The 113,647-nt window shown below is 65.1% G+C and carries 107 protein-coding genes (2 of these 107 running past the window's edge); 72 read left to right on the top strand and 35 right to left on the bottom strand.

Annotated features, from left to right (window positions below; translation table 11 throughout):
• The 4 genes from rpsD to POS15_RS14045 form a co-directional block, all read left to right on the top strand.
• Window positions 1-192, top strand: partial view of a 30S ribosomal protein S4 gene (gene rpsD, locus POS15_RS14060; protein ID WP_019186164.1) — the final stretch only. 438 nt of this gene lie to the left of the window's left edge; 192 of the gene's 630 nt are visible here — the last part of the coding sequence; its start codon lies beyond the left edge, outside the window; its stop codon occupies window positions 190-192.
• A gap of 54 nt (window positions 193-246) precedes the next feature.
• Window positions 247-1,245 (top strand): DNA-directed RNA polymerase subunit alpha, encoded by a 999-nt coding sequence (gene rpoA, locus POS15_RS14055; RefSeq protein WP_019186165.1) that lies wholly within the window; start codon window positions 247-249, stop codon window positions 1,243-1,245.
• 201 nt (window positions 1,246-1,446) lie between these two features.
• Window positions 1,447-1,833 carry a 50S ribosomal protein L17 gene (gene rplQ / locus POS15_RS14050; protein WP_019186166.1) on the top strand — a complete coding sequence of 129 codons (387 nt, stop codon included), beginning with the start codon at window positions 1,447-1,449 and terminating at the stop codon, window positions 1,831-1,833.
• Window positions 1,834-2,203: 370 nt separating this feature from the next.
• Window positions 2,204-2,713, top strand: coding sequence for a disulfide bond formation protein B (locus POS15_RS14045; RefSeq protein WP_019186167.1), 510 nt, complete (start codon window positions 2,204-2,206; stop codon window positions 2,711-2,713).
• Between the two features lie 111 nt (window positions 2,714-2,824).
• Here POS15_RS14045 and POS15_RS14040 read toward each other — a convergent pair whose 3' ends face one another.
• A complete protein-coding gene (locus POS15_RS14040) occupies window positions 2,825-4,951 on the bottom strand; it encodes a TonB-dependent receptor (protein ID WP_284128335.1) in 2,127 nt (708 codons plus the stop codon).
• A 214-nt stretch (window positions 4,952-5,165) separates the two neighbouring features.
• Between POS15_RS14040 and POS15_RS14035 the strand changes: the two genes are divergently transcribed.
• Together POS15_RS14035 and POS15_RS14030 are read left to right on the top strand one after the other, a co-directional pair.
• Entirely contained in the window at window positions 5,166-6,557 is a 1,392-nt protein-coding gene (locus tag POS15_RS14035) for a 3-deoxy-7-phosphoheptulonate synthase class II (RefSeq protein ID WP_046272403.1), read from the top strand.
• A gap of 110 nt (window positions 6,558-6,667) precedes the next feature.
• Entirely contained in the window at window positions 6,668-7,807 is a 1,140-nt protein-coding gene (locus POS15_RS14030) for a mechanosensitive ion channel domain-containing protein (protein WP_046272405.1), read from the top strand.
• A 191-nt stretch (window positions 7,808-7,998) separates the two neighbouring features.
• On the opposite strand, the gene POS15_RS14025 is transcribed toward POS15_RS14030, so the two are convergent.
• From POS15_RS14025 to typA, 3 genes are read right to left on the bottom strand one after another with little or no spacing between them, the layout of a single operon-like run.
• Window positions 7,999-9,621, bottom strand: coding sequence for an amidase (locus tag POS15_RS14025; protein ID WP_026070243.1), 1,623 nt, complete (start codon window positions 9,619-9,621; stop codon window positions 7,999-8,001).
• Window positions 9,622-9,676: 55 nt separating this feature from the next.
• Window positions 9,677-10,162 (bottom strand): DUF2127 domain-containing protein, encoded by a 486-nt coding sequence (locus tag POS15_RS14020; RefSeq protein WP_019186172.1) that lies wholly within the window; start codon window positions 10,160-10,162, stop codon window positions 9,677-9,679.
• A gap of 12 nt (window positions 10,163-10,174) precedes the next feature.
• The gene (gene typA / locus POS15_RS14015) at window positions 10,175-12,022 is read right to left on the bottom strand and encodes a translational GTPase TypA (RefSeq protein ID WP_026070244.1); all 1,848 of its coding nucleotides are present in this window, start codon (window positions 12,020-12,022) and stop codon (window positions 10,175-10,177) included.
• 340 nt (window positions 12,023-12,362) lie between these two features.
• Here typA and POS15_RS14010 point away from each other — a divergent pair, with 340 nt between their 5' ends.
• The 4 genes from POS15_RS14010 (at window position 12,363) to POS15_RS13995 (ending at window position 16,526) form a co-directional block, all read left to right on the top strand.
• Entirely contained in the window at window positions 12,363-12,857 is a 495-nt protein-coding gene (locus tag POS15_RS14010; RefSeq protein WP_019186174.1) for a peptidylprolyl isomerase, read from the top strand.
• A gap of 63 nt (window positions 12,858-12,920) precedes the next feature.
• On the top strand, window positions 12,921-13,907 hold the full coding sequence (locus POS15_RS14005; RefSeq protein ID WP_019186175.1) for a malate dehydrogenase: 987 nt from the start codon (window positions 12,921-12,923) through the stop codon (window positions 13,905-13,907).
• A 253-nt stretch (window positions 13,908-14,160) separates the two neighbouring features.
• Window positions 14,161-15,360: a site-specific integrase gene (locus POS15_RS14000; protein ID WP_187788235.1), complete on the top strand. Its 1,200-nt coding sequence runs from the start codon at window positions 14,161-14,163 to the stop codon at window positions 15,358-15,360.
• Window positions 15,357-16,526: a PDDEXK nuclease domain-containing protein gene (locus POS15_RS13995; RefSeq protein ID WP_187788234.1), complete on the top strand. Its 1,170-nt coding sequence runs from the start codon at window positions 15,357-15,359 to the stop codon at window positions 16,524-16,526. Before POS15_RS14000 ends, POS15_RS13995 begins: the two co-directional genes overlap by 4 nt.
• Before the next feature lie 31 nt (window positions 16,527-16,557).
• On the opposite strand, the gene POS15_RS13990 is transcribed toward POS15_RS13995, so the two are convergent.
• Window positions 16,558-17,427, bottom strand: coding sequence for an ImmA/IrrE family metallo-endopeptidase (locus tag POS15_RS13990; protein ID WP_183149380.1), 870 nt, complete (start codon window positions 17,425-17,427; stop codon window positions 16,558-16,560).
• A 2-nt stretch (window positions 17,428-17,429) separates the two neighbouring features.
• Window positions 17,430-17,822: a helix-turn-helix transcriptional regulator gene (locus tag POS15_RS13985; protein WP_007182527.1), complete on the bottom strand. Its 393-nt coding sequence runs from the start codon at window positions 17,820-17,822 to the stop codon at window positions 17,430-17,432.
• Window positions 17,823-18,109: 287 nt separating this feature from the next.
• On the opposite strand from POS15_RS13985, the gene POS15_RS13980 reads away from it, so the two are divergent.
• The 6 genes from POS15_RS13980 to radC all read left to right on the top strand — a co-directional run bounded on the left by POS15_RS13980 (window position 18,110) and on the right by radC (window position 23,415).
• On the top strand, window positions 18,110-18,334 hold the full coding sequence (locus POS15_RS13980) for a DUF2188 domain-containing protein (protein ID WP_071890187.1): 225 nt from the start codon (window positions 18,110-18,112) through the stop codon (window positions 18,332-18,334).
• A gap of 6 nt (window positions 18,335-18,340) precedes the next feature.
• Entirely contained in the window at window positions 18,341-19,342 is a 1,002-nt protein-coding gene (locus POS15_RS13975; RefSeq protein ID WP_284128334.1) for a CBASS cGAMP-activated phospholipase, read from the top strand.
• On the top strand, window positions 19,336-20,478 hold the full coding sequence (locus tag POS15_RS13970; RefSeq protein WP_187788232.1) for a cyclic GMP-AMP synthase DncV-like nucleotidyltransferase: 1,143 nt from the start codon (window positions 19,336-19,338) through the stop codon (window positions 20,476-20,478). Before POS15_RS13975 ends, POS15_RS13970 begins: the two co-directional genes overlap by 7 nt.
• Window positions 20,475-22,106, top strand: a complete 1,632-nt coding sequence (locus tag POS15_RS13965) for a ThiF family adenylyltransferase (protein ID WP_284128333.1) — start codon at window positions 20,475-20,477, stop codon at window positions 22,104-22,106. Before POS15_RS13970 ends, POS15_RS13965 begins: the two co-directional genes overlap by 4 nt.
• On the top strand, window positions 22,085-22,570 hold the full coding sequence (locus POS15_RS13960; RefSeq protein WP_345782471.1) for a Mov34/MPN/PAD-1 family protein: 486 nt from the start codon (window positions 22,085-22,087) through the stop codon (window positions 22,568-22,570). Before POS15_RS13965 ends, POS15_RS13960 begins: the two co-directional genes overlap by 22 nt.
• 335 nt (window positions 22,571-22,905) lie before the next feature.
• Complete coding sequence (radC, locus tag POS15_RS13955) at window positions 22,906-23,415, top strand: DNA repair protein RadC (protein ID WP_187788229.1); 510 nt, start codon at window positions 22,906-22,908, stop codon at window positions 23,413-23,415.
• 37 nt (window positions 23,416-23,452) lie between these two features.
• Here the strand turns inward: radC and POS15_RS13950 are convergent, their stop codons facing one another.
• Window positions 23,453-24,262: a hypothetical protein gene (locus POS15_RS13950; protein ID WP_187788228.1), complete on the bottom strand. Its 810-nt coding sequence runs from the start codon at window positions 24,260-24,262 to the stop codon at window positions 23,453-23,455.
• Window positions 24,263-24,879: 617 nt separating this feature from the next.
• Between POS15_RS13950 and POS15_RS13945 the strand changes: the two genes are divergently transcribed.
• From POS15_RS13945 to POS15_RS13925, 5 genes are all read left to right on the top strand, one after another.
• Window positions 24,880-25,710 (top strand): DUF932 domain-containing protein, encoded by an 831-nt coding sequence (locus POS15_RS13945; RefSeq protein WP_187788227.1) that lies wholly within the window; start codon window positions 24,880-24,882, stop codon window positions 25,708-25,710.
• Between the two features lie 80 nt (window positions 25,711-25,790).
• Window positions 25,791-27,866: a ParB/RepB/Spo0J family partition protein gene (locus tag POS15_RS13940; protein ID WP_187788226.1), complete on the top strand. Its 2,076-nt coding sequence runs from the start codon at window positions 25,791-25,793 to the stop codon at window positions 27,864-27,866.
• A gap of 297 nt (window positions 27,867-28,163) precedes the next feature.
• Window positions 28,164-28,676, top strand: coding sequence for a ClbS/DfsB family four-helix bundle protein (locus tag POS15_RS13935; RefSeq protein ID WP_187788225.1), 513 nt, complete (start codon window positions 28,164-28,166; stop codon window positions 28,674-28,676).
• A 786-nt stretch (window positions 28,677-29,462) separates the two neighbouring features.
• Entirely contained in the window at window positions 29,463-29,777 is a 315-nt protein-coding gene (locus tag POS15_RS13930; protein WP_048257698.1) for a DUF736 domain-containing protein, read from the top strand.
• An 87-nt stretch (window positions 29,778-29,864) separates the two neighbouring features.
• Window positions 29,865-30,083, top strand: coding sequence for a hypothetical protein (locus tag POS15_RS13925; RefSeq protein WP_103790875.1), 219 nt, complete (start codon window positions 29,865-29,867; stop codon window positions 30,081-30,083).
• Here the strand turns inward: POS15_RS13925 and POS15_RS13920 are convergent.
• Window positions 30,080-30,373: a helix-turn-helix transcriptional regulator gene (locus POS15_RS13920; protein ID WP_187788224.1), complete on the bottom strand. Its 294-nt coding sequence runs from the start codon at window positions 30,371-30,373 to the stop codon at window positions 30,080-30,082. The two genes, POS15_RS13925 and POS15_RS13920, sit on opposite strands and share 4 nt — an antisense overlap.
• 247 nt (window positions 30,374-30,620) lie before the next feature.
• Between POS15_RS13920 and POS15_RS13915 the strand changes: the two genes are divergently transcribed.
• From POS15_RS13915 to POS15_RS13870, 10 genes are all read left to right on the top strand, one after another.
• Window positions 30,621-30,971: a DUF2958 domain-containing protein gene (locus POS15_RS13915; protein ID WP_284128331.1), complete on the top strand. Its 351-nt coding sequence runs from the start codon at window positions 30,621-30,623 to the stop codon at window positions 30,969-30,971.
• A 121-nt stretch (window positions 30,972-31,092) separates the two neighbouring features.
• Window positions 31,093-31,260 carry a hypothetical protein gene (locus tag POS15_RS13910; protein WP_284128330.1) on the top strand — a complete coding sequence of 56 codons (168 nt, stop codon included), beginning with the start codon at window positions 31,093-31,095 and terminating at the stop codon, window positions 31,258-31,260.
• A 54-nt stretch (window positions 31,261-31,314) separates the two neighbouring features.
• Window positions 31,315-32,085, top strand: a complete 771-nt coding sequence (locus tag POS15_RS13905; RefSeq protein WP_187788222.1) for a DUF2285 domain-containing protein — start codon at window positions 31,315-31,317, stop codon at window positions 32,083-32,085.
• A gap of 111 nt (window positions 32,086-32,196) precedes the next feature.
• Complete coding sequence (locus tag POS15_RS13900; protein WP_232607157.1) at window positions 32,197-32,481, top strand: helix-turn-helix domain-containing protein; 285 nt, start codon at window positions 32,197-32,199, stop codon at window positions 32,479-32,481.
• Window positions 32,482-32,507: 26 nt separating this feature from the next.
• The gene (locus POS15_RS13895; RefSeq protein ID WP_187788220.1) at window positions 32,508-33,368 is read left to right on the top strand and encodes a replication initiator protein A; all 861 of its coding nucleotides are present in this window, start codon (window positions 32,508-32,510) and stop codon (window positions 33,366-33,368) included.
• Between the two features lie 253 nt (window positions 33,369-33,621).
• Entirely contained in the window at window positions 33,622-34,260 is a 639-nt protein-coding gene (gene parA / locus POS15_RS13890) for a ParA family partition ATPase (protein ID WP_175146546.1), read from the top strand.
• Entirely contained in the window at window positions 34,257-34,541 is a 285-nt protein-coding gene (locus POS15_RS13885) for a chromosome partitioning protein ParB (RefSeq protein WP_284128329.1), read from the top strand. The genes parA and POS15_RS13885 overlap by 4 nt, the downstream gene beginning before the upstream one ends.
• Window positions 34,538-35,083: a DUF2840 domain-containing protein gene (locus POS15_RS13880; RefSeq protein WP_187788218.1), complete on the top strand. Its 546-nt coding sequence runs from the start codon at window positions 34,538-34,540 to the stop codon at window positions 35,081-35,083. The genes POS15_RS13885 and POS15_RS13880 overlap by 4 nt, the downstream gene beginning before the upstream one ends.
• Window positions 35,080-35,670, top strand: coding sequence for a S26 family signal peptidase (locus POS15_RS13875; protein ID WP_284128328.1), 591 nt, complete (start codon window positions 35,080-35,082; stop codon window positions 35,668-35,670). Before POS15_RS13880 ends, POS15_RS13875 begins: the two co-directional genes overlap by 4 nt.
• Before the next feature lie 448 nt (window positions 35,671-36,118).
• Complete coding sequence (locus POS15_RS13870) at window positions 36,119-38,101, top strand: relaxase/mobilization nuclease and DUF3363 domain-containing protein (protein WP_284128327.1); 1,983 nt, start codon at window positions 36,119-36,121, stop codon at window positions 38,099-38,101.
• A gap of 6 nt (window positions 38,102-38,107) precedes the next feature.
• On the opposite strand, the gene POS15_RS13865 is transcribed toward POS15_RS13870, so the two are convergent.
• The 8 genes from POS15_RS13865 to POS15_RS13830 all read right to left on the bottom strand — a co-directional run bounded on the left by POS15_RS13865 (window position 38,108) and on the right by POS15_RS13830 (window position 45,894).
• Window positions 38,108-38,374 (bottom strand): glutaredoxin family protein, encoded by a 267-nt coding sequence (locus POS15_RS13865; RefSeq protein ID WP_187788215.1) that lies wholly within the window; start codon window positions 38,372-38,374, stop codon window positions 38,108-38,110.
• A 10-nt stretch (window positions 38,375-38,384) separates the two neighbouring features.
• A complete protein-coding gene (locus tag POS15_RS13860; protein ID WP_187788214.1) occupies window positions 38,385-39,083 on the bottom strand; it encodes a DUF305 domain-containing protein in 699 nt (232 codons plus the stop codon).
• 222 nt (window positions 39,084-39,305) lie between these two features.
• Window positions 39,306-39,824, bottom strand: coding sequence for a ClbS/DfsB family four-helix bundle protein (locus POS15_RS13855; protein ID WP_187788213.1), 519 nt, complete (start codon window positions 39,822-39,824; stop codon window positions 39,306-39,308).
• Window positions 39,821-40,231 (bottom strand): MerR family transcriptional regulator, encoded by a 411-nt coding sequence (locus POS15_RS13850; RefSeq protein WP_187788212.1) that lies wholly within the window; start codon window positions 40,229-40,231, stop codon window positions 39,821-39,823. The genes POS15_RS13855 and POS15_RS13850 overlap by 4 nt, the downstream gene beginning before the upstream one ends.
• A gap of 251 nt (window positions 40,232-40,482) precedes the next feature.
• Window positions 40,483-43,338 carry a heavy metal translocating P-type ATPase gene (locus tag POS15_RS13845; RefSeq protein WP_284128326.1) on the bottom strand — a complete coding sequence of 952 codons (2,856 nt, stop codon included), beginning with the start codon at window positions 43,336-43,338 and terminating at the stop codon, window positions 40,483-40,485.
• Window positions 43,339-43,520: 182 nt separating this feature from the next.
• The gene (locus POS15_RS13840; RefSeq protein ID WP_187788210.1) at window positions 43,521-44,075 is read right to left on the bottom strand and encodes a DUF4148 domain-containing protein; all 555 of its coding nucleotides are present in this window, start codon (window positions 44,073-44,075) and stop codon (window positions 43,521-43,523) included.
• A gap of 364 nt (window positions 44,076-44,439) precedes the next feature.
• A complete protein-coding gene (locus POS15_RS13835) occupies window positions 44,440-44,778 on the bottom strand; it encodes a metalloregulator ArsR/SmtB family transcription factor (RefSeq protein WP_284129648.1) in 339 nt (112 codons plus the stop codon).
• A gap of 90 nt (window positions 44,779-44,868) precedes the next feature.
• Window positions 44,869-45,894: a cation diffusion facilitator family transporter gene (locus tag POS15_RS13830; protein WP_187788209.1), complete on the bottom strand. Its 1,026-nt coding sequence runs from the start codon at window positions 45,892-45,894 to the stop codon at window positions 44,869-44,871.
• Between the two features lie 315 nt (window positions 45,895-46,209).
• Between POS15_RS13830 and POS15_RS13825 the strand changes: the two genes are divergently transcribed.
• From POS15_RS13825 to POS15_RS13805, 5 genes are all read left to right on the top strand, one after another.
• Window positions 46,210-47,538, top strand: coding sequence for a TolC family protein (locus POS15_RS13825; RefSeq protein WP_187788208.1), 1,329 nt, complete (start codon window positions 46,210-46,212; stop codon window positions 47,536-47,538).
• A 34-nt stretch (window positions 47,539-47,572) separates the two neighbouring features.
• Complete coding sequence (locus POS15_RS13820) at window positions 47,573-48,112, top strand: hypothetical protein (protein ID WP_187788207.1); 540 nt, start codon at window positions 47,573-47,575, stop codon at window positions 48,110-48,112.
• On the top strand, window positions 48,109-49,227 hold the full coding sequence (locus POS15_RS13815) for an HlyD family efflux transporter periplasmic adaptor subunit (protein ID WP_187788206.1): 1,119 nt from the start codon (window positions 48,109-48,111) through the stop codon (window positions 49,225-49,227). The genes POS15_RS13820 and POS15_RS13815 overlap by 4 nt, the downstream gene beginning before the upstream one ends.
• A gap of 12 nt (window positions 49,228-49,239) precedes the next feature.
• A complete protein-coding gene (locus tag POS15_RS13810; protein ID WP_284128325.1) occupies window positions 49,240-52,386 on the top strand; it encodes an efflux RND transporter permease subunit in 3,147 nt (1,048 codons plus the stop codon).
• A gap of 62 nt (window positions 52,387-52,448) precedes the next feature.
• Window positions 52,449-52,844: a hypothetical protein gene (locus POS15_RS13805; protein ID WP_187788204.1), complete on the top strand. Its 396-nt coding sequence runs from the start codon at window positions 52,449-52,451 to the stop codon at window positions 52,842-52,844.
• Between the two features lie 153 nt (window positions 52,845-52,997).
• Here the strand turns inward: POS15_RS13805 and POS15_RS13800 are convergent, their stop codons facing one another.
• Entirely contained in the window at window positions 52,998-53,354 is a 357-nt protein-coding gene (locus POS15_RS13800; RefSeq protein WP_187788203.1) for a metalloregulator ArsR/SmtB family transcription factor, read from the bottom strand.
• A gap of 237 nt (window positions 53,355-53,591) precedes the next feature.
• Between POS15_RS13800 and POS15_RS13795 the strand changes: the two genes are divergently transcribed.
• The 3 genes from POS15_RS13795 to fdx are packed head-to-tail and all read left to right on the top strand — an operon-like array spanning window position 53,592 to window position 56,935.
• A complete protein-coding gene (locus tag POS15_RS13795; RefSeq protein WP_284128324.1) occupies window positions 53,592-56,087 on the top strand; it encodes a heavy metal translocating P-type ATPase in 2,496 nt (831 codons plus the stop codon).
• A 15-nt stretch (window positions 56,088-56,102) separates the two neighbouring features.
• On the top strand, window positions 56,103-56,582 hold the full coding sequence (gene cueR, locus POS15_RS13790; protein ID WP_187788201.1) for a Cu(I)-responsive transcriptional regulator: 480 nt from the start codon (window positions 56,103-56,105) through the stop codon (window positions 56,580-56,582).
• Between the two features lie 11 nt (window positions 56,583-56,593).
• Window positions 56,594-56,935, top strand: a complete 342-nt coding sequence (fdx, locus tag POS15_RS13785) for an ISC system 2Fe-2S type ferredoxin (RefSeq protein WP_284129647.1) — start codon at window positions 56,594-56,596, stop codon at window positions 56,933-56,935.
• A gap of 335 nt (window positions 56,936-57,270) precedes the next feature.
• Here the strand turns inward: fdx and POS15_RS13780 are convergent, their stop codons facing one another.
• On the bottom strand, window positions 57,271-57,465 hold the full coding sequence (locus tag POS15_RS13780; RefSeq protein WP_187788199.1) for a heavy-metal-associated domain-containing protein: 195 nt from the start codon (window positions 57,463-57,465) through the stop codon (window positions 57,271-57,273).
• Window positions 57,466-57,664: 199 nt separating this feature from the next.
• On the opposite strand from POS15_RS13780, the gene POS15_RS13775 reads away from it, so the two are divergent.
• The 18 genes from POS15_RS13775 (at window position 57,665) to POS15_RS13690 (ending at window position 75,814) form a co-directional block, all read left to right on the top strand.
• Window positions 57,665-58,609, top strand: a complete 945-nt coding sequence (locus tag POS15_RS13775; protein ID WP_284128323.1) for a LysR substrate-binding domain-containing protein — start codon at window positions 57,665-57,667, stop codon at window positions 58,607-58,609.
• Window positions 58,606-58,869: an EexN family lipoprotein gene (locus POS15_RS13770; protein WP_187788197.1), complete on the top strand. Its 264-nt coding sequence runs from the start codon at window positions 58,606-58,608 to the stop codon at window positions 58,867-58,869. The genes POS15_RS13775 and POS15_RS13770 overlap by 4 nt, the downstream gene beginning before the upstream one ends.
• A gap of 236 nt (window positions 58,870-59,105) precedes the next feature.
• Window positions 59,106-61,106 (top strand): conjugal transfer protein TraG, encoded by a 2,001-nt coding sequence (locus POS15_RS13765; protein ID WP_284128322.1) that lies wholly within the window; start codon window positions 59,106-59,108, stop codon window positions 61,104-61,106.
• Window positions 61,103-61,579 carry a CopG family transcriptional regulator gene (locus POS15_RS13760; protein ID WP_284128321.1) on the top strand — a complete coding sequence of 159 codons (477 nt, stop codon included), beginning with the start codon at window positions 61,103-61,105 and terminating at the stop codon, window positions 61,577-61,579. Before POS15_RS13765 ends, POS15_RS13760 begins: the two co-directional genes overlap by 4 nt.
• On the top strand, window positions 61,576-62,646 hold the full coding sequence (gene trbB / locus POS15_RS13755; protein ID WP_284128320.1) for a P-type conjugative transfer ATPase TrbB: 1,071 nt from the start codon (window positions 61,576-61,578) through the stop codon (window positions 62,644-62,646). Before POS15_RS13760 ends, trbB begins: the two co-directional genes overlap by 4 nt.
• A complete protein-coding gene (locus POS15_RS13750; RefSeq protein ID WP_187788193.1) occupies window positions 62,643-63,029 on the top strand; it encodes a TrbC/VirB2 family protein in 387 nt (128 codons plus the stop codon). The genes trbB and POS15_RS13750 overlap by 4 nt, the downstream gene beginning before the upstream one ends.
• Entirely contained in the window at window positions 63,026-63,295 is a 270-nt protein-coding gene (locus POS15_RS13745) for a VirB3 family type IV secretion system protein (protein ID WP_187788192.1), read from the top strand. The genes POS15_RS13750 and POS15_RS13745 overlap by 4 nt, the downstream gene beginning before the upstream one ends.
• A gap of 10 nt (window positions 63,296-63,305) precedes the next feature.
• Entirely contained in the window at window positions 63,306-65,756 is a 2,451-nt protein-coding gene (trbE, locus tag POS15_RS13740; protein WP_284128319.1) for a conjugal transfer protein TrbE, read from the top strand.
• The gene (gene trbJ / locus POS15_RS13735; RefSeq protein WP_187788190.1) at window positions 65,753-66,490 is read left to right on the top strand and encodes a P-type conjugative transfer protein TrbJ; all 738 of its coding nucleotides are present in this window, start codon (window positions 65,753-65,755) and stop codon (window positions 66,488-66,490) included. The genes trbE and trbJ overlap by 4 nt, the downstream gene beginning before the upstream one ends.
• Window positions 66,491-66,502: 12 nt before the next feature.
• Window positions 66,503-66,841 (top strand): hypothetical protein, encoded by a 339-nt coding sequence (locus tag POS15_RS13730; protein WP_284128318.1) that lies wholly within the window; start codon window positions 66,503-66,505, stop codon window positions 66,839-66,841.
• On the top strand, window positions 66,838-68,214 hold the full coding sequence (gene trbL, locus POS15_RS13725; protein WP_284128317.1) for a P-type conjugative transfer protein TrbL: 1,377 nt from the start codon (window positions 66,838-66,840) through the stop codon (window positions 68,212-68,214). The genes POS15_RS13730 and trbL overlap by 4 nt, the downstream gene beginning before the upstream one ends.
• A 17-nt stretch (window positions 68,215-68,231) precedes the next feature.
• Window positions 68,232-68,936, top strand: a complete 705-nt coding sequence (gene trbF, locus POS15_RS13720; protein WP_187788187.1) for a conjugal transfer protein TrbF — start codon at window positions 68,232-68,234, stop codon at window positions 68,934-68,936.
• On the top strand, window positions 68,933-69,937 hold the full coding sequence (gene trbG, locus POS15_RS13715) for a P-type conjugative transfer protein TrbG (protein ID WP_284128316.1): 1,005 nt from the start codon (window positions 68,933-68,935) through the stop codon (window positions 69,935-69,937). The genes trbF and trbG overlap by 4 nt, the downstream gene beginning before the upstream one ends.
• Before the next feature lie 2 nt (window positions 69,938-69,939).
• Window positions 69,940-71,211: a TrbI/VirB10 family protein gene (locus POS15_RS13710; protein ID WP_284128315.1), complete on the top strand. Its 1,272-nt coding sequence runs from the start codon at window positions 69,940-69,942 to the stop codon at window positions 71,209-71,211.
• Window positions 71,208-71,453, top strand: coding sequence for a DUF2274 domain-containing protein (locus POS15_RS13705; RefSeq protein ID WP_187788184.1), 246 nt, complete (start codon window positions 71,208-71,210; stop codon window positions 71,451-71,453). The genes POS15_RS13710 and POS15_RS13705 overlap by 4 nt, the downstream gene beginning before the upstream one ends.
• A gap of 549 nt (window positions 71,454-72,002) precedes the next feature.
• On the top strand, window positions 72,003-73,880 hold the full coding sequence (gene prpE, locus POS15_RS13700; protein WP_284128314.1) for a propionate--CoA ligase: 1,878 nt from the start codon (window positions 72,003-72,005) through the stop codon (window positions 73,878-73,880).
• Between the two features lie 305 nt (window positions 73,881-74,185).
• Window positions 74,186-74,680, top strand: coding sequence for a hypothetical protein (locus tag POS15_RS13695; protein WP_046272399.1), 495 nt, complete (start codon window positions 74,186-74,188; stop codon window positions 74,678-74,680).
• 72 nt (window positions 74,681-74,752) lie between these two features.
• Window positions 74,753-75,814, top strand: coding sequence for a suppressor of fused domain protein (locus POS15_RS13690; protein ID WP_019185844.1), 1,062 nt, complete (start codon window positions 74,753-74,755; stop codon window positions 75,812-75,814).
• Between the two features lie 80 nt (window positions 75,815-75,894).
• On the opposite strand, the gene POS15_RS13685 is transcribed toward POS15_RS13690, so the two are convergent.
• The 5 genes from POS15_RS13685 to POS15_RS13665 form a co-directional block, all read right to left on the bottom strand.
• On the bottom strand, window positions 75,895-76,506 hold the full coding sequence (locus POS15_RS13685; protein ID WP_019185843.1) for a glutathione S-transferase N-terminal domain-containing protein: 612 nt from the start codon (window positions 76,504-76,506) through the stop codon (window positions 75,895-75,897).
• Between the two features lie 89 nt (window positions 76,507-76,595).
• On the bottom strand, window positions 76,596-77,054 hold the full coding sequence (locus POS15_RS13680) for a cell wall hydrolase (RefSeq protein WP_019185842.1): 459 nt from the start codon (window positions 77,052-77,054) through the stop codon (window positions 76,596-76,598).
• A gap of 313 nt (window positions 77,055-77,367) precedes the next feature.
• Window positions 77,368-79,401 (bottom strand): NADPH-dependent 2,4-dienoyl-CoA reductase, encoded by a 2,034-nt coding sequence (locus POS15_RS13675; protein ID WP_284128313.1) that lies wholly within the window; start codon window positions 79,399-79,401, stop codon window positions 77,368-77,370.
• Window positions 79,402-79,506: 105 nt separating this feature from the next.
• Window positions 79,507-80,118: a membrane protein gene (locus POS15_RS13670; RefSeq protein ID WP_019185840.1), complete on the bottom strand. Its 612-nt coding sequence runs from the start codon at window positions 80,116-80,118 to the stop codon at window positions 79,507-79,509.
• Between the two features lie 98 nt (window positions 80,119-80,216).
• Entirely contained in the window at window positions 80,217-81,242 is a 1,026-nt protein-coding gene (locus POS15_RS13665; protein WP_046272398.1) for a zinc-binding alcohol dehydrogenase family protein, read from the bottom strand.
• A 372-nt stretch (window positions 81,243-81,614) separates the two neighbouring features.
• On the opposite strand from POS15_RS13665, the gene POS15_RS13660 reads away from it, so the two are divergent.
• From POS15_RS13660 to POS15_RS13645, 4 genes are all read left to right on the top strand, one after another.
• Window positions 81,615-82,706, top strand: a complete 1,092-nt coding sequence (locus tag POS15_RS13660; RefSeq protein ID WP_019185837.1) for an OmpA family protein — start codon at window positions 81,615-81,617, stop codon at window positions 82,704-82,706.
• A gap of 191 nt (window positions 82,707-82,897) precedes the next feature.
• Window positions 82,898-83,407 carry a hypothetical protein gene (locus tag POS15_RS13655; protein WP_046272397.1) on the top strand — a complete coding sequence of 170 codons (510 nt, stop codon included), beginning with the start codon at window positions 82,898-82,900 and terminating at the stop codon, window positions 83,405-83,407.
• A gap of 19 nt (window positions 83,408-83,426) precedes the next feature.
• Window positions 83,427-84,278: a pseudouridine synthase gene (locus tag POS15_RS13650; RefSeq protein WP_284128312.1), complete on the top strand. Its 852-nt coding sequence runs from the start codon at window positions 83,427-83,429 to the stop codon at window positions 84,276-84,278.
• 91 nt (window positions 84,279-84,369) lie between these two features.
• On the top strand, window positions 84,370-84,714 hold the full coding sequence (locus POS15_RS13645; RefSeq protein WP_123728467.1) for a hypothetical protein: 345 nt from the start codon (window positions 84,370-84,372) through the stop codon (window positions 84,712-84,714).
• 244 nt (window positions 84,715-84,958) lie between these two features.
• Here POS15_RS13645 and kbl read toward each other — a convergent pair whose 3' ends face one another.
• Entirely contained in the window at window positions 84,959-86,170 is a 1,212-nt protein-coding gene (gene kbl / locus POS15_RS13640; protein WP_019185833.1) for a glycine C-acetyltransferase, read from the bottom strand.
• 193 nt (window positions 86,171-86,363) lie between these two features.
• Here kbl and POS15_RS13635 point away from each other — a divergent pair, with 193 nt between their 5' ends.
• On the top strand, window positions 86,364-87,065 hold the full coding sequence (locus POS15_RS13635; protein ID WP_019185832.1) for a TorF family putative porin: 702 nt from the start codon (window positions 86,364-86,366) through the stop codon (window positions 87,063-87,065).
• A gap of 187 nt (window positions 87,066-87,252) precedes the next feature.
• On the opposite strand, the gene tdh is transcribed toward POS15_RS13635, so the two are convergent.
• Window positions 87,253-88,275 (bottom strand): L-threonine 3-dehydrogenase, encoded by a 1,023-nt coding sequence (gene tdh, locus POS15_RS13630; protein WP_026070190.1) that lies wholly within the window; start codon window positions 88,273-88,275, stop codon window positions 87,253-87,255.
• A gap of 220 nt (window positions 88,276-88,495) precedes the next feature.
• Here tdh and POS15_RS13625 point away from each other — a divergent pair, with 220 nt between their 5' ends.
• The 7 genes from POS15_RS13625 to POS15_RS13595 all read left to right on the top strand — a co-directional run bounded on the left by POS15_RS13625 (window position 88,496) and on the right by POS15_RS13595 (window position 97,191).
• Window positions 88,496-90,658, top strand: coding sequence for a S46 family peptidase (locus POS15_RS13625; RefSeq protein WP_070473743.1), 2,163 nt, complete (start codon window positions 88,496-88,498; stop codon window positions 90,656-90,658).
• Window positions 90,659-90,933: 275 nt separating this feature from the next.
• Window positions 90,934-91,578 (top strand): histidine phosphatase family protein, encoded by a 645-nt coding sequence (locus POS15_RS13620; RefSeq protein WP_019185829.1) that lies wholly within the window; start codon window positions 90,934-90,936, stop codon window positions 91,576-91,578.
• Window positions 91,579-91,629: 51 nt separating this feature from the next.
• Window positions 91,630-92,907 (top strand): bifunctional tetrahydrofolate synthase/dihydrofolate synthase, encoded by a 1,278-nt coding sequence (gene folC / locus POS15_RS13615; protein ID WP_284128311.1) that lies wholly within the window; start codon window positions 91,630-91,632, stop codon window positions 92,905-92,907.
• A gap of 98 nt (window positions 92,908-93,005) precedes the next feature.
• Entirely contained in the window at window positions 93,006-94,034 is a 1,029-nt protein-coding gene (locus POS15_RS13610; RefSeq protein ID WP_046272392.1) for an SPOR domain-containing protein, read from the top strand.
• Window positions 94,035-94,092: 58 nt separating this feature from the next.
• Window positions 94,093-94,824, top strand: a complete 732-nt coding sequence (locus POS15_RS13605) for a CvpA family protein (RefSeq protein ID WP_019185826.1) — start codon at window positions 94,093-94,095, stop codon at window positions 94,822-94,824.
• 30 nt (window positions 94,825-94,854) lie between these two features.
• Window positions 94,855-96,321, top strand: coding sequence for an amidophosphoribosyltransferase (gene purF / locus POS15_RS13600; RefSeq protein ID WP_284128310.1), 1,467 nt, complete (start codon window positions 94,855-94,857; stop codon window positions 96,319-96,321).
• A 9-nt stretch (window positions 96,322-96,330) separates the two neighbouring features.
• A complete protein-coding gene (locus POS15_RS13595) occupies window positions 96,331-97,191 on the top strand; it encodes a ferritin-like domain-containing protein (protein ID WP_046272391.1) in 861 nt (286 codons plus the stop codon).
• Here POS15_RS13595 and POS15_RS13590 read toward each other — a convergent pair.
• From POS15_RS13590 to POS15_RS13545, 10 genes are all read right to left on the bottom strand, one after another.
• Entirely contained in the window at window positions 97,164-98,651 is a 1,488-nt protein-coding gene (locus POS15_RS13590) for a DUF2235 domain-containing protein (protein ID WP_284128309.1), read from the bottom strand. The genes POS15_RS13595 and POS15_RS13590 overlap by 28 nt on opposite strands.
• Before the next feature lie 87 nt (window positions 98,652-98,738).
• Window positions 98,739-99,482: a UDP-2,3-diacylglucosamine diphosphatase gene (lpxH, locus tag POS15_RS13585; RefSeq protein ID WP_046272389.1), complete on the bottom strand. Its 744-nt coding sequence runs from the start codon at window positions 99,480-99,482 to the stop codon at window positions 98,739-98,741.
• 86 nt (window positions 99,483-99,568) lie between these two features.
• A complete protein-coding gene (locus tag POS15_RS13580) occupies window positions 99,569-100,102 on the bottom strand; it encodes a phosphatase PAP2 family protein (RefSeq protein ID WP_019185821.1) in 534 nt (177 codons plus the stop codon).
• Window positions 100,083-101,222: a glycosyltransferase family 1 protein gene (locus tag POS15_RS13575; RefSeq protein ID WP_284128308.1), complete on the bottom strand. Its 1,140-nt coding sequence runs from the start codon at window positions 101,220-101,222 to the stop codon at window positions 100,083-100,085. Before POS15_RS13575 ends, POS15_RS13580 begins: the two co-directional genes overlap by 20 nt.
• Before the next feature lie 147 nt (window positions 101,223-101,369).
• Window positions 101,370-104,279 (bottom strand): TonB-dependent receptor, encoded by a 2,910-nt coding sequence (locus POS15_RS13570; RefSeq protein ID WP_284128307.1) that lies wholly within the window; start codon window positions 104,277-104,279, stop codon window positions 101,370-101,372.
• A 230-nt stretch (window positions 104,280-104,509) separates the two neighbouring features.
• Entirely contained in the window at window positions 104,510-106,036 is a 1,527-nt protein-coding gene (gene ppx / locus POS15_RS13565; protein ID WP_019185818.1) for an exopolyphosphatase, read from the bottom strand.
• 122 nt (window positions 106,037-106,158) lie between these two features.
• On the bottom strand, window positions 106,159-108,240 hold the full coding sequence (gene ppk1 / locus POS15_RS13560; protein ID WP_046272386.1) for a polyphosphate kinase 1: 2,082 nt from the start codon (window positions 108,238-108,240) through the stop codon (window positions 106,159-106,161).
• Entirely contained in the window at window positions 108,237-109,577 is a 1,341-nt protein-coding gene (phoR, locus tag POS15_RS13555) for a phosphate regulon sensor histidine kinase PhoR (protein WP_019185816.1), read from the bottom strand. The genes ppk1 and phoR overlap by 4 nt, the downstream gene beginning before the upstream one ends.
• Before the next feature lie 98 nt (window positions 109,578-109,675).
• Complete coding sequence (gene phoB, locus POS15_RS13550; RefSeq protein ID WP_019185815.1) at window positions 109,676-110,365, bottom strand: phosphate regulon transcriptional regulator PhoB; 690 nt, start codon at window positions 110,363-110,365, stop codon at window positions 109,676-109,678.
• 132 nt (window positions 110,366-110,497) lie between these two features.
• Complete coding sequence (locus tag POS15_RS13545) at window positions 110,498-112,138, bottom strand: M48 family metalloprotease (protein ID WP_070426710.1); 1,641 nt, start codon at window positions 112,136-112,138, stop codon at window positions 110,498-110,500.
• Window positions 112,139-112,279: 141 nt separating this feature from the next.
• Between POS15_RS13545 and grxC the strand changes: the two genes are divergently transcribed.
• The 3 genes from grxC to POS15_RS13530 form a co-directional block, all read left to right on the top strand.
• Window positions 112,280-112,579, top strand: coding sequence for a glutaredoxin 3 (gene grxC, locus POS15_RS13540; protein ID WP_019185813.1), 300 nt, complete (start codon window positions 112,280-112,282; stop codon window positions 112,577-112,579).
• Complete coding sequence (locus tag POS15_RS13535) at window positions 112,576-112,968, top strand: carboxymuconolactone decarboxylase family protein (protein WP_019185812.1); 393 nt, start codon at window positions 112,576-112,578, stop codon at window positions 112,966-112,968. The genes grxC and POS15_RS13535 overlap by 4 nt, the downstream gene beginning before the upstream one ends.
• Before the next feature lie 406 nt (window positions 112,969-113,374).
• Window positions 113,375-113,647, top strand: the start of a protein-coding gene (locus tag POS15_RS13530; RefSeq protein WP_019185811.1) for an isocitrate dehydrogenase. Its footprint extends 735 nt past the window's final position; only the first 273 of its 1,008 coding nucleotides appear in the window; its start codon is at window positions 113,375-113,377; its stop codon lies beyond the right edge, outside the window.

Raw genomic sequence — 113,647 nt, 5'->3', positions numbered from 1 at the left:
CTGTCCGAGAAGGCTGCCAAGCAGCTGCGCGTTCAGGAAGCCCTGACCGTGTCTGCCACGCATGACCTGCGTCCGTCGTGGGTTGAAGTTGATTCCGGCAAGTTCGCCGGCATCTTCAAGGCCGTGCCGGATCGTTCGGACCTGCCTGCGGATATCAACGAAGCGCTGATCGTCGAGTTGTATTCGAAGTAATTCACATTGGAGAACCTCCGGGTCACACCGGAGGTTCGCAGGAGAACCCGCAACATGACGGTTACCGCCAACCAGGTTCTGCGTCCTCGCGGTCCGCAGATCGAACGCCTTACCGATACCCGCGCCAAGGTCGTCATCGAACCCTTGGAGCGTGGTTACGGGCATACGCTGGGCAACGCCCTGCGTCGCGTGCTGCTGTCGTCCATCCCGGGCTTCGCCATCACGGAAGTCGAAATCGATGGCGTACTGCACGAGTACACCACGCTCGAAGGCTTGCAGGAGGACGTGCTGGAAGTCCTGCTCAACCTGAAGGACGTGGCCATCCGCATGCATACCGGTGACAACGCTACGTTGTCGCTGTCCAAGCAGGGTCCGGGTGTCGTGACCGCTGCTGATATCAAGCTGGACCACAACGTCGAAGTCCTCAACAACGACCATATCATTTGCCACCTGACCAAGGACACGGCAATCAATATGCGTCTGAAGATCGAGCGTGGTTTCGGCTACCAGCCGGCGGCCGCGCGTCGTCGTCCGGATGAAGAAACCCGTGCCATCGGCCGTCTGGTCCTGGACGCCTCGTTCTCGCCGGTCCGTCGCGTCGCCTATTCGGTGGAAGCGGCCCGCGTTGAACAGCGTACCGATCTGGACAAGCTGGTGCTGGACATCGAAACCAACGGCACGATCGATGCCGAGGAAGCCGTGCGCACTGCCGCCGACATCCTCAGCGATCAGCTGTCGGTCTTCGGTGACTTCACCCACCGCGACCGCGGTGCGGCCAAGCCGGCCAACAACGGCGTGGATCCGGTGCTGCTGCGCCCGATCGACGACCTGGAACTGACCGTGCGTTCGGCCAACTGCCTCAAGGCAGAGAGCATCTATTACATCGGCGATCTGATCCAGAAGACCGAAGTGGAGCTGCTCAAGACCCCGAACCTCGGCAAGAAGTCGCTGACCGAGATCAAGGAAGTCCTCGCACAGCGCGGCCTTTCGCTCGGCATGAAGCTGGAGAACTGGCCGCCGGCCGGTGTCGCCCAGCACGGCATGCTCGGCTGATCCAGCGCTACGCAAGATGCTTGACCCCGCACCTTCGGGTGCGGGGGCTTCACCGGCAACACCCCGCACCGACAGGTCGATAGCCTGCGGTGACGGCCAGCCAGGACGGCTGGCACCGGACCATCCGCAGTCCAAGCAGCAACGCCAGGATGGCGACAGCGATACCCAACCGATCCAACATTCACTTCAGGAATCACCGTCATGCGTCATATGAAGTCCGGTCGCAAGTTCAACCGCACCAGCGCCCATCGCGAAGCAATGTTCAAGAACATGGCCGCGTCGCTGTTCAAGCACGAGCTGATCAAGACCACCCTGCCGAAGGCCAAGGAACTGCGCCGCGTTGCCGAGCCGCTGATCACCCTGGCCAAGGTTGATTCGGTTGCCAACCGTCGTCTGGCGTTTGCTCGCCTGCGCGACAACGAAGCCGTCGGCAATCTGTTCACCACCCTGGGCCCGCGTTACGCGAACCGTCCGGGCGGCTACCTGCGTCTGCTGAAGTGCGGTTTCCGCGCTGGCGACAATGCGCCGATGGCCTATGTGGAGCTGGTCGATCGCCCGGCTGCTGTGGCTGAAGCCGTCGAAGAGTAATCTTCGAGCTGTACCTGTTATTCGGTGAAGAACCCGGCCTTGTGCCGGGTTTTTCCGTTTCTGGGGTTTGATGACGGCAAGAGCGTGGCGCTGCGGGTGGGGGTGGGGCGTTGGCGCGGGCAGGTTGGCGGGAACGCCTGCACACCGGATCGGTGCGCATGGGGGTAAAGCGCAGCACGTGCCGGTCTCGACGCGTGGGTAGTGCCGGCCGCTGGCCGGCTCCTCGGCACCATCGCCACGTTCGTGTGGTTCGGCGTGCTGCACGGAACTCGCTGTCCGGCCGGTGGCGCCGATGGTCGGCAGCTGCGCATGGACGTGGGCGGTCACGGCCCTGTTAATCTTGGCGCCTGGACTTTCACGAGTGTTGGCAATGAATCCATTGCGTTGGAGTTTCCGCGCCCAGTTCCTGCTGGGGTTCCTGGTCTGCGCGGCGCTGTTGGGGTATGCGATCTTCCTGCAGCTGAAGATGGGGCTGGAGCCGTGCCCGTTGTGCATCTTCCAGCGGATCGCGTTCGCGGCGCTGGGGCTGCTGTTCCTGATCGGGGCGCTGCACGGTCCGCGTGATCCGGCCGGGCGGAAGACGTATGGCGTGCTGGCCTTCATCGCGGCGGCTGTCGGTATCGGCATTGCCGGGCGCCATGTGTATGTGCAGTTGCTGCCGCAGGACATGGGCTCGAGCTGCGGGCCACCGTTGAGCTTCCTCAGCGAGACGATGGGGCCGTTCGAGGTGTTCCGCACGGTGCTGACCGGTACCGGCAACTGCGGCAACATCGATTGGCAGTTCCTGGGCCTGACGATGCCGATGTGGAGCCTGGTGTGGTTCGCGGCATTGGCGCTGTGGGCGCTGGTGACGGCGTTCCGTGCGCGTCGCCGCCACTGAGGTCGCATCCGGCCGTCTCCGGCCTGGCACGCGTTGCGCGGCCAGGTCGGAGGCTGCGGTCAGGTCTGGATGTTCCCGGCCTGATCCGGTCGCAAGGTGTCAGGGCACCGCTCAGAAGTCCTGCTGCAGGCTGAGGTAGGCGCCACGGCGCGGGCCCCACTGCGGGGCGAAGACGCCGATCCCGCCGCCGTCGCGCAGCTGGTAGCTGCGGTCCAGTGCGTTGACCAGGGCCAGCTGTGCGTGCAGCGGGTGGCCGCTGTCGGCGTTGAAGTCGTGGCCGGCGCTCAGGTTGAGCTGGAGGTAGGCGGGGAGTTCGCCACCGTTGGGGACGCCGTCGGCGTCCGAGCGCAGGCCGCTACCGAAGACGTAGTCGGCGCCAAGACGATTGTGGCCGGCGAAGGCGTAGCTGATGCCGCCGGAGGAGGTCAGTTTCTGGTCGTGGTCCAGGTGGATCCAGTTGTCCTGGACATAGGCCAGTGCTTCCGGATCCAGGTTGTACTGGCCGGTGATGACCTGCTTGCCCATGGCCTTGTTGTAGGCCGCGTTGACGTAGGCGCTGAGCGGGCCATTGCTGTAGTCGGCGCTGAATTCCACGCCGTGGATATGCCCGTAGCGATAGTTGAAGGTCGAGTAGATATAGGCGGCGCCGAACTGGCCTTCGTCCTGCAGCCGGTCGACCTTGCGGTCATAGGCGTCCAGGCCGAGGGTGAGGTGATCGCCGATCTGCTGGGAGACGCCGATGTCGTAGTAATCGCTGCGCTCGGACAGCGGGATCGTGCTGCCGCCGGCCGGTTGCTGGTTGGTGGTGCCCTCATAGAGGGCGATGTCGCTGCTGGCCACCAGTTCGCTGGCCGGTGGGGTGAAGTAGCGCGAGTAGCCGGCGTGCACGGTGGTGCTGTCGCTGGCGTTCCAGACCACGCCCAGGCGCGGGCTGAGCTGGCCCTCGGTGCCACTGAAGGCCTTGTAACGGTCGCCGCGCAGGCCGTAGTTGATCGTCCAGTCGTCGCCCAGGCGCCATTCGTCCTGCAGGTAGACAGCCGTGGTGGTGGCGTTGAAGGCATTGGCGTCGAGGATGCGCAGCGGCGTCGTGCTGGCCTGCTGGCCGTCGGCATCGACCGGGAAGACCCAGGTGTCGCTGCCGGCGCGGGCGCGCTCGGCGTTGACGTACAAGCCATAGCGCAGCGTGTGGTTCTCACCCAGCGGCGTGGAGAAATCGGCCTGCACGCTGTTGGCGCGATTGCTGCGCTCCACCTGCGAGGCCACGCCGTTGAAGATGAGGTCGCCGGCGAGGTCCGGGTCGAAGGACAGGTCGCTGTAGCGCTGGCCGGCCGAGACCTGGTAGGCGGTGTCGCCCACTGTTCCCTGCAGCACCAGCATGCCGAAGCGGGTGGTCTCGCGCTGGTTCTCGTCCAGCGCGGCCGAGTCGGCGTTCACCGTATCCAGGTAGCCGAACTGCGGGCTCTGGCCGGGGTTGACCGGAATCTGGAAGCGGTTGTTGGAGAAGCCGGCGAACAGGCTCAGGCGGGTGGCGTCGTTGACCAGGTAGGTCAGGTCGGCGAACGCCTTGCCCTGGTGGGTGTCATCGTGGTCCGGCCGGCGCGAGGCGGTGGGATTTTCCATGCCGATCTGGTTCTGGTCGTAGTTGCCGGTCAGGTACCAGCTCCAGCGGCCCTGGCTGCCCCACCACGAGGCGTTGGGGTTGACCTTGCCGTAGGAGCCGGCGGTGAGGCCGGCGCTGCCGCCATTGCCCAGCTCGGCGCCGCTGCGGGTGGTGATGTCGACCACGGCGGCGGTGCGCTCGCCAAACTGTGCCGGCAGGGCGCCATCCATCAGGCGGAGGCTCTTGATCGCGCGGGCGTCCAGGGTCTGGCCGAAGCCGGAGATCGATTCGGGCAGCAGCACGCCGTTGAGCCGGTACTGCAGGTTGGCGTGGTCGCCGCGCACGTGCACGCCGCCGTACGAGTCTTGGACCACGCCCGGTGCCTGCAGCAGCACCTGGTTCAACGGGGTGGAGGCACCCAGCGGCAGGTTCTGGATGTCTTCGGCGGTGATCTGGTACTGGCTGCTGCCGATATCCGGCGACAGGGCGTTGCGCGCCTGGTCGAGCTGGGCGCTGACGGTGACGGCATCCAGATCGGTGACGGCGGGGGTGGCGTTGGCAGGGGCGGCGGCGAGGGCGGGCAGGCCGGTCAAGGCCAGGGAAACAGCAATACCGGTAGCAAGCAGGGAGGGCTTCATGAGGATGGCTTGGCTGGGCAAAGGGGGGAGGGGGCCGGCCTGGCAAGTGTTACTCCGTAACAAATCATGCGCCTGTCCGCGGCCGCTGGACCATGCGCGATCTGGCCGATCGCCGCGCCCGTTGACCGGTGTTCAGCCACGCAGGCCGGCCCAGCCCTTTGCGGCGGCGGCGCGCTCTGCGACCATGACCGGCCCCACACCCCGGAAGTCCGTGATGAGCCTGTCCGCCCCCCCCGTAGCCGATCCCGCCGCGACCGCCGTCGACGCTGCCTGGTCGCCGGAGAGCTGGCGTGGCAAGCCGGCGCTGCAGATGCCGACCTACCCGGACCCGCTGGCGCTGGATGCCTCGCTGCACGAGCTCAAGCGGCTGCCGCCGCTGGTGACCTCCTGGGAGATCCTGGCGCTCAAGCAGCAGCTGGCCGATGCCCAGGAAGGCAAGCGCTTCCTGCTGCAGGGCGGTGACTGCGCGGAGAACTTCAGCGACTGCGAATCCACCACCATCTCCAACCGGCTCAAGGTGCTGCTGCAGATGAGCCTGGTGCTGGTGCACGGCATGCGCAAGCCGGTGATCCGGGTCGGGCGTTTCGCCGGGCAGTACGCCAAGCCGCGCTCGGCCGATACCGAAACCCGCGACGGCGTGACCCTGCCCAGCTACCGCGGCGACGTGATCAATGCGCCGGAATTCACCGAAGCTGCCCGTCTGCCGGACCCACGCCGGATGCTGCAGGCGCATGCGCATTCGGCGATGACCATGAACTTCGTGCGGGCGCTGATCGATGGCGGCTTCGCCGATCTGCACCACCCCGAGTACTGGAACCTGGAGTGGGTGCGGCATTCGCCGCTGGCCACCGATTACCAGAAGATGGTGTCCTCGATCGGCGACGCGGTGCGCTTCATGGAAACGCTGTCCGGCACGCAGGTGTACAACCTCAACCGGATCGACTTCTACACCTCGCACGAAGCGCTGCTGCTGCCCTACGAGCAGGCGCTGACCCGGCAGGTGCCGCGCCAGCAGGGTTGGTTGAACCTGAGCACGCACTACCCGTGGATCGGCATGCGCACCGCGGCGCTGGATGGCGCGCACGTGGAATACCTGCGTGGCGTGCGCAATCCGATCGCGATCAAGGTCGGCCCGTCCGTGCAGCCGGACCAGCTGCTGCGCCTGATCGATGTGCTCAACCCCGATGACGAGCCGGGCCGCCTGAGTTTCATCCACCGCATGGGCGCGGCGCAGATCGCGCAGAAGCTGCCGCCGCTGTTGAATGCGGTCAAGCGCGATGGCCGGCGCGTGCTGTGGGTGTGCGATGCGATGCATGGCAATACCGAGAGCACCAGCAATGGCTACAAGACGCGCCGTTTCGACAATGTGCGTGGCGAGGTCGAGATGTCCTTCGATCTGCATGCCGCGGCCGGCACGCGGTTGGGCGGCGTGCACCTGGAGCTGACCGGGGAGGACGTGACCGAATGCACCGGCGGCGCCCGCGAGCTGACCGAACGCGACCTGGAGCGTGCCTACCGCTCCTCCGTCGATCCGCGCCTGAACTACGAGCAGTCGCTGGAGATCGCGATGGCGATCGTGCGCAAGCAGGCGCATTACGCCGACTGACCCGGGGGCGTGTCCTCGACACGCACCTTACATTCGTCTGACACCCCGGTCATGGTGGTACCGGCATCCTGTGGACTTCCTTGCGAAGAACACAGGAGCGTGCAGTGACCGTGGACTGGCAGCAGGCAGCGCTGTATCTATGGCCGATCTCGATCGCACTGGTGATCGGGATCACGGGCTGGTGGTTGCTGATGGCGTTGACGCGGCGCTTGAAAAACCGCGATTACCGCCGCGCCCGCATCGCGCGCGTGATCAGCCGGCCGCTGGCGTTCGCGCTGCCGCTGCTGCTGCTGATTCCTGCGCTGGAAGCCACGCCGCTGCACGGGCGTTGGCTGGATCAGTCACTGCGCCTGCTGCATATCGGCCTGACCGGCTGCTTCATCTGGCTGCTGGTGCGCGCGGTCGCTGCCGGCGAGCAGGCGATCCTGCGCGACCACCCGATGGAGGTGGCCGACAATCTCGAAGCGCGTCGCATCCAGACCCAGACCCGGGTGCTGAGCCGCGTGCTGATGGGCGCGATCATCCTGGTCGGCGTCTCGCTGATCCTGCTGACCTTCCCGATGGTGCGCCAGATCGGCACCGCGTTGCTGGCCTCGGCCGGCATCATCGGCCTGGTCGCCGGTATCGCGGCCAAGCCGGTGTTCGGCAACCTGATCGCCGGCCTGCAGATCGCCTTGACCCAGCCGATCCGGCTGGACGATGTGGTGATCGTGGAAGGTGAGTGGGGCCGGGTGGAGGAGATCAACAGCAGCTACGTGGTGGTGCGGATCTGGGATGCGCGGCGGATGGTGGTGCCCCTGACGTGGTTCATCGAGCACCCGTTCCAGAACTGGACACGGCGCAGTGCGGACCTGCTTGGCACTGCCTTCCTGTGGCTGGATTACACCGCGCCGATCCCGGCGATCCGCGCTGAACTGGAGCGGATCTGCAAAGGCGAGGCACTGTGGGACGGCCAGGTCTGCGTAACCCAGGTGACCGAAACCAGCGAGCACACCCTGCAGGTGCGCCTGCTGGTGAGCGCGCGCAACTCCGGCGATGCATTCGATCTGCGCTGCATCGTGCGCGAGCGGATGCTCGATTTCCTGGCGCGCGAGCATCCGCAGGCGCTGCCGCGCACCCGTGCCGAGCTCAACCAGGAAGTGACGCCCACGCGCCGGCCGCGCTCGCAGCCGGCCGAGGATGTGCGCTCGCCCGGGGCCGAGGATGGTGAGCCGGCGATCCTGCCGGACCCGGGCGATGCATCCCGGTAGTGCCGGCCGCTGGCCGGCAAACGCATGGACCCTGTGCCGGGATTGCGTGGTTGCCGGCCAGCGGCCGGCACTACCGAGGCGGGGCGCACGAACGGCCGGAATCACCGAGGCGGGGCATGCCAAGGCCGGGATTGCCTGGGCGGGGGCGTACGTTATCGGGTAGGTACCGACCGTTGGTCGGTACACGCCCGTCAGGGCGCGACGGCGTTCGTCAGCAGACTGTCGGTCTGGAAGCGTGGTGGGCGGCGCGCCCGCGTGCGCTGCTCGTAGGCGTAGCCCAGTTCGATCAGGCGCGGCTCGCTCCACGCGGTGCCCATGAACAGCAGGCCCAGCGGCAGGCCGTTCACGTGCGCCATGGGCACGGTCAGGCTCGGGTAGCCGGCCACGGCGGCAGCGCTGTAGCTCTCGCCCGGGAAGTCATCGCCACTGCCCGGCCGGATCGGCCAGGCCACGCCGGTGGTCGGGGCCACCAGCGCATCCAGTTTCTGCTCGCGCAGCACCGCATCGATGCCCTCGGGGCCGGCCAAGCGGCGTGCGTCACTGCGTGCGCGGATGTACGCAGGGGTGCCCGGCCCGCCCATGGCGGCAGCGGTTTCCATCAGGTCCTGGTCGAACAGCGCCAGCTCCTTGCCCGCGTGCTGCCGGTTCCAGGCGATCACGTCCTCCAGGCTGCGCACCGGGGCCTGGTAGGTGGTGAAGTAGCGCTGCAGCCCGGCCTTGAACTCGTGCATCAGCACGATGCGCTCGGCGTCCTGCCACTGGCCCTGGGTCGGCAACTGCACCGGCACCACGGTGGCGCCGGCGTCGCGCAGCACGGCCACGGCATGCTGCAGGGCCGGGGCGATGCCCGGCTTCTGCATCAGGTCGCCATACAGCACGCCGACCCGCGCGCCGCGCAGGCCATCGGCGTTCAGGCGGGAGGTGTAGTCGTAGACCGCGCGCCCGGGCATGGTCGCGGTGGCCGGGTCGGCCTCGTCGCGGCCGGCCATGGCGGTCAGCAGGGCCGCCGCATCGGCGACGCTGCGCGCCATCGGGCCGGCGGTGTCCTGGCTGAAGGAGATCGGAAGGATGCCTTCGCGGCTGACCAGGCCGACGGTCGGTTTCAGCCCGACCACGCCGTTGACGGCGGCCGGGCAGACGATGCTGCCATCGGTTTCCGTGCCGATCGCCGCCACCGCCAGGTTGGCCGACACCGCCACCGCGCTGCCGCTGCTGGAGCCGCAGGGGCTGTGGCTGAGCCGATACGGGTTGCGGGTCTGTCCGCCACGCGCGCTCCAGCCAGAGACCGATTGGCTGGAGCGGAAGTTGGCCCATTCGCTCAGGTTGGTCTTGCCCAGGATCAGCGCGCCGGCCGCGCGCAGCCGTTTGACCAGGAACGCATCGTCGGGGCGGAAGCCTTCCAGTGCGAGCGAGCCGGCGGTGGTACTCATGGGGCTGGCGCCGATGTTGTCCTTGAGCAGCACCGGGATGCCGTGCAGCGGGCCGCGGAGCTGGCCCCGGCGGCGCTCGGCGTCCAGTTGGGCGGCCTCGCGTAGTGCGTCCGGGTTGAGCTCGATGACCGCGCGCAGGCGCGGGCCGGCGCGGTCGAGGCGAGCGATGCGGTCCAGGTAGGCGCGGGCCAGGGTGACGCTGTCCAGCTCGCCGCTGGCCATGCGCGCCTGCAGATCGGCGATGTCGGCTTCGGCGTAGGCGAAGGGAATCGGCGCGCTGGTGGGCGGTGCCGCGGCAGGCGACTCACGGGCGTGCAGGGGCGCCGGGCCCGGGCTGCAGCCGGCCAGTGCGATGAGCATCAGTGATGTCAGTGTCAGGCGCATGCCTGTCCCCCCGAACCGGCCGACAGGCTAACCAGCACAGACGGCGCTTGGCAACTCAAGCCGCGTTGGCGGCCTTGCCATGGCGTTTGCGGATATCGCGGGCGAGCACGCCGACCACGATCAGATTGATCACCAGCACCGACCACGAGGCCCAGCCCGGGTGACGGAGAATGGCGTAGATATCGAACGGCAGGTAGATGCCGGCGGTGACGCAGCCCAGCCAGGAGGCCCAGGCTTTGGCGCGCCAGAGGCCCCAGGCCTCGAAAAGGTGCAGGACGCCATAGGCGACCATCGCAGCAGCCGCCAGATGCACGGCATCGGGGCTGATCATGTTGAGCAGCGAGGGCAGGGTGCCGTGATCCGGGTCCAGACTGAACCGGCGGATCAAGGCATTGACCGCATCGCGCAGGGGCTGCGGGCCGAGCATTTCCAGCCCGGTCGCAGCCAACAGCGCCAGAACCGCCTTGCTGGCTTCCAGCAAGGCGATCAGGTGAAGCCCCGGATGCTTGTGAGGATCCGGGTTGTAGGGCTTGTCGGTCACGACAGGGTCCTATCAGCCGCCGCGCGATGCCTTCTTGCGGTCGCTTTCGGTCAGGCCCTTCTTGCGCAGGCGGATTTCCTTCGGGGTGATCTCGACCAGCTCGTCGTCTTCGATGAAGTCCAGGGCCTGCTCCAGCGAGTACTTGATCGCCGGGGTCAGCTGGATCGCATCGTCCTTGCCCGAAGCGCGCATGTTGGTCAGCGGCTTGGTCTTGATCGCGTTGACGGTCAGGTCGTTGTCCTTGGAGTGGATGCCGACCAGCTGGCCTTCATACACGTTGTCGCCTTCAGCAGCGAACAGCTTGCCGCGTTCCTGCAGCGGGCCCAGGGAGTACGCCGGGGTGGCACCCGGAGCATTGGCGATCATCACGCCGTTCTGGCGCTTGGCGATCGAACCCTGTTCCTTCGGACCGTAATGGTCGAACACGTGGAACAGCAGGCCCGAACCCTGGGTCAGGGTCTTGAACTCGTTCTGGAAACCGATCAGGCCACGGGCCGGGATCTGGTACTCCAGGCGCACGCGGCCCTTGCCGTCCGGCTCCATGTTCTTCAGCTGGCCCTTGCGGGTGCCCAGCTTTTCCATCACGCCGCCCTGGTGCTGCTCTTCGATGTCCACCACCAGCTGCTCGATCGGCTCCATGGCCTGGCCGTCGATCTGCTTGATGATCACTTCCGGGCGCGACACGGCCAGCTCGTAGCCTTCACGACGCATGTTCTCGATCAGCACCGACAGGTGCAGTTCGCCACGGCCGGAGACCAGGAACTTGTCGGCGTCTTCCAGCTGTTCCACCTTCAGGGCCACGTTGTGGACCTGCTCGCGGTCCAGGCGGTCCTTGATCTGGCGGCTGGTCAGGAACTTGCCACCGGACAGGTCCTTGTTGCCGGCGAACGGCGAGTTGTTGACCTGGAAGGTCATCGAGATCGTCGGCTCATCGACGGTCAGTGCCGGCAGCGCTTCCGGGGTGTCCGGGTGGCACAGGGTGTCGGAGATGGTCAGTTCCGGAATGCCCGAGATGGCGATGATGTCACCGGCCTCGGCGGTATCCTGCTCGATGCGCTCCAGGCCCAGGAAGCCCAGCACCTGCGCGACCTTGCCGTTGCGCTTCTTGCCTTCGCGATCGATGACCGCGACCTGCATGTTCTTCTTCAGGGTGCCGCGCTGCACGCGACCGATGCCGATCACGCCCACGAAGTTGTTGTAGTCCAGCTGGCTGATGCGCATCTGGAACGGACCTTCCGGGTCCACTTCCGGCTTCGGCGCGTGCTGCATGATCGCTTCGTACAGCGGGGTCATGTCGCCGTCGCGCACGGTGTCTTCCAGGCCGGCGTAGCCGTTCAGGGCCGAGGCGTAGACGATCGGGAAGTCCAGCTGCTCATTGGTGGCGCCGAGCTTGTCGAACAGGTCGAAGACCTGGTCGATCACCCAATCCGGACGCGAGCCCGGACGGTCGACCTTGTTGACCACGACGATCGGCTTGAAGCCCATCGCGAAGGCCTTCTGGGTCACGAAGCGGGTCTGCGGCATCGGGCCGTCCATCGCATCGACGAGGATCAGCACGGTGTCGACCATCGACAGCACGCGCTCCACTTCGCCGCCGAAGTCGGCGTGTCCCGGGGTGTCGACGATGTTGATCCGGTTCTTGATGCCGGTCTTCTTGTCTTCCCAGGTGATGGCCGTGTTCTTGGCCAGGATGGTGATGCCGCGTTCCTTTTCCTGGTCATTGCTGTCCATCACGCGCTCGGCGAGCACGGTGCGCTCGGAGAGGGTGCCGGACTGCTTGAGCAGCTGGTCGACGAGGGTGGTCTTACCGTGGTCGACGTGGGCGACGATGGCGATGTTGCGAAGATTTTCGATAGACATGCGAAAGGGGGCCAGTCGGCGCCGGATTTGGAAAAAGAAGTCCAACATTATACGGCCAAGATGACCAATCGCGAAAAGTGCCTCGCAAGCCTTGCCGGACGGGCATTCAGGTAGTGCCGGCCGCTGGCCGGCGACCCCATGAACCCCGGCAGGTTTTGCCTGGCTGCTGGCCAACGGCCGGCACGACCGCCGCCCCTGAGGCATTCAGCAAAGCGTATGCGTGCCGGCGCGGAGGTGCCTTGGCGCGTGGCGACGCGTTTGTCCAACAGGCGCCCGTTGGTCAGGGGGCGCGGTGTATCCTATGGGGCTAACGACAAACCCCCGTACCCCAAGGATTTGCATGTCCCTCATCGCCACTTTCGACACCACCCAGGGCCCGATCAAGGTCGAGCTGTTCGCCGACAAGGCCCCGCTGACGGTCGCCAACTTCGTGAACCTGGTCAAGCACGGCTTCTATGACGGCCTGATCTTCCACCGCGTCATCCCCGACTTCATGATCCAGGGCGGCTGCCCGCAGGGTCGTGGCACCGGCGGCCCGGGCTACAAGTTCGAAGATGAAAAGAATGGCGTGAAGCATCAGGTCGGTTCGCTGTCGATGGCCAATGCCGGCCCGAACACCAACGGCAGCCAGTTCTTCATCACCCACATCAAGACCGATTGGCTGGACGGCAAGCACACCGTGTTCGGCCAGGTCCTGGACGGCCAGGCCATCGTGGACTCGGTCAAGCAGGGCGATGTGATCCATTCGATCACCCTGGAAGGCGACACCGACGCCGTGCTGGCCGCCCAGGCCGAGCGCGTGGCGGAGTGGAACAAGCTGATCCCCAGCGCCTGATCCGATCCCGACGGCCCCCTGTGAAGGGGGCCGTTTTTACGATTCTTAGCAGAGGAAATCCCCATGAAAGCACCTGTTCGTGTTGCCGTGACCGGCGCCGCCGGCCAGATCGGCTACGCCCTGCTGTTCCGCATCGCCTCCGGCGACATGCTGGGCAAGGACCAGCCGGTCATCCTGCAGCTGCTCGAGCTGCCGGTCGACAAGGCCCAGGCCGCCCTGCGCGGCGTGATGATGGAACTGGAAGACTGCGCCTTCCCGCTGCTGGCCGGCATGGTCGGTACCGATGACGCCGAAGTGGCCTTCAAGGATGCCGATATCGCCCTGCTGGTCGGCGCGCGTCCGCGCGGCCCGGGCATGGAGCGCAAGGATCTGCTGCTGGAAAACGCGAAGATCTTCACCGCCCAGGGCGCAGCACTGAACAAGGTCGCCAAGCGTGACGTCAAGGTGCTGGTGGTTGGCAACCCGGCCAACACCAATGCCTACATCGCCATGAAGTCGGCGCCGGACCTGAACCCGCGCAACTTCACCGCCATGCTGCGCCTGGACCACAACCGCGCGCTGAGCCAGCTGTCGACCAAGCTCGGCAAGCCGGTCGGTGGCATGGAAAAGCTGATCGTGTGGGGCAACCACAGCCCGACCATGTACCCGGACTACCGTTTCGCCACCGCCGATGGTGCCTCCATCGCCGAGGCGATCAACGACCAGGAATGGAACGCATCGACCTTCATCCCGACCGTGGGCAAGCGCGGCGCGGCGATCATCGAAGCGCGTGGCTCGTCCTCGGCAGCCTCGGCCGCCAATGCCGCCGTCGACCACATCCGTGACTGGGTGCTGGGCAGCAACGGCAAGTGGGTCACCATGGGCGTGCCGTCCGACGGCTCCTACGGCATTCCGGAAGGCGTGATCTTCGGCTTCGCGGTCACCACCGAGAACGGCGAGTACACCCTGGTCAAGGATCTGCCGGTCGACGACTTCAGCCAGAAGTACATCGACAAGACCCTGGCCGAGCTGGAAGAAGAGCGCGCCGGCGTCGCCCACCTGCTGGGCTGATCGCACGCCGCGACAGGTGCTGGCCGTTGGTCGGTGCCTGATGGAAGAAACGCCGGGCATTGCCCGGCGTTTTTTTTGTTTCACGATGACTCCAGTACCGCAATTCGCTGGACTACGCCAAGGCTCTATACAGCAAGTTTATCAATCACTTAGGCGAGTTCAACATATGCCGGTGCTTTCCGAAACTTGACCCGGCTTCCCCTCGCGTGGCTCCCATGCGGCTCTTGGAAACCGGGCTTTCCGAGGAGTCATCATGGCGAAGATCAAGCTCACCAAGTCCGCAGTAGATGCGGCACAACCCCAAGACAAGGCCATCGAACTGCGGGACACCGTGGTGCCCGGCTTCCTGTGCAAGATCACCCCGGCAGGCCGCAAGGTGTTCATGCTCCAGTACCGCACGAACGCGGGCGAGCGCCGTAAGCCCGCCTTGGGCCAGTACGGGGAACTGACCGTCGATCAGGCACGCACGATGGCGCAGGAGTGGCTGGCCGAGGTGCGCAAGGGCGGCGACCCCAGTGCGGCCAAGAACGCCGCCCGCAAGGCACCAACCATGAAGGAGTTTTGCCACACCTTCATGGAGGACTACTCCAAGCAGCGTAACAAGCCCAGCACGCAGCGTGGCTATCAGGGCGTCATCGACCGCTGCATCATCCCGATCATGGGCCGGATGAAGGTGCAGGACGTGAAGCGCCCGGACGTGGCGGCACTGATGAAGAAGCTGGCCTACAAGCAGGCCGAGGCCAACCGCACCTTCGGCGTGCTGCGCAAGATGTTCAACCTGGCCGAAGTGTGGGGGTTGCGCCCCGATGGGACGAATCCATGCCGCCATGTCCCGATGTACCCACCCGGCAAGGAAACCCGGCTTATCGTGGACGATGAACTGGTGCGGATCTTCCGCCAGTTGGGGACGCTGGAAGCCGAAGGACTGGAAAACTACGTCATCCCCCTGGCGATCCGCCTGCAATTCGAGTTCGCCGCCCGCCGCTCCGAAATCTGCCCGCTGGAGTGGGGCTGGATTGATCTGGAAAACCGCCGTGTCGTCTGGCCCGACAGCAAGACCGGCGGCATTTCCAAGCCCATGAGCGAGGAAGCCTATCGGCTGCTGTCCACAGCGCCGCGCCGGGAAGGTTGCCCCTATGTCCTGCCGTCGCCGAACGACCCGACCCGGCACATGACCCACGGCGAACACTATGGCGGCTGGACGCGCGTGCTCAAGGCCGCTGGCGTCCCGCACGTCGGCACGCATGGCATCCGTCACCGAGCGACTACCGACATTGCCAACTCAGGCGTGCCAACCAAGGTGGGCATGAAGCTCACAGGGCACAAGACGGTGGCGATGTTTATGCACTATGTTCATACCGAGGACAAGCCCGTGCGGGATGCGGCCGAACTGGTGGCGAATCGGCGACTGGCGATTACCGGGGCATCCCGTTCTATGGAGGTGACAGCATGACAAGGAAGACACCCGTGGCAACACGGAAACCCGCTGCCTTACCGGCTGGCTATGCCGGCATCCACGGCGGCATCGTGGAGCTGCTGGACGCGGCGCGTCAGGCGGCGGCGCGCAGTGTCAACGCGCTGATGACGGCCAGCTATTGGGAGATTGGCCGCCGGATCGTCGAAGCCGAGCAGAAAGGCAGACGGCGGGCCGGTTACGGCGAGCAGTTGATGGCGCGGTTGTCCGCCGACCTGACGGCACGATTTGGGCGCGGTTTCAGCCCGGACAACCTGGAGAACATGCGGCGTTTTTTCGTCGCTTACCCCGTTGAGGCAATTGCCGAGACACTGTCTCGGGAATCTGGAGACGGACTGCCCATAGAGAATTCCGAGACGGTGTCTCGGAAATTCGACCTCTCCGAACTGGCCCAGGCCTTCGCTCTACCGTGGTCAGCCTATGTCCGGCTGCTGTCGGTCAAGGATGACCATGCCCGTCAGTTCTATGAGACAGAGGCGCTGCGCGGTGGCTGGAGCGTGCGCCAGCTTGATCGACAGATCGGCAGCCAGTTCTACGAGCGGACGGCCTTGTCCAAGGACAAGGCGGCGATGCTGGTCAAGGGTTCGGTTGCTAAGCCCGAGGATGCCGTCACACCCAACGACGCCATCAAAGACCCGTATGTACTGGAGTTCCTCGACCTCAAGGACGAGTATTCGGAATCCGACCTGGAAGCGGCATTGATCCAGCGGCTGGAGGACTTCCTGCTGGAGCTGGGTGAAGGCTTCACCTTCGTTGGGCGGCAGCGTCGGCTGCGCATCGACCAGACTTGGTATCGGGTGGATCTGTTGTTCTTCCATCGCAAGCTGCGCTGCCTGGTCATCATCGACCTGAAGCTGGGTGGCTTGACCCATGCCGATGTGGGGCAAATGCATATGTACTGCAACTATGCCAAGGAGCATTGGGCCTACCCGGACGAGAATCCGCCGGTGGGCCTGATCCTGTGTGCCGACAAGGGCCATGCTTTGGCGCGGTATGCGCTGGATGGCTTGCCAACCAAGGTTATGGCGGCGAACTACCGCACCGTGCTGCCGGATGCGGAGCTGCTACAAAAGGAGCTGGAGAACACGCGGCGTCTGCTCGAATCACGTAGACCGGCATCCCACAATACGCCCAGCGAAAACTAGGGCAGTTGCAGCGTGATGCTGCCAGGCTTAGCTAGCGACGCTTGCTACGCCCTGGCCACGGCAACTCACCAGTTAATTCTGGTAGGCCGCCATCGTCTTCCACTCGCACGCCGAAGCGGTTCACTTCGATCTCCGGCAGGTCTTCGCCGTCAAACCATAGCAACGAAATAGTGGTGTCAGTGCGTGCGTAGTGCCTTGAAAGTTCCCAGAGATCGAGGCCCTTTTCCCAGTTGTCGAACCATACGTCCTGGGAGACTTCCCCCGTATCAGTTGTACTGTTCCCAGAGGATCTGACTCGATGAGCCACTGAGCCAGCCGGGATCACCGACCTGGGTGATATCCAGGCCCCAGCTTGTCTCAAAGACGTGGAGCGTGCCGCATACCGTACTGCGCCACGCTCCATGGTGACGAAGGCACACGGCACATCGCTGAGACTGGCGAATCTCGACGCAGCCGCGGGAAATGAAGTGCCAAACAAATCGGCCATGCGCTGGATAAGGTCCAAGGAAGGCTCTTCCTTGGGAACGACAGAAAGCCATCGCTGATAAGGCATCAGCAGTTCAGCGGCAAATGTGTCGCAGGCGATCTCGTTGGGATGCCGTTTGGCATAAGACCAGGACGGGACTTCCTCGTGACTCGATTCTAGGTCGAGCACGATATGCGCTATCTCGTGGCAAATAGTGAAACGCTGGCGTTCCTCAGTCTCCAGGGAGTTCACGGTGATTATGTGCTTCCCGTTCGGCTTGGTAATGGTATAGCCAGACTCTCCTTCGCCAAGCTCATCTTTCTTGACCTTGGCATTAGCAGCGGTCACATAGGGAGACAGGTCTTCTCGGATGTTAGAAACATCGACTTTCGCAATGAACGCGCGTGCTTTCTGTCTGACATCCGATTCGTCCATGTTCAATCGTCCTCGTCGTCGTCCTCAAGGGCCTTTTTGATCCGGGTAATCAATGTGGCGGGATCAGGCCTTGCGTTACCCCGATGCCTGACGCCGGCCGCCATCGTAAATACGTCGATACCAATAGACGAATCTTGTAGCACAAATTCGACGAGGTTCGGGTCGGCGTCCGCATGGTCAACCAGCCAAGTTACGAGTGCAGCATCTCTCTCCGTCGGCTTAAGAACCTTCAATAGCTTTTCAATCAGGTCTTGGGAGGGGTTTGTTTTTTCGCCAGTTTCGAGGCGGTAGACGTATGCATGGTCCACTGACGATAGCTGCCCAATTTCACGCAGGGAAAGGGTTCTGCGTTCGCGTAGCGTCTTGATAGCGACGCCCAAGCCTGTTTGTGGCATGAGTTCTGATCCTTGCGTTGCGGGGGAAGGCCGTAGCCCTCTGTTGCATCAACCCCACATTCAGTCGAGTCCAAAGGCGCATGTTGCGCAGGTGTTGCGCCAGCGCACATGCTCTGATACATTGTTGTCTAGCCAGACAACGGAAGCAGATTTTTCGCCTGCTACAGGTTGGATTGGCTTGGTCTTCCTGTTGTCTGCATGAGCAACGTATTGTGCTACAGCGGGCGGCCATTGACAACCCAGCCGGCTGGCTGGGACTTCCATAGTTCCATTGTAGGAGTGCCATCATGGCCGGAAAAAATCAGCATGTTGTTCCTCATCAAGACGGTTGGGCCGTTAAAGGCGCCGGCAACGAGCGGGCGACCTCTGTGCATGACACGCAGCAGCAAGCAATAGATGCAGCGCGGGATATTGCACGCAACCAGAAGTCCGAACTCGTCATCCATCGTCCAGATGGCCGTATCCGTGACAAGGATAGCCACGGCAACGACTCCTTTCCCCCGAGAGGTTAAGACGTCATGACTGACATCCCTACCTACCATGTGCTCTCCCTGTCGGGGGGAGGCTATCGCGGCCTTTATACGGCCACGGTTCTTGCCGAGCTTGAAGCCGTGCTGGGCCGGCCTATCGCTTCCCACTTTGACCTGATTTGTGGCACATCGGCAGGAGGGATGTTGGCTTTGGGACTGGCAGCGGAAATCCCTGCCAGCGAACTCAAAGCACTGTTCGAAGACGAAGGCAGCCGCATCTTTGGTTGCCGCAGTCTTTCAAGACGGCTTCTGGGATTCTGGTTGACTGCAAAGCATGATTCGGCAGGGTTGCGAGAAGTGCTGACCGAACGCTTCCAGAGAACCACCGTAGGCGACCTGAAGCATCGTGTTCTTGTACCAGCAGTCAACTACTCGACAGGTCGCGGACAGTTTTTCAAGACACCTCACCACCCTTCCTTTGAATTTGATCACCGCATGAAGATCGTCGATGTTGCGTTGGCGACCGCTGCCGCGCCCGTCTACTTTCCGCTGGCGCGTAACGACCGCGGTGTCTTCGCGGATGGAGGGCTGGTGGGTAATGCTCCTGGTCTGTTCGGGTTGCATGAAGTCAACACGTTCCTGGCACCGAAACAGGATGCGCGGATTCGGGTTCTTTCCATCGGCACGATGACAATTGGTGCGACTGTCCGTGGCGGCGCCAGCCTTGACCGAGGATTCGGTAAGTGGCGCGGAGGACTCTTCGATCTGGTGATCTCCGCCCAGGAATCGTCCGTGGACTACATGCTGAGACAGCTGTTGGGGAACAACTACTTCCAGATCGACGACAAGGCAACGCCGGATCAGAGCAAGGACGTGAAGGCGCTGGATCGGGTTTCCATTGGCGCCACGAATACGCTCAAGGATCGCGGTAGCCACGCGGCCCAGCGCGCGCTTGGCGATCCTCTTTTTCAACCGTTTCGAGCGCACCAGGCCGGCGCCCCCATCTTCTATCACGGCCCCAACAAGAATGTTCCGGAGGCCGCATGCTGAACCTGAGTCCGCTTTTCTTTACCACTGTTGACGACGAGTCCTGCATCCATGATGAGCTGGATTTGACGCCCGAGCAGCGCGCCTGGATCGCCAGCGCACGCACTGATGTCAGGGACTGCCTGCGCACAGGCATCCCTCGCGTGCTGAGGGTAAACGGATACACGGAGGACGTGCCGCAGCCACGCTTCTTCACGCAAGGGTCGTGGGCATACAAGACGCTGAATTCTCCGGCCCAACGCCCGCAACAAGCGGATGTCGATGATGGGTGCTATCTGCCGTTGAGTTTCGTCTCGCAGACGAAACGCCCCAGCACGGCTACGACAGTGTTCTTTGCTGCTGCAGAAGAAGCATTGAGGCCGCTGGTCGAGGAAAAGCAGTGGAAGCTTGTCACCGACAAGCCGACGTGCATCCGTATCGTCATTTCAGCGTATGCCCACATTGATATTCCTTTGTACGCTATTCCCGACGAAGAATTTGTCACGCTCGCAAAGGCCTCGATGGAGCGATATGGCTACGACTCGCTGACGGAAGCGGTGAACATGGCAGAACGGGATGCTTGGACAGCGCTGCCCGCTGACAAGGTGCTTCTGGCTCATCGTGAATGCAACTGGATGCCCTCTGACCCTAGGCCTGTGAAGGAATGGTTCCTGGGCGAAGTGGACGCCAAGGGGGAGCAGTTCCGCCGCGTAGTTCGTTACTTGAAGGCATTCCGTGATTGGAGGTGGTCCAGCGGCGGGCCCTCTTCGATCCTGCTGATGGCCGCCGCGGCCCCTCTATTTGAAAAGCGTGATCGGCGCGACGACCTCGCGTTGCTGGATGTCGTCGTGGCACTGCCGGCCCGGTTGCGTGCGGGGGTGAACAACCCTGTGGATGAATCCGAATCGCTTACGGCACGGCTGGGCAAAGCCTGTGTCGAAGAAGCCGCAAAGGCGTTCGAAGAATTTGAGAAGGTCCTTCGCGGCGCAACCGACGCCAGCAGCCCTTCCCAAGCTTGCATCTGGATGCAGGGCGAATTCGGTCCGCGTTTTCCGAATGAGCCGGATCGGGTCAAGGTGGTATCCATCGTCGCCACCATCGCCGCCGCTCCCGCCGCCGCTGGTCCGAGCGAACTGGTCGGACGAACGAAGGCCGGATGAGCGGCGCCCCAGCGGTCGCAGACGTGATCGAGGCCTTCGAGCAGCAAGGCTTCGTGTTTGTTGGCAAGACGGATGACGGCTGGTTCAAGCTGCACGGGTGTTTGAACCCACCCGGTGCGGGCAAGGGTTGTCCGTGCGAAGTCCAACTCGACCCCACATTCTTTGACTTACCTCGCATCCGGCTCCTGGAAATCCCCTCCGAACTGCCGGCTGCAGTTCCTCATCTTGGCGCAGATGGCGGGCTTTGCTATCTCGCCAAGGGCACGGTCGTCCTGGACATCTACGATCCTGTCGGACAGTCGCTGGCATGCCTGCAACACGCGGCCGTCTTGTTCGGGCAGATCCTGAAGGGAGAGATGATCGAAGATCTCGCGGAAGAGTTCTTCGCCTACTGGCACGGTGGGCTTTGCTTCGTGGACATGCAAGGCGAGGATTTGGGGCGGCAGAACTGCATCGTCGCGCAGGCCAATGGGAATCCCTTGTGGTTCATCACCGACAACGAAGATCGAACAACAGAAAAACTGAAGTCGCTCGGCTACCAAGTCACCGATAGAACGGTGCTGACTTACCGGGTAAAGACGGGTGCTCAACCCCGTCCTCTGACCGGCCATTGGCCTCCTGAAACAGTGAGGGATATCTTGGCGTGGCAAAGCACCCTTGACCCTCGGTGCCGACGCAAGATTCACGAACGCATCAAGGAAGGAGAAAGGAAAAAGGCCAATGGCGTTCTGATCGTCATCGAATCCCCGTTGATGACGTATGGCTTCGTGGTTCTCTATGACCGCCAACGTCCGGTGAAAAAGAGCAAGCTCGCAGATCGAAAGGATTCCAGCTATGGGTTGAAGGTGATACCCATCTCAGTGGTCAGAATCGACGATCGCTACCTTGCCCAGCGGAACATGCCTAAGTCAAAAACGCTTGCAGGCAAGAACTTGGCCGTCGTGGGATGCGGCACGATCGGCGGATATTTGTCGGACATGCTGGTCAAGGCCGGGGCGGGAACATGCGGCGGAAAACTCACGTTAGTGGACTTCGACTGCCTTCTCCCGCAGAACATCGGGCGCCATCGCTTGGGATTTCCAGACCTGCTGTCTAACAAAGCCGAGGCTATGGCGAAGGAACTGAAACGCTTGGCGCCAGGGGCCGAGATTCGTTCTCTTCCCGTTGATGTCAGGCAGGCCAAGTTGGGAGAACTGGACCTTCTCATAGATGCCACCGGGGAGGAATCCCTTGGGCACTGGCTGTGCGACCATCATCTACTACCTACGCCCATGCTTTCGGTCTGGATAGAGGGACCGGGTACGGCTGTCCGCGCACTATTGAGAACGCACGCATCTGGTGCTTGCTACCGATGTCTTTGGCATAGCAATAGAAGAGGTGAACTCCGCTCTACCGTTGATCCTCTTCCTGCCATCTTGGCGGGGCACGGATGCGAGGGCTTATACGTGCCGTTTCCTGCCTCGGTGTCAGTGCATGCTGCCAGCCTGGGCGCAGAGATGGCGCTTGATTGGGTTAACGGCGTCCATTCACCCGCACTTCGAACGAGGATCATCGACCGTACCCAGCAATCTGCCACGCCCGACTGTGATCCGCTGCGGAACCCGGAATGTCCTGTATGCAATTCATGAGTTCCTGGGCCAGTGGCGACAGGAGGACGCTGCTGCATTTTACGGATTCCACACTGGAGACTTTTTGCCAGCATATTCAGATTGTTGATACCGCCTGTGAAGCTGGTGGAATTCTGCTTGGTTCGGTTCATGGGGCTCACATGATTATCGAGGAAGCCACGGCCCCTACGGAACATGACAAGAGATTCCGATGTCTATTCGAACGGATGCCCTTTGGTCACGAATCTATTGCCCTGGCGCGATGGACGGCAAGTAACGGGACTATCCGCTACTTGGGGGAATGGCACACTCATCCAGAGGATCATCCTCATCCTTCTGGTCTGGACAGATCGGAATGGAACCGCTTATCAGCGAAGCGTCGGGACAAGCGGCCAATGGTCGCTGTCATCGTCGGACGAAAATCTCTATACGCTGAGTTGGTGCCGAAATCAGGCCGAGGTTTGGTACTTGCCCCTGTGGAATAGCGCGCAACAAATCCAGTGCGCCCCGGCGTGCCGCCGTCGGGTTCGCGGGCTGCGCCCCGCGCCTCGTTCCGAGTCGCGGCCATTCGACTTTGACCCCTGACGCCTTCGGCCCTGACGGGCCTGCGCGCTCCGCTTGCACAAGGGCCTGTGTGTGCAATGGGAGGGTGTAGGCGGTCTTGCTGTTCCCTTCACCGTATCACGGCGTTCTCGCCGTCAATGACTGCGCGTGCTCGCACGCTTGCGGCCTGATGGCCGTCTCCGATCCCTGACTGCTTGCGCTGCGCCGTGCTCGCCACGGTTCCGGGCAATTCCGCCCGAGCAACCGGAGCACGATCATGTCGCAACTGTCCTTTTCCTCGTTCGATTCCTCGCTGATGGTGCGTGACGCGCAGGGCCGCTACCTGCTGGCGACTGCCGAGCAGATTCTGGAGGCCGCGCGCCAGGCCATTGAGCGCAAGATGCAACGCGGTACGTCGTTCACATCGCCGGCGGCGGTCAAGGAATACTTGCATGCCAAGCTGGCCGGCTTCGAGCATGAGGTGTTCGCGGTGCTGTTCATGGACACGCAGCATCGGCTGATCGAGTACGCCGAGATGTTCCGAGGCACCATCGACGGCGCATCGGTGTATCCGCGCGAGCTGGTCAAGGAGGCGCTGCGGCTCAACGCGGCGGCGGTCATCGTTTCGCACAACCACCCGAGCGGTAATCCCGAGCCGAGCAGTGCCGACAGGACATTGACCCAGAGGCTGAAGGAGGCATTGGAGCTGGTGGAGGTGCGCGTGTTGGATCACATCATCGTCGCAGGCACCACCACCACGTCCTTTGCCGAACATGGCCTGATCTGATCCAAGGGGGCTTCGGCCCTCTTTTTACTGTGCCGTGCTACTCGGTTCCGTTGCGCTCACGCTGACGGAGGCGCTTCACGTAGGCTTCGTCCACCAGTTCGTCGGGGCCGAGATCCAGAGCGCAGTTCGCCAATGAGGCCAATGTCCGATCGGTCAGCTTGAACGCCCTTGGCAGTTGGCCGTAGTTCTCCGTGCTGTTTTCCTCGATCGAAGCGAACAGTGCCTTGAAGAAATCGGCCTTGGAGGGACGGGTCGCCGCAGTGGCGGCGGCCGTCAGTGGGTCTGTGGCCGCCATCTCCGCCTTCTCAGCATCCGATGCCAATTCGCGCATGAAGTCGCCCAATGAGGGCCAATACTTCAGATCGAACTGGCCCCGGAGGGCATCAAGCTTCTCTTGTACGTATGATTGGAACAGGTGGTTGTTCTGGGATGCCGCCTCGATCACGTCTCCAACGTGATAGTGGGTTTCGCTGCTGAAACCTGAGGTGTTGTGCAGATCGCTGCGTTGATCCAGAAGTTCTGCCAACTCAGTCGCCTTCCTCGCGACTTGCTGATTGACGTTGGTGAGGTCGTTGCGGGCGGTGCGCGCCTGCAGCATTTTCTGTGGATTCCAGAAAGCGGCCGTGCTCAACACGAGGCCGAGAAAGACCTGGAGCGCCGGCGGGCGGGCGTGGAGCTTTCCATGCAATTCATCGTAGGCATCTTTCAATTCGACGCCACGCGCCAGCAGTCGATCCGCGACCGCGTTCTCGCTGGGCAGAATGTGGTGCTCGATGTTGTACTGCTTCCCCTCCAGGAGGAGGTCTTCGCAGACTTGCTGCGGATTCACGGTTTGAGACGAACTCACGGTCTGTCCTTGATGTTTTAGACGCTTCACAGCGTATTAAACCCTGCCGGATTTGTCGGTACCCGAGCGACTGTTTATGAACCGGCTCTGAGGTACCCACGCCAATGCAATCCGGGCGTCCCCGGCCCTCTGGGAGATGGCCGGTCGCGCTGTCGTGCGCGTGGCGCATCGAGCCGCCTACGGCGTCTCGCCCCTGACGGGCTTCCATCGTTCCCTCGCTCCGCTCGGCTGACGCCTTCGGCCCGGCTTCCTGCTTCGGGCCTGCGCGCTTCGCTTGCGTGCGGTTCGGCACACAGGGACGGCCGTTGCCATGTCCAGCCGTCTCCCCTGACTTCATCACCTTCTCCGCGACCGTAGCCCGCTCCCGTGTGCCGTCAAGGCGCGCAGGGCCGTGTCCTCGCTGCGCTGCGGGCCGCACCAACCCTGCGCTTGTTTCCTTGACGGCCCCCGTCCGCGCGCTCCTCTGGCCGCGGGCGATGAACTCAGGAAAGACGGTGGCAACAGGGCCAACCGGGTTCCTCGTGCCAACCGCACAGAACAGCCGAAAGGCTGGGCTCCGAATCTAGGAATCCGGTGTGCGGTGTGAATAGCAAACCCTTTTCGTCAGGAGAAAGACCATGCAACTCGCATCCCGATTCGCTTCCCGTTCCCCCTCGCTGCGCAGCGATTACCCGCTGACCGATGACCAGATTCACCGCGTAGCGCCGTCCATCTTCGCGGACGCGCCGCATGAAAGCCGTTCGCAGCGATACGCCTATATCCCCACCGCCGCCGTGCTGGCCGAGCTTCGCAAGGAGGGGTTTCAACCTTTTATGGTGACGCAGACCCGCGTGCGCGACGAAGGCAAGCGCGAGCACACCAAGCACATGATTCGCCTGCGCCACGCCAGCCAGATCAACGGCGCGGAAGCCAATGAAATCGTGTTGCTGAACTCCCATGACGGGACGAGCAGCTATCAGATGCTGGCCGGAATGTTCCGGTTCGTGTGCAGCAATGGCCTTGTGTGCGGCGACACCGTGGCCGATGTGCGCGTGCCCCACAAGGGCGACGTTTCCGGGCATGTCATCGAAGGCGCTTACGAAGTCTTGCGCGGCTTCGACCGGGTGAAGGATTCCCGCGATGCCATGCGCGCCATCACGCTGGACGAAGGCGAAGCCGAAGTGTTCGCCCGTTCCGCGCTGGCCTTGAAGTACGACCCCACCGACAACAAGCCCGCGCCCATCACGGAAAGCCAAATCCTGATGCCGCGCCGGTTCGATGACCGCCGACCGGACTTGTGGAGCGTGTTCAACCGCACCCAAGAAAACCTGACCAAAGGCGGATTGCACGGTCGCAGCGCCAGCGGACGCCGCCAGCAAACCCGCCCCGTGCAGGGCATTGATTCCGATGTGCGCCTCAATCGCGCCCTCTGGATGCTGGCCGATGGCCTGCGCCAGTTGAAAGCCTGATTCCCCACGCGGCAGGGGCAGGCAGCAGCCCTTGCCGCATCCCTCGCTGCTGCATCCCTGAACCGTTAGGAGTTATCACCATGAATGCCATCACCCAAACCGAAGCCCGCGCCCTCAACACCGCCGCCGCTATCCCGCTGGAAGCCGCTGACCCGACGAAGAATCTGATTCTGGTTCCGCTGTCGCGGCTGGTGTCGCGTCCGACCGGGCGCAACGTGCGCAAGACCCCGCGCATGTCCATCCCCGAACTGGCCGCATCTATCCAGCGTGTCGGCCTGCTGCAAAACCTCATCGTCATCGCCGCCGCCGATGGCGAAAATTACGAAGTCGTCGCCGGTGGCCGCAGGCTGGCCGCGTTGAAGCTGCTGGCGAAGAAGCGCCGCATCAGCAAGGAATGGGAAGTGCCTTGCCTGCTGGTGGCCGATGGCACCGCCCGCACGGCCAGCCTCACCGAGAACGTGCAGCGTGAAGCCATGCACCCCGCCGACCAGTTTGAAGCCTTCGCGGCACTGGTGGCCGAAGGCCGACCCATCGAGGACATAGCCGCCGATTTCAGCGTGTCCCCGCTGGTGGTGCAGCGCCGCTTGAAGCTGGCGAACGTCTCGCCGCGCCTGCTGGCCGACTACCGCGCCGAAGCCGTGAGCCTTGACCAGTTGATGGCCCTTGCCATCACCGACGACCACGCCGCGCAGGAAAGCGCCTTCTACGACGCGCCGACGTGGCAGCGCAACCCTTCCCAATTGCGCGACCGCCTCACCGAGCGCGAGATTGACGCTTACCGGCATCCGCTGGTGCGGTTCGTGGGGCTGGACACCTACGAAGCCGCAGGCGGCGGCATCCGCCGCGACCTGTTCGCGGAAGGCGATGCGGGCGTGTATCTGACCGATGCCGCGCTGCTGGAACGGCTGGCGCAAGACAAGCTGGCAGGCATCGCCGCAGAGGTGAAGGCCGAAGGCTGGGCGTGGGTGGATGCCACGCCCGCCGTGACCCATGCCGACCTGCACGCTTTCCAGCGAGCGCCGAGGGAGCGCCGCGAGCCGACCAAGCGCGCGGCGCAGCGTATCGAAAAGCTGCAAACCAAGCTGCACGAACTGGCCGCAGCCGTGGATGACGCGCTGGACGCTGACGACGAGGAAAAGGCCGATGCCTTGCAGGAAGAAGGCGAAGCCCTGGGCGAGCAGTTGCAGGCGCTGGAAGATGGCTTGCAGGACTACGGGGCGACCGTGAAGGCCGCAGCCGGTGCCATCGTCACCATCGACCACAACGGGAAGGCCGTGATTCATCGCGGGCTGCTGCGCGAAGCCGAAGCCAAGGCGCTGCGCACGCTGGAAAGGCTGCGGCAGGGTTTCGGCAGCGAAAGCGAAGCCGGGAACGACGACGAAGGCGAAGACGACGAGCAGCCCAAGACCGCCGCCATGTCCGACAAGCTGGCGCAACGGTTGAGCGCCCACCGCACCGCCGCACTGCAAATCGAAGTCGCCCGGCATCCGCATGTTGCACTGGCCGCGCTGGTGCATGGCATGGTGCAGACCATCTTGCAGGGAAGCCACTACGGCCCCCGTAGTGATGCGTTGCCGCTGGGCGTGAGCCTAAAAGTGCAAGACCGGCTGGAAGGTATCGCCCCGGACATACCGGATTCGCCCGCCGCCGTGGCGTTGCGCGAGTTGCAGCAGGTCGCAGGCGAAGGCTTGCCGGAGGACAGCGCCGAACTGTTCGCCGTGCTGCTGGCGAAGCCGCAAGATGAACTGGTGCGGCTGCTGGCGGTATGCGTGGCCGTCACGGTGGACGTGGTGACACCCCGCACCACGCAGCGGCAACCGGGAGCGGAACTGGCACAGGCTGTCGGCTTGGACATGGCCGCATGGTGGAGGCCCACCAATGAGGGTTATTTCAGGCATGTACCGAAGGCCGCGATTCTGCAAGCCGTGGAGCAGTACGCCCCGGCGGACGTCACCCGGCTGGCGAAGTTGAAGAAGGGAGACATTGCCAGCGAAGCCGAACGGCTGGCGGACGGCACCGGATGGATGCCCACCATCTTTAAGGCCGAAGCCCCGCAGCCGGCCGCGCAGGACGTGTCGAGGGAAGCGGAAGCCGAGGTGCCGGAGGAGGCCGCCGCAGTTGATGAACAGTCGCAGGTCGAGGCACTGGCCGCGTGATCTTCACAACTATGCAAACAAGCGCCTTGGTTTCGGCCAAGGCGCTTTGCTGTCCGATCAGCACCGGCTCCATGCCGTTCCTGCTTGGAGCCGGTGGTCAAAAATCCGGTCGCGGCAGTGGCAGCGCCCGGTTGGACATCCACAGTCCAAACCGCCACGCCGCCACCTTCGGTCAGGCGACTTGGCGACTCCCAAGTATCTCGGGCGGACTTCATACTCGACTGGCCACAAGGCCGTCACAGCGCGAAAATGCAGGCTTCAATCGGCAGTTTCGCCGAGGTGTTATAGAGGATCGGTATGGCGGTGCCACAGAACAAACAGGAATTGCTGGATGCTATTCGTACCACCTATCAGAAATTGATGGTGGATCTCACCAGCGTGCCAACCGAGCATGCTCGTGAAGCGACGCTAGAGGGGCATGCGCAAGGCACACAGATGAGCGTGTCCGATCTGGTGGCTTATTTGATCGGATGGAATCTGTTGGTGCTGAAATGGTGCGATGGCAAAGCAAAAGGGCTACCAGTCGATTTCCCTGAAACCGGCTACAAGTGGAACGAGCTGGGCAAGCTGGCGCAGAAGTTTTATGCCGACCATGCTGGTGTGGCCTATGCTGATTTGCTGCGGCTGTTCGCTGATGTGCATGCCCGCATCGTGGCACTGGTCGAACAGGAAAACGATGCCTCGCTGTATGGTGTGCCCTGGTATGAAAAGTACACCCAAGGTCGGATGATCCAGTTCAATACGTCATCACCCTATGCCAATGCGCGGGTGCGGGTGCGCAAGTGGAAGAAGGCCAACGCCATCGCCTGACAAGTCTTCGTTCTTTGCGTGTCGGCGCACTGCGCCGCCGGGCTTTCGGGCTGCGCCCCGTGCCGCCTTTGTCGTCACGGCCATTCGGCTTCAATCCCTCACGCCTTCGCGCCTGCGGAGCTGCGCGCTGTGCTTGCCTCCAGGGGAAAACCCTGCGGGCTATCCCCGCCGCGCGATGCTTGGCGCCCCTTGATGCAGCCGAACCGGCTACGCCGGATCGGCCCGGCCAGCCCCCTCCGCGATAGACGGGGCGCTGACGAACACGCTGGCGCTTGCTGCGGCAGGTTGCAGGAATGCGCGCCGTCCACGACGCTGGCGGTTTGTCGCCTGTACGTCATGAAGGACTGTTCACCCCCAATCGACAGGATGGCCGCCCGGCCTTGCAATGGAGCTTCCACGCCACGCCTCACGCAAAGGGCCGCAAGCAGCGACAGGGATGCTTTCATCTTGTCGCTGGGCATTGTCCTTGCCCGTGTCAGGGCGCAGGCCGGTGATACCGTCGCGCGGGGATGCCGAGTCGGCCATGTCTCCATTCGGGAGCGGGCGGCCAGTACGTCCTTGTGTTGTTGTGAATCCTGGCGGTGGCTGGGCTTCATGGTCGCAACCTTCCAGCGAAAACAATTTCCCCTGCGCTGCGCGCATTCCTCGCGGGACAAACTCTTTTCGCTTCCAGGTTCTCCACGTTGTTGCGACCGCTACGCGGTGCGGCTAGCCCATCCCCCGCCGGACGGATCACAACAAGGACGCACTGGCGCGACCTTGTTCAACCCGAAAGGAGAAATCATCATGGCTAACATCGGCACCTTCACCGCAGAGAAAGACGGCTTCACCGGCCAGCTCCGCACCCTGACCCTCAACGTCAAGGTCAAGCTCGTTCCCAACGACAAAGGCGAGAACGAAAGCGCCCCGGACTTCCGCCTGCAAGCGGCCGGCCACGACTTCGGCGCGGCGTGGAAGAAAACCAGCGAGGCCGGGCGGGATTACCTGTCGGTGGCCATCGACGATCCTTCGTTCCCGGCAACGGTCTATGCCCGCCTGATCGAAGGCGAGAACGGCACGCACGAGCTGATCTGGTCGCGCAGCAAGCCCAAGGCGGCCTGACGGCCGCCCACCGCGCCCCGCCCATTGCGGCGAGGCGCGGTGCTGCTGATCGCAGCACCGCACGCACAGGGTTTCGGCAGTTGCCCCATGTCCCGCATGTCCAAGGCCAGCATTGCATTGGTGATGGTCGAATGGCTCGAAGCCCGTGGCAGTAGGAACAGCATGGCGTGTCGGCGCATTGCGCCGCCGGGCTTTCGGGCTGCGCCCCATGCCGCCAATGGCGTCATGTCCATTCGGCTTCAATCCCTCACGCCTTCGCGCCTGGCGGCGCTGCGCGCTCCGCTTGCGGGCATTCAGACGCGCTAGGGCGCGCCGCGCTCTTTCAGCACGGCCTCGAACTCCTGTCGCACCTGCGCCAGCAGCTCGTCGGCCTTGTGCGTGTCGTCGCCGGCGTAGGCCAGCGTCAACAGCGTCAGCGGATGCACTTCCATGACCTCGCACAGCTCGGTCAGCTTATGCAGAGTCGGGCTTTTCAAGTCGCGCTCCAGCGTACTCATGTAGGTGCGGCTGGACACGTCGGAGAACGCTTCTTGGCTCAAGCCTCGCGCCTTCCTGACTGTCCGTATTGCCGTTGCCAATGAGTGTTTCGCTGTCACTAACTTGGTTTCCCCACAAAAACCAAGATGACAGCCTATTGAGCCCTATAGGGCTACAATCTATAGTGTTCATTCATGGCTAAAAGACCCGCTTTCGTGCTTTTACGGAAATCCGCATCTGCGGATTCCGACAGAACCGGGGAATCGCATCCGTGTCTTTCCGGCTTCCGACAATTCCGCTTCGGCGCTTCTGCTCTTCGGCACCAGAGCGCATCCGCGCATCGTCGGTTTCGTGGAGAGACTGCCCATGACCCTGCCGCTTGTCACCGCTGATGAACGCGCCCGGCTGCTGGCCCACGGCGCGGCGCTCGCCACTGGGCAGCGGCTCGACCCGCTGCCCGTGGTGCGCCTGTTCACCCCGGACGCGCATGTGACCTGGCTGCTGGTATCGCTCGATCCTGCGGATGGCGACACGGCCTATGGCCTGATCGACCTCGGTATCGGGATGCCTGCGCTCGGGACGGTCAAGCTGTCCGACCTGGCGGGCATCGTCGGGCCGCGCAAGCTGCCGGTGCGATGGGATCGTTATTTCCAGGCGCTGCGCCCGCTGTCGGAGTACGTCCGGCTGGCGCAGGAGAACGGCGCGATCACGGACTGATGAAAGCCAGCGCAGTCCGGCCAACCGGGGCGCATTGTGACTATTTCAGTCTTAGCCAAGATCTGTACGGTCTCAATCGGCATTGATGCACCGAAGCGGTGCCAGCCTGTTGCAAACAGTCATGATCTTTGGCGCGGCCTGCGGCACGGTATCCGATGCCGCGCACCATTTCCGGGTGGCGCAGCCGTCGCATTCAGACGATTTCCGCAACGCGCAGGAGCCAAACGGTCTTGACACCGACAGTTACAGCTTAACCTTTCTTGATGACGACCTGATGGCGATTCGATAGCTCCCGTGCAGCGGAATCCGTGGCGGCGCATCCCAAGCACAGGGAGGTTCCGCCATGACTGATCGCAGCGCCGAACATTGGTATCCGACAGCGGCCTATCTCTACGTTCTGCACCTCGACGGCCCTGCGCTGGCCTGGGAATACCTGCGCAGGAATCCCGGCTACCGCCGCGACTGGCTGCGCCGTCGCCGCCGACCGGACGCAGCGCAGGCATGGGGTCTGCGCCTGCTGGAAGATCCAGCCTTGGATGCGCGCGACGCGCATCCGGCCTGGTTTCCCGATCACGATGCCGTTGTGCAGCTTTACCCGGATGCCGACCCACCGCCCGAAGCCCATGCCTTCGAGTTCTGGCGCGTGCCTGGCCGCAAGCAACTGATCCACGACGGCAAGCGCCTGGTGCTAGTGTCGTACTGGCCCGGCTGCTGCCTGCGGCTCGCGCTCGGGCCTGGCCTGGAAGACGGCATGGCCTACCTCTACGCCACCCGCGCCTGCGCCACGCCCTGCGCGCGCTATCGCACGCTCGCGGCCGAGCTGGACGCCCTGGCCGCCGCCACGGTTGCCGCGCCTATGGCGGCGGCCCGTCCCCGGCCTACGTCGGCCGCGGTGCTGGAGCTGCACACCTTGCAGGCGCTCGACGCGACCCTGGCGGGCGCGTCCTTGCGCGAAGTGGCCGAAGGGCTGTTCGGTGCCGATGCCGTCGCCGCCGACTGGCACAAGGACAGCGCCTTGCGTGCCCGCGTGCGGCGGCTGGTGCGCCGTGGCGAGGCGCTGATGCGCGGCGGCTATCGCAGCCTGGCGCAGCTTCCGCCAGTTGCATCGCAGTAAGGGGGACGTTTTGCAGTCCCTGCAATTCGTCCCTTAGCAAGAAGCCCCGCTTTCTTGAAAGTGCCTCTATCCGGCCGCGTGGTGTGGCCGGGCTTGATGGAGGTACTTCCCATGCGACCCGCTCCCTTGCGGCCTGCCGCCGCTGCTGTCGCTGCGCCCGCGCAGCCCCAACGCTATCTCACCAACGACGAAGCCGCCGACTACCTGCGCCTGTCGCCGCGTACGCTGGAAAAACAGCGCGTGATCGGCGGAGGCCCCAAGTTCCGCAAGTTCGGCCGCCGCGTCATGTATGCCGTGGCCGACCTCGATGCCTGGGCCGATGCGCGCAGATTCGATGCCACGTCCGACCCCGAGTACGCCGAGCGCCATGCGGGTGACTACCGTGATCGCCGCTGATCGACGGCTCGCCGGTGGCCCTCGCCATGTCCAGTCCATCGCTGCCGCATTGGCAGCGACCAGCACAGCAGCGGGAACAGCTCGACCTGTTCCGCGCGCTGCCGGGCGACGGCATGGCACCGCGCGACAGCCAGGACTTGATGGCCTTTCCGTTCTTCTCGCTGGCGAAGTCGCGGCGCACGGCGCCGATCGACTTCCGCGCCGGCGGCATCACCATCCGCGTGGAAGGCACGCAGGAACACGGCATCGCCACGATCTGGGATGCCGACATCCTGATCTGGGCCGCCAGCCAGATCGTGGAAGCCCGCGACGCGGGCATCCCGACCTCGCGGCTGATGCAGGTGCGACCTTACGAGATCCTGCGCTTCATCGGGCGCGGTACGTCGCTGCGCGACTACCAGCGCCTCAAGGCGGCCCTGGATCGCCTGCAATCGACCACGGTGGCCACGTCCATCCGAGAGACAACAGGCCGGCGCCTGCATCGCTTCTCGTGGATCAACGAGTGGAAGGAGCTGGCCGATGCCAGCGGCACGCCGCTGGGCATCGAGCTGATCCTGCCGGACTGGTTCTATGCGGGCGTGGTGGATGCCGCCCTGGTGCTGACCATCGACCCGACGTACTTCCGGCTCACGGGCGGCATCGAGCGCTGGCTGTACCGGCTGGTGCGCAAGCATGGCGGCCGGCAGGAGCATGGCTGGCAATTCGATTTCCAGCACCTGTACCGCAAGTCGGGCAGCGTGGCGCGCTTCTACGACTTCGCCGCCGACCTGCGCGTCCTGGTAGCACGGCAGTCGTTGCCCGGCTACGTCCTGAGCATCGAGCGCATGCCCGGCGAGAAAACCGAACTGCTGACCTTCCGGCCCGTGCCGCCCACGGCACGGGGATAACTGCGGGAAAACCTGTTAATTCACTCGTGCTATCAGGCAACAGGAGGCTCGTGCTATCAGGCAACAAATCCTCGTGCTATCAGGCAACAAAATCGGCCGAAAAGCCGCGCCAGCGTTGGGTTTTCGCGTCCCTTAACTTCCCTAACAGTAAATACATAACTTTTAGTAGAAGCGCGCCGTTTCGGTGGACAACCGCCCAACGGCACCAAACGCAGAAGCGAAAGACCGGCTTTCCAGCAGGGAGGGCCGCGCCGTGATCCTCGCTCTGCTCAACCAGAAAGGCGGCGTCGGCAAGACCACGCTCGCCACGCACATTGCGGGCGAACTGGCGCTGCGCGGCCAGCATGTCGTCCTGCTCGATGCCGACCCGCAGGGTTCATCGCTGGACTGGACGCAGCGCCGCAGCCAGCAGGGCTTGCCACGGCTGTTCAGCGCCGTGGGCCTTGCCCGCGAAACGCTGCATCAGGAAGCACCAGAACTCGCCAGGCGAGCCGATCACGTCATCATCGACGGCCCGCCGCGCATCGCCGCCCTGGCGCGCTCCGCGCTGCTGGCGGCCGAGCGCGTGCTGATCCCGGTGCAGCCCAGCCCCTACGACCTGTGGGCCAGCTCGGAAATGGTTTCGCTGATCCGCGAGGCGCAGGTGTTCCGGCCTGCGCTGCGTGCGGCCTTCGTCATCAACCGGCGCGTCAGCACCACCATCATCGGCCGCGAGGCGCGGCAATCGCTGGCCGAACAGCCGCTGCCCGCGCTGCGTTCGGAGGTGCATCAGCGCATCGTCTTCGCCGACAGCGTGGCCGCTGGCCGGCTCGCACGCGAGACAGCGCCCGACAGTGCCGCTGCCCGCGAAATCACCGCCCTGGTGGACGAACTGCTGCGGTGGCCGACATGACAGCGCAGCAGCCACCCAACCGCAAACGCACGGGCAAGCGCGTCGGCATCGGCGCACGTCCGCCCGCGAATCCGCACGCCGAGGCGTGGATTCGCCAGGGCGACGCCGATGCGCTGGGCAAAGGCGACCTCTACACCGCGCGCCTGACCCTCGACATTACGCCCGCCATGCGGGCGCGCATCAAGGTGTCGGCCTTCACGCAAGGCATGACCGTGGCCGACTTGTTGCGCGGCCTGCTGGAGCGGGAGTTTCCCGAGCACCGCAGGGAGAACACACCATGACCGCATCCGCTTTGCCTGCCGCGAACGCGGCACCGGCTGCGCCGTTGCCTGCGCTTTCGGCACTCGCCGGACAGGCCGGCAACGTGCCGTTGACGCGCGTTTCGCTGGCCTACCTCGAACACCGCTTCAAGCTCTACCTGCGCTTCGGCGAACCTGCGCGCACGCTGCGCCTGGACGACTGGCGGCGCTGCGCGGTGTTCCTGCCGGGCGCGATGCTCTGCCGCATCCGCTGGCAGGCCAACGATTACGGCACGATCCGCTGGCAGCTCATGGTGATGCAGGCTTGCACACCGCTGGACGCAGCGCAGCGCATTCCCGGTGTGCAGCCGGGCGCGCGCCTGCTGCTGCACACCGAAGGCGATGCCAACGTGCGCGCCGTGCTGGAACGCATCGACGCCATTGAGGCGCTGGGCATCGCCGCCATCGACGTGTCGCCCGCGTACTGGCGCACGCTGGGCAACCGTCTTGCGGCTCGCCTTGCGCTGCCCGAATACACCGCCGAGCGGCATACCGCCTGGCTGGCCGGGAAGGTGCTGCCATGACGGCCCCGATCACCACGGCCAACGCGCCCGCCGTTGCGCCGCGTCCTCGCTCGCGCCTGCGCGCTCGCATCGTCGTGGCGACACTGGCCGCCATCGGCTTCGCTGCGCTGGCCTGGGCGGCTTTCGTGTCGCCGCTGCCGCGTCTGACCTACAACCCGTCCGACAGCGTGGCGGTCGGCTGGTATCGCATCGACCCGCGCACCGCCTCGCTGCCACGTCGGTTGTCCGTGGACAGCATCGTGCTGGTGCCGCTTCCGGCTACGGCCGCCGCGCTCGCTGCGCAGCGCGGCTACCTGCCGACCCGCGTGCCGCTGCTCAAGCGTGTGGGCGCGGTCGCGCCGCAACACGTCTGCATCGTCGCCGGTCAGGTACGCATCGACGGCGTGCCTTCGGCCGCCGTGCTGCCAGCCGACCGGCTGGGCCGGGCGCTGCCATCCTTGCAGCTTTGCCGCCGTCTCGAACCGGGCGAACTGTTCCTGTTGAGCGTGACCAATCCGGCATCGTTCGACAGCCGCTACTTCGGCCCGGTCAGCGCATCTGCCGTGATCGGCGTCGCGCATCCAGTGTGGCTGGAGACAAGCCCATGATGGCCGCCGACTCGCTGCACGTTGCCGTGCATCTTCTCGTGCCATCGGGCGTGTCATTCCGCTGGCCGCTGCTGTGTCGTCGCGCCTGCCGTGCGGGTGCATTCGCACTGCACGTCGCGCTGCATCCGGCGCAGCCGTCCAACGTGCAGACGTCTTGCCTCGAACGCGCCCGGCCTGCGGCCATCGCCGCGTTCGCCGGGGCGCTGGCTGCTCGTGTAGCAGCGCCGCCGGGCCGCCGCTGCCCGGAGCGCCAGCGAGGGGCAAAGGCGGAAGGCAAGACAAAAGGACGCGGCACCGGGCCGCTTCGAAAGCCTGTCTGCACATGGGGGGAACGCAGCACGGAGCGGCTTCGCTGCCGTGCCGCGTTCGGCGCGAGGGTCGCGCCAATGCAGGCATGTCCGCGTGCTTCGCACGACAGGACACGCCAGAGCTTGCAGGGAGAACGGCGATGACCGACCGCCGCGACGACGATTTCCGGGTGCGCCCCAGCGCCCCGAAGAACCGGGGCAAGGGCCAGGGGCAGAGCTTCGTTTCCAAGGTGCTCAAGCAGGCCGGCAAGGCTAGCAGCGGTAAGTCGGCGGTGCGCCGTCCTGGGGCTGTTGGCACCGGCCAGCGCCCCGGTTCGCGCCTGGGGCGCGGCCATACGGCGGCGCGCTTCGCGGGCGCGGAGCTGACGCCCATGTCTCGGCGCGTGACCATCAAGACGCTGCTGGTCAATCACCAGCGGGCCAGCCCGCGATCGCTCGCCAAGCACCTGCGCTACATCGAGCGAGACGGCGCGGGCCGCGATGGCGAACAGGGCCGGGCCTACGGGCCACAGGCTGACGAAGCCGACCTGGATGCCTTCAAGGAACGCTGCGCCGATGACCGCCATCATTTCCGCTTCATCGTTTCGCCCGAGGACGGGGCAGAACTGGACGACCTGCGCACCTACACCCGGCATCTGGTGAACCGCATGGAAGCCGACCTGGGCACGCGGCTGGATTGGGTGGCGGTCGATCACTGGAACACCGACAACCCGCATACCCACCTGATCGTGCGCGGGCGCGACGACACCGGCAAAGACCTCATCATCGCGGGCGACTACATCGCCCACGGCTTTCGCCATCGTGCTGCCGAACTGGCGACCGAATGGCTGGGGCCGCGCACCGAACTGGAGATCCAGCAGACCTTGGGGCGCGAGGTGCAGCAAGAGCGATGGACGAGCCTCGACCGCACACTGCAACGCGAGGCCGGCGAGGATGGCCGGGTGCAGGTCGAACGCTTCAACGAACCCCGGCTGCAACGCCAGCGCCTACTGCTGATCGGCCGCCTGCAGCGCTTGCAGCGCCTGGGCCTGGCCGACGAAATGCAGCCCGGCACCTGGGCCATCCATGCGGATGCCGAGAAGACCTTGCGCGCCCTGGGCGAGCGTGGCGACATCATCCGCACCATGCAGCACGCCATGAGCGGCCAGCCGCGCGAGCTGGCGGTGTTCGAGCCGGGCGACGACGGCCGTACCGTCATCGGCCGAGTGGCTGCAAAGGGGCTGGCCGACGAGCTGCACGACCGCGGCTATCTGGTCATCGACGGCGCAGATGGCAAGGCCCACTACGTCGCATTGAACGCCCGCGACGAGCTGGCGAACTATCCCACCGGCGCGGTAGTGGAGGTGAAGGGTTCGGCCGACGTGCGCGCGGCCGACAAGAACGTCGCTGCGCTGGCGAGCGATGGCCTGTACCGCGCCGATCATCACTTGGCCATTGAACAGGGCCGGGCCAAGCCCGGTCGCGACCCGCAGGAGGTTGTCGCCGCCCACGTTCGGCGGCTGGAAGCCCTGCGCCGGGCGGGCATCGTGGAGCGCATGGCCGAAGGGCTATGGAAGGTGCCGGACGACCTGGCCGAGCGTGGCCGCCAGTACGACGCGCAGCGCCTGGGTGGCGTGGCCGTGGAACTGAAGTCGCACCTGCCCATCGAGCGGCAGGCCCGCGTCATCGGCGCGACCTGGCTTGACCAGCAGTTGATCGGCGGCGGCCGCGGGCTGGGCGACCTGGGCTTTGGTGGCGATGCGAAGCAGGCCATGCAGCAGCGCGCCGACTTCCTCGAAGAACAGGGGCTGGCGCAGCGGCGCGGGCAGCGCGTCATCCTCGCCCGCAACCTGCTGGGCACGCTGCGTAATCGAGAGCTGGCGCAGGCCGCCAAGGGCATTGCCGCCGATACCGGGCTGGAGCACCGCCCGGTGACGGACGGGCATCGCGTGGCCGGCATTTATCGGCGCTCGGTCATGCTCGCCAGCGGGCGCTACGCAATGCTGGACAACGGCATGGGATTCAGCCTCGTGCCGTGGCGGCCGGTGATCGAACAACGCCTGGGGCATCAGATCGCCGCGACGGTGCGCGGCGGCAGCGTATCTTGGGAAATTGGCCGGCAACGCGAGCCGAGCATTTCTTGAGGCCGTTCATTGACTTGTCGAAAGTCCTATCGCCTCTATCAACCTGGGCTTCTGGCTCGCGAAAGTGCCATAGAAGACCTCGTCGTCGATGATCGTGATCGGGGCCACGCGCGTACCGGTTCGAGACTTGACCTCTGCGGAAATCTTAGGGTTGGTCAGGTCGCGCTCTGCAAACGCAATGCCCTGCTGGGACAGCCACTCCTTCAGCGCCCGGCAGTCTGGGCATGTCGGAGTGCTGTAGATGAGGATGTGCGGCGTGCTGGCCTGGGGCATGGTTGCGCCTTTATTTGCCCCGAGCAGTCAGCCAATTTCTCATCATGGCAATCTCGCTTTCCTGCGCGGAAATGACTTCCTGGGCCAACTTTCGAACATCCTGGTCCTTGCCGTACTGCAGCGCCACCTTGGCCATGTCGATCGCGCCCTGGTGGTGCGGGATCATGCCGCGCATAAAATCGACGTCTGCATCGCCGCTGAAGTTGATCATCATGTCTGCATGCATGCGATCGTTCCCGGCACGATAGACGGCCGTCGAGGCATCGCCTGAGCTACCGGCCGCCACAGGTTGGCCATTTTCCCCCAGCCACTTGTTCATCATGGCGATCTCGCCTTCCTGCGCGGTGATGACCTCCTGGGCCAGCTTGCGGACCTCCTGGTCCTTGCCGTACTGCAGCGCTACCTTGGCCATGTTGATCGCGCCTTGGTGGTGCGGAATCATGCCGCGCATGAAGTCTACGTCGGGGTTGCCAGTGAACTGCGCCCCCATCCCGGCGTGCATCTGGTCATTCACGGCGCGATACGCGGTCGTGGAGGGACTGTCTGTGGACGACGCGCTCGACGGCATTGCGTGTTCCTGGTGACCTCCTCTGGCAATGGCCTGCGCCGCTTCACCCGGCGGGTCCACGTTCTTTTGGACGGCCATTAGGCCCGCGGCGACCACCACCGCTCCGACGATGAACAAGAGGCTGAACTTGTTGACCTTCATGAAGAAACTCCTTGGATGAGGCTGATGGAGTCACTGTAGGGCTTCCTATTGTTGGAAGGTCAAGCTCCTTGTTTCGCTTCGTCACCTGGGCGCTGCACGGCTACGGGCTCATGCCAAAAGTGCTCGATTCCAATGTCGTCTATTTCAATACCTGCAATGAAGCGCCTCGCGCCCAGCCACATGTGATCACCGATGGCCTCGCAGTTTCTGCTTCCACAGGAGCTAGGAATTGCGTGAAACTACTGCTTTCCAATGACGCAATTGAGCTCTCGCTTCCTCATAAGAGGCCGGTGTGCAGAACTGAATGAGACGTCTCGGATTCTGTGCTAGAGGAATCGAATCGTTGTATAAATCGTGAGGAGCCTGATCATTCACAAAGGAAATAACATCGCTTTCAGCGCTCTTTAGTCGCTGCTTGAGGTTTTCGAAGTCCAGGTCAATCCATTCCGCACGAAGCAGCAAGGCAGACGTCCGCACTTTCCGTGTCATCTCATGCATTCTCAGATGAATAGGATTCAGGCTACTTGCAGTAGGGGCCACCGCCCTTAAGGATGCGACATTCCAAGCAACGAGGTCCGTGTGAATGGCCAGAACACTGATGTCGATAGAGTGCGGGCTGTCGGATAGGCATACGATTTTTTGGTATTCGTCGCGTGAAACTGTGGCCACATCAACAGAGAACTTGCGATGAAGCGTCATGAGCGACCGAAGCAGCTCTGCTTTAGTACGTGGGACGTTCATTGGATCGCCTTGCTAAACCTACCGCCAGTGACCAAGGACGTCGCAGTATGTTCCTGAAGGCTAGGCTGCATCAGCGACCTTCGCAAATCCAACAGTGATGTTTTGAGTTCCATTAAATGAGCCACACGAACATCGAGGTCGAAAAGGTGCTTGCAAATGCGTGCATTCGCAGCATCGCCAGCCCTATTTGGCTCACTGACCAGACATAGAATTTCGCGAATATCGTCGATTGACATTTCCAGGGCGCGACACATACGAATCCAATTCAAATAGGTCACATGTTCAGGATCGTAGTGGCGGTAGTTGTTTTTTCCTCGCCCAGGCGCCTTTAGTAATCCTTGACGCTCGTAAAATCGGATGGTTTCAGTGGTCGTTGAAGTCGTCTTTGCTAGTTCTCCAATTTTCACGCATCCCTCCATTCGAACTAGCCGTATCCGTTCTGGAAGCGGCGGCCCCATAAAATCTGACAAACCTACATTGACACTTGGCTCGTTGCCTTTGAGCTTCGTCGAACGGCAAAGCGAATCAGCCCTGGTGTCCGATCTGCGCTTTTAGGCCGCTCTTGCCGACGATCGCCTGGAAGACCGGGCCGGGCCCTTCAGGCGAACTTTCCCTTCTATCTATGTAGGCAAGGGGCGAGCAAACTGAGAAAGCACGCTTAGTGAGACGTGCGCAGTGACTGGCTGGAACGATGGTCTTTTCCCTGCCCGTCATCTGGCTTCTCGACACCGCGGAACCGCAGCAAGCGCAACGCGTTGAGCGTTACCAATGCCGTCGCCCCGGTATCGGCAAGAACGGCAACCCAGAGGCCGGTCATGCCCAGAACAGTGGTGACCAGGAACAGACCCTTGAGTCCAAGCGCGAACACCACGTTCTGGTGGATGTTGGCCATGGTCGCGCGCGAAAGCTCAACCAAGTGAGCCACATCGCTGACCCGACTCTTCAGAAGCGCAGCATCAGCGGTTTCCAGTGCCACATCAGTGCCGCCACCCATGGCAATACCGACGTCAGCTGTAGCTAAAGCCGGCGCGTCATTGATTCCATCGCCAACCATGCCAACCTTGTCATCGCGCTTCATCTTGTTGATCAAGTCCAGCTTGTCCTGCGGCAAGAGTTCAGCCTTCCAGTCGATTCCCAGGCTGTCGGCGATCGCCTGAGCCGTGCGCCGGTTGTCTCCGGTCAGCATGATCGACTGCACTCCCATGGCCTTGAGCCTGGCGACGCCCTCGCGGGCATCTCGGCGAGGCTCGTCGCGCATTGCAAGCAATCCCATGACTGCCCCCATCTTTTCCTCAAAGAGTACGACCACCGTTTTGCCTTCATCTTCAAGTGTTTCGATGCTGCGGCGATGCTCGGCGGTGAGAGTGGCAACCTGCGAAGCATGCGTTGGCGAGCCCACGGCCAGCGCTTTGCCTTCCACCACAGCCCGAACAGCTTTGCCGGCTATAGCAGAAGCGTCGGTAGCCTTCGGAACGATCGTGTTGGTGCTATCAGCATGTGCGACGATCGCCTTGGCCAAGGGGTGGTTGGAGCCGGATTCGACTGCCGCAGCCATCGCCAGAATTTCATTCTTCTTGAATTGCTCGTAGGCTACGACTTCGGTCACGCACGGCTTGCCTTCCGTCAGCGTGCCAGTTTTATCGAATCCAATGGTTCGGACGCGACCGATGGTCTCCAAGGCGTTTCCGCCCTTGATCAGCAAACCACGGCGTGTTGCTACCGCCAGACCTGAAGCGATGGCCGCGGGTGTGGACAGCACCAATGCGCATGGACAAGCAATTAAGAGAAGGGCAAGGCCACGGTACAGCCAAGTCGCCCATTCCCCCCCCATGGTCAGCGGCGGTACGACCACGATCAGCGCGGCAATTGCCATCACCGCCGGGGTGTAGTAGCGGCTGAACTTCTCGATGAACCGGGCCGTGGGAGCCTTCGAGGACTGGGCCTGTTCGACCAATTGAATGATGCGCGAGATGGTGTTGTCCGATGCGGTCTTCTCAACCCGCACTTCCAGTGCGCCGTCGACGTTGATCGAACCGGCGAAAACCTCGTTGCCGATCGCCTTCTGGCGAGGTACGGACTCGCCCGTAATGGGTGACTCATCAAGGCTCGACTCGCCATGCAGAATTTCGCCGTCCGCAGGAACGCGGTCGCCGGGGCGAACCAGGACGCGATCATTGATTTTCAGCGAGGACGCAGGCACGGTGCGTTGTCCCCCGTTGGGATCGAGCAGAACGGCAGTCTTCGGCACCAACGATGCCAGTGCTTTGATACCGGCGCGCGCACGGCCAGCGGCCACGCTCTCCAGCAGTTCGCCGACGGCGAAGAGGAAGACAACGGCTGCAGCTTCTTCGGCTTCGCCGATAACGAGCGCGCCAATCGCCGCGACCGACATCAATGTTTCGATGGAAAAATGCGACCCCGACTGCGCCAATGCGAAAGCCTTACGGGCAAACGGGACGACACCCGCGATCACAGCAGCGGCAAAGATCCACTCGGCATAGCCCGGAACCAGTTGCGCGATCGCATAGGCTGAACCCATCAACGCGCCCAGTCCGATGACATGCTTGCCTTTTCGGGTCTGCCACCAGCGCTGATTGCGCGCAGGAGAGGCTGGAGCGATCGGCGATGCACTCGCACCATCGGTGCGTCGCATATCTGACACGCCGAAGCCGAGGCTCTTGATTGTTTTCTCGATGTCGCCGACTTGGGTGCTCGCTCCTGTCGCCAGCGTTAGCTCCAGCGTCTCAGCGGTGAAGTTAATGCGAGCGTCTGAAACTCCTGGCATGCGGGCCAGCGCTGTTTCGATCTTGCCGACGCAACTGGCGCAGTCCATGCCCTCGACGCGCATCGAGACGTTGGGTGGCGACTCGGGATCTGCGCGCCGCGTGGCGGGGGCCCCATGTTGATGGGTTCCACATGCACCATGGGTATGGCTGTGTTTGTGCTCTGAATCGCAGCCGTGATCGTGATCGTGATGATCCCCGTGCGCATGGTCATGGCCCGCACAACCAGCTCCTGTCATATGCTCATGCGGGTGGGAGACGCCGTTTTGCTTTGCGTGTCGGTCATCGAGACCTCGGTGAGCATGCCCTCCGTCCTGATGACCGCCGCAGCAGCCTTCTTGCGATGGCTCGTGCTTGCCATTGTGATCTTGGGCCGCATGGCTATGAGCCCCATGGTCATGGTGGCCGGAGCATGCGCTATGACCATGGGGGACGTGATTGTCGTTCGCGCGCGGTGCCGACTGGGGCATCGCGGACGCGGGAAGCTGCTCGACGCCGAAGCCGAGCGAGCGGATCTTCTTCGCAATCACGTTTGCCGTCGTCCCGCCGGTCGCATCACGGGTCAACGAGAGAGTTTCGCTCGTGAAATTGACGCTCACGTCGGATACACCACTGAGGCGCGCCAGCGCTGTTTCGATCTTGCCGACGCAACTGGCGCAGTCCATGCCCTCTACACGAAAGCCCAGCCGTTCACCGGGCTGACCCGTGCGTTCCGCTGTTTCCAAAGACATAACGATCTCCTGGTTTTAACTCGCGTGGCCGACGTACAACTTGGTGCCCTCAACCCGCCAGAATTCATATAAACAATAACACACATGAAAAGATGTTTATATGTTCGGTAAAAAAATATCCCGATCACTTGGCGGTCTTTAGGGCCTTCCAACCCGCACGTCCGGCCACACGGAATGCATCGTTACATTTGCTCGTAACGCGCCAGCGCGGCGCGATAGGTCGGCGACGACGTGTCCGGTGTCGCGTCACCGCGCCAGAACTGATCCAGGCCGGCAGCCTGCCACTTCTGCAGGTCCGCCTGGACAGCTTGGCGAGTCAGGGCAGCAGGCGCTTGGTAGTCGGCGCCGAGTTTGGCCTTCAGGTAGCGCTGGTAGGCAGCGTTGTAAGCCGGGGAAAACACAGCCGTCGTGCGGGCGGCATAGAGGGCAAGACCCGCGCGCTTCCACATTTCCAGGTCGGCTTGGACTTCTGCGCGGGTTTTACCTGCAGCCGGTGCCTGGTACTTGTCACCTTGCACCAGTTGCAGGTAGCGCTGGTAAGCAGCTTGGTACTCGGGGCTGAAGGTATCGGGGCTGGAGTTGCCTTGCTGGAACTTGTCCATGCCCGCCAGCTTCCATGCTTGCATATCCGACTGGACTTCGGCGCCGGTTAGGGCGGCCTGCAACGGTTGAGCATGGGCAGCACCGACACACAGGGCGGCGGCAAGCATAGCTGCAACACGAAGTTTCTGGGACATATCCGTTCTCCTTAACGCTATGAACATTGACACGATGGAGCAGCTCCATAGCGAGACTGCTTAAACGAATCATATCATACATATGAAGATGTGTTCATGTATAAATATAAAAGATGCGGTAATGAGCCGTTGCGCACCCTTGCTGCACAAATGGAACAGGAGGCGCACAAGAAGTAAGCGGGGGCGCCGGTCAATCGTGCCTTAAGCCTCCGCTGGCGCGGCACCAGCCTCGTTCAAAAGTAGAAGACCGAAAAAACCAAGGGCGAACACCGTCGTTTTGGTGTTCGCCCCCACTTTTGCCTGAGGTCAATTTTTTGATGACTAAGGTCGCACAGCCAGCGAAACCGAGCGCGTTTGCGCAGCGCTAGTCATCGGTTCTGTCTTCGGAGATATGCTCTGCCATGTCCCTCAGTACCTGACTGACGTGCAGATCCGCGATGCTGTAGAAGATGTGCTTGGCATGACGCTCGCCGCGAACTAGGCGCGCGCCTCTCAACAGCCTCAGGTGATGGCTGACCAGCGACTGAGAAAGGTCCAGCGTCTCGGCAATCTCACCCACGGGAACCGATCCCCGCATGCACTGCAGCAATATCTTCAGTCGCGATTGATCTCCTAGCAGGCGAAATGTCTCCGCCAGCACGGACACTTCGGCCTGAGAAATCTCCAATGTCTCGGTCTCGGTCTCGGCATGGTGATGGGGCATCGTCGTTGCCTCGCTGCTCGATGGAATTGCGTGGGTTTCATCGCTCATGGCTTCGGATACTCCTGTTAAACGCGCACTGGAAAATGCGCATCACTGACGATGCCCATTGGCTGAGTCGCCGTGCTCATGGTCTTCATGGCCGTGATCGTGCTCGTGATCTACAGCGCCTTGGGCCACGGCTTGAAGGCTGCAAGCGGCCTCGTCCGCATCAGTGTTCCAGTCAATGGCGACTGTGGCGTGCTCGACACTGAAACGCTCCTTGAGTTCTTTCTCGACCAACTTGGCCACCGCCTTCGCTTGCTCATCCGCCTTTGGCCGAATGTGCAAAGTCGCCAGGGTGCGGCCTGAGGTCAGTTGCCAGACATGTACATGGCTCACCGCTGCCAGCCCCGGCACCGAGTTCATGAGGCCGTGCTCGACCTGTTCTGGCGAAGCGTTCTCAGGCGCCCCTTCCAGCAGAATATGAATTGACTTGGCAAGGAGCTTCCAGGCACTGCGCAGGATGAGCGCCGCCACGAGAACGGACAGGATGGGGTCGATAGGCGTCCACCCCGTGAGCATGACGACAACTGCAGCGACGATGGCACCCACCGATCCCAGCAGATCACCCATGACGTGCAGGACAGCACCCTTTATGTTGACGTGGTCGGTGTCGCCCCGCGTCATGATCCACAAGACCAACACGTTCACCAGCAGGCCGGCGATCGCCACGATCATCATCGGGCCTGCGAGGATCTGCGGGGGATCGAAGAAGCGTTCCCATGCCTCGTATCCGATCCAGCCGACGATCGCGAACAAAGTCACAGCATTTACGAACCCGGCAATCACCTCGAAACGCAGATAGCCAAACGTGCGTTTGCTGTCGGCTGCCCGGCGTCCGAATCGGAACGCCGCATAGGCCAGGGCCAGCGCAACCGCATCGGTAAGCATGTGGCCTGCATCGGCAAGCAGCGCAAGAGAGCCGGACAGCACGCCGCCCACGGCCTCCACCACCATGAAGGTGAAGATCAGGATGAAGGAAATCAGGACCTTGCGCTCGTTGGCGCCGGTTACGGTCGGCGTGTGGGAATGGTCATGGTCATGACCATGGTCGTGCGACGAGTTCGGTTGGGACATGGGACCTCGCTGACGAAAGGCGTTGGATAAGTTTCGGGAACAAGTATAACGCATGAATACGTGTTCATGTGAAGTATTTTCCACGCTTCAATCGTTGCAACCACGCCACGTCTGGCCTCGGGCCATACGAGCTTTTTAGGGCTATGCCCTCCGCTGACGATTGTTGAAAAACTTCCAAAATCACAATGTCTTCTTTCTTCATGTGAACACATGTACAATTGTTCTATCGTTCACTCTTGATCAATGCGCCCGCAGAAGCTCGCACCTCAAGAAATTGATAGACCAACCGGCTTTCTGCCGTCGGTGGAGATTTAGATGTTCAGTATTCGGAAACGAAGAAGTTTGTTTGTAGGCTTATGCGCGCTGTGGGCGGCGGCTGCGTCCGCTCAGCCCGTGAATGACCGGCCCGTGCAGCCAGCCGTCGAACCCACTTCGATGGTGCAGTTGTGGCAATCAGCGTGGGAACGTCAGCCCGAAGCAACTGCCGAATCTTCTTGGCGGCAGGCAGCACAGGCCCGGCGTGCGACTGCCGACAGCCTAACGTCAGGGCCGATGGCATTGGAACTGTCGGGCAAGACCGACCGATTCACTGACCGCGATGGTGCCCGCGAGTATGAAGTGGGCGTTGCGATTCCGTTGTGGCTTCCGGGCGAGCGATCATCGGCAGCGCGCTGGGCCGATGCCGAGAGCTTAGCGTTGACCGGCCGAATCCAGGCCGCGAAGCTGCGCACCGCAGGCCAGGTGAGGCAGGCGTGGTGGAGCTGGCAGCGTGCGGTCGCCGAACTCACGGCTGCGCGAGACCAACAGGGTAATGCGACCAAGCTTGCGGCAGACGTTGCGCGTCGGGTACGCGCCGGCGATCTGGCGCAAGCTGACCGCAACCAGGCGGATGGAGCCGTGGCGCTGGCACGCACCGTACTCGCACAGGCGCAGGCACAGGAAGAGTCCGAGCGGCAAGCGCTGCTGGCAATGATCGGCAGTGATTCGCTCGCCGTTCCACCGGTCCTGGCCGTCGAAGAACTGTCCCTGCTTGGAAGTGCGATCGGAGCTTCGTCTGCCGTTCAAACCGTTCCCGAAGAACATCCACTGCTGCAGGAGTTGCAAAGCAAGGCGCAGGCGGCACGCCGGCAGGCCGAACGCGTAGCGGTTCAGAAGCGGGACAACCCCGAGTTGACACTCTCTACCACGCGCGATCGCGGGGCTCGGGGAGAACACTATGGCCAGACCATCACGGTCGGCGTGCGCATTCCCTTCGGTTCGGGCAGCCGACATACCGAACAGTGGGCCAGTGCGAACGCGGTGGCGCTGGAAGCAGACTCCGAACTCGTGGTTCAGAGGTCACGCCTGCTGGCTGACATACGCACCGCTCAGGCCCGCGCTCGTGCGGCCCAAACGCAGTTGGAGGCGGCGGCCGAACGGCAGCGGCTGGCACAGCAGACGCGAGGTTTCTACCAAAAGTCCTTTGCATTGGGCGAAACCGACATGCCTACCCGGCTGCGTATCGAGCAGGAAGCCACGGACGCGGAACGCCAAGCCTTGCTGGCCCGGGTCGAACTCGCCTCTGCCGTGTCGCTGTTCTTGCAGGCGCAGGGGGTCCTGCCTGAACAGACGCCTGCTATTCAGCAATCCCCTAACGTGCGCTGAAAGCGCGCTTCATCTTATGAGCACGGAAACTGCCATGAACATACGAAAAAACTGGCGCGCCGCGGCGATCAGCGTCGCGCTGGCCTGCGCCGCCACGGCGTCGTGGGCACACGAAGGACATGACGACGCGCCTGCGGCGCCGGCCGGCGAGGCGCTTCCGCGCTTTGTCGCAGCCTCTGACGATTTTGAGCTGGTCGGCGTCCTGCACGGTCAGCGCCTGGCGCTGTACCTGGATCATGCGCCGGACAACCGTCCGGTTGCCCAGGGAGAGCTGGATCTGGAAATCGGCGGCAAGACCGTGAAGGTACAGCCCCACGGCGAAGGTGAATTCGAGGTTGAACTCGCCGAAGCACTGCCTGATGGCGAGACACCGATCATGGCCACGGTCACAGCCGGTGACCAAGTCGACCTGCTGGCGGGAGCGCTAGACATTCACGTCGATGACCATGCGCAAGATGGTGCATCCAAGGTCCTTTCTGCGCCCTATGCGTGGGGCGGTGGCGCCCTTGTCGGGGCAGGGTTGCTCCTGTGGGGGCTGCGCCGCCGCTCGGCTTCCGAACGGAGTGCAGCATGAGAGCGATCAAGCAGTTTGCAGCCCTGAGCCTGGCCGCGGCCTTCTCGCTCAGTCTCGCTGGCAATGTCCAGGCACACGAGGGACATGATCACGGCGATGCCGCTCCGGCCCCTTCGGCCAACGGTCCTCAGCGACAACCCGATGGCAGTGTTTTTCTGCCCAAACCTGCGCAGCGCCAGATCGGCGTGCGCACACGCCCAGTACAGCCCGAACCCCTGGCTCGCACGCATGAGTTGGCGGGCAAGGTGGTCATGGACCCAAATGCGGGCGGACGCGTGCAGTCGATGCTGATGGGCCGGCTGGTGCCAGGCCCGCAGGGGTTACCCAAGATCGGACAAGCGGTCAAAAGAGGCGACGTGCTCGCTTATGTCGAACCCGCCAACGGCGTTCTCGAACGGTCCGGACAACAGGCCCAGATCGCTGAACTGCAAGCCGCCCAGGTGCTGGCCCGCAAGCGCCTGGCCCGCGTGCAGGAACTGGCGGACACGGTCCCTCGCAAGGAAATTGAGGTTGCGGAAAGCGAAGTCGCCAGCTTGGCGGCACGCGCCCGCGCACTATCTGGTGGCCTGTCCGGGCGCGATGTGCTGAAAGCCCCCGTCAGTGGTGTCATTGCCGCGAGCCCGGCCGTAGCTGGTCAGGTGGTAGATGCGCGTGAGCTGGTGTTCGAGGTCGTCGATCCCACCCAGTTGTATGTCGAAGCGTTGACCTATGACCCCGGCCTGGCACAGAACCTGGCGGGCGCCCACATCGCGGTCAATGGCCGCAACGTGGCCTTGGAGGTGGTTGGCGCGGCCAGCAGTCTTCGCGAACAAGCCTTGCCACTGCTCCTCAAGAGCGCGGGCGGCAACCAGTCGCGCCTGGTCGTCGGCCAACCGGTGGCCGTCTATGCCCAGGAGTCTTCCACAGTTCAAGGCTATCGGGTTCCCGTGGCCTCGCTCATGAAGAATGCCGCCAATCAGAACATCGTGTGGGTCAAGCATCAAGCGGAACGCTTCGAGCCGCGCGTCGTGATCACGGCCCCGCTCGATGGCGACTCCATTGCGGTGACCTCTGGCATTGAGCCAGGCGACCGCGTGGTGATTGAAGGTGCCGCGCTCATCAATCAGGTTCGATAAGGGGCACCACTCATGTTCAAGTGGATACTCGAAAACAGCTTGCGCAACCGGCTGCTGGTGATCATCGGTGCACTAGTGCTGATGGCCTACGGTGCGTTCACGCTGTCACGCACCCCCGTTGACGTCTTCCCTGATCTCAACAAGCCGACCGTCACGCTCATGACGGAGGCCGGAGGCATGGCGGCCGAAGAAGTGGAGCAACTGATCAGCTTCCCGTTGGAAACAGCCATGAACGGCTTGCCCAACGTGGAGAGCGTGCGTTCGGTCTCCAGCGCGGGCCTGTCGTTCATCTACGTCACTTTCGACTGGAGTACCGACATCTTCCGCGCGCGCCAGATGGTCTCCGAGCGGCTTTCCTCCCTGGAAGAAGGCATTGCGCCGGGCGTGACGCCCACCATGGGGCCGATCAGCTCGGTCATGGGCGAGATCATGCAGATCGCGATCCCCATCGGCGCCAAGCCCGGCAAGGAAACGTCCGGTAAGCCGCCGCTTTCGGCGATGGACACCCGTGAGTACGCCGACTGGGTACTGCGTCCGCGGCTCATGGCCATCCCAGGCGTTGCGCAGGTGATCCCGATCGGCGGCGAGGTCCGGCAATTCCAGGTCCAGCCCAACACCTCTCGCATGGGCGAACTAGGCGTGACGGCCGACAACCTGGACGCCGCTCTGAAGAACTTTTCGGCCAACACGTCCGGCGGCTTTCTGGAACTCAATGGCCGCGAGTATCTGATCCGAAACCTGGGGCGCACATCCCGACTCGATGATCTGCGCAATCTGCCGCTCACGGTCCGTGGCGGACAGCCGATCTTGCTGCATCAGGTCGCAGACGTGCGCTTCGCTGCCGCAATCAAGCGCGGCGATGCCGGTTTTGAGGGCATGCCGGCCGTCATTTTGGGCGTACAGAAGCAACCGACGGCAGACACGATCGCGCTGACCCAGGCCATCGAGTCCGCGCTGGCGGATATGAAGGGGGCGCTGCCTGCGGGCATGTCTGAGCCGCAAGTGACGTTCCGACAGGCCAACTTCATCGAAGCGTCCATCCACACCCTGCAAGGCAAGCTCATCGGTGCGGCCGCCTTCGTCGCGGTAATCCTGTTCTTCTTTTTGGGCACACTTCGCCCGCTCGTGATCGCGCTGACTGCGATCCCGGCCTCCATCTTCGTCACCGGACTGGTGTTTCACTACTTCGGCATGTCGATCAACACGATGACGCTTGGCGGTCTGGCAATCGCCATTGGCGGGCTGGTCGATGACGCCGTGGTGGATGTCGAGAACATCATGCGCCGACTCAAGGAGGATCGCGCCCGCGACCCCAGCAAGCGCTTGAACCCGCTGGAAATCGTCGCCCAGGCCTCTATGGAGGTCCGGTCGGCCATCCTGTACGCGACGGTCATCATCGTGTTGGTGTTCATGCCGATGTTTGCCTTGCCTGGCATGGAGGGTCGTCTCTTCGTGCCGCTGGGTATCGCCTTCATCGTCTCCACACTGGCCTCGTTGCTGGTCTCTGTGACGGTGACGCCAGTGCTGTCCTACTACCTCCTGCCAAAGATGAAGTCGCTCGATCATGGCGACACCCGTGTCCTGGCCTGGCTTAAGTCACGCTATCAAGCCGGGCTGTGGCAAGTGCTTCGCCGCCCACGTGCCGCAATGAGCATTGCGGGCGTGGCTGTGGTTCTGGCAATCGCAGCAGTGCCGTTCTTCCCGACCACCTTCCTGCCTCCCTTCAACGAGGGCACGCTGCTCGTGGGCCTGCGCCTCAACCCCGGCGTAACGCTCGCCGAGTCTTCCACGCTGGCTCGACAGGCAGAGCTCCTGGTGGCCCAGGTCCCTGAAGTGCAGCACGTGGGACGGCGAAGCGGGCGTGCCGAACTGGATGAGCATGCCGAAGGTGTCCACGTCAGCGAACTAGATGTGGGGCTGCTGCCGGCCTCGGAACTCACCCGCTCCATGGATGAGATCACGGCCGACATCCGCTCCCGTTTGGCGAACCTGCCCGGCTCGGTCGGTATCGGACAGCCGATCTCGCACCGGATCGACCATATGTTGTCGGGTGTTCGGTCCCAGATTGCCATCAAGATCTTCGGTGAAGACCTGGACACGCTACGGGGTCAGGCCGAACAGTTACGCACGAAGCTGGCTGGCATTGCGGGCGTGGCCGACCTGGAGGTCGAGAAGCAGGTACTGGCACCGCAAATCAAGGTGCGGGTGGACTACGCCGCCGCCGCCCGGTACGGCATTGCCGCGCCGCAGATCCTGTCCACCCTGCAAGGTCTGGTGGAAGGAGAGCGGGTGACCGAGGTCGTCGAGGGAAACCGCAGGTTTGCGCTAGTGATCCGCCTGCCGGAGAACGCGCGCTCGGTTGACGGCTTGCAGCGACTGCTGATCGACACGCCCATGGGCCGCATTCCGCTGTCGCAGGTGGCCGTCATCGAGGAAAGCGACGGCCCCAACCAGGTCAGCCGCGACGATGGACGCCGGCGCATCGTGCTTTCGGCAAACGCCCAAGGCCGGCCGCTCTCCGACGTCGTTGCCGACATTCGCGCCGTGGTGGCGGAAATGCGTCTGCCCGAAGGCTACTTCATCACCATGGGTGGGCAATTCCAGGCCCAGGAGGAGGCCTCGCGTCTGGTCGGCATGCTCTCCATCGTTTCCCTGGTCCTGATGTTTGTCGTGTTGTACACGCGCTATCAGTCGGTGGTGCTCTCGGGGCTGATCATGGTCAACATTCCCCTGGCACTTGTCGGAGCGGTGGTGGGTTTGTGGCTGTCTGGACAACCACTGTCGATCGCTGCGCTGGTGGGCTTCATCACACTGGCCGGCATCTCAGTACGCAATGGCATCTTGAAGGTCAGCCATTACCTCAACCTCATGCGCCTGGAAGGCGAGTCGTTCGACCAACGAATGATTGTGCGCGGTTCGCTGGAACGTCTCAGCCCGGTGCTGATGACTGCGCTGGTAACCGCCTTCGCGCTGGCACCGTTGCTGTTCGAGGCCGAGCGTCCTGGGACCGAGATTCTGCACCCAGTCGCCGTAGTGATCTTCTCGGGTCTCGTGAGCTCGACGCTGCTCGATACGTTCCTCACCCCGACTATGTTCTGGCTGTTCGGTCGCAAGCCGGCCGAGCGCTTGGTCGACGAACGCAGCGAAGAGGCCTTTTGATGCGGCCGCACTCGACCGCCACTCCCTTTCCGATACTTTCCACCACCCCAGGAGGCTTATCCATGCAACTCTTCAAACGCTCAGTGCTGGCCGGCATTGCCCTGACCATGGCGTCTGCGACCGCTTTTGCCGCCGATGATCACGACCATGAACACGATCACACGCCTCGCCACGCTGGTGTCGTCGTCGAAGCCAATGACGTGGACTACGAACTTGTTGTTCAACCCGCGCTCGCCCAACTTTATTTGCGCGACCATGGCAAGGAGGTCAATGTCAGCGATGCCAAGGCCAAGCTCGTGTTGCTCGCGGGCGCGCAGAAGCAGGAGGTGCAACTGTCACCTGCTGCCGACGGCAGCCGCCTGGAAAACAATGGCGCTTTCGCGGCAAAGGGTGCGAAAGCCGTAGTTCAAGTCGAGCGTGGGGGCAAAGTCAACAGCATACGATTCGTCCTTCCGTAAAGGCGGGCAACCGTTTTGGGACAGGCGGCCATGTGTCGCCGGCCCGATTCTCCAGCGATATCAGCGTTGGCAGACTTCGCGTCTGAACCACCTCAGGAGATTGCACATGGACAATAACTTCGATGTCATCGTCATCGGTGCGGGCTCCGCCGGCTACTCGTCGCTATGGTCTTCGGCGATGTGGATGGCCATGTCCAGCAGCACCTGGTTCACGTGCTGGTCGGCCACCTCATAGAAGATCTGCTTGGCCTGGCGCACGCCCTTGACCAACCTCGCTCCACGCAGCAGCCGCAGGTGGTGACTCACCAGTGATTGCGAGAGGTCGAGAGTTTCTGCGATGTCACCAACCGAAGTAGACCCCTTCATACAGCACAGCATGATTCTCAGCCGGGACGGGTCGCCCAGGAGGCGGAAGGTCTCGGCCAGGATCGTCACGTCGTTCTGTGACAGGGAGGCCAGATCGACGTTTGGGCCCTTCTGCGGAGCACTGGCTGGTTTGCGTGGAGTCATCTCTCAAAAATTCCTACTCTCGAACGGCTGTTCTCGCCCTTCAGGATCAACGAGGCCGCGACCGCTTGAAAGCGCGCGTAGCCCGGGACCAGGGCGAACCTGGCAGCCAAGGCCCATCGTTTCCCCGCGCACCGGACCATATCTGAAACCTGACACTACCCGAAAAAATCGCTTGACCTTCCCACGATGGTAATCCCTAAGCTCCCCCGTGTCTAATATCAACTCTGGGAAACAAACATGAGCACGCCGATAACGAGTGATGCTCGTGCCGCCGCAGCAGCGATCAGCCTGCCCATCGAGGGCATGACTTGCGCGAGCTGCGTCGGCCGAGTCGAGGCCGCCCTGGCCAAGGTGCCGGGCGTGGACAGCGTATCCGTTAATCTGGCCACCGAGCGGGCGAACATCCGCCTGTCGACGCCTGTCGATCGCATGGCGTTGATCCAGGCGGTCGAGAAGGTCGGCTACGACGTGCCTGCTGGCACGGTCGAACTGGCTGTCGAGGGTATGACCTGCGCGTCCTGCGTGGGCCGTGTCGAGAAGGCGCTCAAAGCCGTTCCAGGTGTCACTGAAGCCACGGTCAACCTGGCAACCGAGCGCGCGACCGTGCGCGGTGTCGCCGCCGCACAGGACCTGATCGCGGCCATCGAGAAAGTCGGCTACGAAGCCAGTCCGGTCGATACCGGCGCCCACGCCGATGAGGAAGCTGTCGAGAAGAAGGACGCCGAGCGCGCCAAACTCAAGCGCGACCTGACCTTGGCCGCCGTGCTGGCGCTGCCGGTGTTCGTGCTTGAAATGGGTTCGCACATGATTCCTGGCATGCACGAGTGGGTCGCAGCCACGATCGGCATCCAGCAGAGCTGGTATTTGCAGTTCGTGTTGACCCTGCTTGTGCTCGCCATTCCCGGGTGGCGTTTCTACGAGAAGGGCTTCCCGGCCCTGTTCCGCCTGGGTCCCGACATGAACTCGCTGGTGGCGGTCGGCACGGCTGCGGCCTTCGGCTATTCGATGGTCGCCACCTTCGCGCCCGGGCTGCTGCCGGCTGGCACGGTGAACGTCTATTACGAGGCGGCCGCCGTGATCGTGGCGCTGATCCTGCTGGGCCGCTTTCTTGAGGCGCGGGCCAAGGGCCGAACGTCCGAGGCCATCAAGCGCCTGGTCGGCCTGCAGGCCAGGGAGGCGCACGTGCTGCGCGACGGCAGCATCGTGGACATCCCCATCAACGATGTGGCCCTGGGCGACATTGTGGAAGTGCGCCCCGGCGAGCGGGTGCCGGTCGATGGCGAAGTGACCGAGGGCCGCAGCTTCGTGGACGAGTCGATGATCACCGGCGAACCGATCCCTGTCGAGAAGACGCAAGGCAGTACCGTGGTCGGCGGCACCGTCAACCAGAAGGGTGCGCTGACGCTGCGCGCGACTGCGGTGGGCGGGCAAACCATGCTGGCGCAGATCATTCGCATGGTCGAGCAGGCACAAGGCTCCAAGCTGCCGATCCAGGCCGTGGTGGACAAGGTGACGCTGTGGTTCGTGCCTGCCGTCATGCTGGCCGCCGTGCTGACCTTCCTGGTCTGGCTGGTGTTCGGCCCGTCGCCGGCGCTGTCCTTCGCGCTGGTCAATGCCGTGGCGGTGCTGATCATTGCCTGCCCGTGCGCCATGGGCTTGGCGACGCCGACCTCCATCATGGTCGGCACGGGCCGGGGTGCCGAGATGGGCGTGCTGTTCCGCAAGGGCGAAGCGCTGCAACTGCTCAAGGACGCCAAGGTGGTGGCCGTGGACAAGACCGGCACGCTGACCGAAGGCCGCCCGGTCCTGACCGACCTGGAGATCGCCGAGGGCTTTGATCGCAGCCAGGTGCTGGCGAAAGTCGCTGCCGTGGAATCGCGCTCGGAGCATCCTATCGCGCGCGCCATCGTCGAGTCGGCCGTGGAAGGGGGCATCGCGTTGCCGACCATGACGGATTTCGATTCGGTCACGGGCATGGGCGTGCGCGCCACCGTGAACGGCGCGCGCGTCGAAGTCGGTGCCGATCGCTTCATGCGTGAGCTGGGACTGGACGTCGGTGCGTTCGCGGGCACCGCCGAGCGGCTGGGCAACGAAGGCAAGTCGCCGCTGTACGCTGCCATCGAGGGCCGGCTGGCTGCCATCATCGCAGTGGCCGACCCGATCAAGTCCAGCACGCCCACGGCCATCGCTGCCTTGCATCAACTCGGCTTGAAGGTCGCCATGATCACTGGCGACAACGCGCGCACAGCACAAGCCATCGCCAGGCAGCTTGGCATCGACGAGGTGGTGGCCGAAGTGCTGCCCGCGGGCAAGGTCGAAGCCGTGCGCCGACTCAAGGCCAGCCACGGCCAGATCACCTACGTAGGCGACGGCATCAACGACGCCCCGGCGCTGGCCGAGGCAGATGTGGGCCTGGCGATCGGCACAGGCACCGACGTGGCGGTGGAATCGGCCGACGTGGTGCTCATGTCCGGCAACCTGCAGGGCGTGCCCAACGCCATCGCGCTGTCCAAGGCCACCATCGGCAACATTCGCCAGAACCTGTTCTGGGCCTTCGGCTACAACACGGCGCTGATCCCGGTGGCCGCGGGCGTCCTGTATCCCGCTTATGGACTGCTGTTGTCACCGATCTTCGCGGCCGGCGCGATGGCGGTGTCGAGCGTGTTCGTGCTCGGCAACGCGCTCCGCCTGCGCCGCTTCCAGCCGCCACTGGCGGCGGATACCGCTCATTAAGAAAGGAGGAACACCATGAACATCGGTGAAGCATCCAAGGCTTCGAAGGTCTCGGCCAAGATGATCCGCTACTACGAACAGATCGGCCTGATTCCCCCGGCCGACCGCACCGATGCAGGCTACCGCGCCTATACCCAGGACGACGTCCACCGCCTGCATTTCATCCGGCGCGCGCGAGACCTCGGCTTTTCGGTGGCCGAGATCACGGACCTGCTGGGGCTGTGGAACGACAAGGCGCGCCAGAGCGCTGACGTCAAGCGCCTGGCCCAGCAGCACATCGCCGAGTTGGACCGGCGCATCGAAAGCATGCTGGAGATGGCCGGGACGCTCAAGGCTCTGATCCGGTGCTGCGCGGGCGACGAACGGCCCGAATGCCCAATCCTGCACACGCTGGAGCAGCCCGATGCCGGCGGCGACGAGCCCGAAGCGCGCACCGGCGCCGTGCCGCGCCGCGAGCGTGCCAACGCAACGCCGAAAAAGCCGCGTTCTCATTGATCGGCCAGAAGATACGTGCCCAAATCACCGTCTTACCTCACCCTGAACTGGCGCCTGAGGGCGCCGTGCTGAACGTGCCAGCCGGCACCTCGATCTGCGAAGCGCTGCTGGACAACGGCATCGAGATCGAGCATGCCTGCGACATGAGTTGTGCATGCACGACCTGCCACTGCATCGTGCGCAAGGGCTTCGAGTCGCTCAACGAGGTCGAGGAGTGCGAGGACGACTTGCTCGATCGGGCGTGGGGACTAGAGGCGCAGTCACGCCTGAGCTGCCAGGCCATCGTTGCGAACGAGGACCTGACCGTCGAGATCCCGAAGTACACGATCAACCACGCCAAGGAGAACCACTAGGGCTTGGCGTACCGCTGCAGGCGGGGTTGCTGGTAAGCGAAGGATTGAGGTCGATGCAGCCTGACGACCGATCCGCGATCCAAGTGCCTACACACCCTTGCTTCAAGGGGGTCTATGTTGATCGCTGGGAACTCAAGTGAGCCTGCGTGGGCGAGAACAGCACACGCCGCTGGGCTTCGTGCCCCTGACCGAGAACCTGGTGGTGGCGGCGAGGGCCATTGAGATGAGAAAGAAGGTTCCCTACCTTGAGAAGCACTGAGCGCCGCGCCAGATACGGCACGGCGCGTGTGTCCGCATCGCGGTCGACCTACGTGCGGATCGACCGCGAGGAGGTTTTACTGCGCACGCGGTGGGAAGCCAGCTTCGCTGAGGGCCGCGGCGATCTGCTCTTGGGAAGCCGAAGTCTGCACCTCGACGCGACGGCTCGGCGGGTCCGTGATGATCGTGGCATTGGGGTCGATCAACTGGATCGTCTTGGTTACGGTGCGGGCGCAGCCGCCGCAGGTCATGTCTTCGAGATGGAATTGCATGGAAAACTCCTTTCCGGTTGGGATGCTCTAAGTTTGATCCTTGTCACGGTTGGAAGGTCAAGCGCCATTCACATAACATTGATTTACATATGAACATATGTATAATTATATGCCATGCATCTGAGTTCAATTTGACTGGTACTACAGCAGGTATGCATCTCGTCCCCTACATCAACAAGGATCATGGAAGGACAGGGCTATGGAACTTCGTCACTTGCGCTGCTTTCTTGCTGTGGCTGAAGAACTGCACTTCGCCCGTGCCGCCGAGCGCTTGCACATAGAGCAGTCGCCGCTGTCGCGCACCATCAAGGAGTTGGAAGAAGACCTGGGCGAACAGTTGTTCGTACGCACCAGCCGCAGTACGCGGCTGACGCGGGCGGGCAAGCTGCTTATGGCACATGTTCCGCGCATTTTCACAGCCTTGCAGCAGGCTCGCGAGAGTGTGAAGGCGGCGGCAAATGGCTTCCACGGCCAGTTGCGCATTGCACTGTCCGATGGCATTACCCCGTCGCGCCTGCCAACCTTGTTGGCGCTATGTAGGCAGGAAGAACCCGAAGTTGAGATTCGGCTGTTTGAAGTGCCATTGTCGCAGCAACTCAAGGGGCTGCATGACGACCTGTACGACGTGGGATTCGCCCAGTCCGATGAGGTGGGCGAAGGCATCGTGGCCGAAGCGGTGTGGAGTGATCAGCTAATGGTGGCCGTGCCTGCGCGCCATCCCCTGCTCAAGCACAAGCGCATCCCCCTCGAAGAAATGCTGCGTTACCCGCTGGTGCTGTGCGATCCGCTCGCGTGCGAAGGGCATGCGCGCCAGGTCGAACGGGTACTGCGCCGCGCGGACTTGGAGCCGCTGATTGCCGAGCGCGTGGCTTCCTGCGATTTGATGATGGCTCTCGTATCCGCAGGTTTTGCGCTGGGGCTGACTGGTGCAACCCACATCGCGGCTAGCCGCGAGCCGGGTGTGGTAGCACGGCCCTTGGCGGGCCGCTCCCCCGTGCTAACGACCTATGTGTTGCATCGAGAAGGCGAGTGTTCGGAAGTGCTGGCCCGGTTCATCGAACGGGTGCAGGCCATCGATTTGCCCGAACGCGCACGGCCCAGGCCGCCACCTGAACCCGAACCCCCGGAGGACACAGAGCCATGAAGCGAATGATCCCCTTGCTGCTGGTTGCGGCACTCACGGCCTGCGGCCCGTCGGAGACGCCCAAGCAGGCCAACGTGCCGACCGTAGAAGAACTGGCCGCCGATCCGGCACGCTTGAAGAAACTGCGCCAGCAGTGCAAGACTGATCGCGCGACGCTGGGCGATGTGCTTTGCAACCGCGTTGCCGAGGCTACCCGCAAGCGGTTCTACGGCGACGGAAAGACGCCCTACACACCATCGGAGACACCACCGAATTTCTGATCGGCAGTCCTTCGCCCAAAAATCCTGTTCTTCTTTGTCAACACGCCGCAGCGCGCCCGCGCCTGCGGCGTTTTTACTGGGTTCTGCACAGCCTGCAACCTTGCTGATTTCATCACCTTGCTTCCGATAACGGTCTTTGACCGGCACTGACCCGGCACTGATCCTCACGCTATGCGGCACGTCCTTGTGCCGCGTTTCGACGAGGAAACAGCGTAGGGGAAATCGGAGGCCAGTCAATGCAAGCTCAGGGTGTGCTGTTCGGGCAGATCGCCGCCGTATTCGGCATCGTGATCGCCGGTGTGTGGAGTGCAACGCAATGGACAGCCGCCGCTCTGGGCTACCAACTACGCCTTGGCTCGTCGTGGTTCGACTTCTTTGGAACGCCGGTCTATCACCCCTGGCGACTGTTCGAGTGGTGGTTCTTCTTCGATGCCTACGCGCCGCACGTCTTCGACATAGGTGGCGCAATTGCAGGCGGCAGCGGTCTGGTAGCCGTGGTGGTTGCCATCGCCATGTCAGTGTGGCGCTCGCGGCAGTCGCGTCTGGTCACCACTTACGGTTCGGCACGCTGGGCCCATGCGGATGACGTTCGGAAAGCCGGGCTGGCGCAGCCGGCCGGCGTTTTCCTAGGCCTGCATCGCGGCCAGTATCTGCGGCACGAAGGCCCGGAACACGTCCTGACCTTTGCGCCCACGCGCTCGGGCAAGGGCGTCGGCCTAGTTGTTCCCACCCTGTTGAGTTGGCCCGCGTCCGTCGTCGTTCACGACATCAAAGGCGAGAACTGGACGCTTACTGCCGGCTGGCGTTCGCGGTTCAGCCATTGCCTGCTATTCAACCCGACCGATGCGAAGTCGGCCGCCTATAACCCGCTGCTGGAGGTTCGGCGCGGCGCACATGAAGTGCGCGACGTGCAGAACGTGGCCGACATTCTGGTCGATCCCGATGGCGCACTCGAACGTCGCAACCATTGGGAGAAGACTTCGCACGCGCTGCTGGTCGGCGCGATCCTGCATGTGCTCTATGCGGGCGAGGACAAGACGCTGCGCGGCGTCGCCAACTTCCTCAGTGACCCGGCTTGCCCGTTCGAGCTGACGCTGCACCGGATGATGACGACGAAGCACCTGGGCGATGCACCGCACCCGGTTGTCGCATCCGCCGCGCGCGAAGTGCTCAACAAGTCGGACAACGAGCGTTCCGGTGTCTTGAGCACCGCCATGTCGTTCCTCGGCCTTTACCGCGATCCCACGGTGGCCGAAGTCACTTCGCGCTGCGACTGGCGCATCGCCGACCTGATTTCCGCCGAGCATCCGGTATCGCTCTATCTGGTGGTGCCGCCGTCCGACATCAGCCGCACCAAGCCGCTGATCCGGCTCATCCTGAACCAGATCGGGCGGCGACTCACCGAATCGCTCGACGGTTCCGACGGCATCCAGCGCAACCACAAGCTGCTGCTGATGCTCGATGAATTTCCGGCGCTGGGCCGCCTGGACTTCTTCGAGTCGGCGCTTGCCTTCATGGCTGGGTACGGCATCCGCAGCTTCCTCATCGCTCAGTCCCTCAACCAGATCGACAAAGCCTACGGCCAGAACCATTCGATTCTGGACAACTGCCACGTTCGCGTGACGTTCGCCACCAACGACGAACGCACGGCGAAAAGGATTTCCGAAACGCTCGGCACGGCGACCGAACTGCGCGCGCAGCGCAACTATGCGGGCCACCGACTCGCGCCGTGGCTCGGGCACCTGATGGTGTCGCGGCAAGAAACCGCACGTCCGTTGCTTACGCCTGGCGAGGTGATGCAGCTCCCGCCCGATGACGCTGTGGTGATGGTGTCCAGCGTCGCGCCGATCAAGGCGAAGAAGCTGCGCTACTACGCCGACGCCAACTTCAAGAGTCGCGTACTACTGCCGCCCGCGCTCGCGGCCGGGCAATACGCCGACGCGCCGCCGTCACGGCCAGACGACTGGAGCGGGTTGGCGATTCCCGCCGTACCCGGCGCGCCGGCCTTGGCATCCGCAGACGACCTGGGCGGCCCTGATGACGGCGGCCCGCGCCGCCAGCCGGAGCTATCCGAAACCGTCGCTTACGACCTCGAAACGGACGCACACGCGACCGACCTAGGGCTGCTCGATGACGACGACGACCTGCCGCTGCCGCTTCCCGGCCAGTTCGACCCGGCCATGCAGCGCACGGCCCGGCTGGCTTCCCTCGACCCCAATGACGGAATCGACCTATGAGCCAATACCGCCTCAATCTGTTCATTCAGCACGAGCACGCCAAGCGCCTCGACGAACTGGCCGCCAAAAAAGGCGTGTCCAAGTCGTCCATCGTCGCCGCGGCGCTGGCGTCCTGGCTGTCGCCGGACGCCAGCGATCAGCGCGAGGCCGCGATCGCCAAGCGGCTGGATCGCCTGTCGCGGCAGGCCGAGCGCCTGGAGCGCGACCAGAACATCCAGATCGAAACGCTGGCGCTGTTCATCCGCTACTTCCTGACCGTCAGCACGCCGGTTCCCGAGGCGCACCAAGACGCAGCCCGCGCCCAAGGCAAGGCGCGCTTCGAGCAGTTCATCGAACAACTTGGCCGCCACCTGCTGCGTGGCCGAAGCCTGGTGCGCGATGTGGTGGAAGAACTGCATCCCGACCCGATGCGGATGGATGACGCGGTAGTGCAGGCCGAAGCCCATGAACGCGCTGCGGAGCGTGCCTCATGAGCACCGCCCCGAAGATCCCGCCTGAACCCCGTTCGTCTGCCGCGACCTCGCTGGATCGCCGTATCCAGATGCTGCGCACGGCAATGGGGCCACTCATCGCCACCGCGCTGGAAGACCCGGACGTGGTGGAAATCATGCTCAACCCCGACCGCACCTTATGGGTGGATCGGCTGTCATCAGGCCGCACGCCGCTGGGCGTTGAACTGCCCGAAGCCGATGGCGAACGCATCATTCGCCTAGTGGCTGCGCACGTCGGCGCGGAGGTGCATCGCGGCCAACCGCTGCTGACCGCCGAACTACCGGAAACCGGCGAGCGCTTCGAGGGTATCTTGCCGCCGGCCGCGCCTGGCCCGGCTTTCGCGCTGCGCAAGCGGGCGGTGAGCATCATCGGCCTGGATCGCTACGTCAGCGACGGCATTCTGACCGTCGATCAAGCGGAATTTCTGCGCCGCGCCGTGCGCGAGCGCCAGAACATCCTGATCGCGGGCGCGACCAGCAGCGGCAAGACCACGCTGGCGAACGCGCTGCTGGCCGAAATTGCCGCCACCGGCGACCGCGTGCTGGTGCTCGAAGACACCATCGAGCTGCAATGCGCGGCCCGCGATCATGTGCCGCTGCGCACCCGCGCGGGCGTAGTGTCCATGACCGAGCTGGTGCGCGCCACGATGCGGCTGCGCCCCGACCGTGTGATCGTCGGCGAAGTGCGCGGCGGCGAAGCCCTTGACCTCATCAAAGTGTGGGGAACGGGACACCCCGGCGGTATCGCCACCATCCACGCCGGTTCCGCGCTGGGCGCGTTGCTGCGCCTGGAACAACTGATTCTCGAAGTCGCGGTGAACCCGCCGCGGGCGCTGATCGCCGAGGCGGTCAACGTCGTCATCCACATCGCCGGACGTGGCCGCAAGCGCCGCGTCGGAAGCATTGCCCGTGTCTTCGGCTTCGACGGCACGGGCTATCGCCTGGCGGACGCGCTGGAAACGCCGTTTCCCGAGCTGCCGCCGGGTCTTCTTGCAGCCGATGCCGCTGCGCTTTCGTCGACCCCTGACCACTCTGGAGAATTGCCATGACGCACGCCCATGCTTTCCGCTTTTCCGTAAATCTGCTTCCCCGCCTGTCCTGCCTGTCGCGGCTGCGCAGCCTGGGCCGCCCGGCGGGGCAAGGTCTGCTGCTGGCCGCGCTGCTGCTGTTGCTGGCTGGCACGGCACAGGCCGCCGGTTCGTCGATGCCCTGGGAAGGGCCGTTGCAATCCATTCTGGAGTCAATTCAAGGGCCGGTGGCCCGCATCGTCGCGGTCATCATCATCATCGCCACGGGCCTCGCGCTCGCCTTCGGCGATACGTCAGGCGGTTTCCGCAAGCTGGTCCAGATTGTGTTCGGCTTGTCCATCGCGTTCGCCGCGTCTTCTTTCTTCCTGTCGTTCTTCTCGTTCTCCGGCGGGGCCGTCGTATGAGCACGGTCAACGATCTTCCTGGCTTCGAGGTGCCGCTGCATCGCTCGCTGACCGAGCCGATCCTGCTGGGCGGTGCTCCGCGCACCGTGGCCATTGCCAACGGCACGCTAGCCGCCGCCGTCGGGCTGGGCCTGCAATTGTGGATTCCTGGCGTGGTGCTGTGGATCGTCGGCCATTCGCTGGCGGTTTGGGGGGCGCGCGTCGATCCGCAATTCATGCAGGTCTTCGCCCGGCACATCAAGCACAAGCCGCTGCTGGACGTGTGAGGGAGATGCCATGCTTAACCTTGCTGAATACCGTCAGAGGCCCGCGTTGCTGGCCGATTGGCTGCCCTGGGCTGGGTTGATCGCGCCAGGCGTGGTGCTGAACAAGGATGCTTCATTCCAGCGCACGGCACGTTTTCGCGGGCCGGACTTGGACAGCGCCACGCAAGGCGAGTTGATCGCCACGTCGGCGCGGCTGAACAACGCGCTGCGCCGGCTGGGTTCGGGCTGGGCACTGTTCATCGAAGCCGAGCGCCGCCCTGCTGCCGACTACCCGCGTTCGGACTTCCCCGAACCGCTGTCCTGGCTGGTGGAGGAGGAGCGCCGCGCCGCCTTCGAGGAATCGGGCCATCACTTCGAGAGCGGCTATCACCTGACGCTGGCTTACTTGCCGCCGGAGGAATCCCGTGCCCGCGCCGCCAAGCTGCTCTACGAGCACGCACCCGGTGACGGCGTGGACTGGCGCAGCCGGCTCGATGCCTTCACGGCGGAAACTGATCGCGTCTTTGACCTGCTCGATGGCATCATGCCGGAGATCGCCTGGCTCGACGACGCTGAAACGCTGACCTACTTGCACGCCACGCTTTCGACGCGGCGCTATTGCGTGGGCGTGCCCGAAGTGCCGTTCCACATCGACGCGCTGCTGGCCGATTCCGCCCTGGTCGGTGGCCTCGCGCCCATGCTGGGCGACCAGCACCTGCGCGTGGTGTCGGTGCGCGGCTTTCCGACCTCGACCTGGCCGGGCCTGCTGGACGACCTCAACCGCCTGGGCTTTGGCTACCGCTGGAGTACGCGCTTTGTCTGCATGGACAAAGCCGAGGCGGAAAAGGAGCTGGGCCGCCTGCGCCGTCAATGGTTCGCCAAGCGCAAGAACGTCGTCGCGCTGCTGCGTGAAACGATCTTCCAGCAGGAGTCGCCGCTGGTCGATACCGACGCCAATAACAAGGCCGTCGATGCGGACGCCGCCTTGCAGGAGCTGGGCAGCGATCAGGTCGCCTTCGGCTACCTCACCGCCACAGTGACGGTGCTTGACGCCGACCCGGCTGCTGCCGACGAAAAGTTGCGCATGGTGGAGCGCGTCATCCAGGGCCGGGGCTTCGTGACCATCCCCGAAACCTTGAACGCGGTCGATGCCTGGTTGTCGTCCATTCCCGGCAACGCCTATGCGAATGTGCGCCAGCCCATCGTTTCCACGTTGAACCTGGCGCACATGATGCCGCTGTCGGCGGTGTGGGCCGGGCCAGAGAAAAACGACCACCTTGACGGGCCGCCGCTGATCGTCACCCGCACCGATGGCGCGACGCCTTTCCGGCTGGTGACGCACATCGGTGACGTCGGCCACACGCTGGTGGCTGGCCCGACCGGCATGGGCAAGTCGGTACTGCTCGCCATCTTGGCGATGCAGTTCCGCCGCTACTTCGGCTCGCGCATCTTCGCCTTCGACATGGGGCGCTCGATGCGCGCCACGATTCTCGGCCTGGGCGGCGAACACTACGACCTCGGCGCTGATGGCGGTATCGCCTTCCAGCCGCTCGCCCGCATCGACGGCGGGGGCTACCGCACCTGGGCGGCCGAATGGGTGGAAGGCCGCCTGCTGCATGAAGGCGTAACCGTCGGCCCTGATGAGAAGGCCACGATCTGGTCGGCACTTGGAAGCCTGGCCGGTGCGCCTGTGGAGCAACGCACTCTGACCGGGTTCTCCGTACTGCTGCAATCCAACGCGTTGCGGCAGGCGCTTTCGCCCTATGTGCTGGGCGGCGCGCACGGCAAGCTGCTGGACGCTGACCTCGACCGACTGGGCATGGCTGCCGTGCAGGGCTTCGAGATGGAAGAACTGATGCACAGCCCCGCCGCCGTGCAAGCGGTGCTGCGCTACCTGTTTGCCCGCTTCGATGAGCGTTTCGACGGTGCTCCCACGCTGCTGATCCTCGATGAAGCCTGGCTGTTCCTCGATGAGCCGTCTTTCGCGGCGCGCATCCGGCAATGGCTCAAGACGCTGCGCAAGAAAAACGTGTCGGTGATCTTCGCCACGCAGAGCTTGGCGGACATTAAAGACTCGACTATCGCGCCCGCGATCATCGAGAGCTGCGCTAGTCGGATTTTTCTTCCTAACCCGCAGGCGACCGAGCCGCAGATTCGCACGATTTACGAAGGCTTCGGCCTCAACAGCCGGCAAATCGAAATCGTCGCCACCGCGCAGCCCAAGCGCGACTACTACTACCAATCGCGCCTCGGCAATCGCCTGTTCGACCTCGACCTGGGGCCGGCCGCGCTCGCCTTCGCGGGCGCATCCACACCGCAAGACCAACGCGACATCGACCGCGTGCTGACGCAGGCCGGCGCTCCCGGCTTCGCTGGCGCTTGGCTGCGCCATCGCGGCCTTGATTGGGCCGCCGACCTGCTGCCGTCCTCACCGGCGGCGGCGTCTTTCCTTTCCCAACCACGACAGGAGAACCTGCCATGAAGACCCGTGTGCTTTCTGTTTCGCTCGCCGCCGCGCTGGCCGGCTCGCTGATGCTCGCCCAGCCGGCGGCGGCCCTCACCTTCGTTGATCCAGTCAACTTGGTGCAGAACACGCTGACTGCCATCCGCACGCTGGAGCAGATCAACAACCAGATCAACCAGCTTCAGAACGAAGCACAGATGTTGATGAACCAGGCGCGCAACCTGGCGAATCTCGACTTCAACATCGTCAACCGGCTGCGCTCGACGCTCGCCACGACCGAACGCCTGATTGCCGAAGCGCAAGGGCTGGCCTACGACGTGCAGAACATGGATCGGGAATTTGCGCGGCTGTACCCGGAGCAGTACGCCGCTACGGTGAGCGGCGACCAGATGCTGCGCGATGCCCGCGAGCGGTGGAAGAACACGCTCGACGGCCTGCACACCGCGATGCGGATGCAGGCGCAGGTGTCGCAGAACCTCGCCCAAGACGAAAGCGCGCTGGCCGACCTCGTGAGCCAGAGCCAATCGGCCACCGGCGCGCTGCAAGCCATGCAGGCGACCAATCAACTGCTGGCCTTGCAGGCTAAGCAGTCCATCCAGGCGCAGCAGCTCCAGATCACGCAGGGCCGCGCGGCCTCTCTGGAACTGGCGCGGCAGGCAGCAGCCACCGAGCGCGCCCGCGAAGTGCGGCGGCGCTTCCTCGGCACCGGGACGCCGTATACACCGCAGTCCGTCAACTTCTACAACCACTGACAGGAGGCGGCCATGCGATGCGTTCATGTCCTGTCGGTTTCGCTGCTGGTCGTGCTGCTCACCGCGTGCGGCCAGCAGCCAACCGAAGACCAGGCTGCGACCTTGGCCGCCGACCCCGTGCGGCTCAAGGCGCTGCGCGCGCAATGCGCGACCGATCGGCAGGCCGTGGGCGAAGACGCTTGCCGCATCGCCGCGGACGCCTTCCGGCGGCGCTTCTTCGCCGGCCACACCGGGCCGGACGAATACGGCTCGCTGGCTGAACTGCCGCCCATTCCAGCCAGCTTCGATACGCCTGCCGACGATCTGCAAGGGGACGATGCGCCGCTCACTCCTACGGAGGACACGCCATGAACGATGTGACCATCATCGACAGATTCCTCGATACCTTCTCGCGCTACATCGACTCGGGTTTCGGGCTGTTGCAAGGCGAAGTGGCGTTCCTGACGGCCACGCTCATCGTCATCGACATGACCATCGCGGGCCTGTATTGGGCAATGAGCCATGCGACTGGTCAGGGCGAGGACGTGATCGCCAAGCTGCTGCGCAAGGTGCTCTACGTCGGTGCCTTCGCCTACATCATCAACAACTTCAACTGGCTGGCCGGCATCGTCTTCCGGTCGTTCGCCGGCCTGGGCCTGACAGCCACCGGCTCGACGTTGAGCATGGAGAACTTCCTGAAACCGGGCCAACTGGCGAAGACCGGAATCGACGCGGCTGCGCCGATCCTCGACCAGATCGGCGATATGGCCGGTTTCCCCGAAGTGTTCGTGAACCTCGACCCCATCGTCGTGATGTTCCTCGCTTGGCTGGTGGTGATCCTCTGCTTCTTCGTGCTCGCGGTACAGCTATTCATTACGCTGATCGAGTTCAAGTTGACCACCTTGGCGGGCTTCGTACTGGTGCCGTTTGCGCTCTGGAACAAGACGAGTTTCCTGGCCGAAAAAGTGCTCGGCAACGTGGTTTCGTCGGGCATCAAGGTCTTAGTGCTGGCTGTCATCGTCGGTATCGGTTCGGGCCTGTTCGCGGAGTTCCAGGTTCATCCCGACGAGCCTTCCATCGACCACGCGCTCGTCATCATGCTGGCTTCTCTCGCGTTGCTCGCGCTCGGCATCTTCGGGCCGGGCATTGCCACGGGCCTAGTGTCTGGTGCACCGCAGCTCGGTGCGGGCGCGATGGCAGGCGCTGCAGTCGGTGCTGTCGGCACCGGCGTTGCCATTGGTTCCGCCGCAACCGGCGTGGGTGGTGCCGTCATGGCCGGGGCGCGCATGGCCCCGGCTGCCGCCAAGCTGGCCGGCTCTGGTGCGCGTGCCGCCACGACGGCGGCCAGTAGCGCCCGCTCGACATTTCAAGCAGGTTCAGCCGCCGCGGGTGGCGGGGCCAAGGGCGCGGCGGCTGGCCTCGGCAACGTCGCCAAGGCAGGCGCGCAGGCGGCGGGCCGCCGCGCCGCGTCCGGCGCTTCGGCTGCCGGGCAGAAGGTGGCCGGTTCCTTCCGCGCCGGCTGGAACGGCACAGGCGCTGGTGCTGCCGGCGCAAGCCAGGCCGCCGCCGGCGAAGCGGCAGAAGGTGCCGCCGACTCGCCCAAGCAGGAACAACCCGCCTGGGCCAAGCGGATGCACCGCCGCCAGCAAATCACCCATGCCGCGACCACCGCCGCCCACACGCTGCGCGGTGGCGACGGCGGCGGCTCCGGGCAAGGCCCGAGCCTGCGCGATTCCGATACCTGACCTTTAAGGAGAAACCCATGCGATTCAAGCGACCGCAGGTGCGCTATGCCGATACGCCGCAGCCTGCCACCCCTTATCAAGCCGCCGCGCAGGTGTGGGACAACCGCATCGGCTCAGCCCGCGTGCAGGCGAAGAACTGGCGGCTGATGGCCTTCGGTTGCCTCACGCTCGCGCTGCTTATGGCGGGCGGCTTGGTGTGGCGCTCGGCGCAGTCCATCGTGACGCCCTATGTCATCGAGGTCGATCAGGCCGGACAGGTGCGAACCGTGGGCGAGGCCGCCACACCCTATCGGCCCGCCGATGCACAGATCGCACACCACCTGGCGCGCTTCGTGACGATGGTGCGTTCGCTGTCCGTTGATCCCATCGTCGTGCGGCAGAACTGGCTCGATGCCTACGACTACACGACCGACAAGGGCGCGGCCGTGCTCAACGATTACGCCCGCACCAATGACCCGTTCGCTCGCATCGGCAAGGAGTCGGTGACGGTGCAGATCACCAGCGTCGTCCGCGCCAGCGACACATCTTTCAACGTGCGCTGGACGGAACGCCGCTACGTCAATGGAGCCGCTGCCGGGCTGGAACGGTGGACGGCCGTGGTGTCCATCGTCCTGCAAACCCCGCGCACCGAAGAACGCCTACGCCGCAATCCCCTGGGCATCTACGTCAATGGCTTGGCGTGGAGCCGCGAACTGGATTCTTCTGAAGGAGCCAAGCCATGAACCTGCCTTTCCGCATTTACGCTTTCGTGCTGACACTCGCGGCCACCACATCGTCATTGCTGGGCTGCGCCTCGCAGGGCAAGCCGCCGCCGACCATCTCGCTTGATGAGCCGGTGCTGGCGCAGCCAATGCCCGAGCCGCCCAAGCCGGTAGAAGTCATCGCAGTCCCCGAGCCGTTGGCACTGCCTGCGCAGTTGAAGCCGCTGCCGGAAGTCGATGCCGCCCCGGCTGCCCCGGAGCCCGTCGACGAGAAGGTACGCGTTTCGCGCGCCAACGCCGAGGCCCGCATCGCGCCGACCCGCGAGGGATACGTCAATGCGATTCAGGTGTGGCCCTTTACCGATGGCGCGCTCTATCAGGTCTATGCCGCACCGGGGCGCGTGACCCTGGTTTCGCTCCAGCCAGGCGAAGAACTGGTGACGGTGGCCGCTGGCGATACCGTGCGCTGGATTGTCGGCGACACGTCCAGCGGCAGCGGCGACGCGCTGCGCGTCAATGTGCTGGTCAAGCCCATTCGCTCAGGCTTGAAAACCAATCTCGTCATCACCACCAGCCGCCGGACGTATTTGCTGGAACTGACCTCGACGGAAAAGGCGTGGATGGCGTCAGTGTCCTGGGACTATCCCAAGGACAAGATGCTGGCCTTGCAGCGCCAGAACCAGGCGGCGCAGGCGGCAGCGCCGGTCGATGGTGGCCTGTCGCTGGAGAAGATCCGCTTCCGCTACGCCGTGTCTGGCAGCAATCCGCCGTGGAAGCCGTTGCGTGCCTTCGACGATGGCGAGAAGGTCTATATCCAGTTCCCGCCAGGTATCGCGCAAGGCGAGCTGCCGCCGCTGTTCGTCATCGGCGCACAAGGCGACGGACAACTGGTGAACTACCGTTTCCGTCCGCCGTACTACATCGTGGATCGGCTGTTTGGCGCGGCCGAATTGCGCCTGGGCGGCGACAAGGGCGACGTGGTGCGGATTGAGCGCACCGATGGCGTGGAGCGGAGGAACTGACCATGACCCAGGACGACACCCCCGACCTTGCAGCGCCGCAGGCGGCAGACAAGGTCGCGCCCGAGGCTGTGGCGCTGCGCGCCCAGCCGCGCCCGGTCACACGCCTGAACCGGCGCACGTTGGCCATCCTCGCTGGCGGCCTGTCGGTAGCCGTGCTCGGCGCGCTGATGTGGTCACTGCAACCTCAGCGGCGCGGCGCGGGCGAACAGACCGAGCTATACAACGTGGATCGCGTGTCGAAGTCCGATGGGCTGGATGCGTTGCCGTCGGACTACTCGAAGCTGCCGCCCGCCGTCCCCGATCTGGGGCCGCCGCTGCCGGGCGATCTCGGCCCGGCCATCGTCAAGTCGCAGCAACCGGTGACGGCCGCTTACGCGGCCCCCGATCATGACCCGAACGACGCGCTGCGCAAGGAAGCCGAATCGGCCGCGGCTTCGTCCGTGTTCTTTCGCTCGGGTTCGCAGAAAGCCGCGCCAGTGGCGCAGTCGCAGGCCGCCGCCGCGCCAGGCTTCGCCGCCAATGCGGCGTTCGACCCGATGGCCGCCGGGCCGGCCTCGACGGCCGCCCAGACTGCCGACCCGACCGCGGTGCAGAACCGGCAAGATCAGAAAGAGGCTTTCCTGAAAGGTGGTTCTAAGGAAACCCGTAATTCCGGCAATCTGACCTTGCCGGCTTCGCCGTATCAGGTCATGGCCGGGACGGTGGTTGCCGGGGCGCTAGTGACGGGCATCAAGTCCGATCTACCGGGCGACGTGATCGCTACCGTGACGGAGCCGGTCTATGACACGGCCACCGGGCGATTCCTGCTGATTCCGCAGGGTTCGCGCATCCTGGGCAAATACAACAGCCAGGTCAGCTACGGGCAAAGCCGCGTACAGGTGGTGTGGAACCGAATCATTCTGCCGGACACGTCTTCGCTGGCGCTCGACAACCTAGCTGGCACCGACCCGGCCGGCTATGCCGGGCTGGAAGACGAAGTGGACTGGCATTGGGATCGCGTCTTCGCCGGCGCGGCATTGACGACGCTGCTGGGCATCGGCGCCGAGCTGGCCGCGCCCGAGAACCGGCAGGATGGTGATCGCGTCATCATCGCCGGGCGCGACAGTGCGCAGGACAGCATCAATCAGGTCGGCCAGGAGATGACCCGCCGAAACCTCAACATGCAGCCCACGCTGACCAGCCGGCCCGGCTTGCCGGTGCGGATCATCGTGGCGCGTGATCTGGTATTGCGTCCCTACCAGCCGCTCTTTTTCAACAAGGGAATTTCACGATGAGCACGACCAAGAAATTGCGGCTCGGCCCTCTGCCTCGCCATGAAGTCATCAAGCTGACTTTCTCGTGCCCGGCCAGCCTGAAAGCAGATCTCGACCGCTACGCTGCGCTGCACGCGCAGGCGTATGGCGAGACGGTCGATGCCGCAACGCTGATCCCGTACATGCTCGAAGCATTCATCGTTGGCGACCGGGGATTCAGGAAGGGAAGTGTGGGCAAGGCCGCAGTCCCTAAGCCAGGTTGACGATGCGGACGCATCCACAATACGCGCACGATGAAAGCGCAGCCCTCGGGCTGCGCTTTCGCTTTGTGAGGTGGTTTGTGACAAGCCAGGACTATGATGACGATGCGACTTTGCCCGCTGTGCCGCCCCTGGGTTTACTTTCGCGAAACGCCTATGCGGCACCTAGCTCGCAAAGAGGCAAGCTCGTGCAACGGCCTAAATCTGGCCTAACCTGTTGCTCCATAAGACCTTTCGCGCCGCTGCATGTCTGCACTAATGGCTTGACAGCGGACATTTTTTGGTTCTTCGCCCATGGGCGGTGCAGGTAGAGGCGCGTGCTGAGTCTTTTCCTCCGCGGCGGTCGGTGGGTCGGGCGCTGGGCCCCCATACCCTTGTAGGCGAAATAAAGGAGGAGGGGGCGGCCGCAGGCCGACGCCGGGGGACATTCGCCGGAAAGGGTATGGGGGCCCAGCGCCCGACCCACCGATCGGCCCTACGACCAAGGTCGGACGGCCCGCGCTTCACCATCGGACTATGCTCGATCACATGACTTTGTCTGGGAGGGCTGTCATGCGTTACGAAGATGTCTATCGACGTTCGGTCGATGAACCCGAGGCGTTCTGGGACGAAGAGGCCCAGCGCATCTACTGGCACACGCCGCCGCAGCAGATCCTCGATTACAGCAACCCGCCGTTCCGGCGCTGGTTCGTGGGCGGGGAAACCAACCTCTGCTACAACGCGGTGGACCGCCATCTGGTCGATCGCCCCGACCAGCTCGCGCTGGTCGCGGTCTCCAGTGAAACCGGCGTCACCCGCGAGATCACCTACCGCGAGCTGCACCGCGAAGTAAATGCCTTCGCCGCCGTGCTGCTGCGGCTGGACGTGCAGCGCGGCGATCGCGTGGTGATCTACATGCCGAACATGGCCGAGGCAGTCTTCGCGATGCTGGCCTGCGCGCGCATCGGTGCCATCCACTCGGTGGTGTTCGGTGGCTTCGCCGCGCACAACCTGGCACTGCGCATCGACGACGCCGAACCCAAGCTGCTGATCGCCGCCGATGCCGGCAAGCGCGGTGGCAAAGTGATTCCCTACAAGGCGATGGTCGATGCCGCCTGCGCCGAAGCCGCTTCGCCGCCGCCGCACGTGCTGATCGTCTCGCGCGGGCTGGACCCGGCCGAGCCGAAGGTGCCCGGCCGCGACGTGGACTACGCCACGTTGCGCGCCGAGGTGGGCGACCAGGATGTGCCGGTGGTGTGGCTGGAATCCAGCGAGCCGAGCTATCTGCTGTATACCTCCGGCACCACGGGCAAGCCCAAGGGCGTGCAGCGCGACGTCGGCGGCTACGCGGTGGCGATGGCGCAGTCGATGGAGACCGTGTTCGATTGCAAGCCCGGCCAGGTGATGTTCTCCACCTCGGATGTGGGCTGGGCGGTCGGGCACTCCTACAACGTGTACGGCCCGCTGATCGGCGGTTGCACCTCGCTGCTGTACGAAGGGCTGCCGACCAGTCCCGATCCGGGCATCTGGTGGGCGCTGTGCGAACAGTACGGCGTGCGCACGCTGTTCTCCTCGCCCACGGCGATCCGCGTGCTCAAGAAGCACGATGCGGACTTCATCCGCCGCCACGATCTGGCCTCGCTGAAGTACGTCTTCCTTGCCGGTGAACCGCTCGATGAACCCACCGCGCACTGGATCAACGACGCACTCGGCAAGCCGATCATCGACAACTACTGGCAGACCGAAACCGGCTGGCCTGCGTTGACCCTGCTTCCGGGCGTGGACATGAAGCCGGTCCGCTTCGGTTCGCCTGGTTTCCCGAATCTCGGCTACCGCATGAAGGTCATCGACGAGAACACCGGTGACACCGTCGCACCGGGGCAGAAGGGCGTGCTGGTGATGATTCCGCCCCTGCCGCCGGGCTGCATGACCACCGTGTGGAAGGACGATGCGCGCTTCATCCAGAGCTATTTCAGCCACTTCAAGGAACTGCTCTACAGCTCGCTCGACTGGGCGATCCAGGACGAGGATGGCTACACCTTCATTCTTGGCCGCACCGACGACGTCATCAACGTGGCCGGCCACCGGCTGGGCACGCGTGAGATCGAAGAGTGCATCGCCGGGCATCCGCTGGTGGCCGAGGCTGCCGTGATCGGGGTCAAGGACGAACTCAAGGGCCAGGTACCGCTGGTGTTCGTCACCCTCAAGCAGGCCCTTCAAGGCGACGGCAGTGCCGTGGTGGCCGAGATGATGCAGCGGGTGAGTGGCACGCTGGGCGCGGTCGCACGGCCGGCGCACATCCATATCGTCAACGCGCTGCCCAAGACGCGCTCGGGCAAGCTGCTGCGGCGCTCGCTGCAGGCACTGGCCGAGGAACGTGACCCGGGCGATCTGTCGACCCTGGACGACCCGGCGGCCCTGGACGAGATCCGGCGCGCGCTGGGCAACTGACCGGCCGTCGTCCTGGCGTGCCCCACGCGTCCCCACGGTCCGCCTTCCCCCGAGGGCGGGCCTTCAACGCCTGCCGTGCCACCGCCCAGGACCATGCTGCAGCGCATTACCGGCAAGCGGAGCGCTCCGGTAAGCTGCGCAGGCGATCGTTGCAGGCCTCACCGGCCCGACGCCGCGCGCTGGGGACACGGCGCGCCACGCGCGGCCCGTGATGCGCATCGGCCTGGAAGATCGCAAGGGGGCGCGTACGCATCGGCGAATGGCCGGGTGCCACGCGCGGTGATGCACCACGTGAGGGGGAACACATGGCGTATATCCATGCCAAGACGGCCGCTGGCCGTCAGGAAATCGAGGACCGTGCACGGCGCCTGCCGCCGTCGCTGCGCTCCATTCTGCTGATGGTGGATGGTCAGCGCGATGACACTGCGCTGACCGCTCTGTTGCCGGGCCTGCGTGCACCGGAGGACGCGCTCGCGCAGTTGTCCGCGCAGGGCCTGATCGAGATCGTCGGCGGCAGTGTCGCGCCGGTTGTTGCTGCGGCCCTGACCGCCGGACGCGAGCAGGATCCGGACCTGTACAGGCGACTGTACGACTGGATGAGCGAATCGGTGCGCAGGCATCTCGGTCTGAAGGGCTATTTCATGCAGTTGAAAGTGGAGCGCTGTACCGATGCCGGCAGCCTCGAGAAGCTGTGGCCGGACATGGCCGCCGCGATCAGCAAGGCGAAAAGCCCGGCGTTGGCCAACCGTTGGCTCGACGAAACGCGCGCGCTGGTGCAGGCCGATCCCGTGGTCGCCTGAGCCGAGGCCTCCACGGCAGTCAGCCAGCGCGGTGTTTAGAATGCGCGCTGATTCTGTGGCTGGAGAGCGGTGATGGTGGATGAGATCGAGGACGACGGCGCACCCGGGTGGGATGCCATCGATGCGGCGTTGAAGGCGGTGTATCCCACGCAGGCGCCGCAGCATTACGGCCCGGTGCTGCGCTCGCTGCTGGGCGGTGAGGACCCGTTGGACGGCATCAGCGCGTACTGGAACGATGCGCCGCTGCCGCACTGGCACTTCGTCAGCTACGGCTTCTCCGAACTGTATGAAAAAGAGAGCGATGATCCGGCCACCAGTGGCTACGGGTTCGAGCTGAGCTTCCGGGTGGCCGCCGAAGCGGGCAGCGAGCCACCAGCGTGGGCGATGAACTTCCTGCAGAACCTGGCGCGCTACGTGTTCGCCAACGGCAAGGTGTTCCAGCAGGGCCACTACCTCAACGCGGGCGGGCCGATCGCCGCCGATACCGATACGCTGCTGCGGCACGTCGCCTTCATGCGCGACCCGCAGCTGCCCCCGCGCGAGACGCCCAACGGTTCGCTGGAGTTCCTGCAGGTGATCGGGCTGACCGATGACGAGATGGAGGCGGTGAAGCGCTGGTCGACCACCGGCGTGCTCGAGACGCTGCTGCCCAGGATGCCGCTGTGGATCACCGACATCGCGCGTGGCTCGCTGCTGGGCGACCCGGCACTGGCTGCCGCCGTGGCAGAGGGGGCGGCACGCGAGGGCTCGCAGACGGCCTATCTGTTCCTGGAAAAGCTGGCCTGGTCGGTGCAGGGCGAGGGCGCTGGGCAGCAGTTGACCCTGACGCTGGGCGCGCGCCAGGTGGAATCGCTGCTCGCGCTGCTGCCAGCGCGGTTGCTGTTCGGGCAGCCGTTGACGCTGGTCGGCAATGACCGGCAGATCACGCTGTCGCCAGCGGCGGTCAATGCGCTGGTGGTCGACGCCGATGCGCTGGACTGCCAGTTGGCCCCGGCCACGGTGCAGGCGCTGGTTGCCACGGTCATGCCACGCCGCGGGACCTATGCGATCCCGGGCTGGCCGGCGCTGCAGGTAGTGGTGGAGCCGAGCGAACTGCGCGATGCCGAGGGCACTGTGGTACGTACGATCGGGTAGAGCCACGCCATGCGTGGCTCCTTGTCCGGCCGGACGCGTCTGTTCTGGCCGGACCGCCTGCAGCCACCCATGGGGTGGCTCTACAGGAGGCCTTCGGCCTTCAGCACCGCCTGCACGCCGGTATCAGCCTCCATGCGTTGGTTGAAGGCGGCGAGGTTGTCCAGGCCGCTCAGGTCGATCTTTGCGCCCGCAGCCCAGCGCAGGGTGATGTAGAAGTAGGGGTCGGCGAAGCTGCGGAACCCGGCCAGCCAGGGGCGATCGGCCAGCTGCGCATCGGCGCGCTCGAACAGGCCACGCAGGCGCTTGCGGGCGGCGGCGCGGAGCGCGTCGTACTGGGTGTCGTCTTCGATGAAGGCGCCCGGCGCGAACAGCGGCTTGAACGCCGGGTGCAGGTCGGAGTTGACGAAGGACAGCCAGCGGGTGGCTTCGGCGCGCTGCTTGGGGCTGCCATCGCCGGTCAGGCCGGCCTGCGGGTGGGTATCGGCGATATAGCCCATGATTGCCGCGTTCTGGGTCAGCACGAAATCGCCATCGACCACCACCGGGACCGAACCGGCCGGATTGATGGCCAGGAACGGCGGTGCCTTCAGGGTGTCCTTGTCGAGCAGTTCCACCTCGAACGGCTGGCCGGTCCACTGCAGGGCGATGTGGTCGGCGGTGGAGCAGGCTCCGGGCTTGCTGTACAGCTTCATGGGAACTCCGTTGCGGATCGGTGGAAGGTGAGCCGCCCACTATTCCAGAGCTGGCCCTTCATCCTCAACGGTATGGCCGTAACAGATCGTTACGACGCGCGCGGCTTGAGTTTCTGCACGCGGTAGAACGTGTGGTCGCCGATGGTGGCCACCTGGTAGGCGTTGCGCCAGCTCGGGTTGGCGATCGCCATGGCGGCGAAGTGGCTCGCGCCGGGCACGATCTCCTTGCGCTCACCGGCGGGCAGGGCCCAGTTGCGCTCGGCATCGAAGGCCACGGTCATCGCTTCCTGCCAGGCATCGGCGTTGCCGAGCTGGGTGCCGGGCGCGACGATGGTCGGGGCGAACTGCTTGCGCGCGGTCACCACCTGGCACATCGAGTCGCCCCACAGACCGCTGTCCAGCCGGCGCAGGGCCACCTCGGCAACGGCTTGCTGGCCGCGCAGGGTCTGGTCACGCGCTTCGAGGTAGACGGTCGTGCTCAGGCACAACGAATCGGCGGCAGGCTGCGGCAACAACTGTGACAGCCAGAGAATCCAGGCCAGTTTCATAAATCTCCTTGCTCCGTGTGGGCCGCACCTGGCTGTCCATCCGATCGTGCGGACGGGGCGTGGGATACGACTTGGCGTCATGGGGAGGCGGCCATCGGGGCCGCCCGGGGGCGGACCCGAACAGACGTGGGGTCCGCGCGCTCACTCGAACTGGGTGGTGAGCGGGAAAGTTGGCGCACGATAGGGGGGGATTTCCCAATACATCCTGAACCCGAAAGCTTGACATTCAGGTTGGGAGGTGGGGCTGAATCGGCGGTTCAGCCCCGTATTCAGGTCCGCTCGGACCGGCATCAGACCCTGATCCAATCCCGGCTCAGAGTGCAGCGGCGACCCGGCTGCCCTGATTGATCGCGCGCTTGGCATCGAGTTCGGCGGCGACATCGGCACCGCCGATCAGCTGTGCGGTGATGCCGGCGGCCTGCAGCGCGGCGTGCAGATCACGGCGCGGTTCCTGCCCGGCACAGACCACCACATGGCTCACCGGCAGCAGCTGTTCTTCGCCCTCCACGCGGATACGCAGGCCGCTGTCGTCCACGCCCAGGTACTCCACGCCGCCGAGCATGCTCACGCCCTTGGCCTTGAGCGTGGCGCGGTGGATCCAGCCGGTGGTCTTGCCCAGGCGGGCGCCGGGCTTGCCCGGGCTGCGCTGCAGCAGCCACACCTTGCGCGCGGGGGGCTCCGGCGCCGGCCTGGCCAGCGCGCCACGGCCCTCGAAGCTGGGGTCCACGCCCCATTCGGCCATCCAGCGTGCCGGGTCCAGCGCCGAGGAGGGGCCCTCGTGGACCAGGAACTCGCCGACATCGAAGCCGATTCCGCCGGCGCCGATGATCGCGACCTGCTCGCCCACCCGGACCCGGCCGAGCAGCACGTCCAGGTAGGTGACCACCTTGGGATGGTCGGCGCCGGGGAAATCGACCCGGCGCGGGGTGATGCCGGTGGCGATGACCACCTCGTCGAAGTTGGCCAGCGCGGCCACGTCGGCCACGGTGTCCAGCCTCACATCGACACCGGTCTCGTCCAGCTTGTGGCGGAAGTAGCGCAGCGTCTCGTGGAATTCTTCCTTGCCCGGGATGCGCTTGGCGACGTTGAACTGCCCGCCGATCTCGCTGCCGGCATCGAACAGCGTGACCGCGTGGCCGCGCTCGGCAGCCACGGTCGCGCAGGCCAGCCCGGCCGGGCCGGCACCGACCACGGCAATCCGGCGCGGCGCGGTGGTCGGGCGGTAGACCAGCTCGGTCTCGTGCACGGCGCGCGGGTTGACCAGGCAGCTGGCCGTCTTGTTCTCGAACACGTGGTCCAGGCAGGCCTGGTTGCAGGCGATGCAGGTGTTGATCGCCTCCGGGCGGCCGGCGCGCGACTTGTTGGCCCACTGCGGGTCGGCCAGCAGCGGCCGCGCCAGCGAAACCATGTCGGCGCCGCCCGCGGCGAGGATGCGCTCGGCCACGTCGGGCATGTTGATGCGGTTGGTGGCGATCACCGGCACGCGCACATGCGGCTTGAGCTTGGCGGTGACCCCGGCGAAGGCGCCGCGCGGCACCGAGGTGGCGATGGTGGGGATGCGCGCCTCGTGCCAACCGATGCCGGAGTTGATCAGGGTCGCGCCCGCCGCCTCGATGGCCTGGGCCTGCTGCACGATCTCGGCCCAGTTGCTGCCGTCGGGCACCAGGTCCACCAGCGAGAGCCGGTAGATGATGATGAAGTCCGGCCCGCAGGCCTCGCGGATGCGGCGCACGATCTCCACCGCAAAGCGCATGCGCTGCGCTGCGTCGCCGCCCCAGCGGTCGTTGCGCTGGTTCGTGCGTGGCGCGATGAATTCGTTGATCAGATAGCCTTCCGAGCCCATCACCTCGACGCCGTCGTAGCCGGCCTCGCGGGCCAGCCGCGCGCTGCGCGCGTAATCGGCGATGTGCCGGTCCACGCCACGCGCGGACAGCGCCCGCGGGGTGAAGGGATTGATCGGGGCCTTGAGCCTGGAAGGCGCCACCGACAGGGGGTGGTAGGCGTAGCGGCCGGCATGCAGCAGCTGCAGGCAGATCCTGCTGCCGTTGTCGTGCACGGCCCGGGTGACCTGGCGATGCGGGCGGACCTCCCACGGCCAGGAGAGCTTGCCGCCGAACGGCTTGAGCCAGCCGACCACGTTGGGGGCGAAGCCGCCGGTGACGATCAAGCCGACGCCGCCGGCCGCCCGCTCGGCGAAATACGCCGCCAGGCGCGGGAAATCGCGCGCGCGATCTTCCAGACCGGTGTGCATGGACCCCATCAGGACCCGGTTGCGCAGCTGGGTGAAACCCAGGTCGAGCGGGGCGAACAGATGCGGATAGGCGGCGGATTCAGCGGCTGGCGACATGTGGATACGCTTGCGTACGGAAGCCCGCAGGGTGCCGCGAAAGCCCCTGAAGAGCAAGCGCATGTGTCCTGCCACGTACCGACCGGCGGTCGGTGCGGACGCCCGTTATGGGGTGACGGTTGCCGGGGCGGGCTTGCGGATGCCGAACAGCGGCAGCGTGATGCCGCACAGCGGGCCGATCAGCAGGGCGAAGGCGAGGGTGCCGACACCGACATTGCCGCCCAGCCACCAGCCGATCAGCAGCACGGTGCCTTCGATCGCGCTGCGCACGATCCAGATCGGCCAGCCGGTGCGGGCGTGCAGGCCGGTCATCAGGCCATCGCGCGGGCCGGGGCCGAAGCGCGCGCCGATGTACAGGCCGGTGGCCAGCGCGACCAGCAGCAGGCCACACAGGAACATGGGGATCTGCCAGGCCAGGCCGTGCACCTCCGGCAGCAGCCACAGCCCGAACTGCGCGCTGGGGCCGATCAGCAGCACGTTGAGCACGGTGCCCAGGCCCGGCTTCTGCCGGATCGGCCACCACAGCAGCAGCACCAGCGCGCCGATCACATTGGTGGCCACGCCGAAGGAGAGCGGTGTCTGCAGCGCGATGCCCTGCGAAAGCACATCCCAGGGCGCCACGCCGATCGCGGCGCGGATCATCACCGCCGCGCCGAAGCCATACAGGAACAGACCCAGCAGGAGTTGCAGCAGGCGCAGGGGCAGGGAAGTGGGCATGGCGATGTCACCGGAAGGGCCACTGACTGTAGGCGGCGCCGGGCCGCGCCGACAGATACAGATGACCGCGAATGTGCGCTGACACGTTGCCGCGCCGGTTACGCCCAGCCCGACAGCACCAGCTTGCCGATCACCCCGCCGCCTTCCAGCCGCCGGTGCGCCTCGCGCAGGTTCGCCGCATTGATCGTACCCAGGTGCGTGTGCGCGGTGGTGCGCAGCTCACCGGCGTCGATCAGGCTGGCGGCGCGGCCCAGGATGCAGTGCTGCTCGATCATGTCGGCGGTCTGGAAGCGCGAGCGCGCGAACATGAATTCCCAGTGGATGCCAATGCACTTGGCTTTGTAGGGATCGCCGATCCGCAGGGGTCCACGGGGTTCGACGATCAGCCCCACATGCCCCTGCGGGGCCAGCAGTTCGCCCAGCGCGTCCCAGTAGTGGTCGGTGTCGGCCAGGTTCAGCGCGACCTGCACCTGCGTGATCCCCAGCGCCTGCAGCTGCGCCGCCAATGGCTGGCGATGATCGATCACGTGGTCGGCGCCCATCTGCAGGCACCACGCACGGCTCTGCTCGCGCGACGCGGTGGCGATCACGGTGAAGCCTGCATGGCGCGCGAGCTGGATCGCGATCGAACCGACGCCGCCGGCACCGCCGATGATCAACAGATGCTGGCCGCGATGGCGGCGATCTTCGAACTGCAGCGGCATGCGCTGGAACAGCAGCTCCCAGGCGGTCAGCGTGGTCAATGGCAACGCCGCGGCCTCGGCGAAATCCAGCGTGGTGGGTTTGCGCCCGACCAGGCGCTCATCCACCCACTGGTACTGCGCATTGCAACCGGGGCGGGTGACATCGCCTGCGTAATACACCTCATCGCCGGGCGCGAAAGCGCTGACTTCCGGGCCGACGGCTTCCACGACACCGGCCGCGTCGTAGCCCAGGATCCGCGGCGGGTGTTCGTGCTGCGCGCGCGGCGCGCGCTGTTTGGTATCCACGGGATTGACGGAAACAGCGTGTACCCGCACCAGCAGGTCGCGCCCCTCTGGCGCGCCGGGGGGCGCAACATTCACGTCCTGCAGCGCGGCGGGGTCTTCAATCGGCAGATACTGGGTCAATCCCACGGCTTTCATGTCGGCTCCGGAACGGGGGAATCCTCCCCATCATACGGATCACGCCGTCCCTGTTTTTGCGCTGAATCAAGGCGCCATCGCGATTTGAACCCTAACGTGAAAAATGTGTCGCGACGTCGCCTGAATTAGGCAAAACCCTTGTCATTGCTGGGTCTTGCGGAATTTCATCAACCTGTATAGGGTGCCACCAGCTGGACCCGGTAGAGGTCTGGCGGTCGTCTTCACATGTTACGTGACTGTTAACATCACCTTCACTCGCCTGAGCATAATGTTCGCGGCGGTGGCGTGCTGAATCGGCAGTCTGAAAACGACGCAGTAGTGCTGGCCCATGCCTCTACCGGTTTCATACCCCCGAAATAGGAGCTGTACTCAATGAACAAGAAGATCCTTACTGCCGCGCTGCTGGGCGGTCTGGCTTTCGCCCAGGCTGCATCGGCGCAGGATTTTGACGACCGCTGGTACCTGACCGGTTCGGCCGGCTTCAACTTCCAGGATAGCGACCGTCTGACCAACGACGCTCCGTTCGTTACCCTGGGCCTCGGTAAGTTCATCAGCCCCAACTGGTCGCTGGACGGCGAGCTGAACTACCAGAACCCGAACTTCGATGCCAACCAGGATCTGAACTGGAGCCAGTACGGCGCGTCGCTCGACCTGCGTCGCCACTTCATCCAGGAAGGCCGCGGCTGGAACCCGTACCTGCTGTTCGGTCTGGGCTACCAGAAGTCGGAAGAAGAGTACGCAGCGCTGAACACCAACGGTCCGCGTGAGCGCAAGGACGGCAACTTCGCCGCCAAGCTCGGCGTCGGTCTGCAGACCACCTTCGAAAAGCGCGTCGCCGTGCGTGCCGAAGTGGCCTACCGCGCTGACTTCGACGACCAGAGCGTTGCTGCTCCGAGCGAAGACTGGTTCGGCGACGTGCTGGCTTCGGTCGGCGTCGTGATCCCGCTGGGCCCGGCCCCGGTTGCTGCCGTGCCGGCTCCGGCTCCGGTTGCCCCGAGCTGCGCCGACCTGGATGACGACGGTGACGGCGTCAACAACTGCGACGACAAGTGCCCGAACTCGCAGCCTGGCCAGACCATCGGTCCGGACGGTTGCCCGGTCCCGGTGTCGATCGATCTGAAGGGCGTGAACTTCGACTTCGACAAGTCGAACCTGCGTCCGGACGCGGTTGCGATCCTGAGCGAAGCTTCGGAAATCCTGAAGCGTTACCCGGATCTGCGCGTTGAAGTGGCCGGTCACACCGATTCCAAGGGTACCGACGCTTACAACCAGAAGCTGTCCGAGCGTCGTGCTACCTCGGTGTACAACTACCTGACCCAGAACGGCGTTGACGCTTCGCGTCTGGTCGGTCCGATCGGTTACGGCGAGAGCCGCCCGATTGCGCCGAACACCAACCCGGATGGTTCGGATAACCCGGAAGGTCGCGCCAAGAACCGTCGTACCGAGCTGAACGTCCAGAACTAATCCTTCTGGCAGTACAGTCTCATCAGCAGGGCCCGGCATTGCCGGGCCCTGTTTTTTTTTGCCTCTGGTTGGCCAGAAACAGAGAAATCAACAATAAATCCAACAAGTTGCCGTATTCATTGAAGGTGGCGCTTGAAAGACGTTGTGGCGCTGTTAAACTCGCCGCGTCGACCCCTTCCTGGATGCATCCCATGCAGCGTTTTGCACTGGCCGCCGCGCTTGGCCTGGCCCTGGTTCCCACCGCCCACGCTGCCGTGGACTGTTCGGCACCTGTCAGCGCATCACCGCTGCCGCTGCCAGCCACCGCGATCGCACCGGTGGCCGAAGAGCTGTACATCCGCAACGTGCAGCTGGGCATGCCTGCCGGCGTGCTGACCTCCAACTTCGACCAGGAACAGTCGCTGGACCGCGTGCTGCAGCGCCTGCGCATCGACGGCTGCCAGAACATCGCCAAGGCGATCCCCAGCGCACCGGTGATCAACCCGAACGATCCGGCCGCCTACAAGCCGCAGACCGAGTTCGACAACACGCCGTGGCGCTTTGACATGAGCCAGAACGGCAAGCGCATGACCGCCGAAGAGTTCGACGCCTGGATGAAGGCGCGCGGTGTGCGCGTGGTCAAGGCGCGCCCGGTACCGGCTGCCGTCCCGGCCGCCGCCACCGAAGCCCCGGCTGAGACCAAGCCGGCGGACAAGAAGTAAGCCGCCTGAGCGGAGCACGATGACGACACGCCGGCCACCCGCCGCGAACGCGTCCCGACCACGCCGCCCCGAGCGGCGTGCGAGCCCCGCAACAGGCGGCCGCAGCACCGCCTCCAGCGCCACCCCGACCGCACCGCGCCATGGCTTGGCGCGGGTACTGTCCAAAGCCGGGCTGTGCTCGCGCACGGAAGCGGCGCGCTGGATCGCCGAGGGCCGGGTCACGGTCGATGGCCGTGTCATCAACAACCCCGAATTTCCGATCATCGACGGCCGCCACCACGTGCGCGTCGATGGTCAGCCGCTGGACGCCCCCAAGCGCGTGTACCTGCTGTTGAACAAGCCGCGCGGCCTGGTCACCACCGCGCAGGACGAGCGCGGCCGCGACACCGTCTACCGCTGCTTCGACGATGCCGGGCTGCCGTGGATTGCGCCGGTCGGGCGCTTGGACAAGGCCAGCGAAGGCCTGCTGCTCTTCAGCAATGATCCGCAGTGGGCCGCGCGCCTGACCGATCCGGCCACCGGTCCGGACAAAACCTATCACGTCCAGATCGATGCCATCCCCGACGCCGCGCAGCTGCAGGCGTTGTGCGCCGGCATCGAGGACGAAGGCGAATGGCTGCGCGCGCGCCGCGCCACGCTGCTGCGCAGCGGAGACAAGACCGCCTGGCTGGAAATCGTGCTGGAGGAGGGCCGCAACCGGCATATCCGCCGGTTGCTGGCCGCCTTGGACATCACCGTGCTGCGCCTGGTACGCGTGGCGATCGGCCAGCTGCCGCTGGGCGAGCTGGGCAAAGGCGCTTGGCGCGAGCTCAGCCAACACGATCTGGATCTGCTTCATGCCGTGGCCGACAGCGCCGCGGCGACACCGTGACCTTGTGGCCTGCCGGCAGGTGGCAGGCCAGTCGACCCGGGCAATGGATGGCCTTCGAAGGGACGTTCCGTTCAACACCGGGAGTAAGACCATGCACGTCAGTACCCTCAACCGTTCCCTGTTCCGTGGCGCCTGCCTGCTGTTGCCGGCCGCGCTGCTGACCGCCTGCGGCGGCCACAAACAGATCGCCAAACAGGATCCGCCGGTGACCGACAAGGTGGTGGAGATCAAGATTCCCGAGCTCGATGGCCGCGGCAGCTACCGCTTCCTGATGAGCGATGGCGACAAGCGCATGAGCGCCGACGAGTTCGATGCCTGGATGAAGGCCAACGGTATCCGCGTGGCCAAGGGCAACGGCCAGGATGGCCCGGTCGCGGCACCGGTGGTGGTGGCCAGCAAGGAAGAGGCCAAGGACAAGAAGAAAAAGAAGAAGTAACCCGCCGCGCGCGTCGCCCCAACGGTAGAGCCGACCGTTGGTCGGCTGGAGCACGCAAAGCGTGCCCCGCATCCGATGTCCACACCCGACGGTAGAGCCGACCGTTGGTCGGCTGAGGCACGCAAGGCGTGCCCCCATGCCGGAGGTTCATGACCTGCGACGAGAGGCAGCCGACCAACGGTCGGCTCTACCTCCGCAATGCGCGGGTGCTACGGCCGTGCCGACCGTTGGTCGGCTGCGGCCCTCAGCCCTTGATCACGCCCAGCTCGACGCCGATGCGGGTGAACGCATCGATGGCGCGGTCCAGGTGCGCACGCGTGTGCGCGGCGCTGATCTGGGTGCGGATGCGGGCCTGGCCCTTGGGCACCACCGGGAAGAAGAAGCCGATCGCGTAGATGCCTTCTTCCAGCAGGCGCTCGGCGAACTTCTGCGCGAGCGGCGCGTCGTACAGCATCACCGGGCTGATCGGGTGCACGCCCGGCTTCACGTCGAAGCCGGCAGCCGTCATCTTCTCGCGGAAGTAGGCGGTGTTCTCGGCCAGCGTGCTGCGCAGGTCGTCGGCGGCGGCCAGCATTTCAAAGGCCTTGATGCCGGCGGCGACCACGTGCGGCGGCAGCGAGTTGGAGAACAGGTACGGGCGCGAGCGCTGGCGCAGCAGCTCGATTACTTCGGCGCTGGCGCAGGTGAAACCGCCCAGTGCGCCGCCCATGGCCTTGCCCAGGGTGCCGGTGATGATGTCGATCTTCTCCAGCACGCCCTTGACCTCGGCCGAGCCGCGGCCGGTCGCGCCGAGGAAGCCGGTGGCATGGCATTCGTCGATGTGCACCAGCGCGTTGTACTTCTTCGCCAGCGCGGTGATCTCATCCAGCGGGGCAATGAAGCCGTCCATCGAGAACACGCCGTCGGTGGTGATCAGCTTGGTCTTGCAGCCGGCCGCATCGGCGGCCTGCAGCTGGGCTTCCAGATCGGCCATGTCGCAGTTGGCGTAGCGGAAGCGCTTGGCCTTGCACAGGCGCACGCCGTCGATGATCGAGGCGTGGTTGAGCGAATCGGAAATGATCGCATCGTGCTCGCCCAGCAGCGGCTCGAACAGGCCGCCGTTGGCATCGAAGCAGGCCGCGTACAGGATGGTGTCCTGCTTGCCGAAGAACCCGGCGATCTGCTTTTCCAGCTGCTTGTGCAGGTCCTGGGTGCCGCAGATGAAGCGCACCGAGGCCATGCCGAAGCCGTGGGTATCCAGCGCGTCCTTGGCCGCCTGGATCAGGTCGGGGTGGTCGGCCAGGCCCAGGTAGTTGTTGGCGCAGAAGTTCAGCACGGTACGGCCGTCGTCCAGGGTGATCTCGGCCGACTGCGGGCTGGTGATGATCCGTTCGGACTTGAACAGGCCCTGGGCGCGGATCGCCTCGAGTTCTTCAACGTAGTGCTGGGTCAGCGAGGCGGTGGTGGCGTCGGTCATGGCAGGCAGTCTTCGGCACGGGAAACCCGGGATTTTACCTGTCGCAGGCGGCCGCCGGGTTGCACGTCCGGTCGATCGCGCCGGGGCCGGCGGGGAACCGTTGCAGACGTGATTGTTGCATCGCAATATCAATCAGGTTAAAAAACTGTAAACCGCACCGTTCCGCCCACCCCCACGTCTGGAGAGACCCCGCATGAACCACGCCACGCGCTGTACCGCCGCCGTTGTGCTCTGCGCCGCCCTGCTTGCCCCGTTTGCCGCCAGTGCCCAGGACGAGGCCGCCTCTCCCTTCAGCTGGAACGTGACCGGCGTGTCGGACTACGTGTTCCGAGGTGTGTCCCAGACCGATGAAGATCCGACGATCCAGGCCGGTTTCACCTATACCTCGCCGGTCGGCCTGTACGCCGGTGTCTGGGGCTCGGGCGTGGACTTTGGCGATGGCGGCCCGGATGCCGAGGTCGACTACCTGATCGGCTACGCCTTCGACGTGACCGACACCGTCAACCTGGACCTGCTGCTGAACCGCTACACCTACCCGGGTTCCAGCGAACTGGCGTACAACGAGTTCATCACCAAGACCACCTTCGCCAAGCAGTACAGCCTGACCGTGACCTACACCAACGACGTGTTCAATTCGGGCACCGATGCGTGGTACTACGCCGTGGGTGGCGAGTGGGCGCTGCCGCAGGACTTCACGCTGAGCGCCAACGTCGGCCGCAGCACCTTCGAAGAAGGCATCTCCAAGGATTACACCGACTGGAACGTCGGCGTCAGCCGCCAGTTCGGCCTGTTCAATCTCGGCCTGGGCTACTACGGCACCGACGGCAACGGCCGCGACAACTCCGGCAAGCTGGCCGACAGCCGCGTGGTGTTCACGGTCGGCATCGGGCAGTAACCGGCGCCCGACACCGCCGACAACCTCGCGAACCAGAAAAGGCGCCCGGATGGGCGCCTTTTCAATATTGGCCTCACACGGGACCCCTTGCTGGAGCGCAGCCCTCTTGTTGTTCAAGGGGGCGCGCCAACGGCGCCGGGACAAGGTGGAATGGACCATTGATCAGCTGTGCCGAAGGCGCAGGTGATCAATTCCAGCTCAACACCACCTTGCCGGCCTTGCCCTGTTCCATCAGGTCGAAGCCCTTCTGGAACTCATCGATCGGCAGCTGGTGGGTCATCACCTTGCCCAGCGGGAAGCCGGACAGCACCAGCTGGGTCATCTTGTACCAGGTCTCGTACATCTTGCGGCCGTAGATGCCCTGCACGGTCAGGCCCTTGAAGATGATCTTGTCCCAGTCGCAGCCCGCGCCCTTGGGCATGATGCCGAGCATGGCGATCTTGCCGCCGTGGTACATGCAGTCGAGCATGTCGTTGAACGCGCGCGGGTTGCCGCTCATTTCCAGGCCCACGTCGAAGCCCTCCATGTGCAGCTCCTTCATCACGTCCTTGAGCGAGGTGTTGGACACGTTGACCACGCGGGTGGCACCCATGTCGGCGGCCAGCTTCAGGCGGAAATCGTTGACGTCGGTGACCACCACGTTGCGCGCGCCGATGTGCTTGCAGATGCCCGCGGCGATGATGCCGATCGGGCCGGCGCCGGTGATCAGCACGTCCTCGCCGATCACGTTGAACTCCAGCGCGCAGTGCGCGGCGTTGCCGTACGGATCGAAGAAGGCGGCCAGCTCGGACGGGATCTGGTCCGGGATCGGCCACAGGTTGCTGGCCGGCATCACCATGTATTCGGCGAAGGCGCCGTTGACGTTGACGCCGATGCCCACGGTGTTCGGGCACAGGTGCTGGCGGCCGCCGCGGCAGTTGCGGCAATGGCCGCAGACGATGTGGCCTTCGGCCGAGACGCGCTGGCCGATTTCATAACCGGTGACGCCCGGGCCGATCTCGGCGATGCGGCCGACGAACTCGTGGCCGATGGTCAGGCCCGGCTTGATCGTGCGCTGGCTCCACTCGTCCCACAGGTAGATGTGCAGGTCGGTGCCGCAGATGGCGGTCTTTTCCAGCTTGATCAGGACCTGGTTCGGGCCGGGGGTTGGGACCGGAACCTCTTCCAGCCAGATGCCCTTGGCGGCTTCGCGTTTGACCAGGGCCTTCATTGTTTGCTGCGCCATCGGGGTGGAACTCATCTGGGGGAAAACGCGGATTATAGAGCCGCTGGCGTTTTTCCCATGTTGCAGCGCGGGTGGGCCGGGAGGTGGCCATGCCCATCATGGCCGCACTGCGTGCGGCCAGCCGACCATGGGTCGGCTCTACCCGGCTTCGGGCCGGGGCAGCGGCTGGGCTAGAATCGGCGGTTCTTTCACCAGGGGCTGCTCAATGCGCTCGAACCTGCTTGCCTTCTCCGTCGTCGCCAGCCTTGGGCTGGTCCAGGTCGCCCATGCCGCTGAAGGCATGTGGGTGCCGCAGCAGCTGCCGGAAATCGCCGGCCCGCTCAAGCAGGCCGGCCTGAAGCTGTCCCCGGAGCAGATCTCCAACCTGACCGGCGACCCGATGGGCGCGGTCGTGGCATTGGGTGGCTGCACCGCCAGCTTCGTCTCCCCGCAGGGCCTGGTGGTCACCAACCACCACTGCGCCTACGGTGCGATCCAGCTGAATTCGACGGCCGAGAAGAACCTGATCAAGGACGGCTTCAACGCCCCGACCCTGAAGGACGAACTGAGCGCCGGCCCGAACGCCCGCGTGTTCGTGCTGGACCAGATCACCGACGTCACCGACCAGGCCAAGGCCGCCATCGCCGCCGCCGGCAAGAACCCGCTGGCCCGGACCCGCGCGCTGGAGGCGTTCGACAAGGCCCAGACGGCCGCCTGTGAAGCCGATGCCGGCTTCCGCTGCCGCCTGTACAGCTTCTCCGGCGGCAACACCTACCGCCTGTTCCGCAACATGGAAATCAAGGACGTGCGCCTGGTCTACGCGCCCCCGGGCAGCGTCGGCAAGTTCGGTGGCGACATCGACAACTGGATGTGGCCGCGCCACACCGGCGATTTCTCGTTCTACCGCGCCTACGTGGGCAAGGACGGCAAGCCGGCCGCCTTCTCGGCCGACAACGTGCCTTACCAGCCCAAGCACTTCCTGACGTTCGCCGACCAGCCCCTGGGCGCCGACGACTTCGTGATGGTGGCCGGCTACCCGGGGCGCACCAACCGTTACGCCCTGGCCGGCGAGTTCAATGAAACCGCCAGCTGGACCTACCCGACCATCGCGCGCCACTACAACGCGGTGCTGAAGATGATCGACGAGGCCGGCAAGGCCGACCCGGACGTCAAGGTGAAGTACGCCGCCACCGCGGCCAGCATGAACAACGTGGCCAAGAACTACGCGGGCCAGTTGGAAGGCTTCAAGCGCATCGACGCGGCCGGCCAGAAGCAGGCCGAAGAAGCCGCCGTGCTGGCCTGGCTGAAGAAGCGCGGTGCCGCCGGCAAGCCGGCCCTGGCCGCACATGCGCAGCTGATCCAGCACCTGGACACCAGCAAGGCCACGCGTGAGCGCGACCTGTTCGTCAGCCAGTTCAACAGCACCTCCGCAGTGGGCTCGGCGATCACCCTGTACCGCCTGTCGATCGAACGCAGCAAGGCCGATGCCGAGCGTGAGGTCGGCTACCAGGAACGTGACCTGCCCTCGATCGAAGGCGGCCTGAAGCAGATGGACCGCCGTTACGTGCCGCGCATGGACCAGCAGCTGCAGACCTACTGGCTGAGCCAGTACGTGGCCCTGCCGGCCGCGCAGCGCAGCAACGAGGTGCTCAACCAGTGGCTGGCCGGCAGCGACAAGGCCGCCGTGGATGGCCTGGTCGGCAAGCTCTCGGGCACCAAGCTGGGCAGCCTGGATGAGCGCCTGAAGTGGTTCAAGGCCGACCGTGCCGCCTTCGAAGCCAGCACCGACCCGGCGATCCAGTACGCGGTGGCAGTGATGCCGGCGCTGCTGCAGCAGGAAGAGCAGAAGAAGACCCGCGAAGGCGAGTCGCTGGTATCGCGCCCGCTGTACCTGCAGGCCGTGGCCGACTACAAGAAGAGCAAGGGCGAGTTCGTCTATCCGGACGCCAACCTGTCGCTGCGCATCACCTTCGGCAACGTCATGGGCTACGGCAAGGACGGCGTGAACTACACCCCGTTCACTACCCTGGAAGGCGTGGCGGCGAAGGAAACCGGTGAAGACCCGTTCGATTCGCCCAAGGCGCTGCTGGAAGCGGTCAAGGCCAAGCGCTATGGCGGCCTGGAAGACAAGCGCATCGGCTCGGTGCCGGTGAACTTCCTGTCCAACCTGGACATCACCGGTGGCAACTCCGGTTCGCCGGTGCTCGATGCCAACGGCAAGCTGGTCGGCCTGGCCTTCGACGGCAACTGGGAATCGGTGAGCTCCAACTGGGTGTTCGATCCGGTGATGACCCGCATGATCGCGGTCGACAGCCGTTACATGCAGTGGATCATGCAGGAAGTGGCGCCGGCGCCGCAGCTGCTGAAGGAACTGAACCTCAGCAAGTAAACCGACACGTCGGTTTCGATGACCCCGCAGCGAAATCTGCGGGGTTTTTTTATGTGCGACGTACAGTCAAGCCCGCGGCGTCTTGTTTTCCCCCGTGGGGGGGCGCCGACCTGGGCCGGGCAGGGGAGGCCAGCAAGCCAGCATGCCCGCAAGCAACGAAGCGCAAAGCGCCGCACAGCTTCACCGCCGCGACCGGGTATGATCCCTGTTCGGTGTGGTTTCACAGGACGTGAACGAAACGCCGCAACCTCTCCCCCCAAGGACCCCTTGTCCGCATGCGCATCCTGCTTGCCCGTCACGGCGAAACGCCGTGGAATGCCGAAGGCCGCTACCAAGGCCAGATCGATATCCCGTTGTCGCCGATCGGCGAAGCCCAGGCCAAGGCCTTGGGGGAACGCCTCAACTCGGTCGACATCACCCGCGCCGTCGCCTCACCGCTTGTGCGTGCCCAGCTGACCGCCCAGCTCGCCCTTGGCGCCGAGCGTGCCCCGATGCTGCTGACCGAGCCGGACCTGCAGGAAATCGCCCACGGCGAATGGGAAGGCCTGCTGGCCAGCGAAATCCACGAGAAGGATCCCTCCCGCCTGCGCGCCTGGCGCGAAGAGCCGGATACCGTGCTGATGCCCGGCGGCGAATCGCTGCGCCTGGTGCTCGAGCGCAGCTGGCGCGGCCTGGCCCGTGCCGCCGAAGGCCTCGGCGAGCATGACACCCTGCTGGTGGTCGCCCACGACGCCGTCAACCGCGTGATCCTGTGCCGCATCCTCGGCCTGCCGATCTCGCGGCTGTGGACCTTCCGCCAGGCACCGACCACCCTCAACCTGCTCGAAGGGCCCGACCTGGACCAGCTGGAAGTGGTCCGCCTCAACGACTGTGCCCACCACACGCCGTTCTTCGGCGAAGCCAAGCACCGCGCGCTGTAACGCACTGCGTCCCATCCTGCCGTCCGCCCCAACGATTCCGATCCAACGACCATGACCACCACCGCCCGCCCGCAAACCCTTTCCGACTGGCTCGGCTACATCGAGCAGCAGCACCCCGCCACCATCGACATGGGGCTGGACCGGGTGCGTACCGTGGCGCAGGCGATGGAGCTGGGCGCACCGGCCGAGCGCAGCATCGTGGTCGGGGGCACCAACGGCAAGGGCTCCACGGTTGCCTTCATCGAGGCGATCGCCCGTGCGGCCGGCTGGAAGGTCGGCGCGTACACCTCGCCGCACCTGCTGCGCTACAACGAGCGTGTGCGCATCGATGGGCACGACGCCAGCGATGACGAACTGATGGCCGCCTTCAACGCCATCGAAGACGCGCGCGGCGATACCACGCTCACCTATTTCGAGTACGGCACCCTGGCCGCGCTGCATCTGTTCGCACAGGCCGGGCTGGATCTGGCCGTGCTTGAAGTCGGCCTCGGCGGGCGCCTGGATGCGGTGAACATCGTCGATGGCGACGTGGCGGTGATCACCACCGTGGACATCGATCACAGCGATTGGCTGGGCGAGGACCGCGAAGCGATCGGCACCGAGAAGGCCGGCATCATCCGGGGCTGGAAGCCGGTCATCCTGGGCGAAATCGATCCGCCCTCGAGCGTGCTCGCGCGTGCCTACCTGCTCGGGGCCAATGCCATCCGCGGCGGCAGCGACTTCTTCGCCGAGGCCATCGATGGCGAACGCTGGCGCTGGCGTGATGTCGGCTTCCGGCTTGAACTGCCGCACCCGGCCCTGCGTGGCCCGATCCAGCGCGCCAATGCCGCCACCGCGATTGCCGCGCTGCGTGCCCTGGATCGCCCGCTGCCGCGCACCGCCTTCATCGAGGGCGTGGCGGCCGCGCGCATCCGTGGCCGCCTGCAATCCTTCGATCGTGATGGTGTGGAGGTGCTGGTCGATGTCGGCCACAACCCGCAGGCTGCTCGTGAGCTGGCGGCGGCGCTGAAGGCCAGTCCCGTCACCGGCAGCACCATCGCCGTGTTCGCTGCCCTGCAGGACAAGGATGCTGCCGGTGTCGTGGATGCCTTGGCCGATCAGGTCCAGCAGTGGCATCTGGCCGGCCTGGAGGGCGCGCGTGCGCAGAGTGCCGCGGAACTGCAGGCACGCCTGGCTGGTACCGGTGCGGCCGCCGCAACGCCGCACGCGACCGTCGTGGAGGCCCTGCAGCATGCCGTGACGCAGGCCAACGCCGGCGACCGCGTGCTGGTGTTCGGCTCCTTCCATACCGCCGCACAGGCGCTGCAGACGCTCGACCCCGGCGCCTGAGGGCGCTTTGCGGCGCCGTTCAGCCGCATCAGCCGCCGCACACGCGCGCACCCGTATAATCGCCGTGGCATTCCGCCGCGCCGCCTGCCTGCCTTCACGTGGATACTCCTCTGAAACAGCGACTGATTGGTGCCATCGTCCTGGTGGCGTTGGCCGTGATTTTCCTGCCCATGCTGGTCAAGGGTCCCGCACCTGACAGTGGTGTCGCCAACGTGCCGATCAGCGCACCGGCCGCGCCATCGGACGGTCAGTTCGAAACCCGCGAGCTGCCGCTGGTTGCACCGACCGGTGGTGCCACCGGCCTGCAGAGCGGGGCATCGACCACCCAGCCGCTGGCCGACAGCGCTGCCGTCGCCGCCGATCCGGCCGCGGCCGATACCTCGCCGGCCGTGGCCGCCGGCAACTACGCCGTGAGCTTTGGCGCCTACGCCAGCGAAGCCGATGCCGACCGCGTCATCGCCTCGTTGAAGAGTGCCCAGCTGGCGGGCTTCCGCGAGCCGGCCACGATCAACGGTCGCCAGGCCTGGCGCGTGCGCGTGGGCCCCTACGCCGACCGCGCGCTGGCCGAAGCGGGCCGCCTGCAGGCGGTCAAGGTGCGCAACGACGTCAAGGCCGAGGTGATCACCCTCGATGCGCGCGCCGACACCGCGGTTGCCGCGACCCCGGCCGCCACCGCACCGACTCCCTCGGCTGCACCGCCGGCCTCCAGCGCCGCCGCCGCGCCATCGGGCAACACGGTGAAAACCGAATCCCTGCCGGCCGAACCGGTCGCGGCCGCCAAGCCGGAACCGAAGCCGGCCGCGCCCAAGCCCGAACCCAAGCCGGCACCGGCACCCAAGCCCGAAGCTGCCGCTGCGGCGCCTGCTGCCCCGGCGGCCCCGGCGGCCAGCAGCGTCGGCTTCGCCGTGCAGCTGGGTGCCTTTGGCCAGGCCACCGAAGCCAACGCGCTGCGCGACAAAGTCCGCGCCGCCGGCTTCAGCGCCTTCGTGGAGCAGGTCCGTACCGACAAGGGCACCCTCAACCGGGTCCGCGTCGGGCCGGTCGCCAACCGCGCCGATGCCGAGAACCTCAAGGCCCAGGTCGCCGCCAAGGTCGGCGTGGCCGGCATGGTCCGCCCGCATCCCTGATGCCTGACCTGCGCCGCCCCGCATCTGCTGGACGGCGCCTGCCGCGCGGCCTGACGGCATGATCGACATCGTCCTGCTGGTCCTGATCGGCGCCTCGGTCCTGCTGGGGCTGATGCGCGGCTTCGTCGGGATCGTGGTCGGCACGCTGTCCTGGCTGCTGGCCGGCTGGGCCGCATTCCTGTTCGGCAACGACGCGGCGCACTGGTGGGCCGCCCCCCTGGAACCGGGCACCGGCCACTATGTTGCCGGCTATCTGGGGGTGTTCCTGATCGTCATGATCGCGGTGGGCCTGATCGGCATGCTGATCAAGGCCGCCGTGAAGGTCACCTGCCTGACGGGCGCCGACCGCGTGCTGGGCGGCGCGCTGGGCCTGGTCCGGGGCGCCTTCCTGGGCTGCGTGCTGCTGATGCTGGCCGCCTTCACACCGTTGCCGCAGGAGCCGGCCTGGCAGACTTCGCAGGTGCGCCCGCTGCTGCAGCCGGGCGTGCGCTGGATGCAGGCGCAGCTGCCCGAGATGGCGTTGCCGGAGGTGAATCTGCCGCAACTGCCGACGATGGATTTGGGCAAGCCGCTCGCGACAGGCGATAATGGCGTCCTTGGCGAGGTAGTGGCAGGGCGCGGATGGCCGCGTCCCGTTGACGAGGGGAGGGAGACGGCACCTGCCGACGCTGCGGCGCGCGGGCCGGCTTCCACACTGCCAGTCAATATCGAGCCGGCGCACCCGCGTCCGGACGACACCGCTCCGGCACGGAACGGTACCCCCGGCCAGGCACGGCCACCTTCACTGTAGATGGGCGCAGCCCAGCGGAGAACTCGCACCATGTGTGGCATCGTCGGAATCGTCGGCAACCAGAACGTCGCCGGGCAGTTGTATGACGGCCTGACCGTCCTCCAGCATCGTGGCCAGGACGCGGCCGGCATCGCCACCGCCGATGGCACCCGCCTGCGCGTGCAGAAGGCCAATGGCCTGGTGCGTGATGTGTTCGATTCCAAGCGGATGTCCACGCTGGAAGGCCGCGTCGGCATCGCGCACGTGCGCTATCCCACCGCCGGTTCGGAAGGCATGGACGAGGCGCAGCCGTTCTACGTGAACTCGCCGTACGGCATCGCGCTGGCCCACAACGGCAACCTGATCAATACCGAAGCCCTGCGCCAGCAGGTGTTCGAGCAGGACCGCCGCAACGTCAACACCGATTCGGACAGCGAAGTGCTGCTGAACGTGTTCGCCTTCGAACTGGACGCGCAGCGCCAGCTGACCCCGGAAGCGGCGATCCGCGCCGTGGCCGCCGTGCACCGCCGGGTCAAGGGTGGCTATGCGGTGATCAGCGTGGTGCTGGGCCTGGGCCTGGTGGCCTTCCGCGATCCGCATGGCATCCGCCCGCTGGTACTGGGCAAGCGCGCCCACGCCGAAGGCGATGAATACATCGTGGCCTCCGAATCGGCCGCCCTGGACGTGCTCGGCTTCCAGCGCGTGCGCGACGTGCGCCCGGGTGAAGCGCTGGTCATCACCGCGCGCGGCGAGCTGTTCTCCGAAGTCTGCGCCGAGCCGGTCGAGCACAGCCCGTGCATCTTCGAGTACGTGTACTTCGCGCGCCCGGATTCGATGATCGACAACGTGTCGGTGCACAAGGCGCGCATGCGCATGGGCATCAAGCTGGGCGAGAAGATCCTGCGCCTGCGCCCGGACCACGACATCGACACCATCATCCCGATCCCGGATACCTCGCGCGATGCCGCGCTGGAGATCTCCAACACCCTCGGGGTGAAGTACCGCGAAGGCTTCATCAAGAACCGCTACATCGGCCGCACCTTCATCATGCCGGGCCAGGGCGAGCGCGTGAAGTCGGTGCGCCGCAAGCTCAACCCGATCCACCTGGAGTTCCGCAACCGCGTGGTGCTGCTGGTGGATGACTCGATCGTGCGCGGCACCACCAGCCAGCAGATCGTGCAGATGGCGCGCGACGCCGGTGCCCGCAAGGTCTACCTGGCCAGCGCCGCGCCGCCGGTGCGCTATCCGAACATCTACGGCATCGACATGCCGGCGGCCGAAGAACTGGTCGCGCACAATCGCAGCATCGAGGAAATCGAGAAGCACCTGGGCTGCGACTGGCTGATCTACCAGGACATCGAGGACATGGAAGCGGCGGTGAGCGAAGGCAATCCGGAGCTGAAGTCGTTCGATTCCTCGTGCTTCAACGGCGTCTACCCGACCGGGATCGAGCCGGGCTATTTCGAGCGCATCCAGCAGCTGCGTTCGGACGATGCCAAGCACAAGCGTCGCGCCTGAGGGCCGGGCATGAGTGATGTGTTGGACAGCGCGGCCGGCGATCTGCTGCAGGCCGCGCAGCAGTGCCTGGCCGAGCCGGATCCGCTGCGCAAGGTTGCCTTGACCCAGCACTATGCCGTGCAGTTCCGCGCCGGTCGCCTGAAGGCACCGGCCGATGCGCCGCCACCGGCGCCGATCCGGATGCCGGGGCGCCCGGCCAGGCCGACCCTGGTCCACCCGCGCGATCTTCCGCGGCGTGGCCTGGGCAGCGTGGAGGGGCGTGCCGCGTTCGTGCATGCCATCGCGCATATCGAACTCAATGCGATCGACCTGGCCTGGGATGCGGTCTACCGATTCCGCGGCCTGCCGACGTCGTTCCATGCCGACTGGGTCAGTGTGGCCGATGACGAATCGCGCCACTTCATGCTGCTGCACGATCGGCTGCAGGCCAATGGCTATGCGTACGGCGATTTCGACGCACACAACGGCCTGTGGGAAATGTGCGAGAAAACCGCGCACGACGGGCTGGCGCGCATGGCGCTGGTGCCGCGCGTGCTCGAAGCGCGCGGGCTGGATGTCACCCCGGGGATGATCGTGAAGCTGCGTGCCGGTGGCGACCATGCCACCGCCGATGTGCTGGAGATCATCCTGCGCGAAGAAGTGGCGCACGTGGCCGCCGGCTCGCGCTGGTACCGCTGGTACTGCACGCGTGAAAACGTCGAGCCGCGACCGCGGTTCATGGCGCTGCTGAAGGAATACGCCGGCGGCTACCTCTATGGCCCGTTCAATCTCGAAGCGCGCCTGCTGGCTGGCTTTGATGAGGAAGAACTGGCCGAGCTGATCGAACAGACCGAGCTGCGCGGTCAGGTGTTGGCCAGCACCACGCGCTGACCGCTCGCGGTCGGCCGGTTGACGTAGAACAGGCCCGGCCCGGGTCGATACGGCAACTCCCGGGTGCCTTCATCGGCGGCGTAGAGCAGCGCGGTATCGCCCAATGCATCGAAGTTCCAATGTGCTGACTGCATCAGGTAGCGCTGGCGCAGCAGCAGCTCCTGCGCGGCGTCCAGCGGCTGGCCGGCCAGCAGCCGCGCTGCGATCGGTTGCAGCTCCATCGGCAACGCCAGCGCAGGCAGCTGATCGGGCGAGGTCGTCCACGCCACGCCCGCCGCGGCGGCGCGCTGGTGCAGCAGCCGCAACGCGATGAACTGGTAGCGCGCATCGATCTCGCGGCGCAGGACGACCGCCGCGTACCCACGCAGGGTGAGTTGCGGCAGCACGGTGCGGCTGCCGGCGATGCGCTGCTGCTGCCACTGGTGCCAGACATCGACCCAGATCGCGTCATCGCCCAGGCCGAGCGTGCGCTGCCAGCGGCGGCAGGTTGCCTGCGCGGTGCGGTAGACCGTGCTCGCGCGCAGCAGTGCCAGCGGCGGCACGGCGCCTGGCGCCAGCCCGGTACCCCGCAGCAGCTGCCCCTGCGGGCGGCTCAGCAGTTTGGGCCCTTCGATACGCTGGTCGTAGCCGCCGCCAATGTTGGCGTGCACGCCCGGCAGGGCGATCTCTTCGTGCTCGGGCGCCACGCTGGTAAGCGCGAAATGCTCGCGGTGTTCATCGCGGGCGACCAGCTGCACCACCTTGTCCGCACAGCCGGGGCGCAGCGCGAGCGCCGGCATCTCATCGCGGTGCTGGCGGCCGATCGCCACCACGGTATCGAGCAGCCCCACGAAGCGTACCGGCCGCGCGGTGGCGGGGAATCCCGGCGCCAGCGCCCAGCCCGAGCGCACCAGCTGTTCGCGCAGCCACGCGGCACCGGCGGGCGCATTGAGCACGTTCACCACGTCGCGTGCACTGGCCGCGCCACGCGAATAACCGAACAGATCCACCCGCACGCTGCCCAGGGTATGACCGGGTTGCGCGCGGGCCAGCTGGCGCAGCGCCTCCGGCAGCAGCTGCTCCAGCGCGCGCCGTCGCTTGGCGCGTACGCCGGTGCGTCCGATGCCGAACGCCAGCCCCATCAGGTCGTCTTCCTCGCCGGTACGCGTGCCCACGCCTTCGATGTAGATCGACAGCGCGAGGGTGCTTCCGGCCGGCGGCAGCTGCCGATGGTCCGGGTACAAGGCGTGCAGCCGCGCGATGTTGGTCAGGCCGTTGCTGTAACTGCTGGTCAAGCGGCTCTGGTACGGCGAGGCATCATCGGCGACCACCGCAGGTGGGCGCGGCGCAGGCGTGGTGGCACCGGGCGGGCGCGAGGCGCGCTGCAGGTTGTCGGCGTTGTTGCGGGTGCCGTCGAAGAACAGGCCGATGTGCAGCGACACCGTCGGCGCCGTCGTCGGTTGGGTAGCTGCCACCGCCATATCGTCCCTGTTCCCCGAGGATGCCCGGCTAAGGTAGCGCGGAAGCCCCGCGCCGGAACAGCACGGCAGGCAGGGCCGCTGCCGGCGTCAGCTCGCCAGCGAATCCAGTGTCCAGCCGTCCGGGGTGACGCGCAGCACCGAGCCCTGTTCGTACCAGTCGCCCAGCACGATGCGCGTGCAATCGCGGCCCCCGGCCTGCAGGGCATGGATGGCGGGGCGGTGGGTGTGGCCGTGGATCATGGTGTCCACGCCGTAGCGGCCGAAGGTAGCGTCCACTTCCGCCGGCGCGACATCGGTGACGGTCTCGAACTGGGCACGGTCACCCTGTTTCATTTCCGACTGGCGCGCCTGGCTGGCATCGCGGGCCTTCTGCGCGAAGGCAATGCGCGCGGCCAGCGGCTGCGACAGGAACTGCGCCTGGAACACCGGGTCGCGGGTCTGTGCGCGGAACTGCTGGTAAGCGATGTCGTCGGTGCACAGCAGGTCGCCATGCTGCAGCAGCACCGGGCGGCCGTACAGATCGATCACACTCGGGTCGGGCAGGATCGTGAATCCCGCGCGGCGCGCATAGTCCTCGCCGACCAGGAAATCGCGGTTGCCTCGGATGAAGTACACCGGCACGCCGGCGTCGGCCACGGCATGCAGCGCGACCGCGACCGCATCGGCGGCCGGGGAGGGCGTGTCATCGCCGATCCAGGCTTCGAACAGATCGCCCAGGATGTACAGGGCATCGGCCTGCATCGCTTCATCGCGCAGGAACGCCAGGAACAGGTCGGTGATGGCTGGACGACTCGGGTCCAGGTGCAGATCGGAGATGAACAGCGTGGTCATGCACGCATTGTAAAACGGGATCACGGGCGAGGCATCGCTGCAGGGTGAAGCGCCTGGCTGCGTCAACGCAGCACGGCCCATGGCCGCTACAGCGGCAGCCACTGCAGGCTGGCCGCCGCCAGCAGGGCGGCAATCCCGGTCGCGGCCAGCACATCGCTGGGGTAATGCAGCCCCAGCACGACCCGCGACAGCCCGATCAGCATCGTAAAGGGCACCAGCACCGGGGCCAGCCACGGGTAATAGGCCAGTGCCACGATCGTGAAGGACACCGCGTGCAGGGTGTGCCCGGACGGGAAACTGAACTCGTCCAGCGGCGCCACCCAGGCGCGGATGCGCAGGTCGGCGGCGTAGGGCCGCGGGCGTCGCGTCCAGCGTTTGAGGCCTTTGTACAGCAGCAGGGCCATCAAGCCGGTGGCGGCCATGTGCAGCGAGGCACGCAGGCCATCCAAGCCATCCAGCAGCACCAGTGCACCCATCAGTGCGTACCAGAAGGCGCCATCGCCCAGGCGGCTGATCACCGCGAAGGCATGGCGGATCCGGCGGTGCCGGCAATAGTGGTTGGCGCGGCGGCACCAGCGCGTTTCGCGGCCACGCAGGGCGTCAAGCGGCGTGGTCGGCATGTGCCCTCCGGGCGTGGGCCAGTTCAGCGAGCAGCGCATCGAACTCGGCGACCACGTGCTGCGGATGCAGGCGCTTCATCGCCGTGGCGGCATTCCGGCCGAGCCGGTGGCGCAACGTATCGTCGCCGGCCAGCTGCACGGCGGCGGTCACAAACTCGCTGTCGTCATTCACGGCGATGCCGTTCTCATCGGTACGCAGGTATTCGCGGGCGGCGCCGTAGTCGAAGGCCACCGTGGCCAGTCCACTGGCCATGGCTTCAAGGGTCACGTTGCCGAAGGTCTCGCTGCGGCTGGGGAACAGGAACAGATCGCCGCTGGCGAAATGCCGCGCCAGCGCGTCGCCGCGCTGCACGCCGCAGAAGATGAAGTCCGGGTTGTCGTGGGCCAGCCTGGCGCGCGCTGGGCCATCGCCGACGAAGATGAAGCGCGCCTTCGGGCGTACCTGCTGCAGGCGGCGGAACGCTTTGACCGCCAGCCCGAGATTCTTCTCCGGGGCGATGCGGCCGACATGGATCGCCGCGAATCCGTTGCCGTCGATGCCCCATTCCTCGCGCAGCGCCGGGTCGCGCCGCTCGGGTTCGAACTGGCTGCTGTCCACCGCGCGCGCCAGCAGACGGACGCGGTCGAAGCCCTGTTCGCCGAGGAACTGCTGCAGCTCATGGGTCGGCACCAGCGTCGCATCGGCCTGGTTGTGGAAGCGGCGCATCCAGCGCAGCGCGGCGGCCTGCAGCCAGGCCACGCCGTAGTCGGGCAGGTACTCGTCAAAGCGGGTATGGAAGCCGGTCGCGACCGGAATGCCGAGGCGTCGCGCGGTGCGCAGTGCCGACCAGCCCAGTGGGCCTTCCGTGGCGATGTAGATCGCGTCCGGCCGCTGCTGCTGCCACTGGCGGCTCAAACGGGCGGGCGCGGGCAGGCCGAAGCGCAGGCCGGGGTAGCGCGGCAGGTTGGCGCCGGTGACCAGGACGGTGCCTTCGGCGGCGTCCACATCGGACGGTTGCCGGGGCCGGACCAGATCCACCTGGTGGCCGGCGGCACGCAGCCCCAGTTCCAGGCCCTGCACGGTCAGGGCGACGCCGTTGACTTCCGGGGGATAGGTTTCGGTGACGATGGCATAGCGCATGGCGGGCCTCCGGTATGCCACGCATGCTGGGGCCGGGCGATGTAGCCGACATGACCGCCGTATGACGCCGGCATGACGCGCACGCCGGCAGAAAAACACCACGGCCCCGAAGGGCCGTGGTGATCGAGCGAGGTTACCGGGCGGCGATCAGAAACGCTGCTGGTACTTCATGTACAGGAAGCGGCCGATGTCGTAACCGCCGTAGTACGAGAAGGCCGAGTTCGGCTGGGTGTACATGATCGGGCCGTACTTCTCGAACACGTTGTTGGCACCGACCGAGACGGTCGCGTCCCAAGGCAGGGAGTAGCGGAACTGCACGTCGTGGAAGGTGACCGAGCCGCGCTCGTTGTAGTCACGCGAGCCGGCATACCACGGGGCCTGCACGCCGGGGTCGGAGCACTCGTCCGGTCGGGCTCGTGCATTGATGCAGCGTTCCTTGACGCCGGAGTAGTAGCGGGCGGTCCAGCTGGCGCCGAAGTTGCCCACGTCCCAGCCCAGGGTCAGGTTGGAGCGCACGCGGAAGCCGCTGCCGATGCCGTTTTTCGTTTCGGGCACCACGTCAGCGTCGTTGGTGGTGCGCTCGAGGTAGGAACTGACATAGGTCGTCGTCCACCCGGTGCTCAACTTGCCATGGCGGGTATCCAGGTGGTGGCTCAGCTCCAGGTCGTAACCTTCGGTTTCCAGGAAACCGGAGTTGCGCCTGCCGTACGTCAACTGGTCCACGATGCCGGTGACCGGGTCGCGGGTGAAGCCGCTGCAGCGCGAGGTGATGCCCTGCTCATAGCAGTCGCGCAGCATGTCGTTGGGGTGATCGTTGACGATGGTGTTGTCGATGCGGACCTTCCACCAGTCCAGCGCCACGTTGAGGTGGGGCACGAAGGACGGGCTCCAGACCAGGCCCAGCGTGCGGCTGGTCGAGGTTTCCGGCTGCAGGTCAGGGTTGGAGCCGTTGGTGAACGGCACCGGGGTCTGGTCGCTGCTGCTGGTGATCGGCACGCCGCCCTGGCGCAGCTGGCGGTAGGCGTCGGCATTGGCGATGTCGGCGGCGCACCGGGCGCGCACCTCGGCACTGCTGGCCGAGGCCCCGTAGACGGTGTCGCAGGGGTCACGGTAGCCGGTGGTGAAGGTTTCCGAACCGCCGCCATACAGATCGGAGATGGTCGGCGCGCGGAAGCCCTGCGCCCACGTGCCGCGCACCAGCAACTGCTCGATCGGCTTCCACTTGAAGCCGAACTTGCTGTTGAGGGTGGTGCCGAAGGTGCTGTAGTCCGAGTGGCGGGTGGCGGCGCTCAGGCTCAGCTCGCGCGCACCCGGCAGGTCGGCCAGGATCGGCACGCTCAGCTCCAGGTAGGCCTCATTGACCTTGTAGCCGCCCCCGGTCGGGCCGGCGGCCAGGTTGGTGGTGGCACCGCTCTGGGCCAGCGCATCGGGGATGAACTCACCGGCCTCCTTGCGCGTTTCCACGCCGAAGGCGAAGCCCAGATCACCGGCCGGCAGGGTCATCACCGTACCGGCGATGCTGGCGAACGCATTGCGGGTGGTGGTCTTGCCGCGCGTGATTTCCGGCGGGAACAGATGGTCGATCAGGGCCTGGTTGCCGCTCAGCCCATTGGGGTCGTTGCTGCCATACGGCGCCAGCGGGTTCCACGGCATGCAGCCCGCGATCGGTGCGCCCGGGACGCCACATTCCACCTTGCCGGTGGCCTCGTTGTAATACGACGGGCCGACCGCGTTCTTGACCCGTTCCTTGTGCAGATTGCCGGTCGACCGCTGCAGCAGTTCGCTGCGGTTGTACTGGTAGCCCACTTCCCAATCGAAGTACCGCTCGCCCACCTCGAAGCTGCCTTCCAGCGCGGCAACGGCGCGCCAGGTGGTCAGCTCGCTGGTGCTGACCCGCGGAACCTCCCAGGCGCGGCGGTTCCAGGCGATGTCGGTGGGGGTGTCATAGCCGTGGTGGTTGCCGAACGGATTGAACCAGCTGTCGGCCGACATCCGCCCGATACCGGCGGTGGCGGACTGCAGCGGATAGCCGGCCACCTGGCGCGTGGAGGTGCGCTTGTTGTAGCCCAGCTGGGTGGTCAGGCGGATGTCATCGGTCAGGTCCAGGCGGCCATCGAGGAACAGCGAATCGCGCTTGAGCGGCGAGATCAGGTGCATCTGCTCCTGTGCGTTGCTGACATCACCGGTGAACGGGGTCAGATCGCTGAGATGGTAGTTGGCCGGGTTGGTCGGGTCGGCGCCGCGGTCCAGCGAATAATTGCAGCCCGCCGCGGCGGTGCAGCCCGGGCCCCTCAGGCCAGTGATCTGGCCCCACTGGCTGAGCTGGGTCCAGTTGTCGCCGGGGTGGCGGGTGGTGTTCGGGAATTCGCTGAACCAGCGGTTGCGTGCCCAGACGCCCTTCTCTTCGGTGTGCTCGGCCGAGAAGGTCAACGAGGCGCGGTCGTTGGACCAGCCGGCCACCACATCGACACTGGTGCGCGCGCCATCACCCTCGCTGTACTGGCCCTGGTAGACGTTGGCGGTCACGCCGCTGACGTTGCTGCGGGTGATGATGTTGATCACGCCGGCCATGGCGTCCGAGCCATAGATCGCCGAGGCGCCATCCTTCAGCACCTCCATGCGTTCGATCGCCGAGACCGGCACGCTGGAGATGTCCTGGTAGCCGCCGGTATTGATGCCCAGACGCTTGCCGTTGATCAGCACCAGAGTGCGTTGCGCGCCCAGGTTGCGCATGTCGATGTAGGTGCCGCCGGCATTTTCGCCGGCAGCGAGCACGTTGGAGCGGCTCAGCGCCGGGCTGCCGACCGCGGTCAGGTTCTGCAGGATGTCGGCAACTGAACTGAAGCCCTGCCGCTCGATGTCGGCGCGGCTGATCGCGAGCACCGGCTGGGCGGACTCGACATCGACCTGGCGGATGCGCGAGCCGGTGATCTCGATGCGGTCCAGGGTGGTCGGGGTGGCGTCCTGGGCGAGGACGGCGGTGGAAGCCAGGCCAGCGGTGCCGGCGACCAGGGCCAGGCGGATCGCCTGCCCCAGCGGGGTAGTGGATGAAGACATGATCGACTCTCTCTCTAATCGGAACGACGTCCAAGAAGTCGGCGGACCCAAGTACCGCCTTCTTCAAAAATCCAGCCCAATGAAGGCCGGTGTCCCGAGAGTAGATCGATTCGTTAATCGTTCATGAAGGACATGTGAGGGCGTTCTCACAAATACGTCATGGGCCGTGCGTTCTGCGAATTCAGTCCACGAATTGCTGCAGACGCACGTTTGGAAGCGGGTAGAAAGCGTCAGGCAACAAAGGGGCGGAACTGCACACCGAGCCCGGCCATGCCTTCGGTTTCCCCGATCAGGTCCGCACGCAGCAGCGGACGCGCATCGATGTACGCCTGCGGCAGGATCAACGACAGGCGCGCGTCCTCGGCGGTCAATTCCAGCTTCGGCATCGGCGTGTCTTCGTGCGCGCGGTTGAGCAGCACTGCCAGGCGCAACAGGGCGGTCATGCGCCGTGCCGGTTGCAGCAGACGCTCGGGCAGCGCATCGAAGGCGGACTTGGAAATATTGCGGCGATGGCTGCGCACGAGCGCGGCGAGCAGCTGCTGTTCCTGCCGCGAGAAGCCGGCGATGTCCGAGTTCTCCAGCACGTAGCTGCCATGCACGTGGTAACCGCTGTGCGCGATCATCAGGCCAAGCTCGTGCAGGCGCGCGGACCAGCCGAGCATGCGCGCATCGTCCGGGTCCAGCTGCCAGCTTTCCTCGACCTGGGCCAGCAGGTTCATCGCGGTGTTCTCCACGCGATCGGCCTGGACGGTATCGATGCCGTAGCGCTGGGTCAGGGCCGCGACCGACTCGTCGCGCAGGTCGTTCTCGCTGGCGCGGCCGAGGATGTCGTACAGGATGCCTTCGCGCATCGCCGCCTTGCTCACCAGCAGCTTCTGCAGCCCCAGCGCCTGGAAGGCCGCCTCGAGCACCAGGATGCCGCCGGCGATGATCGGGCGGCGATCCGCGGACAGCCCCGGCAGATTGATGTCTTCGATGCGCTTGGCCTTGAGCAGCTCATCGCGCAGCTGCGGCAAGGCCTCGGCGGTGATCGCGCCCTTGCTGAGCTTCATGGTGGCGCAGATTTCGCTGATCGCCTTGTGCGTGCCCGACGAGCCCAGCGCTTCGTGCCAGCCCAGCGCGCGGTACTTGTTGGCGAACTGCTGGAACTCCGCGCCGATCTCGGTCAGTGCGTCCTTCCAGCGCTTCTTGCTCAGCTTGCCGCCGGGGAAGAAGCGCCGCGTGCTGGCGATGCAGCCGGCCTGCAGGCTTTCGCGCTCCAGGGTCTGCATGCCCTGGCCGATGATGAACTCCGTGGAGCCGCCACCGATGTCGATCACCAGCCGGCGCTGGTCCGGCTTGGGCGGCTGCGCATGGGCCACGCCCAGGTAGATCAGGCGGGCCTCCTCGCGGCCGCTGACCACTTCGATGGCATGCCCGAGCGCGGTTTCGGCCGGCATCAGGAAGGCCTGCGGCGAGCGCAGCTGGCGGACCGTATTGGTGGCCAGGGCGCGGACCCGCACCGAGGGGATCGCGCGGATGCGCTGGCCGAACCGGGCCAGGCATTCCAGCGCGCGCTGGCGGGCTTCGGCGGACAGGCCGCCCTTGCCATCCAGGCCGTCGGCCATGCGTACGGTCTCGCGCAGGCGGTCGACCACACGCAACTGCCCGAGGGTGTATCGCGCGATGACCATGTGGAAGCTGTTGGATCCCAGGTCGATGGCGGCGAGCAGGTCGCCATCCTGCAGGGCGGGCGGTGTCGTGGAGGTATGCGGCATTTGCGAATGTTAGCCGAACGGTGGGTCGCGAAGTCACCGCGCGCCCTTCACATGGGCAGGCTGCGACGACCGGTCGCATCGAAGGGGCAGGCGATGACCGCGTACCGACCAACGGTCGGTACCTACAGACCCTGCAGCAAGGCCATCTGCGCCGCATGCGGCGGCTCGTCATGGCCCGGCGTGCACTTGATGTAGCTGCCGTCGGCCTGCAGCTCCCAGGCGTTGAGGTTGTCGTCGAGGTAGTTCTGCAGCACATCGCGGTAGACCTTGCGCGCCAGCTCCGGGTCCAGGATCGGGAAACAGGTCTCGACCCGGCGCAGCAGGTTGCGTTCCAGCCAGTCCGCGCTGGCGCAGAACAGCTCCGAGGCGCCGTCATTGCCGAACCAGTAGACCCGGCTGTGCTCCAGGAAACGGCCGACGATCGAGCGCACCCGGATGTTGTCCGAGACGCCGGGCACCCCGGGGCGCAGGGTGCAGGCGCCGCGCACGATCAGGTCGATCTGCACGCCGGCCTGCGAAGCGGCATACAGCGCGCGGATCATCTGCGGTTCGTTGAGGGCGTTCATCTTGGCGATGATCCGCCCGGGGCGCCCGCTGGCCGCCAGCCGCGTTTCGCGCTCGATCCGCTGCAGCAGGCCCGGGTGCAGGGTGAAGGGCGACTGCAGCAGGCGCTTGAGCTTCATCCGCGGGGCCAGCCCGGACAGCTGCTGGAACAGCAGGTGCACATCGTTGCCGATATCCGCATCGGCGGTGATCAGGCTCAGGTCGGTATACGCGCGTGCGGTGCCGCTGTGATAGTTGCCGGTACCCAGGTGGACATAGCGGCGCAGCTTGCGGCCTTCGCGGCGCACGATCAGCAGCATCTTGGCGTGGGTCTTGAACCCGACCACGCCGTAGACGACCTGCACGCCGGCTTCCTGCAGACGGTCGGCGAGGCCGAGGTTGGCCTCCTCATCGAAGCGCGCGCGCAGCTCGACCACCACGGTGACGTCCTTGCCGTTGCGGGCCGCCTGGATCAGCGCGTCCACGATCAGCGAGTCCTTGCCGGTGCGGTACAGGGTCTGCTTGATCGCCAGCACGTTGGGGTCGACGGCGGCCTGCTTGATCACATCCAGCACCGCGGTGAACGCATCGAAGGGATGGTGCAGCAGCACGTCCCGGCGCGCGACGATCTCGAAGATCCCGTCGCTGTCGCGCAGGGTGCGCGGGCTCAGGGCGGGGTACTTCAGTTCCGGCCGCTGGATCACGTCGTACAGCTGGATCACGCGGTTGAGGTTGACCGGGCCGTCGATACGGTAGACCGCGTTTTCGGTCAGCCCGAAGTTCTGCAGCAGGGTGCGCACGATGTCGCGCGGGCAGTCCTGCGCGATCTCCAGCCGGACTGCCGGGCGGTAGCCACGGTCGACCAGTTCATCGCGCAACGCCAGGGCGAGGTTCTCGACCTCTTCCTCGTCCACCACCAGCTCGGAATTGCGGGTCACGCGGAACTGGTAGGCCCCCTGGACTTCCATGCCCGGGAACATCTCATCGACGAAGGTCGACAGCACCGAGGACAGGAACACGAAGGTCTGCGGGCCGCCGAGTTGCTCCGGCAGCTGGATGATGCGCGGCAGCGAGCGCGGTGCACGCACGATCGCCAGGTGCCCGGCGCGGCCAAACGCGTCGGTGCCCTTGAGCACCACCACGATGTTCAGCGATTTGTTGAGGATCTTCGGGAACGGGTGCGAGGGATCCAGGCCGAGCGGGGACAGCACCGGCATGATCTCGTTGCGGAAATACGCGCGCAGCCAGCGTTTCTGCCGGTGGTTCCAGGAGTGCCGGCCGAGTACGTCGATGCCTGCCTCGTGCAGCGCCGGGCGCAGCGTTTCGTTCCAGCAGCGGTACTGCTGGTCCACCAGCTGTGCGGCGCGGTCGTGGATCGCATTGAGGATCGCCTGCGGCGTCATGCCATCCGGCGCCGGCGGCAGGCCGAACTCCTGCGCATGGCGCACGGCGGCGGCGCGGATCTCGAAGAACTCGTCCAGGTTGGTGCAGGAGATGCACATGAAGCGCAGGCGCTCCAGCAGCGGCACCTGCGGGTCCATGGCCTGGGCCAGCACGCGGAAATTGAAATCCAGCTGCGACAGTTCACGGTTGATGTACAGCGCCGGGTCGCGCAGCGGATCGCCGTCCACGGGTACGGCGACGGGAACAGGAGTACTCATGCGGAAAAGTCTTCGGCGGAAGGAAGGGAGGCGACCTCGGTGCGCGCACGCACCTGGTCGGCATCGAAATGGCAGGAGAACGTGCTGCCCTTGCCGACTTCGCTCTGGATGTCCAGGCGGGCATGGTGCAGCCCCAGGATGTGTTTGACGATCGACAGCCCCAGGCCGGTGCCGCCGCTCTCGCGCGAGCGGCTGCTGGACACCCGGTAGAAGCGTTCGGTCAGGCGCGGCAGATGATTGGCCGGGATGCCGTAGCCGGTGTCACGCACCGACAGCACTACGCCATCTGCTTCGCGGGCGAACTCCACTTCCACGCGGCCACCGGCCGGCGTGTAGCGCACGGCATTGGTGACCAGGTTGGAGAACGCGCTGTGCAGTTCCTTGTTGGAGCCCTGCAGGTCCACCCCGGCCGTATCGATGATGCTGATCTGGTGACGGCCCTGGCTGTGCGCTTCGGCTTCACGGCGCAGCGTGGCCAGCATCGGCGTCATCGCCACGGCCTCAGCTTCGGTGTGCTCCTGCGATTCCAGCCGCGACAGGGTGAGCAGGTCTTCGACCAGCTGCGCCATGCGCTGGGACTGCTTGCGCATTTCCTCCAGCATCGGGCCGGTGCCGGGGAAGTCCTCCGGGTCCATCATGTCCAGGTAGCCATGTACCACGGTCAGTGGCGTGCGCAGTTCATGCGAAACGTTGGCGACGAAGTCGCGGCGGACCTGTTCCAGCCGAAGCAGCTTGCTGACGTCACGCGCGATCAGCAGCCAGTAGTCCGGCGAGTAGGGAATCAGGCGCAGGTTGAGGCGGATCGCCGGATCGACCGGCGAGGGCACGTCCAGGATGGGTTCGGCATTGCGGCCACCGGCCAGCCAGTGGGCCAGCGGCATCGGCTGCAGGCGTTCGACCAGCGCCTCGCCGAGATCGCCTGGATGATGCAGGCCGAGCAGCGAGGTGGCCGCTTCGTTGAACCACTGCACGCGCTGGCTGTTGCGGTCCACCACCACCACGGCATCGGGCAGTGCCGCGGCGGCGGCGCGATAACTGCGCAGCATGTCGAGCAGGCGGCGCTTGCGTGTGCGCATTTCCCACTGATTGCGGTAGAGCAGGCGGTCCAGCTCGTTCCACACGCCGGTGCCGTCGCCCATGTCCCAGCGATGGCGCGCGGTGAGCCCACGCAGCACCCGGCGCAGACGCCAATAATGCCAGGCCAGCGCGCCGATGGAGGCCAGTGCGATGCACATCCACACATGTCCCACTGCCAGGCCCAGCAAGCCGGCTGCGAGCAGCAGGGCGGCGAGGGTGGCCAGCGTTTTCAACCAGGCAGAACGGATGTGGCGCGGCATTGCGGTCTCGCAGAAGGTGCGGTCCTCGGACTCGATCCAAGGTTATAGCAGGAGTGGCCGGAACCAGGCATGCGCGCCAGATCCCGGCCCGACGAGACTCAGGTCGAGGTCGAGAACCGGTAGCCGGCGCCGCGCACCGTCTGCACCATGTTCTCCGCGCCGAACGGCTCCAGCGTCTTGCGCAGGCGGCGGATGTGCACATCGATGGTGCGCTCCTCCACGTACACGCTGCCGCCCCACACGTGATCCAGCAGCTGGGCACGGGTGTACACGCGCTCAGGGTGGGTCATGAAGAAATGCAGCAGCCGGTATTCGGTCGGACCGATCGGCACCGGCTGGTCGCCGGCGAAGACGCGGTGCGCGGCGCCGTCGATGCGGATCGTGCCGACCGCCACGCTGCCGTCTTCGTCATCGTCGCGGGCACGGCGCATGACCGCACGGATGCGGGCCAGCAGTTCGCGCGCCGAGAACGGCTTGACCACGTAGTCGTCGACACCGGCCTCCAGGCCACCGACGCGGTCGTTCTCTTCCCCGCGCGCGGTCAGCATGATGATCGGCACCTCGCGGGTGAGGGCTTCTTTGCGCCAGCGCCGGGCCAGGTCCAGGCCGCTGGTGCCCGGAAGCATCCAGTCCAGCAGGATCAGGTCCGGAACGCGGTCGGCGATGGCGGTCTGCGCCTCGCGGGCGTCGCCGGCATGGATCGGGTCATAGTCGCCCTTGCGCAGGGCGAAGGCGACCATTTCGCGGATCGCGGGTTCGTCATCGACGATCAGGATGCGTTTCTGCACGTGCCCACCGTATTGCTCATCAGATCGGGATTGAGCCCAGTAGACTACGGTTTCATGACAGGTTTGTGACGAGGGGGCCGTTCCCGTCGTTGACCGCCATCCCACCGTCATCCCGCCCCCTTGAACGGCGCCTCAGCGGCGGTCCAGTTCCGGGTCGTCGATGCCTTGGCGGCGCATTTCCAGCACGGTCGGGGTGATGCTCTCGATCCGGGCATCGACCCGGGCCCGGCCCACATAGTCCAGGTCCGGTTGCCGCTTCAGGGCCTGCAGCTGGATCAGGGCCTGCTCCGGCCGGCCGCTGAGGAAGGCCGCCTCGGCATAGGCCTCGCTGGCCCGGGTGGTATCCCCGGCCAATTCGCTGGCGCGGGCGAAGCGCTGCTGGAAGACCGGATCATTGCCGCTTTGCGACAGCATCGGGCGCAGCATCGCCTGCGCGCGCTGGCCGGCCTCGCGCCCGCCCTGTTCATTGAGGATGGTGGCGTAGGTCAACGCGACCGGGCGGCTGCCGGGGTGCTGGCGCATCAGGGTCTCGAAACGGGCGTTGGCCTGGGCCTGCTGTCCGCTGCGCGACTCCGCCTCGCCCAGTGCCAGTGCCACCCAGACGTTGTCCGGGTGGTCGCGCAGCAGCTCGGCCAGGTCGCGGCTGGCCTGCGCGGCGGCACTGTTGCGCAGCCGGCCCAGGGCCAGCCCGTAGCGCTGTGGTTCGGTCAGCCCGTTCTTCTGCGCGCGCTGGAGGCTTTCGTATTCGCGGATGACATCGCCCGGCGTGTCGGCGCTGAGCACCCGCAGCCGCTCGCGCGCCCATTCGAACTGACCGGTGCTGCCGCGGCTGAGCGAGTTGACCGAAATCTGCATCGAGGCCGGCAGCAACGGGTTGCTCCGCCGCACCAGCGGATCGGACAACGCCGGGTCGGACGGGTTCACCCGTTCCTGGCGGACGCCGCCGGGCACCTCGGTGGTCAGCAGCACCGTGTCTTTCTTCATCTGTTCGGCGCGGGCCTTGGCCTCGCTGATGCGGGTGGTGGTGACCGGGTGGGTCTGCAGGAAGTCCGGGACGCTGTAGCCCCCCTGGTTGCCACGCATCGAGGCGGACATGCGCTCGAAGAAGCCGGCCATGGCATCCACGTCATAGCCGCTGCGGGCCAGGGTGCGGATGCCCAGGCGGTCGGCCTCGGATTCGTTGGAGCGGGTGTAATTGATCTGGCGCTGCTGCATCAGCCCCATGCCCGAGGTGATCGCGGCCATGGTGGCGTCACCGGAGGAGTTGCCGCCGGCCTGCTGCGCGGCCACGATCGCGGCAAGCATGCCGAGCAGGATCGGGATCTGGTCGCGCTGTGCGCGCTCGACGCCGCGCAGCACGTGCTGCTGGGTGACGTGGGCGATTTCGTGGGACAGCACCGCGGCGACCTCGTCCTCGCGCTCGGCGGTCAGTACCAGGCCCGCATTGACCCCGATGTAGCCGCCCAGGGTCGCGAAGGCATTGATCTGCCGGTCCTTGAGCATGAAGAAGGTGTAGGACTGGCGTGGCTGGGCGCTGTTGGAGCCCAGCCGGGCGCCCATGGTCTGCAGCCAGTCATCGACCAGCGGGTCATCGAGAAGGTACCCGTAGTTGCGCAGTTCGCGCAGCATCATCCCGCCGTATTCGGCCTGCCGTGCCGGGGTCAGCAGCTCGCCGGCCGAAGAACCGATGTCCGGCAGCTTGCTTTCCTGGGCCCCGGCCAGCGGTACGGCCAGGGCCAGGGTCAAGGCGGCAGAGAGCAGCAGAGGGCGCAAACAGAGCTCCTGGGGGAAGGCGGACGACAGCGTGACAGGGCCAGTGCAACCTGCAGTTAAACCACAGTGTTGCGACGGTGACGTGGAAAATCCAGCGGACCGCTACCATATACAGACCAACGTTCCGCTGTGGAGTTTCCCGTGAGCCAAGATGCTGTTTCCACCCCCGGTGGCGCTCCCGCCATCACCATCTACTCGACCGCGGTGTGCCCGTACTGCGTGGCCGCCAAGAACTTCCTGAAGAGCAAGGGCCGCGACTGGACCGAGGTCCGGATCGACCTGGACCCGGTCGAGCGCGAAAAGATGATGGCCAAGACCCGCCGCACCAGCGTGCCGCAGATCTTCGTCGGCGAGGTCCATGTGGGCGGCTACGACGACATGATGGCGCTGCACCGTGCTGGCAAGCTGGAGCCGTTGCTGGCCGGGCAGGACCCGGCATGAGCGCGGCCGACGACGGCAGCAAGGACCGCATCGCCGAATTCACCGAGTTCCGCCAGCGCATGAACCAGCGCATCCTGGGCGAACCCAACCAGGTCGTGCGCCGCTTCTTCGCGCTGGACACCCAGACCTACCAGGCCGGCGCGCTGGACGTGAAGACCAAGGAACTGCTGGGCCTGGTCGCCTCGATGGTGCTGCGCTGCGATGACTGCATCAGCTACCACGTGGCCCAGTGCAAGGACGCCGGCGTGACCCGTGAGGAGTTCTTCGAGACCTTCTCGGTCGGCCTGGTGGTCGGCGGCTCGATCGTGATCCCGCACCTGCGCCGCGCGGTCGATTTCCTGGACCAGCTCGAAGGCGGCGCCGAAGCGCCGGCCGTTCACGAGCATTGAGGTCGGGGCCGACCCGGCCCCGCCGCGGTAGAGCCGACCGTTGGTCGGCTGCTTGGGCGCCCCGACGATATCGGCGCCCGGCAGTGCGCTGTTCATGTTCGAGATCCCGTTCCACCGACCAACGGTCGGTGGCCACCCATCGTTCAGCCCACCCCTGGTTGCCGGCCAGCGGCCGGCATTACCGATCGCGTGTCTGGTGCACAGCCCCGTTCTGTTGATGGCGGCGCGCCAACGGCGCGGGGGAGAGGGGGAATGCGCGGGCAATGCTGCCTTGCCCGCCTAAGACCAATGGCCCATTTGGGGTCCATCGGGCGGGTAAGGCATAATTGCCGATGAAACTTCCCTTGCGCCCGCGCTTCGCGCACCTCACGGATGGCGCTCCCCCCTCGGTTCGGAATACACATCAATGACGCAGAAAATCACGGTCATCCGCGGTGACGGCATCGGCCCGGAGATCATGGACGCTACCCTGTTCGTGCTCGGCAAGCTGGACACCGGCTTTGAATACGAAGACGCCGACGCGGGCCTGGTCGCGCTGGAGAAGCACGGCGATCTGATGCCGGCGGCCACGCTGGAGTCGATCGCACGCAACAAGATCGCGCTGAAGAGCCCGCTGACCACGCCGGTCGGTGGTGGCTTCACCTCGATCAACGTCAGCCTGCGTCGCCACTTCGACCTG

Source organism: Stenotrophomonas sp. BIO128-Bstrain (assembly GCF_030128875.1).
Taxonomy (GTDB): Bacteria; Pseudomonadota; Gammaproteobacteria; order Xanthomonadales; family Xanthomonadaceae; genus Stenotrophomonas; species Stenotrophomonas bentonitica_A.
This window is presented reverse-complemented; position numbering and strand designations above follow the sequence as displayed.

Excerpts from the sequence above, each read along its gene's own strand:
- trbB (WP_284128320.1), top strand. The coding sequence starts at position 61,576 with ATGAGCACCGCCCCGAAGATCCCGCCTGAACCCCGTTCGTCTGCCGCG.
- POS15_RS13750 (WP_187788193.1), top strand. The coding sequence starts at position 62,643 with ATGACGCACGCCCATGCTTTCCGCTTTTCCGTAAATCTGCTTCCCCGC.
- tdh (WP_026070190.1), bottom strand. The coding sequence starts at position 88,275 with ATGAAGGCCCTGGTCAAACGCGAAGCCGCCAAGGGCATCTGGCTGGAA.
- POS15_RS13765 (WP_284128322.1), top strand. The coding sequence starts at position 59,106 with ATGCAAGCTCAGGGTGTGCTGTTCGGGCAGATCGCCGCCGTATTCGGC.
- POS15_RS13945 (WP_187788227.1), top strand. The coding sequence starts at position 24,880 with ATGCAACTCGCATCCCGATTCGCTTCCCGTTCCCCCTCGCTGCGCAGC.
- POS15_RS13730 (WP_284128318.1), top strand. The coding sequence starts at position 66,503 with ATGCGATGCGTTCATGTCCTGTCGGTTTCGCTGCTGGTCGTGCTGCTC.
- POS15_RS13635 (WP_019185832.1), top strand. The coding sequence starts at position 86,364 with ATGAACCACGCCACGCGCTGTACCGCCGCCGTTGTGCTCTGCGCCGCC.
- POS15_RS13980 (WP_071890187.1), top strand. The coding sequence starts at position 18,110 with ATGGCCGGAAAAAATCAGCATGTTGTTCCTCATCAAGACGGTTGGGCC.
- POS15_RS13650 (WP_284128312.1), top strand. The coding sequence starts at position 83,427 with ATGACGACACGCCGGCCACCCGCCGCGAACGCGTCCCGACCACGCCGC.
- POS15_RS13710 (WP_284128315.1), top strand. The coding sequence starts at position 69,940 with ATGACCCAGGACGACACCCCCGACCTTGCAGCGCCGCAGGCGGCAGAC.
- POS15_RS14000 (WP_187788235.1), top strand. The coding sequence starts at position 14,161 with ATGGCGAAGATCAAGCTCACCAAGTCCGCAGTAGATGCGGCACAACCC.
- POS15_RS13840 (WP_187788210.1), bottom strand. The coding sequence starts at position 44,075 with ATGTCCCAGAAACTTCGTGTTGCAGCTATGCTTGCCGCCGCCCTGTGT.
- POS15_RS13685 (WP_019185843.1), bottom strand. The coding sequence starts at position 76,506 with ATGAAGCTGTACAGCAAGCCCGGAGCCTGCTCCACCGCCGACCACATC.
- POS15_RS13675 (WP_284128313.1), bottom strand. The coding sequence starts at position 79,401 with ATGTCGCCAGCCGCTGAATCCGCCGCCTATCCGCATCTGTTCGCCCCG.
- POS15_RS13990 (WP_183149380.1), bottom strand. The coding sequence starts at position 17,427 with ATGGACGAATCGGATGTCAGACAGAAAGCACGCGCGTTCATTGCGAAA.
- trbJ (WP_187788190.1), top strand. The coding sequence starts at position 65,753 with ATGAAGACCCGTGTGCTTTCTGTTTCGCTCGCCGCCGCGCTGGCCGGC.
- POS15_RS13645 (WP_123728467.1), top strand. The coding sequence starts at position 84,370 with ATGCACGTCAGTACCCTCAACCGTTCCCTGTTCCGTGGCGCCTGCCTG.
- POS15_RS14045 (WP_019186167.1), top strand. The coding sequence starts at position 2,204 with ATGAATCCATTGCGTTGGAGTTTCCGCGCCCAGTTCCTGCTGGGGTTC.
- kbl (WP_019185833.1), bottom strand. The coding sequence starts at position 86,170 with ATGACCGACGCCACCACCGCCTCGCTGACCCAGCACTACGTTGAAGAA.
- POS15_RS13800 (WP_187788203.1), bottom strand. The coding sequence starts at position 53,354 with ATGACTCCACGCAAACCAGCCAGTGCTCCGCAGAAGGGCCCAAACGTC.
- POS15_RS13995 (WP_187788234.1), top strand. The coding sequence starts at position 15,357 with ATGACAAGGAAGACACCCGTGGCAACACGGAAACCCGCTGCCTTACCG.
- lpxH (WP_046272389.1), bottom strand. The coding sequence starts at position 99,482 with ATGACCACGCTGTTCATCTCCGATCTGCACCTGGACCCGAGTCGTCCA.
- POS15_RS14005 (WP_019186175.1), top strand. The coding sequence starts at position 12,921 with ATGAAAGCACCTGTTCGTGTTGCCGTGACCGGCGCCGCCGGCCAGATC.
- POS15_RS13900 (WP_232607157.1), top strand. The coding sequence starts at position 32,197 with ATGCGACCCGCTCCCTTGCGGCCTGCCGCCGCTGCTGTCGCTGCGCCC.
- POS15_RS13605 (WP_019185826.1), top strand. The coding sequence starts at position 94,093 with ATGATCGACATCGTCCTGCTGGTCCTGATCGGCGCCTCGGTCCTGCTG.
- POS15_RS13930 (WP_048257698.1), top strand. The coding sequence starts at position 29,463 with ATGGCTAACATCGGCACCTTCACCGCAGAGAAAGACGGCTTCACCGGC.
- POS15_RS13875 (WP_284128328.1), top strand. The coding sequence starts at position 35,080 with ATGACGGCCCCGATCACCACGGCCAACGCGCCCGCCGTTGCGCCGCGT.
- POS15_RS13825 (WP_187788208.1), top strand. The coding sequence starts at position 46,210 with ATGTTCAGTATTCGGAAACGAAGAAGTTTGTTTGTAGGCTTATGCGCG.
- POS15_RS13580 (WP_019185821.1), bottom strand. The coding sequence starts at position 100,102 with ATGCCGACCACGCCGCTTGACGCCCTGCGTGGCCGCGAAACGCGCTGG.
- POS15_RS13970 (WP_187788232.1), top strand. The coding sequence starts at position 19,336 with ATGCTGAACCTGAGTCCGCTTTTCTTTACCACTGTTGACGACGAGTCC.
- POS15_RS13885 (WP_284128329.1), top strand. The coding sequence starts at position 34,257 with ATGACAGCGCAGCAGCCACCCAACCGCAAACGCACGGGCAAGCGCGTC.
- POS15_RS13625 (WP_070473743.1), top strand. The coding sequence starts at position 88,496 with ATGCGCTCGAACCTGCTTGCCTTCTCCGTCGTCGCCAGCCTTGGGCTG.
- POS15_RS13830 (WP_187788209.1), bottom strand. The coding sequence starts at position 45,894 with ATGTCCCAACCGAACTCGTCGCACGACCATGGTCATGACCATGACCAT.
- trbL (WP_284128317.1), top strand. The coding sequence starts at position 66,838 with ATGAACGATGTGACCATCATCGACAGATTCCTCGATACCTTCTCGCGC.
- POS15_RS13925 (WP_103790875.1), top strand. The coding sequence starts at position 29,865 with ATGTCCCGCATGTCCAAGGCCAGCATTGCATTGGTGATGGTCGAATGG.
- POS15_RS14035 (WP_046272403.1), top strand. The coding sequence starts at position 5,166 with ATGAGCCTGTCCGCCCCCCCCGTAGCCGATCCCGCCGCGACCGCCGTC.
- radC (WP_187788229.1), top strand. The coding sequence starts at position 22,906 with ATGTCGCAACTGTCCTTTTCCTCGTTCGATTCCTCGCTGATGGTGCGT.
- ppx (WP_019185818.1), bottom strand. The coding sequence starts at position 106,036 with ATGCCGCATACCTCCACGACACCGCCCGCCCTGCAGGATGGCGACCTG.
- rpoA (WP_019186165.1), top strand. The coding sequence starts at position 247 with ATGACGGTTACCGCCAACCAGGTTCTGCGTCCTCGCGGTCCGCAGATC.
- POS15_RS13870 (WP_284128327.1), top strand. The coding sequence starts at position 36,119 with ATGACCGACCGCCGCGACGACGATTTCCGGGTGCGCCCCAGCGCCCCG.
- trbF (WP_187788187.1), top strand. The coding sequence starts at position 68,232 with ATGCGATTCAAGCGACCGCAGGTGCGCTATGCCGATACGCCGCAGCCT.
- typA (WP_026070244.1), bottom strand. The coding sequence starts at position 12,022 with ATGTCTATCGAAAATCTTCGCAACATCGCCATCGTCGCCCACGTCGAC.
- POS15_RS13760 (WP_284128321.1), top strand. The coding sequence starts at position 61,103 with ATGAGCCAATACCGCCTCAATCTGTTCATTCAGCACGAGCACGCCAAG.
- POS15_RS13865 (WP_187788215.1), bottom strand. The coding sequence starts at position 38,374 with ATGCCCCAGGCCAGCACGCCGCACATCCTCATCTACAGCACTCCGACA.
- POS15_RS13820 (WP_187788207.1), top strand. The coding sequence starts at position 47,573 with ATGAACATACGAAAAAACTGGCGCGCCGCGGCGATCAGCGTCGCGCTG.
- POS15_RS13905 (WP_187788222.1), top strand. The coding sequence starts at position 31,315 with ATGACTGATCGCAGCGCCGAACATTGGTATCCGACAGCGGCCTATCTC.
- POS15_RS13805 (WP_187788204.1), top strand. The coding sequence starts at position 52,449 with ATGCAACTCTTCAAACGCTCAGTGCTGGCCGGCATTGCCCTGACCATG.
- POS15_RS13770 (WP_187788197.1), top strand. The coding sequence starts at position 58,606 with ATGAAGCGAATGATCCCCTTGCTGCTGGTTGCGGCACTCACGGCCTGC.
- POS15_RS13910 (WP_284128330.1), top strand. The coding sequence starts at position 31,093 with ATGATCTTTGGCGCGGCCTGCGGCACGGTATCCGATGCCGCGCACCAT.
- prpE (WP_284128314.1), top strand. The coding sequence starts at position 72,003 with ATGCGTTACGAAGATGTCTATCGACGTTCGGTCGATGAACCCGAGGCG.
- POS15_RS13960 (WP_345782471.1), top strand. The coding sequence starts at position 22,085 with ATGTCCTGTATGCAATTCATGAGTTCCTGGGCCAGTGGCGACAGGAGG.
- POS15_RS13655 (WP_046272397.1), top strand. The coding sequence starts at position 82,898 with ATGCAGCGTTTTGCACTGGCCGCCGCGCTTGGCCTGGCCCTGGTTCCC.
- POS15_RS14010 (WP_019186174.1), top strand. The coding sequence starts at position 12,363 with ATGTCCCTCATCGCCACTTTCGACACCACCCAGGGCCCGATCAAGGTC.
- POS15_RS13590 (WP_284128309.1), bottom strand. The coding sequence starts at position 98,651 with ATGGCGGTGGCAGCTACCCAACCGACGACGGCGCCGACGGTGTCGCTG.
- POS15_RS13795 (WP_284128324.1), top strand. The coding sequence starts at position 53,592 with ATGAGCACGCCGATAACGAGTGATGCTCGTGCCGCCGCAGCAGCGATC.
- POS15_RS13620 (WP_019185829.1), top strand. The coding sequence starts at position 90,934 with ATGCGCATCCTGCTTGCCCGTCACGGCGAAACGCCGTGGAATGCCGAA.
- POS15_RS13860 (WP_187788214.1), bottom strand. The coding sequence starts at position 39,083 with ATGAAGGTCAACAAGTTCAGCCTCTTGTTCATCGTCGGAGCGGTGGTG.
- POS15_RS13535 (WP_019185812.1), top strand. The coding sequence starts at position 112,576 with ATGAGCGCGGCCGACGACGGCAGCAAGGACCGCATCGCCGAATTCACC.
- POS15_RS13940 (WP_187788226.1), top strand. The coding sequence starts at position 25,791 with ATGAATGCCATCACCCAAACCGAAGCCCGCGCCCTCAACACCGCCGCC.
- POS15_RS13570 (WP_284128307.1), bottom strand. The coding sequence starts at position 104,279 with ATGTCTTCATCCACTACCCCGCTGGGGCAGGCGATCCGCCTGGCCCTG.
- POS15_RS13975 (WP_284128334.1), top strand. The coding sequence starts at position 18,341 with ATGACTGACATCCCTACCTACCATGTGCTCTCCCTGTCGGGGGGAGGC.
- POS15_RS13895 (WP_187788220.1), top strand. The coding sequence starts at position 32,508 with ATGTCCAGTCCATCGCTGCCGCATTGGCAGCGACCAGCACAGCAGCGG.
- POS15_RS13780 (WP_187788199.1), bottom strand. The coding sequence starts at position 57,465 with ATGCAATTCCATCTCGAAGACATGACCTGCGGCGGCTGCGCCCGCACC.
- trbE (WP_284128319.1), top strand. The coding sequence starts at position 63,306 with ATGCTTAACCTTGCTGAATACCGTCAGAGGCCCGCGTTGCTGGCCGAT.
- cueR (WP_187788201.1), top strand. The coding sequence starts at position 56,103 with ATGAACATCGGTGAAGCATCCAAGGCTTCGAAGGTCTCGGCCAAGATG.
- POS15_RS13845 (WP_284128326.1), bottom strand. The coding sequence starts at position 43,338 with ATGTCTTTGGAAACAGCGGAACGCACGGGTCAGCCCGGTGAACGGCTG.
- POS15_RS13705 (WP_187788184.1), top strand. The coding sequence starts at position 71,208 with ATGAGCACGACCAAGAAATTGCGGCTCGGCCCTCTGCCTCGCCATGAA.
- POS15_RS13965 (WP_284128333.1), top strand. The coding sequence starts at position 20,475 with ATGAGCGGCGCCCCAGCGGTCGCAGACGTGATCGAGGCCTTCGAGCAG.
- phoR (WP_019185816.1), bottom strand. The coding sequence starts at position 109,577 with ATGCCGCGCCACATCCGTTCTGCCTGGTTGAAAACGCTGGCCACCCTC.
- POS15_RS13745 (WP_187788192.1), top strand. The coding sequence starts at position 63,026 with ATGAGCACGGTCAACGATCTTCCTGGCTTCGAGGTGCCGCTGCATCGC.
- rplQ (WP_019186166.1), top strand. The coding sequence starts at position 1,447 with ATGCGTCATATGAAGTCCGGTCGCAAGTTCAACCGCACCAGCGCCCAT.
- POS15_RS13815 (WP_187788206.1), top strand. The coding sequence starts at position 48,109 with ATGAGAGCGATCAAGCAGTTTGCAGCCCTGAGCCTGGCCGCGGCCTTC.
- POS15_RS13690 (WP_019185844.1), top strand. The coding sequence starts at position 74,753 with ATGGTGGATGAGATCGAGGACGACGGCGCACCCGGGTGGGATGCCATC.
- trbG (WP_284128316.1), top strand. The coding sequence starts at position 68,933 with ATGAACCTGCCTTTCCGCATTTACGCTTTCGTGCTGACACTCGCGGCC.
- POS15_RS13935 (WP_187788225.1), top strand. The coding sequence starts at position 28,164 with ATGGCGGTGCCACAGAACAAACAGGAATTGCTGGATGCTATTCGTACC.
- purF (WP_284128310.1), top strand. The coding sequence starts at position 94,855 with ATGTGTGGCATCGTCGGAATCGTCGGCAACCAGAACGTCGCCGGGCAG.
- POS15_RS13880 (WP_187788218.1), top strand. The coding sequence starts at position 34,538 with ATGACCGCATCCGCTTTGCCTGCCGCGAACGCGGCACCGGCTGCGCCG.
- POS15_RS13695 (WP_046272399.1), top strand. The coding sequence starts at position 74,186 with ATGGCGTATATCCATGCCAAGACGGCCGCTGGCCGTCAGGAAATCGAG.
- POS15_RS13670 (WP_019185840.1), bottom strand. The coding sequence starts at position 80,118 with ATGCCCACTTCCCTGCCCCTGCGCCTGCTGCAACTCCTGCTGGGTCTG.
- POS15_RS13660 (WP_019185837.1), top strand. The coding sequence starts at position 81,615 with ATGAACAAGAAGATCCTTACTGCCGCGCTGCTGGGCGGTCTGGCTTTC.
- POS15_RS13855 (WP_187788213.1), bottom strand. The coding sequence starts at position 39,824 with ATGAACGTCCCACGTACTAAAGCAGAGCTGCTTCGGTCGCTCATGACG.
- POS15_RS13915 (WP_284128331.1), top strand. The coding sequence starts at position 30,621 with ATGACCCTGCCGCTTGTCACCGCTGATGAACGCGCCCGGCTGCTGGCC.
- ppk1 (WP_046272386.1), bottom strand. The coding sequence starts at position 108,240 with ATGAGTACTCCTGTTCCCGTCGCCGTACCCGTGGACGGCGATCCGCTG.
- POS15_RS13835 (WP_284129648.1), bottom strand. The coding sequence starts at position 44,778 with ATGCCCCATCACCATGCCGAGACCGAGACCGAGACATTGGAGATTTCT.
- POS15_RS14040 (WP_284128335.1), bottom strand. The coding sequence starts at position 4,951 with ATGAAGCCCTCCCTGCTTGCTACCGGTATTGCTGTTTCCCTGGCCTTG.
- POS15_RS13665 (WP_046272398.1), bottom strand. The coding sequence starts at position 81,242 with ATGAAAGCCGTGGGATTGACCCAGTATCTGCCGATTGAAGACCCCGCC.
- POS15_RS13775 (WP_284128323.1), top strand. The coding sequence starts at position 57,665 with ATGGAACTTCGTCACTTGCGCTGCTTTCTTGCTGTGGCTGAAGAACTG.
- POS15_RS13810 (WP_284128325.1), top strand. The coding sequence starts at position 49,240 with ATGTTCAAGTGGATACTCGAAAACAGCTTGCGCAACCGGCTGCTGGTG.
- POS15_RS13575 (WP_284128308.1), bottom strand. The coding sequence starts at position 101,222 with ATGCGCTATGCCATCGTCACCGAAACCTATCCCCCGGAAGTCAACGGC.
- POS15_RS13595 (WP_046272391.1), top strand. The coding sequence starts at position 96,331 with ATGAGTGATGTGTTGGACAGCGCGGCCGGCGATCTGCTGCAGGCCGCG.
- POS15_RS13680 (WP_019185842.1), bottom strand. The coding sequence starts at position 77,054 with ATGAAACTGGCCTGGATTCTCTGGCTGTCACAGTTGTTGCCGCAGCCT.
- POS15_RS14025 (WP_026070243.1), bottom strand. The coding sequence starts at position 9,621 with ATGCGCCTGACACTGACATCACTGATGCTCATCGCACTGGCCGGCTGC.
- POS15_RS13985 (WP_007182527.1), bottom strand. The coding sequence starts at position 17,822 with ATGCCACAAACAGGCTTGGGCGTCGCTATCAAGACGCTACGCGAACGC.
- folC (WP_284128311.1), top strand. The coding sequence starts at position 91,630 with ATGACCACCACCGCCCGCCCGCAAACCCTTTCCGACTGGCTCGGCTAC.